This window comes from Candidatus Bathyarchaeota archaeon A05DMB-5, from assembly GCA_019685655.1.
GTDB lineage: Archaea > Thermoproteota > Bathyarchaeia > Bathyarchaeales > Bathycorpusculaceae > DSLH01.
Genome location: JABFQP010000004.1, coordinates 1 through 113,647, shown reverse-complemented (window position 1 = coordinate 113,647; position 113,647 = coordinate 1). Strand labels below are relative to the sequence as shown.

Here is a 113,647-nt window from a genome sequence, read left to right as displayed (position 1 = left end):
GAGCAGATTGTGCTTGGTCCGCATGCGAATTTTAACTTTTTCTTTTCGCCTTTGGATGCTAAGGGTGAGTGGGGCGACACTGAAGAGTGGTTCTCTAAGCTTTACAATGTGAGTGTTGAGGAAGCGCGGATTTGCTTGGCTAATCAGTTTTTGTCTATTGATGAGCGGCGTGAAACGATTCTTGATGGTTTAAAGCGTTTGCCTAGTGATGTTCAGGAGAAGATTAAGCGTGTTCCTTCGTTTGAGGTTACTGCGCATGCGATTCTTAGTCTTAGGGAATCTTTGCTGAAGGATTTGCACAGATACGCTGACCGCTTTTTGCTTGCTTGTAGGGAACATGCATACCCGGGGATTATTGGTGCTTGGTGTCTGCAGACATTGATTACTTGGGACCGTGTTAGCAAGTATGAGCTTAAGCCGAGTGTGAAGTTGGATGTGACTGTTGGCGCGGAAGCGAAGAAAGCTACGGATTATGGCTTGTATGATATTCATGGCGAAGCAGACCCATACATGCATATTCCAGTGACGCAGGACGTAGCGTTAAGGCATGGTGGTGGAACAAATGTTCACATGGGTTTGGGCTCACAGTATGCGAACGCGAAGTATAAGAAGCGGATGAGCACAGGCGATAGGATAGCGATGGAGATTAGAAGAGCGTTGAAGACGAAGCAGCTGCATGAACTAGTAACATAAACAATGCCATAACATATCCATCATTTTTTTGCATAGTTTTAGAGCTATCTGCTCGGAAGACGCTAGACCCCCCTTATAAATAGGTTGAATTTTAGATTATTTCATGCTAAGGAAACCGAAGAATAGTTTCATTACGAAAATCAATTAGCCCAAACGCCAAACAATACTACGAGCACAATTCGGGTGATTCACTTATCGAGAGCCGACTCTCTAAGAATAACTGTAGTCATGTAATCAGCAAAGGCTTCCAATTTTTCATGGTTCCGAATCTGCTTTTTCTTTTTTCCTTGGTAATGGGCGAGTGCTTGTTCAATCAAGTCATGGTATTCTTTAGGTAAATTAGCTAACCCCCATTGTCCTCCTTCCAGTTTGGAAAGCACTTTCTCTTCTCTTATGAAAGCTAGAATTCTGCATGAACCAAGTATCCAATAGACTGCCGGGTCGTATCCAACATTTTCGGGATTCTCATGCAAGTATTTTCTCGTGTGCTCCAAATCCTCTATCACCGACCTGAGGTGATATTCAGCGGGGATTTTTGAGAAGACATTGTCTATTGGTTTGCCCCAGACGCAAAATCCTCTCTTTCTCGTAGTGTATAAGTTGGATAGGATTTCGTTGTCCCTTTCATTTTCGAAGACTTCTCCCCAATATTCAAAGTGCAAATCCACCATTATCGGGTACCGTGGATTTCGAACAACACTCTCGCGAATTATGCTCAATTCTATACGTCTGTCCTTTGAGCTTATTCCTTTCAAATACTCAACTACCTTGTTCCTCTGCTCCTTTGACAACCCTTTCTTCACAACGAGAATTATGTCTATGTCGCTTGATTTTGGATTAAAACATCCCATGGCAAGGGAACCATACAAGTAAATGCCGACCAAGTTGTCTCGAAGGACAGAATGAACACTAGTAAACGCCTCTTCCAGAAAGTCTCTAACAAACTTAGGAGTCTTTTTAGGAAACTCGTATTCCGTGGTCACGTTAATTATGTCCTCTTAATCACCCTTTGGTGGTTGACGTTTTTCATACTCTTTGACTATTTCAGCGAGTTTTGGAACATCAAAAATTTTCTTTTTTGTAACTTCGTTTGCTGCCGCCATATACATTTGCTTTATTATATTTTTCAATGTTGAATCCAGCCTTGGCGGTTTACTCTTAACTAATCGTTTCCAGTCTTTTACGCCTTCAGCAACAGCCCTTTTCTTTGCTTCTTCAACTTCCCTCGCCCATTCCGTCCCTCTATAATATATTCTCGCTATCTCCTTGCTCACATGCAACCCGTTATATGTGAATCTACACTCGTCCAATGTGCCGACAACATCAACAACCATAAGCCTCCGCTGCGGGTCAAAAGCCAACTCAATCTTCCCGTCCTCATTCACCAAACCCGCAGGAGCGGCTATTTCTGTAATCGTCTCATCCACACGCAACAACAAATCCTTAACTTCAACCAATTCCCTATCCGTCAAACCCGCAATACGCAGCGCCTCACTCCAACTCACATAACGGTCGCCCTCCTCCAACTTCGTGCTCACATCAAAAATAGGCTTCGCAAGCCTCTCGCCCGCCTTTGGATAATGGTCTAACCCCAACTCTTCAAACGTAACCAAGCCCTTCTCTAGACGTTTAAAAACTGATGAGCCTTCTGGCAAGCCGTTACGGTAGATTATTTCAAGCGGAATCAAAAAGTTACGCAAAGCCGATGTGTAAAGGCTGTAGTCATATTTGAGTTTGCCATTTTCAACATAAGCCCTAGGCTTGTAAACGTTCACTAAATTAATCTCCATAATGCTGGAAGGCTCTTCCAACTCGTCAAAACGCACAACCTTACCGCTCTTATCCACTAACCCACGATAATGCGTTCTAATGCCCTTCTCTTCAAGCTTCTCAAAACAATACGCGCCCATCATACACAAGGCGGCGCCTTTACCGTCTATAAGGTCTGGCATTTCGCCCCAATCAAAAACTGAGTAACGGTCAGAAAAATGAAAACGCCCAACACCCATAACGTCTTTCGTTGGTTTCTTAACAACTTCTAAATCCTTAACGCTACCCATAGGCTTTGGCACGCTACTTTAATTTCTTGACAGACTTATCCGCCTTCTCAATCTCACTCTTCTTCGCAGACTGATACTCGCTAACGCGCTTTGCTAACTCCTTATCTTCCAAAGCAAAAATCTTCGCAGCCGCAATCGCAGCGCCTTCAGGCTCAACAGTCACAACCGAACCCACACCACTTGGAACCCTAAGCGAAGAATAAATGTCTGCACCCGCAAATTTGTCACTGTAAGGCGGACAAGCAATGACGGGCTTAGCAGTGTTCGCATCAACAAAAGCACTAAGCGCATTGGAGCGTCCAGCAACCGTAATGTAAACAACCCGTTCCTTCTCATACTCCTTCAAAATCTCCAAAACCTTCAAAGGCGTTTTATGTGCAGACGCCACCCGAAACTCATAATCAACGCTTAACATCTTCAAAGTCTTGGCTATTTCGCGACAAAACTCAACATCACGCTCCGAACCCATCAACACAACAACCTTACCCTTCATTCACACCACCTAAACAACTACACTGCTACAAGAACTACTAATTAAAATTTTTAAACCCGAACTTTAGTTTTTCATTTTGGAGGGCATTACCTAATGTCTTCCCGCATGAAACGCAGAAGAAGCATAATAGACGACCTCTTCGGAGACTCAATCTTCGAAGAAACAGAAAGCTTCTTCAACGAATTTCCAGAAAGCGGATACTCCATAAGCGTTACACAAACGCCAGAAGGAACAAAAGTCCGCGCTAAAATCGGAAAAGACGCGGACGCAGATGCGCTCCGAAGGCAACTTCAACAGAAATATCCAAATGCTGAAATCGAGATAGAAGGCGGCAGAAAAGAACCGTTAATCCGCGAAATTTCCACAAAACCCATCAAAGAAGAAACTAAAGAAAACAAAAAACAATCAAACTAAGACTTTGCTGCTGATTTTCTACGTTTAAACATCAGCCATACCAAACCAACCGCCAAAATCCCAACAACAAACCCAAGAGCCAAAAAAAGCAGCCCCAGCATCGTCATATCCACACTTACAGGCATAACCATAATAGCCAACATCCCAACCAAAAACCCAGCAATAAAAACAACAAAACTCAAAACCAAAAAACCACCCATAAACCCATCTTCACGCGGCATCGTTCCAAACCACGACTCAAAAGATAGATTAACAAACTTTTAAGCTTTAATAACCCCTTAACAATTTTACCATTCACAAGCCCGACGGGGTCGTCGTCTAGTTTGGACTAGGATACCAGCCTGGGGCGCTGGCGGTCCTGGGTTCAAATCCCAGCGACCCCACATTGACCCGTTTCTGCTTCATTTTTCGAAAATAAGCTCATGTTGACCATTCTGGCGCAGTAGGTCACGAAAAGTTCAATAGTTCTGTCCAAGCAACCGCAACTGCTGAATATCGTGTAGACAAGTGATAGCAAGACTAAAAATGCCAAGAAGACTATTTGTCGTTATGAACCAACTTGACGGCATGCGCTGGCCAAGCAGTTTCAATAAAGGGATATTCACAGGTGCCAGAGCTATTTCTTTGGCTTTAAGAGCTGTAGAAACGCTAAAGTTTTCTAATTTGAGGTTTAATATTATCTATATTTGAGGTGTTGTTTGACTTGGCTAAGTGGGAGTATAAGGTGGTCCCGATAAAAACGCGGATTCATTCAGATCATTTCCAAGCCGACAGCAAGCCAATTATAGATAATATTCAAAATGACTTGAATGCTCTAGGCAATGAAGGATGGGAACTTGTCAGCGTCCAAGACATTAGCCTGCCCGACGGCAGAATGTTCACTGTTGCCTACCTTAAAAAACAAAAAAGGTAGCCAGCGTGCACGCTAATAGAAGGCGTATTTCAAATTGTAGCAACTGACAATGTCTCTAACATTCTCAAAAGCGCCTTGATTTTTATTTTGCAAGAAAACTTGCTGCTGAAAAAGTCACTTGCAAGCCTGAAGCCCCTAAAGCGTCTCAAAAGGAAAATAGAGGGTTTCCAACGATTCAATCCTGTAGCAGACTGACAGGCACCAGCTGCAATTTTTGGACTGAACCAGGAAACCCATTTAGGACTAAAGGGTTTCTGGGTAAAAAGTGTTACTGAGAGACAAAACTTTACTTCAACCAACGAGAATTTCAACAATAGAAAAAGAGGAGAGCTGTTGCAGGAGATTTCTTCATCTGGGAGGGTGTTGTAATCAACACACCAGCCCTTTTGACTGAGACATCTATTATAAGTTTCACGCCTAGACTTTGCCTAAGCATTTCTCACAGTAACTAGCGTTTAAACGAGGGAGAAATTAATAAAAACTAATAAAAAGATGTTAGCGTAGAATTACTCATGTATTGTTCCCATTGCGGATTATGCCGTGAAAAGACTGAAATGCTGCTTTCCAGTGTAGATGTTAAACGTTTGGAAAGAGCAGGCTATGACAGACAGAAGTTCATGCGACATGCCAAGAATGGTTTTGTCAGACTAAAAAATCGCCGTGGGTTTTGCGTCTTCTACGATGTTGAAAAATGTCGTTGCAAGATATATAGACATAGACCTTTAGGATGTCGAATCTATCCAGTAATCTACAGCGAACTAGAAGGAATAGTGGTGGATAACCTTTGCCCGATGAAAAACACCATCTCGGAATCAGAACTTAAAAGGAAAGGTAAAAAGGTAATGGAGCTTATTCAAAGAATAGACAGCGAAGCAACTTCCCACGGAAATACAACTAGAAAAGGCAAAGTTTGTTAGCGAACGTTTAGTTCTCTGAAGCCTTCTTCAGCTTCACGTTCCTGATGTTTCAGATCAAGCTTGCGCTAGTTCTCCGATAGCGAACCTGTTTCCAACGCTGGTTATTTTGAACGTCACATGTTCTCCTTGTTTAGCGTTTGGTACAAATATTATGAAGCCTTCAATCTTTGCGATTCCGTCGCCTTTTCTGCTCATATCCTGAATTTCAGCCTCGTATTGCTTGTCAACTTCGACAGGTTTCTTTAAGTTGTATCCTGGTCCGTTTCTTCCTAATCCGTACGACATTTTATCACCTCAGTTAATTTCCAGCTATACTTGTCCTCAAAAGTAAGAACGTCTGTAGCCGTTATACCTTCTTCGGAAAAGACTAACCGCCTAACCTAAGATATGCCGCCTTTCTTATTAACCTTTGTGAAAGAGAGATAATCTCCTTTTATATCCTCCCAATTCTTTCTGGTCTCAAAGAAAGGATAGCAATGTTTTTAAAGGATATCACCAATGCCATAATGCCTTTCGGTGGTTAAAACATGCCCAAAAGCAAGAAAGATAAGGTTGCAGGTCTGGAAAAGCATAAGCAATTGCAAAGAGCTAAGGAACTAAAAAGGAAACAGAGAAAGAACATTGCGCTTCCTACAAAGCATACTAAAGGCAAGAAATAATCAATTAGCAACACGCAAAGATCGCAATAGTTGCCTCTGATTAGCCTCTTAGTTCTCTTCAGTTTCTATGTTCAGTCTGAAACAATGATGTTTCACCAATCTGCTTGAGCTAGATTAATATACTTGGCAGTGTACTTATTTCCAGCAGTTAGGATTCTCTAGAGAAAGAGTTTACATATGCCGTTTCACTTTTTCTCTGATTGTTCTGACCAGTGCATGTAATTGCGTTCTTACGATTTGGAGGTGGAAAATTGGGTAAAAGGAAAGTCATCAACGAAGAAGACCTAGAAAACATGATGTTACCAAGCGCAAATGACGTACTAGGCATGGCTGTTAAAATGCTGGGCTTTGACAGAATCTTGGTGAAATGTCAAGACGGTAAAGAGCGGCTGTGTAGAATTCGAGGAAAGTTGAAGAGACGAGTGTGGATAAGAGACGGAGACATTGTCTTGGTTTCTCCTTGGGATTTCCAATCAGACAAAAGAGGCGACATTTTCTGGCGATACAGGAAGAATCAAACTGAATGGTTGAGAAGCCATGGCTACCTTACAATGGGATAGGCTACTTGGTGATGTATCTGCACATAGCTTAATATGTAACGAAGTGCATTGTATAGTGAGTAGAATTCTCACAGAAAAGAATATTGACAAAAGGGTCTATGACGAATTTTGTCATTTTTCTTAATTATTCTACTTAAAGAAATATGAGGTGAAAACTATGGAATTAACAGACAAGCAAGTAAACACGCCTGCTCAAGAGTGGATCAATAGAGCAGGAAAAAAACATCCACACAAAGTAGATTATGATTCTGAACTGAAAAATTGGTTGCAACATGCTATAATAGAAGCAGAAAAGAACAAAAACTTTCATAAAAAAGATCAGCTCTTAACCCTTCTAAACGATCTCTAGGCTTTTCAAGAATGATCTTTGTAATGGAAGTAAGACAAGAGAAGTGTGTAAAAGCCTTGAGAAACAGAGCATCACAAGGTCAATATCTTGCTTTTCTTTCAGTAAAATATGAAGTTGACCCAGACAAATTTTTTATGCATCAGTCTCAGCAGAAGAAAACCGAAAATCCAAATGTGGAAGCCTTTCAATTGAGCGTCGCGGTAAAACACAAGACAAAGCCATTTTTTTGATTATGAAGGACTCTAGAGCTGTTGCGCAGTTTCCAATACCCCCAGAGTTTCTCATGGAACAAAACAATGGGATTAAAGATTTTATGAAAACAGACGTTATTCAAAGATATATTAGTGAAGAATAAGGAGTCATATTCTTTTCTAATCAGAGATTTACGTGCGGGAATGATAGAGGTTAATCTTAAAGCTAGAGTTTTGGAAATTCCAAGACAGAAACTTGTCCTTGCACAGTTTGGAAACTACGCTAAAGTAACCAACGCTTTGATAGCCGATGAAACTGGAACAGTTAAACTATGCTTATGGAATGAACAAATAAATGCAGTAGCAATAGGAGACACTATTCAATTGCAGAATGCGAGAATGTCCATATTCAGAGGCGAAACGCAGTTAAACGTTGGAAAAAAGGAACGCTCAGCAGTGTAAAGGCGATGGACCTAACCAATAGAAGTGCAGAATCAGTAGAACTTGCTCAACCTGAAACCTAAAGCCTTAATCACGTTTGCATTTGCAGTCATCATGCATATACGCTGGTCCTCTGCGCGTTCGTTTGTAAAACAAAAAAAGAAGGGTTTGTGGGAGACATTTCCACTTGTCCGTGGGTTCAAACGTGGGCTCTAACCTATAAGCCCCCACCAAAAGCTTATTTTACGAAAATAAGCATGTTTGAGCTTTTCAGACAGCCCAGAACTGGGTGTTTAAAGAAAGACTTATAGCAAAATTTTTTAAAGTCTCAAAATTGCTTAACTCTCGGTGTCAAAAATTTGAGTCTAGCTGTTGAAGCAGTGGATGTTGTTAAAGTCTTCGGTGAAATTCGTGCAGTGGACGGCTTAAGTTTTAATGTAAAAAATGGAGAAATTTTTGGGCTTATCGGTCCAAACGGAGCTGGAAAAACAACCGCACTGCGCATAGCTTCAACTTTGCTTCTGCCAACATCAGGCACTATGAAAATTTTCGGGTTGGATATTGTTCAAGAAGCAGCTGAAGTACGCAAAATTATAACTTACCTTCCAGAAGAAGCAGGCGCTTACCGAAACCTCTCCGGCAGGGAGTATCTGGAATTTATGGCCAAATTTAACACTGAAAGCAAGAATGAAGCGCAAAAAATGGTTAATGAAGCGGCTGAAATAACTGGTTTGGGCGAACGCTTAAAGGATAAGACTAAAACTTACAGCAAAGGAATGAAAAGAAGGCTTCTCGTGGCAAGAGCCTTAATGAATAAGCCTAAACTCGCCATCTTAGACGAGCCAACAAGCGGGTTGGATGTTCTGCACGCGTATCATGTTAGAGAAATAATCAAGCGGTATGTGAAAGAGCATGGCGTAACAGTTTTGCTTTCAAGCCACAACATGCTCGAAGTTGAACACGTATGCGATAGAGTCGCGTTGATAAACAAGGGCAAGGTTGTTGCTGAAGGAAAGCCCGGCGAACTGAAAGAAAAGTTTGGAAGCGCAAATTTGGAAGAAGTTTTTGCGAAGGTGATTGGGCTTGCTTAAGGGATTTGGAAATTTCCTGTTTAAAGAGCTTAAAGAGCTTGTCCGAGACCCCAAAATACTTTTGGGAATGATAATTGTGCCATTGCTAATGTTTCCTCTGTTAGGTAGCATAATGAGTTATTCGATACAGTCTGCCCAAGAGCAAGCTCAGAAAGCAACAATTCTTGTCGTAAACAATGATGAAGGAACCAATTCAACCTCTCTAATAGCGTTTCTCAATTCTTCAGCAAGAGTTTCCGTTGAAAACAATAAAGTTCTTGATAATAACACGATTCTGGAGCTGCTGGCGAAATACAACACAACTTATCTTATCGAAATTCCCAGCGACTTCAGCGTAAAAATAGAAGAACATGAGAGTAACAAAAGCATAACTGCTTATGTGAGATTTTACGGAGCTTTTTCGGGGACCAGTCTTTTTGAGAATGTCGGTTCTTCAGTAATTGACAGTTTAATCTACCAATTTAACAGAGCACAAGCTCCGGATTATGTTACCATTAACAAGTCAACAATTATCAAAGGAAATATTGTGGAAGGCGTTGACCCAAACATGCTGACCAACCTAATGTATTCACAAGCAATAGCCATGCCAATCACCATTATGATTCTACTCACCTACTCTATGCAAATAGCTGCAACCTCAGTGGCAATGGAAAAAGAAGAAAAAACACTAGAGACACTGTTAACTTTACCAATGGACCGCTTTGCAATTCTCATGGGAAAATTGTCAGGAACAATTCTTGTGGCAGGCATAGGCGCCTTAGCATACATGGTTGGCTTCAACTATTACATGGGCTCCTTAATGTCGATGGTCCCAGCGGGCACGTCTATAGACCTAGCCGCTTTGGGGCTTGTTCCGTCAGTTTTTGGTTATTTGCTCTTGGGAATTTCGCTTTTTGTCACCTTGCTCTCTGCGTTGGCGTTGGCGGTTATTGTGTCTGCGTTTGTAGAAGATGTGAGAAGCGCGCAGTCCATTGTCGGCTACATTTACCCCTTGATATTCATTCCGGCGCTTGCCCTAATGTATCTGGACATTAACACGTTGCCTCTCGCTTTGAAAATTCTTCTATACGCTATTCCCTACAGCGACCCAATTATCACGTCGAAAGCAGTCATAATGGGCGACTACTTGACAGCCATAATTGGCATAGTCTACGTTACCGCTTTCACGCTGGTCGTAATGTATGTGGCTTCACGATTATTCGCAACCGAAAAAATCCTAACAGCAAAACTAAAGTTTAAGGGGTTAAGAAAACGCGAAAAGACACCTAAGGAAGAGTTTCAGTAAAGCTTTTCCAAAGAAACGTGAACTTGTAACTGGTGACAATAATTGGGAATTCAGCAGATCGAAGTTTACACGGTTACCTTAAAATATAAAGAGCCTTTCAGAATCGCACCGGGCGCAAACACAGAAAGCCGCAACGTAATAGTAAAAATACTTACAGATTACGGTGTGATTGGATGGGGGGAATCCTCGCCGTCTAGACGGGTGACTGGTGAAACTCCAGAAACAGTCGTAAAAGTTCTGGGCAAATTTGCTCCAAAACTTATCGGCATGTGTCCGCTTAGAATCGAGCAAGATGTGGAAATGATGGATTCGCTTGTGAAGGATAATCCTGCCGCAAAAGCAGCCATTGACATGGCACTATATGATATTCTAGGAAAAACCTGCCGCAAACCCCTCTACAGAATAATCGGCGGATACCGCACCGAAGTCTTAACAGACTTAACCCTAAGCATAAAATCACCTAAAGAAATGGCTAGAGACGCTGTTAAAGCCCTCAGAAAAGGGTTCAAAGCCTTGAAAGTAAAGGTTGGAGTAAACCCCAACGAAGATTTTGAACGCATAAAACTAATTCGAGAAGCAGTAGGCGAAGAGATACAGATAAGAATTGATGCCAACCAAGGCTGGACACCAAAACAAGCAATAGAAGCCTTAAACAAGATGGAAAAATTCAACATCCAATTTGCCGAACAACCAGTCTCAGCCGAAGACACCGAAGGCTTAAGGGAAGTCAAGAAAAACTCGCCAATACCAATAATGGCTGACGAAAGCGTCCACTCACCAAAAGACGCCTTACGCTTAATACAAGCTGAAGCCGTAGACCTAATAAACATTAAACTGATGAAAAGCGGCGGAATACTGAAAGGCAGAAAAATAGCCGAGATTGCTGAGGCAGCAGGCATACCATGCATGATTGGGTGCATGGGCGAATCGGAAATAGGCATAGCAGCCGGAACTCACCTCGCCGCTGCAACAAAGAACATACAATACGCAGACCTTGACTCCGACATTTTAATGAAAGACAAACTTGCAAAAAAAGGCGGAACAAAAGTGAAAAATTCAATGCGAATTTTTCCTAAAGAAAACGGCTTAGGCATAAAAGAGTTAAATGAGCAAGTGCTTGGAAAGCCGAAAATGATTTACAAGTAAGTTAACTATTACCGTGAATAGGAGCATAATGGTAAATGGTCTCTCTTAGGGCTTTAGCGCCTTCATTAACCAGAATAACAGTAGCCGCAGCAGTTGGCGCCGCCTTACATATTGGTCAAGGCAACCCTGATTTGATAGACGCGAACGCCGTAGAATTTTCCAGAGCTGTCCTAGCGCAGACGGATGTGGAAGGAGAAGTCATCTCATGCGAAGGACCCAAAGACAACGCCCCAGCATTCCTAAAAAGAGAAAAAGTGGGAACTGGCAAAGGTCCAAAAGTCGAGTTTGTCGTAGACCCTGTTGACGGCACAACCGCCGCTTCCAAAGGCAGAAAAGACGCCATTTCCGCTCTTGCATGCGCGCCTGCTGGATGTTTTCAAGTGCTTCCAGACGACGGATACTATTTCAAAGTGGCGACAGACCATCATTCTGCTGGAAAACTTTCTCTGGACATGTCTGTCGAGGAAATTGTGCGAGCAGTAGCTCGAGAAAAAGGCTTGCCTCTCGAAAACTTCACTGTAATAATGTTAGAGCGTGAAAGACACGCAGACATTCTTAGCATTCTTAGAAAATTAGGTGTGCGAATAATTCTCATTCCAGACGGTGACATCGCAGCAGCAGTTGTTACATGCATTCCAAGCTCAGGCGTTGACCTTCTCATAGGCGCAGGTGCCGGCCCAGAAGCAACAATCGCAGCAACCGCCGTCAAGTGTTTAGGCGGCACAATGCTAGTGAAAGTGTGGAAAGACAAAAAAGATGACCCAAAAAGGCTGGATAGGCTAGAAGCGGAAGGCATTGATGTAGAAAAAGCATATACTGAAGACGAACTAGCTAAAGGCAACGAGTTGGTTTTTGCGGCTTCAGGTGTGACAAAAGGCGAACTCCTAGACGGCGTAAGATTCGTTAAAAACGGAGCAATTGTCAGCTCTCTCTGTATAAGATTGCCAAGCGGGACAATAGAAAAATCCGAAACAAACCTACGATTCAAAGGGCACCCAGTCTATAAGCACTTTTTAACCTAAAACGCAGCGAAAAAATGGGGCTGCCCGGATTTGAACCGGGGTCCTTCCCGCACGTGGCAAACGCCACAGCGCTTAGAGAGCCCAAGTCTCCAAGCCTAGACCAAGCTAGCCGACAGCCCCTTGATGCTTCATCTTTACATTTAAAACATAAAAATATAGTCTTACTTAACCTTTAAACCCTTTACCTCGTAATATTACTTTACCACTTTGGGGAGGCTAACGCAGACTTGTCAGTTCCACATCGTGTGCGAGGAGTAAAAATACTTAAAGCGGTTTCTTCGTCTCTTAGATTGCAGATTTTAAATTTGCTTTTTGATAGGGGACCTCTTTCTTACACTGAGTTGATGAGTTCTTTGAAGATGAATCCTACGAGGGATGCGGGAAGGTTTGCTTATCATTTGAAGTTTTTGCTTAGGGCTGACTTGATTGAGGCGGATGTGGAAGCGAAGAAGTATTGTTTAACTGAGCTTGGCAAGATGGTTATTGATGTTGCAGATAAGATTGAGAAGAAAGCCTTGAAACCAAAAAGTATGCTTATACGCACTTCGCGTTTTGCGCTAGAAGAGTTTGACGCGAACAAGATTGCAAGCTCTCTTTTTAGAGAGGCGAAAATGCCGACTGAACTGGCGCAGAAGGTGGCGAAAGAAGCTGAAAAGCGACTGTTAAAGTCAAAAACGAAGTATTTGACGGCTCCTCTTGTGAGAGAGGTTGTGAATGCGGTTTTGATAGAGAAGGGGTTAGAGGAGTATCGGCATAAGCTTACGCGTTTGGGGCTTCCTGTGTATGATGTTGCCAGCTTGTTAGAGGGGAAAAAAACTGCTCGGCGAGTGGGTTCTGTAGGTGAACAATTGGGAGAGACAATTTTAAGAGAGTATGTGCTTTTGAATGTGTTTCCAAGAGATGTTGCAGATGCGCATTTGTCAGGTTCAATTTTTGTGGAAGGTTTGGGTTCGTGGATTTTGAAGCCAAGCGAGATTATGCATGATTTGCGATTTTTCCTGCAGCATGGCTTCAATTTGGAAAGAATAAACGTTTTCAAGTCTTCTTTACCTTCTCCAAGCAGCTTGGAATCGGCTTTGTCGACTGCGTTTAATGTTCTTTTGCATTCTGCAAGAGAAGTGGATGCAACGCAAACTTTTGATTATTTTAATGTTTTTTTGGCGCCTTTTGCAAAAGACGCAAAGCTCACAGAGGTTAAGGAGGCTTTGCGTTTATTCATTCTTGAGGTAAATCAGCATGTAAAAGCGTCTTTTGGCCTGGAGCTAACAGTCCCAGATTTTATTGCTGGAAAACAAGTTCTCGGTTCTGATGGAAAAGTGTTAGGTAAATATGGAGATTTTGTTGAAGAAAGCCAACTTTTAGCTTCGCTTATCTTTGAAATATTTATTGAAGAAAGCTTGCGTAAGCCTCTGTTTAATCCCGCGATAATCTTGAAGGTGCGCGAGAACGCGTTTGCTGATGAAAAGGCAAAGAAAATGCTTTTAAAGGCGCATCAGTTGGCTTCAGAAAAAGGCGTATTCTACTTTGCTAATCTTTTAGGAGGAAACAAGTACGAATCTGTTTTCTCTTCTTCCGGATTTAAGCTCAAAACTGATACTAGTGGAGATTGGGAAATTGACACTCTGCGTACTGGCTGTCTTGGGAAAGTAGGGGTTAACCTTCCACGAATAGCGGTTGAATCTGGAAAAGATAAGGCGAAATTTCTGGAAATATTCAAAGAGCGGTTAGAAATGGCAGCTCGTGCTTTAGAGATTAAGTATAGAGCGCTTAAACAGCATTGTGCAGGTTTGCTTCCGTTTCTCTCTCAAGAAGTCAATGGCGACCAGTATTTTAGACTTGAAAATTGTTCTCGCATAATAAATTTGATAGGCTTGAAAGAGGCTGCTGAGATATTTTCTGGGAAGAGTATTTATGAAGATGAGAAAAGTTTGGCGTTTGCTGAGGAAGTAATCCAGCAAGCCTCAGATTATGCAAACAAAAGTGTGATAAAACATGGCAAAAATGTTTCCTTGGCGGCATTGCCGAGTGTTGAAGCTTCTGAAAGACTTGCACAGTTGGATATTGAGAGATATGGTATTGCAAAAGTGCGCTTTTCTGGAACACGGGAAAAGCCGTTTTATTCAGCAGCAAGTAAGTTGATTCTCAAAGAGAATGAAATTCTTCCGGCTGCTTTAAAGGTTGAAGAGAAACTGGGCAAAATGTTTGATGCTGGCGGATATTTTTCGGTAATAGAGCTTGGAGAAGTCGAGCATAAGCCGGAAGCTCTTATGGATTTAACCAAACAGATTTTTGAAAGCGGCAGCCTAGAATTTTTCACGTACAATCGCAAACTAACCTATTGTGTCAACTGTAAAAGAAGCTGGTTTGGAAGATTGCAGAAATGTCCCTCTTGCGGGGCGGTAAGCACATTGGCGTTCTTAGACCAGTTTGCGGCAGTATAAATTTTTGAAGGAATAAGCAGATTGTTACTTTACAGCGCCTAAAATTAAGGCTAGTAGTGCCATTCTGGCGACTATGCCGTTCCAGACTTGTTGGAAGTACCGCGCATAAGAGGTGTTGTCCACTTCGGAGGCTATTTCGTCTACTCGTGGGAGCGGGTGCAGAATTATTAGGTCTTTTTTTGCGTCGCTTAGTGTTTTTAAGTTTATTTTGTAGGAGCCTTTAACTTTGGCGTATTCGGCTGGGTCTGGGAAGCGTTCTTTTTGTATTCGTGTGACGTAGAGAACGTCTACCAGTGGGATTATTTTTTCTAGTTCGGTTTTTTCTGTTACGGGTATTCTTTCTTTTATTGTTTGTAGGACTTCTCTGCGCATTTTTAGAGTTTCTGGTGAAATTAGGTATAATTCGATGTTGTAGAGTGAGAGAGCGTATGCAAGTGAGTGGACGGTTCTTCCATAGCGAAGGTCGCCTACAAAAGCGATTTTTAATCCGTCAATCTTTCCTTTTTCTTTCTTTATTGTGTATAAGTCGAGAAGGGCTTGTGTTGGGTGTTCTTCTGCGCCGCTGCCGCCGTTGATTACTGGGATTTTTGCGAATTCTGCGGCGAGTCTTGCTGCGCCTTCGAGCGGATGCCTCACGGCGATTACGTCTGCGTAATTTTCAACTGTGCGTATGGTGTCTGCGAGGTTTTCGCCTTTTTTTACGGATGCGATTTCGGCTTCTGCGAAGCCAATTGTTGAGCCTCCTAGTTTGTGCATGGCTGCTTCGAAGCTTAAGCGTGTGCGTGTGCTTGGTTCGAAGAATAGTGTGGCTAGGATTTTGCCTTTAAGCATGTCTGAGCCTTTGGCGGCTATGGGTTCCATGGCTTGTGCGATTTTTAGGATGTAGTCGATTTCTTGTCGTGAAAAATCTTTTATTGAGATTATGTCTCTGCCTTGGAACTCCAATCTTGCACCCAGAACAAATCTACGTAACTCCTAAATAACTTTTTATGAGCAAAGCGAATGACCATTTGTGCAAGTGCAAAAGTTAAAATCTTTTATGCGCATTCTTCTGTATAGCCTTGTTTAAGGGGGATTTCGTGTGAGTGAAACGGAGTTGCGTGTTTCTAAGATTAAGGATGGCACTGTTATTGACCATATTACTGGTGGTCACGCGTTGGATGTTGTTAAGATTTTGGGGATTACTGGGAAGGAGAAGGGTACGCTTACTATTGCGGTTAATGTGCCGAGTAAGCGTCTTAAGGCGAAGGATATTGTTAAGATTGAGGGTAGAGAGTTGAAGCCGCAGGAGCTGCATAAGATTGCTTTGTTGGCGCCGCATGCGACTATTAATATTATTCGTGATTATGGTGTTGTCAAAAAGTTTGAGGTTAAGTTGCCGAAGGTCATTGAGGATATTGTTAAGTGTGCTAATCCGGCTTGTATAAGTAATAGTAATGAGCCTGTTCAAGCTAAGTTTTATGTAGAGTGTGAGGAGCCTTTGCTTTTGAAGTGTCATTATTGTGGTTATATCATGGAGAAGAAGGATGTTCTTCAGCAGTTTTAGTGTTGGTGTTTGGGTATTCGGAATTTGAGATAATGCTTATATCGTAAGATAGAATATTCTGAAGTTAGATATGTCTGGAAGCAGACATAAAGTATGTGTGTCTAACACAAATACAGGTGAGAAAAACATGTTTAGCCTGATTGAAATACTCTTATTCTCGTTATGGACGTGCTTCGTTATATACGCCACATGGTACTTCACTTCTGCAAAACACTACGCCCCAATAACCCATGCTGAAGCAAGAATGCTTTGGAAAATACACAAACAAATTGGTCAGTGCAGCGCCAAAAAATGGAAAGAAATTAGACGAAGAAATAAGATAGTAGGTTTTGAGTGCGGATGCGGATACAAGCACATACAAAAACGTCCACTAGTCATTAGCGCGCCTGAAGCGAGAACTCAGATGCAGAATGCTGAAGTGTCTATTTTCGATAAACTGCATACATCCTACGAATCAACCTAACCCTACAACTGAGAATCAGCGGAAAATAGCAGTTAGTGACAAATAAAAAAGGAGTTTATGCATACTTCTTGCATTTGTAGCAGTACCATCTTTGATATTGCGGAACGAAAGTGAGTGGACCTTTACATGTTGGGCAAACTTGTGGAGTTTGCTGAACTGGAGGAGCTTCTTGGGGTTGTTCTGGTTTTAATATTATGAAGTCGCCGACTGCTTGGACTTCTTCCCATGTGATGTTTCGGCTTTCGCCTCCTTTCTTGCTTTCAACGTATAAGGATATGCCCATTTTTCCAACCATAAAAGCGACGTCTTTTACTGTTCCGACTATGTGTCCTTCGGCGTCGATGACTTGCATTCCGACGAGCATGTCTTTTGTGACTGCTTTTTCCTGTTTAACCATGTTCTGAATCCTTCCTTGGTTAAGGTGGTTGTATTGATTGGTTTTATAAGATTTTTCTTTTATGTCAATTTCCGTTTCAGAATTTAGTTGAACGTTTAGTTGTTAACGTTTGTAAATAAATGTTAAATACTTTAAGGTAAAGAATGCTATTCAAAACGGTAAGGAGAAAATTGTATGAGTATAAAGGAAGAAGGCTACTTACAAGATTACATTGCCGCTGGACTAATCGGGTTCGCAGTGGGAATGTCAATTGTCGGCGCTCTTGCCTACAACATACTTTTCTATGCTGCATATTCAAAGTGGGGCGAAGTCATCGCGTTAGGTGTTGTCTCAGGAATATTTGGGTTCTTGCCTGGAGGCTTTGTCGCTGGATATCTCAACTTCAGAATACATAAAACAGAGAGGAAAGAAATGGAAGGACTCGCCGCAGGCGTTGTGACGTTCATTGTCCACTTCTTCATCACATTATTTGTCTTCGTGACAATGGCTGCGCTTGCGGGTGGTGGCGCAGGTACAGTGATGACTGCTTGGGCTTTAATTTTCGTGTGGGGTATAATTTTCTATCCTATTGGTGGATATCTGTCTGGAATGCTTGAAAATCGTCCAATTCCAATGCCAGCTATCCTCAAATTCGAAGGGATGCTTCGTGCACCGCCGCCTCCACCACCGCCAGGAGCACAAGTTTGTCCCACCTGTGGCGGACCATTAACCTACATTGAACAGTATCAACGTTGGTACTGCTACAAATGCAAAAAATACGTGTAGCTGCTTAACTTTCACATTTTTCTTTTTAAATTCGTCTTTTATGAAATGTTTTTGGTTGGTTATGTTCTGGGGTTTGCATAAATTATAAAAGGACAATGTGCTTACTGCTTGTGGTAGAGTTGAAATTATGAAAAATGTTAAAGCAAAAGTCTTGCTTTTTGTGTTGGCTTTCTGTTTATCGATGGGCAGTTCTGCGATGGCACAGTACACTGTAGGCGTCAAAGTGGAGACTGGATAAAATATAACTTCACCATGTCGGGCGGAGGAATGTCGGCTCAAGGATGGATTAAAATAACAATTCAGAGTGTCAGCGGAACACAAGTCACAGGAACCTACACTGTAGGAATGTCTGGTCAACAAATACAACAATTAGATTTCACGCTTGACATTGCAACGGGTTACGGTACAATGAACGGTTTCATAATTCCAGCAAATCTAAACACAGGACAAGCGATTCCAGGGGAAGGCGTTAGCGTGCAAGGCGTAACAACCCGCCATGGCAGAACAGCAATTTACGCCACAGCCACCGACCCATACTCAGGTGGAACAGGACAAATATACTGGGACCAAGCGACCGGAGTACTATTAGAAACAAGCGTCTCTTATAGTGGTTATACCTATACAATTACTCCAGCAGAGACTAACATGTGGGGTGGAGGATTGTTTGGTCCTGGCTTCTTGGGCTTGGACTGGTGGATTTGGATAGTCATCATAGTAGTCATAGTTGTGGTGATAGTTGCTGCAGCCATAATGCTACGCAAGAGAAAGCCTCCAGTAGCTCCAGCTGCTCCTGCTCCAACTCCACAAGAACAGCCCCCTCAGCCTCCACCACCGCCCCCACCAACACCCTAACCCTCACTTTTTTGTCAAACAACAATTAATCAAAAAGGAACGCTGAAAGCGCCGCCGGTAGGATTTTCAACAGGAGTTTTCTCCTCCTTGTTCTTGAACCTACGACCGACTGGTTAACAGCCAGCCGCTCTACCGAACTGAGCTACGGCGGCAAACACGAGCGCTTAAGAATTTTGGTTTTGCAGTCGTATTTAAGTCTAGTCATTCAACAGCTTCTAAACTATTCCAGCCTTTCTCACTTTATACTTAACTACTCCCGCAAAAAGTCTGTAGAACTGCCGAATCACACGCCTATACCATTTATCAGTAAACGACATGTCAATTAACTCGTTTATCCAGTACAAGCCATGATTCAAACACTTAAGCAAAAGCTCCTTATGCAGCTCCGTCATCTCAGTCTCCTTAAACCAATCCTCATTCTTCAACCTACCCATAGGCACAAAAAACAACGGCACAATCAAACTTCTAACACCCTTAAGGTCATCCATCAACTCTACAGTCTTAACCAAATCATCCTCAGTCTCTTCTGGAGAACCCACAATAAGCGTACACGCTGGAACAAGCTTATTATCATGCATCAACCCCATACCAGTACGCACAACTTCCGGCCACTCTTCCGGCTTGAACGGATGCGCTTTCGCAGGCATGATTTTCTTAGCAAGCCTTCCAGAACCCGTTTCTATTCCTACCTCAGCACCCCACCACGCTTGCTTCTGCAGAATAATTTCAGAAATCTTCGACAGAAGCTTCGGCTTAGCCGCAACTGCAGCAAGCGAACAGTGACTCCACCCTACACTCTCGCATTTCTTGGCAACCACTTCATGAAGTTCTATGAGTTTTTCGTCATTCGGAATTGTGTTTTTGGAACCGTAAAGCATAACATCCTCCGCATGAAGCGCTACACCTTTTGTGTAGCCGCTCTCCATATTCACATCAATCTCACGCAGTACCTTCTCAACAGGATACCAACGCAAAGGACGCAAAGTCACACTACAGAATTGGCATCCACGGCAACATCCACGACCAATTTCCACCAAACCATCAACTGAAGGCTTCATAATATCGGGTATCTCATCAAGACTCGGCGTTTCTTCAACAGTAGATTCATAATACTTAGGAAGCGGCTCATCATTCAAGGCAGCCCTAAAAATTCTTCCCACCACTTTCTCAGCTTCACCAGAAATTATGCAGTCTATCCCGTATTCTTCAACAAACTTTGGACGATGCAAAAATTGCCAAACACCTTGACCGCCAACAATAATCTTTAACCCACGTTTTTTAGCTTCCCTAATTTCCGGAGTAGCCAACAACGCACGAAAATGCTGTGCAAGATAAGGCTCCTTTTTCAAAACGAAAGCGAAAGTGGTTGAAGCCGGACCTAAACCGAAAGGGTCCATCACGTGAATTCCTAAAACCTTCGCCTCGTCAATGTACTCACTCACGTGCAACGGCGACACAGTCAAAACATCAAAACCTTCACTTAAAAGCTGAGCCTCAACCTTCCTTAAGCCATACGGCGCAGCTTCTGGAATGCCCTTTCTTGTCTTAATCGGCGGGAAAAAGAGCCAACTATAAAACCAGTCGGGAAGAAAGTTGGGTGGAGCACAAGTTCCGAATCCTAAGAATATGTTTTTATGGTAATCACTCATCAAGGTTCGGTCAGCAGTCAATATTATCTTGCCATTGTTGGCTTGTTTCTTTGGCAAATCGCCGTCGGCTCCAAATATTTTAATTCCAAATTTTAGAGATTTAAATTTTGATGCACTTTCTACTTAATGCTTATGGTAACAGCTTGACCTTGCATGGTTATTCACGACTCATTGCCATGTTCTTTTTCCCTCTTACTGAGAAAAAGGTATATGTTAGACTTCCCAATTAAGCTGAAAGACCAATGGAGAGAACAAAAAATTGAAAAAAATCATGGAAGTTAGATGGCACGGAAGAGGCGGCCAAGGAGCATGGACAGCAAGCGAATTACTGGCACGCGCGGCTATTCATGAAGGAAAATACATTCAATCTTTTCCCGAGTTTGGTCCAGAAAGAATGGGCGCGCCAGTCACAGCATTTACGCGAATAAGCACTGAACCAATAAAAATTCACTGCGCAGTCTACAATCCAGACATCGTAGCCGTAATCGACCCTACACTACTGAAAACCGTTCCTGTCGCCGAAGGACTAGGTAGAGAAGGAACAATCATAGTTAACTCGAAAGACGCTCCAACAGAAATTAGAAAAATGCTCAACTCAAATAAAGGTAAGGTGTGGAGTGTTCCCGCAACAGAAATAGCAATAAAAATTTTAGGAATGCCCATAGGCAACACAGCCATGCTCGGAGCCGTGGCACGCGTTACGGAAATTGTCAAATTAGAAAGCATCGAAAAAGTCGTTAAAGAACGATTCAGAAAAGACCTTGCCGAGAAAAATTTTGCGGTAATAAAAGAAGCTTATGAGGAGGTAAAATCAGAGTGACAGCAAAAGAAAAAAGTTGGAAAGAAATTTCTCCGGCAGGCGTATGCTGGAAAGCCAGCACTCAATTTTTGACTGGAGACTGGAAAACCTACAAACCCGTGAGGGATTTAGAAAAGTGCACGCGATGCTTATTATGCGTACTTTTCTGTCCAGACGGCGCAATACACTGGAAGCCTGAAAAAGGAGACATAGAATTTGACTACAACTTTTGCAAAGGCTGCGGAATATGCGCTAACGAGTGTCCAGCCAAAGCGATAGAAATGAAACTTGAATAGGGAAGGTGTATGACAAAATGAAAAGTGTTGTTAAACAGGAAGTTTTAGCCTTAAACGGAGACGAAGCAGTCGCTTTCGCCGCTAAACAGTCAGACGTTGACGTCGTAGCAGCTTACCCAATAACTCCGCAAACCATCATCGTGGAAAGATTCAGCGAGTACGTTGCCAACGGCGAAGTTGAAACCGAATTTGTATGCACAGAATCCGAACACAGCGCTTTAACTGCTTGCTTAGCAGCGTCAGTAACCGGTGCAAGAACCTTCACAGCCAGCGCTTCAGCTGGCTTAGCTTTGATGCATGAAATGCTCTTTGTGACTTCTGGATGCCGCGCACCCGTGGTCATGGCGATTGCAAACAGAGCTTTGTCTGCGCCATTGAATATTCATGGCGACCACTCTGACACTATGACGGAACGTGACAGCGGATGGATACAAATCTACGTTGAAAACGCGCAGGAAGCGTATGATTCGGTTATTCAAGCGTTTAGGATAGCTGAAAACACAGATGTGCTTTTGCCTGTGATTGTGGGTTTGGATGGTTTCACGTTGAGCCACACGTTAGAAAACGTGCATGTGCTCTCGGATGATGCGGTTAAAAGGTTTGTTGGAACCCGCAAGTTCATCAACGTCACGAATCATGAGGGCAAAACTGTTCCGTTTAAGCTTGACCCAAACAATCCAACGAGTATGGGTCCGATAGCGTTGCCGAATTACTATTTTGAGTTTAAGCGGCAACAGGAAGAAGCCATGAAAAATGCTTTGAAAGTAATTCAAGACGTAAACAAAGAATACGCCGCGATTAGTGGCAGAAGCTACGGAGACGGACTGGTTGATGCGTACCATGTTGAGGATGCGGAAGTAGCCATTGTCTGTTTAGGCTCAACGGCGGGCACCGTGAAAGCTGTTGTGGACGAGTTGAGAGCGGAAGGCGTCAAGGCTGGATTGCTTAGAATTCGCACTTTCCGACCATTACCCGTTGAAAGAATAGTTGATACGTTGAAAAATGTGAAGGCTGTGGCTGTTATGGACCGAAGCATGAGTTTCGGCGGAAACGGCGGACCCGTCTTCCATGAAGTCCGCCATGCACTCTATGACGCTGAAAAGCATCCTTACATTGTAAATTACATTTACGGTTTAGGCGGAAGAGACACCAGTCCAATGCAGGTTCGCAAGATTTACGAGGATTTACAGAAGATTCTGCGAACAAAACGCGTTGAAACACGCGTGCAGCATTTGGGATTAAGAGAATAGGAGGAGATGAAAATATGCAAACAGAAACTGAATGGAAATTCACCGCAAAAGACATCGCTGAAAAACCAGACTTGTTCCTTTCGGGACACAGAGCATGCGCGGGTTGTGGACCAGCAACCGTCTTGAGACTAATAATGAAAGCGGTTAGAGGACCCACAATAGTTACGAATGCGACAGGGTGTATGGAGGTTGTTTCGTCGATTTATCCGTACACTTCTTGGGCTGTTCCGTGGCTGCACACGGCGTTTGAGAATGCTGCTGCGAATGCTTCGGGAATTGACGCTGCATTGAAGATTTTGAAGAAGAAAAGAAGAATTAAGCACGAGCATGTAGACATTATTGCCTTGGCAGGAGACGGCGGCACCTACGACATTGGCATACAAGCGCTTTCAGGCGCGGTTGAAAGAGGACACGACTTTCTCTACGTGCTCTATGATAATGAGGCTTACATGAACACAGGCATACAACGCAGCGGAGGAACACCATTAGGCGCTTCAACAACCACTTCGCCAGCCGGCACAGTTATTCCGGGCAAGTTAGAGCATAAAAAACCCATTGCCGATATTATGGTGGCTCATGACATGCCTTATGTAGCTACGGCTTCGCCTTACTACTGGCGTGATTTGCTTGTGAAGGTCAGAAAAGGCTTAGAAGTGAATGGACCAGCGTTTTTGCATGTGTTTGCGCCTTGTCCGCGTGGATGGAGAAGCGACCCAGCTAAGTCTATAGAGCTTTCGCGTTTGGCAGTAGAAACATGCATATTTCCGTTGTGGGAAGCCGTAAACGGCGATTATCAGCTTTCAACACCGAGCAAAGTTTTCGCTTTAGCTCCACAAAAGAAGAAGCCAGTCAAGGAGTATTTGCAAGTGCAAGGACGTTTTAGGCATTTGTTCACGCCGAAATTTGAGAAATTAACCGAGGAAATTCAGCGAGTAACAGATGAACGGTGGAAACGTCTACTCAAAAAATGCGGAGTGGAGCAGCGGGCAAAGACAACAGCGTGAAATTCTCAAACTTTATTATTTCCGCCTTACGCTTTATTATCTGTTTGGAGATTCCACTATGAAAATTGTTTCTGTGGCTGAAGGCTACGAACGGATGTTCTGGGACCACGTGAACTGCGACCCTTTAGATTACTATTTTTTCATACTTGATTGGGCTCAACGCAAGGAACAAACGAAGATATTCTTGGCAATTGAGCAAAACAAAGTTTTAGGGTCGCTTTTGATTTTCGCTGATTATATTACACAGTTTAGGGGTAGTCGGGAGGCTGTGCAGAAATTGCTCGAGTATGCTAATCTTGAGAAGGTTGAGTTGCAGGCGCCGCCAGACTGCGAAGATATTATTTGCCAGAAATATAAGCCACGTGTCAAGCAGAACATGGTGCTGATGCATTTGAATCGGGGAGAGGAACATGTTCGCTTAACTGAAACTCCTGTAAGGCTTAATGTTGAAGATGCTGAAGAAGTAGCAGCTCTTATGAGGAGATGTGACCCTAAATGGTGGGGCGAAATTACAGCTGAACAGTTGAAACAGAGATGGGGAAACGTGTTTTGGCTTGGAATAAAAAAGGAAGGAAAGCCTGTTTCCGTTGGAAACACACGATTCGTGAATTTTGCAAGTAACATCGGAGTAGTAGCCACCGAAGAACGTTACAGAAACATGGGATACGCTACGTCGATTGTCTCCGCACTTGTTCAAGAGATTCTGAAGAGGTCTCCAATTGCGTTGATTCATGTCATAGCGGACAATGCTCCAGCCATCCGTGCATACTCAAAAGTAGGCTTCAAACCATATAGGACATACCTTTCCATAAGAACATGAAAATTTTAGCTGTTTTCTTTTAGGTATTTTTCTATTTCGTTTTCTGCATTATCAGCCTTTATAAATATGGGCACATTTTCCATGCCAGTAGCAATGTAGCTTGACAAGAGCCATTCGCCTGGCGCAAATTCCAAAGTCTTTTCAAGTATGCCTTTGTCTAGCATGAAAGTTTCGCTTATTACTTGACGGTCGTATGGACGCGGCAAAGTGCCAACAAAATAGGTGTGAAGTTGCTGCAGTGCGTTCGTGTTCAGATAAGCAACACGTTGCGTGGCTATGCATGCGCCTAAGCCATATTTTCTGCCTTGCCTAAGCAAAGTTTCAACATGCATGGAGCATTTGGCTTCTATGCCAGATGCGTTGCTTGGAATAAACTCTTGCGCTTCGTCGAAAACGAGCAGTATGTAGGGTTTAACTTGGAATCGGCGTTTTCTACGAACAAGCAAATCCTGTGTTAGGGTTAACACTAAATCTTTTATTGTGTAGGGGTCAGCAATAGAAATGCAAACAAGCCTTGTCTTCTTGTCTTCTAGCAAATCTCTGATTTTTTCGATTGCTAAACCGCCCGTGTCTGTCTCCTCAATTTCATCTTTCCTTCTTATTCTGTCGATGAGCATGTTTCTTGTTGTTCCCCACGCGTATAATCCGCTTTTTTCGTGAACTTTAAACTCTTCAACTTTGGCTCTTGCAACTTCATCGATGTAGTTGACGAAGTCTTCGGTTACTTCCTGATTTTCCATGGCGCTGTGTTCTTCCATGTACGCTAAAATTGCGTCGTGAATCTCGTCAATAGCGTTAATGTAGTTAGGCTTGTCTGATGCGCCTCTTCTTTGCTCGTTGAGCTCGTCCATGAACTGGCTGTATGTTGGAACTTTGCGTCTTGGTCTTCTGTAATAAGCGAGTTTGCCTTGCTTCATTATCTGCCCTAGTCCCGCTTTGATTCGCTCGTCTGCCTCATACTCTCTGGGCTTCACGACAGAGTTGAAGAACTGCTCTAAAGATTCAATTTTGTTTTCCATGACAACCTTCGCTGGAAAAGCAGGGTCAGCAAGCAAATCCAAAAGCAAGAACACGTATTCACAGCTTATGTCAAAAACTAAAACCTTCGTATCGCTAGTGTGTAGTAGAATCCTTCGCAGAATGTTTGACATCAAATTGCTTTTTCCACCGCCGGTGAAAGCAAAAACGCCAAAATGATAACGCACAAGCTTTTCGAAGTCCACGTAAATGGGAATCACCGTTTCGCTTGCTTGGAACATTTTTATCAAGCCAAGCCTTGGGTCGCTTCTTGCGTCTTGCACAGTTTTGGACGGGTCGATGCCGAACGCTTGAGCTATTTTTTGGTTGTACATGCGATTTATCATTTCGCTGTTTAATAGGTAGACTTTGCTTCCCACAACTGGATAAGAAAAGCCCTTAACAAATTGGAAATCGCATTTCTCGTTCAAGATTAGATCGTAGTTTATTGGTATTGCGTCTATCTGAATCATCATCGTAGACTTGTCATCCGTCTGCCAATCCTCTTCCGACTGTTCAATAATCTCAAACTGCATGGGATAGTAGCCATGGTCAGACAACCCACGCAAACCAAAATGTTCCGGCCATACACGGCTAATCTCCATAAGCGTAAAACGCTCTTCGCCTTGTCCCGCTTGTTTAAAATTCTTAACAGCCAAAAGCATCCCTTCCTCAAGCAAGCCCATCAAATCCTTCTGATACTCAACTTTGACACGGCACTGATAACGTGCACTTGTGCCTGCAAGCTTCGACTCTTCTGCAGCACCAAAATATCTCGGAATCACCGCAGCCAGTCTCGCGTGAAACTTGCCGTCAAAATCTGTAAAACAAAACGTGTTCAACGTGTTTTCTCTCCGCGCATTCAAGACATTGTTCGCCTCTGAAATTATGATGTGTATAGATTACTTTTTCAATTTAAGCTATTCTCGTCCAATACAGAAGAGCATTATACTCAAGTTCTAACCAGAAATTCAAGGTATTTATAAGGGGGGTACTAACTTGCCACACAGAGAGAACACGCACATACTAACCCTGCTCTCTCCTTGCCGCTTCTATTGACGCTCTTCTCTCCCTAAAAGTGCTCATGTAAAAAATGAACCTCCTCAACTTATGATTATTCAATATCCAATCAGCCGTAGTATCCACAACACATTTAAACTGCCCATAATTCCACTTCGCAATCTTATCAGCAACAAACAACGCCTTATTATGCCCAAACGCTTCAGGAATACTCGAAGGCGCCATAACCGCCAAAACACTCAAAACCAAACCTTGCAACTTATTAGGCACGCTCTTATCCCTAAACAAAATCACCTCCAAAGGCTCCCTCGTGCCATCACTCAGCTCATTCCAAAACCTCACAACACTCTCAGGCTTACAATCATACTCTGGATAAACCAAACGGTCAACAAGCAACACATTACTCCGCAACAAAGGGTCCGTTTTAGCTTGGCTTAACTGCACATAAGTCTTAACAAAAACCTTCTCAAGTCCAATCTTATTCTTTATCGCGCCAGAAACGAAACCCTTACGGTTCTGCCTATCCGAAACCATCGTCCTAAAAGCAGAATCATACTCGATTAAGCTCCATGGCGGCTTAATCTTTTCTGGGTTAAAGATACTCGCAGACTGCAATATCATACGGTCCGTGTTTGGCAGCTTATCAAAAACTTCCCGCGAAATGCTCGTTTTCAATAAACCTTCATTTTGCATTATTGGAATTAACTGCCGTTTAAAATCTCTCGCGGCGGTATCCTTCGTAATGCCAACAAGCAGAATACGCCTTTTCCAGCACTCCTCCATAAGCAAATGCAGAGTAAAAAGCGTCAAAAACGCAATATCAAGAGTCGTCAACCAATGCTCCTTACCACCCTTCACAATCTTCATCAAATTAGCAGTCTCTGTCTCCAATTTTTTAGCAAAAAAGAAACGGTCACCAAGACTTGTCACAAGCTTTCTAACACGTTCCCACGTAGTCACATACTTCGGATTCAAAACGTAATTTCCATGTTTCTCAGTTAATATTCCCCTTTCAACAAGATGCCTAACACATCTTTCCACCCTTTTGGCTCTTTTCTCATCAGTTATCCCAAACTCCGCCAAAACCTGCTTAACCGTTAAAGCTACTTTTCGCTTGGCTAAATCAACCACTGCATAACGCAAATAATCAGCTCTCGCAGGTGGCAAACCCAAAGCCTGATTACAAATCCACTGTCGCGCAATAGTCAAATCATTAACGTCAAAGGATTCGCCATCAACCTCGTATCCAACGATGCTACTTTTCGCCTTCCACAAATCACTCCTCGAAGTATCATAAAGCAAACTCGCCCGCTCAACAGACAAACTCCTATCCAAAAAAATAACACGCACTTCACGCTCCGAATCAGTAGCAAACTTATAAGCAAGATAATACTCGGCAAAAGTCATTATCCAATTCGCAATCGTAGCATTATTAATAATCGACTCATCAGTCAACAACCTATCCAAGTTAACCTCATCCGGCTGTCTCACCTCAAAAAAAGTCTGGTCTATCTCTGGAACTTCATTCACGTAAACGGGCACAACGCTTGAAATGCCAGCGCCCTGCTGAACCGTTCTTTCATCATACTCCACCTTAGGCTTGTCCTTTTCAGAAAAAATTATCGTGCCCGTAGAAGCGTAAGCACCACCGAAAAAAATTACCAAATCAAACAACGGACGCGAATACATTGTCCCGTCTATTCCAGCAAAACGAACCTTCGAAGCGCCGAAAAATTCTTTGGCTGTTTTGCACGCTTCTTCCGGATTCAAATCAGTTATCACAAGGTTTGAAAGCAAACTGTCATAAAGATTCTTGAGACACGAAAAGCGTTGCTCATAATCCAAAACCTGCCTAGAAGCACCCAACCTAAGCATATTGCTAGTCCGCGTAACCGAATCACTCAACGAAGACAAACATCACTCACCAGTTCAACAATAACTCAAAGAAGCTAAAAACCTTGCCACCAACCCACAACCTTTACCCTTCAACTTCCAAACCTCAGAAAATGTAAATAAACAACAAACACGATAGAAAACCATACAAAACCAAAACTGGGCGGGGTTGCCCTAGCCTGGTAGGGGGCAGGCCTGCTAAGCCTGTGGTCGGTAACGGCCGCGCGGGTTCAAATCCCGCACCCCGCGCCACAGCTTATTCGACCATTATAGGATGAATTAGTTGATTACAGTGTGGACAGTGCACTAGCCCTTTGTCGCGTAGGGCTCTCCAGCGTTTTTTGCAGAAGGGGCATTGAAATAGTATGGTGCCGCTGTAGACAGTTAGCCATTGCCGACTTAAAATTAATACTATGACGCCTGCAGAGATCAGCGCAATTCCAGAGATTATCAAGTATGCTAGTTTGAATTCGATAATTGGAATGAAATCAAGCTTTTGAGTCCAAATAGCTATCCAGAAACTTTGGACTGGATTTTGAGCGGAAATGTTAGGCCAAATTTCCCAAATGGTTACGGAAATAAGAACTAATCCTACTAGGCAAAGCGCTATTCCCAGCGCGTAGCCAGATTTCTGTTTTCTAAGTATTCTCAATTACCTGCACGACTCGTTTGGTTAGTTGTACTTGTGAATATTTGATAACTTAAATATTGCGATTTAATAATCAACACTTTGCGACCACCAAAACAAACCAAATACACTAACCGAATCTTGCACCAAAGCAATTACTGAGAACACAGAAAAAACGCCAAAAATTAGCTAGCAATTTGCCAGTTTGTATTGGCGGTTCTGGCAGTCAACCATTTCATTCTCAAACAGCTTACGCAAAGCCTTAAAAATTTTCTTTTCAGACTCTCCGGTTTTCTGGGCGATTTCTGCAAGTGTCAAGGGCTTATCAGAGCTTTTTAATGTTGCAATGACGAGTTCATCAATCTTGTTTAGTTTTACCATGCTAATCACCCCGTGATTTAGTGAACATGCCAGTTTTAGAGTTTATGTTTCATTTTTTCTTATAAGATTTTTCAATGCAATTGTCGCGTAGTAAGCATTGGCTAGTTTTATTTTTGCATAATCAATGTAGAAGGATTGGCTAAAAAATAGTGAAGGGAGTGGGAGTGAATGGCAAAGAAAGGTTCGAAGCATAAATGTGAAGAATGCGGGCTTGTTGTGATTATTGATAAAGCGTGTGGATGTGCCACTTGCGATTTGATTTGTTGCGGTGTCCCCATGAAAGAGATGAAGCCGAAAACTAAGAAGTAAACAGTTACGCTTATGCTTGTTTATTCCATGCTTCTTTCAATTTCGAAACAAAGTCTTCCTCGTTTTCTGCAATTTGCTTTTTCACTTCTTTCCACGTAGCCGAGCAATCTTTATAATCCACATGGACGGTGCTGTGGATTATTTTGTCAATTTCTTTTCTGTTCTCGTTCGTAACTTGTATTCCTGCTTTTTTGAAAATTTCTTTAAGATGTCTGAAATAACAAGTCACAGCACATGCCTCTAAATAATAATTGACTCTTTAGCCCATATAGCTTTCTAAAGTTGCCTTACAAATTCTTATTATCTGTCTGTATTTGAGATTCGCAATGGTTATTGATTTTGAATGTGCCAAAAATATGTGATGTTCCGAATCAGAATGGCATTGACTTTTCTTTTTCTCACGATTATGCTATTGGGCACTATATGTCAGGTTAGAGCGGCAACCAAAAGCTTTACAGTGCAAAGCGGCGAAGAAATAACAGAAATTCTAGACCTCACAGTTGAAGATCACGTTACGATAATATTTACGGTCGGCGGATTAACCGAAGGCACCATTGATTTTTACATGACGTTTCCTAACGGAACCGTGAAGGCGTTTGGCAGAAGAGCGTCTCTTGATTACAGGTTTGTCTGCGATTTGAAAGGCGAATATGTTTTGCATTTTTTTAATAAATATTCATCGCAGGATGTGCTTGTCACGTTAAATTATGAAATTCAACACTACATTTTCGGAATTCCACAAACGCTTTTCTTTACGCTGGTAATCGCGGCAGTTTGTGTGGCTGCGGTTGCAGCTTTTATTCTTATGGGAAGACCACATTAGTTTCTGGTGCAGTGTAAATGATTTATATCGATTTAGTTAATAACAGACTGCGGTGGGGAAGATGCTTGTTACGAACAAGGATTTGTTGGTGCCGGCTAGTCGGAATGGTTATGCTGTTGGCGCTTTTAACATAAATAATTTGGAGGCTTTGTTGGCTGTTAGTGAGGCGGCTGTTGAGGAGAAATCGCCTGTTATAGTTGCTGTCACGCCGAGCGCGATTAAGTATGGTGGTTTGGCTTACTTGTCAGAAATTGTGAAGACTGCCGCGAAATCGGTGCCGGTGCCCATGGCGCTTCACCTTGACCATGGCGAGGACTTTGAGATAGTTTCGAAGTGTGTTGGTGCTGGTTTCACGTCTGTTATGATTGACGGTTCTTTTTTGAAGTTTGAGGAGAATGTTGCTTTGACGAGGCGTGTGGTTGATTTGGCGCATCCGAAAGGGGTGGCGGTTGAGGCTGAGCTTGGAAGGCTTGCGGGTGTGGAGGAGAAGACGGTTGAGGAGAAAGAGGCTGTTTTAACTGATCCTGAAACGGCGAAAGAATTTGTTGAAAAAACTGGGGTGGACGCTCTTGCAGTGGCGATAGGGACGTCTCATGGTGCTTACAAGTTTAAGGCTGAGCCGAAACTTGATTTTGAAAGGTTGAGGGAGATTAGGGAAAAGGTGGATGTGCCGCTTGTGTTGCATGGCGCTTCGAGTGTTCCTCAGTGGATTATTGAGAAAGCCGTGAAATACGGAGCTGAATTAGCTGGGGCGAAGGGCATCCCAGAAGAGCACATTAAGAAGGCGATTTCTTTGGGAATTGCAAAAATAAACATTGACACTGATTTGAGATTGGCTTTTACAGCTACCGTCCGCGAGGTTTTGGCGAAAACGCCGAAGGAGTTTGACCCGAGAAAAATTTTGGGTCCGGCTAAGGAAGCGATGAAAGAGGTTGTTAAGGGTAAAATGCGGTTGTTTGGGAGTTCTGGGAAAGCATAGTTAATGGTGAAAAGCGCATATGAAAGTTGGAGTTTTAAGTGGTGGAGGCGATGCTCCGGGAATTAACGCTGTTATTCGAGCAGTTGTTAGAAAAGGCATTCAAAATTATGGTTATGAGGTTGTTGGTGTAAAAGATGGTTGGCGTGGACTGCTTGAGGGCGAGTTTTTGCCTTTAAGTTTGAATGCTGTGTCGGGTATTCTTCCGCGTGGTGGCTCTATATTAGGCACTTCGAGGACGAACCCGTTTAAACGTGAAAAGGGACCAGAGACGATTATGAAAAATGCTGAGAAGACGGGTATTGAGGCTGTGGTTGTTATTGGCGGCGATGACACGTTAAGTGTGGCGTTTAAGATGGGAGATTTTGGGCTTAAATGCGTTGGGGTTCCAAAAACTATCGATAATGATTTGTCTGGCACTGATTACACTTTTGGCTTCAACACGGCTGTTGCAATTGCCACTGAAGCTCTTGATAGACTTCACACGACAGCAGAAGCCCACAATCGAGTAATAATTCTCGAAGTAATGGGGAGATACACTGGTCACATTGCTTTGGAAGTGGGACTTGCTGGTGGCGCTGATGTTATTTTGATTCCGGAGAAACCTTTTGACATAGATGAAGTTTGCAGGTATATTAGGCGTAGGCAGGAGCGTGGCAGAAACTTCAGTTTGATTGTTGTTGCTGAAGGGGCTAAACCGAAGGGTGGAAAAGAGATTGTTTACAGCGAAAGCATAGATGAGTTTGGGCACATAAGTCTTGGCGGTGTTGGTTATTTTCTTGGGAAAGAGATTGAAAAGTGTACGGGTATAGAAACGCGTGTAGTGGTTTTGGGGCATCTTCAACGCGGCGGTTCTCCAACGGCTTTTGATAGAATATTAGCCACGCGGTTTGGGATAGCCGCAGTAGACTTTGTTCATGAAGGAAAGTTTGGGCGCATGGTTGCCATTCAAGGGAACAAGATTGTTTCGGTTCCGCTTAAAACTGTTGTTGGTAAGCGTAAACCTGTGGATTTGGAACTTTACGAAATAGCGAGCGTGTTTTTCGGATGAAAGACGATTTAAACGAGCCCTCTACTATAAATCAGCCTTACTTTTCTGACATGAATGTGTATTTATTTGTTAGCTTCCTTCTCGGCATTCTTCTTGGGTTAGCTGCATTAGTGACGGGAATTAAGTATATTTATGCTCCGTGGCCGGCGCATGGTCCTGTCGGTGTGGTTGGGGCATTCTTAGTTATTGTTGGTTTACTGATTATTCTCGGCAGCATTTTGGTTTTAAAAAAAGAAAACCGTAATTGTTGGCGCTTTGCTCATTTTGGTTCCCGGACTTATTTATGGTCCTCAGAGTTTAATGCCGTTGGTTCTATATGACCTTGTAGCTTTCTTGTTAGGTTGGGGATTACCAGTAGCTAGTTTCATACTTGCTCTTTATGGAAGAAAACTATAGATTTATGTTGCCAGTGTTCTTGCCATTTTAAGTAAGCTCAAGTCTAAAGGCTTTTCCATCTGACATGATTTCTCAAGTTCTATACTTGTTATTTTGCCGTTTTGCAGTCCAACTACTCTGTTTCCCTGTCCCTTGGCTAATAACTCAACTGCCTCGTTTGCGAATAGATTGGCTAGTAGTCGGCTTCTGGCTGTTGGAGACCCGCCTCTTTGTGCATAGCCTATGATGCTGAGTCTTACTTCTGCGCCTGTGCGTGTTTCAATTTCGTTTGCGATTTTGCGCGTGTCGCCCACGCCTTCTGCGGCTACTATTATCCCAGACCTTTTTCCTTTTTCGCTGTTTTCTTTAATGTTCCTTAAGATTTCTTCGATGGGAGTTTTGACTTCTGGGACTAGGATTGTTTCGGCTCCGACTGTGATACCAACTGTTAATGCTAGGAAGCCTCTTGTTCTTCCCATGACTTCGACTATGAAGATTCTTTCATGGGAAATTGCTGTGTCGCGGATTTTGTCGATTTCAGCTACTGCAGTGTTCACCGCAGTGTCGAAGCCGATGGTTTCGTCTGTGCCGTAAACGTCGTTGTCGATTGTTGCTGGAACGCCTACAATGAGTGTGCTTGTTTTTTGGCTTAGTTCATGTGCTGCTTTGAAGGAGCCGTTGCCGCCGATGACGATTAAACCGTCTACCTTGTTTGAGGCGAGAGTTTCCGCTGCTTTTTTAATGCTTTCTGGTTTTCTGAAGTGCGGGCATCGTGATGTTAGAAGGATTGTGCCGCCTAACTGCATTATGCCGCCTACTGAACGCGGCGTTAACGCTCTGAACGTGCTTGTCATTAAGCCTTCCCAGCCTTTCTCGAAACCTAAAACTTGGAAGTCTTTTGCGTAGGCTAAGCGTGTGACTGCTCGGATGGCGGCGTTCATGCCGGGTGCGTCTCCGCCGCTTGTAACCACGCCGATGGTTTTCAAGGAGCACTCCTTCTTATTGTTATGAGTGTCTTGAGACGGATATATGTTAAACTAATTAGAAATATGGATTGAAGAAATTAAAGACGAATCTAAATCTGAGTAGAATATTTGTAGATGCAATAATTTCTAGTCCTCTATTTGAAGCCAAATAGGATGCTGATATGTTTTGGTTTTGTACTGAATTGAAGATAGTTGATTGCTGTCGGTTTGTGTTGTGTAACTTTTATATTATTTGAGTTGTGTTTGTTTGATTGGCGGCGAGTCTTAGGAGAGGATTATATCTAAGGTTATGCTACTACAATTTCTTTTTTAGCTAAGCCCTCAACCATTAAGGGTACTATCTTGCTAGCTTTAAGTATCTCCATAAAAAGAGGTTTTCCATTTTTATCGAAGTGAACTATGATGTCGCCTATCTCCTCTGCATGAGAAAGCTTGCCTTTCTCTTTAAGGACAATGGTCAATACATCAGCGTCTCCATCATACTTGATCTTATAAGTCATAACGCTCCCGCCTAACAGGATAAAAAGTAATGACAACTAAAAAGCCTTTTCTTTTCTCGTAAACGACCCTTAAAGCATGTTTGAAATCAATTAGTTTTACAGCGAAAAACTGGTTGTCTCTTCTTTCAATGCGCTTTGGATTAAGAATAACATCAACAACTTGACTCTCGCTGATTTGAAAACCATAACGTTTCAAAGAATCAAACTTCTCAAGTGCGTGTCTAGTAAATTTAACCTCCGAAACATCAACCAAAGATTTACTTTCTCCAATAGACTGCAATCATCTAAACGATATATAAAATTTTAAACCCAAACCCAAACGAGTTAACATTTGAAGGAAACTGTAAAAAATGTTATGTAAACAGTTTATGAACTGTGCATGAACATAGGAAACAGTTTTTGGTTTATTGGGAATGTAATGGAAAATTTACTGAAGTTTGTTTGTTAATTGGTTAAGCGGTATACAGTTTCCTTTAAGCTGTTTTCTGTTTCTAGTCTGTGAACCATGTTTTTAACGAGTTTACGGTAAACTAGAAACTCTCTAATCTGGTTAGACTGAGAACCATAACGGTAAACAATTCTAGGAGAACCCTTTTCCCTCTTAGGAGAAACCCGCAATGTAGAAGCTTGTTTAATGCACTGCATAATAAACCATTTAGTTAACGCTTTGTTCTGAGAAAGTAAACTAACCCACGCCATAATTTTAACATTCTCTTTCCATGAAATCTTACGGCTAAAGACTATATGATAAGAGCTTTTGCTTGACTTCAATATTCTTAGCCCATTAAGTTTAAACACTTCAATATTCTGAAGGCCCAGTGTTTAACAACTTTGGTTGTCTGGTCAAAAATCCAAAATAGCGCAAGTTTCCAAATGACCGACCTATTGAGTAAAAAGCTCAACAATTATAAGCGTGTCACATTTTTCTGAACATAAAGTTTTATAGTTTTGAAATGGCTTTGAATGTTTTGGCGGTGGGTCTTAGGCGGGGGGCTAGGGGTCCCCTGTACCATAAACCCTCTATAGGATGGGCCGAAAGCTGAGGCAGAGGCGTCCGTGGCTGCCTAAACCCTCACTTCCGAAGCGAAGACTATCCGTCCCTTGGGGCTGGCGGGCGTTGAACGGTTTCCGTAGGGAAATCGATTTCAACGTTTGTCAGGCGAACCTGGCCAGGCCCGGGAGGGAGCAACCTAAGTCTGGGCGTTCAGCGCTCAAGGGGTGCGGGTACGAGTGTAGGGTTTGAGGGAGTGGCGGATTCTGGGCGTCGAACCTCAGTGACCCGCCGCCTTTCCACAAGCTTATCATTAACGTGAAATATTCAACTCACCACCGAAACAATAAGAGCATTGAAGCTTCAACCTATTTATAAGGGGGGTCTAGTCAAACAGAACAGCTAACACACTCAACAACACAAACATTAAGCATAGTTTCTAATACGCATCAAAGTTTAACAGACTTACCCTTCCGCTGTTTTTCCTCACACTGGTCAAACATTTCAACTGCACGACGCAAATGAGGAATAGTAATCGAACCGCCAACAACAAGCGCAATGTTCAAGGCTTCGAAAAACTCTTCTTCAGAAACCCCTTCTTGAACGCAACGAATAACATGATAGGTTATGCAATCATTACAGCGCAGAACAGTAGAAGCTACTAAGCCAAGCAGTTCCTTCGTTTTAACATCCAAAGCACCCTTCTCATACACACGCGAATCCAAAGCAAAAAACCGCTTAATCCCCAAATTGCCAACAGACAAAATGCGCTTATTCATACGTTCACGATAACGCCTAAACTCTTCAAGCTCATCCAACATTCATCCCACACCATGCTTGATAGCACAATAAAATAAAATAGCTTACGGCACAACCAACACCAACTACACAAAAAATTGTTGGTGCGGTCGCCGGGATTTGAACCCGGGATCGCAAGCTTGGAAGGCTTGTGTCCTAAACCAGACTAGACGACGACCGCTTTTGCCGTGTTAAGGTTTCAGGTAAAGAGAAAATTACAAACACCTTAATTAAACTTAAACGCTTTAAGTTTTCAAAAAGCATGTTCGTCTACAAACACTTTGCTTAAAACATCATCAATTAACAATTAGCATTTAAATCTTGAGATATAGAAGTTTACTCATAGCGAGTCAAGTATAAAGGTTTGCTTGCGTCTCTTTTTCTTTCTTTTCTGGAAACACTGTTTAGGGAATTAGCACTTTTAGCTTCAGAAGTCTTTTCGCCTTCACTGTTCAATTTTCAAACCCTACTTTTGCATGAGTAATTGTTAGATATTTGATTTAAGAAGACAGAATCAGCATTTACAATCCAAATTCAAAATTCAAAAAGATTATCTCAAACCCAAACCATCAATCTATGACCAACCCATGAGTATAAAAAAGAAGAAAACTCCAAAAAACAGAAAATCAAAAATTAATGTAGATCCATCAAGAATTCTAAGAACCGTAAGCGAGAACGAAGCTTTCTATTTCTACGAAGACATTGGAAAGCCCACAGGAGAAAATGCCAGAAACCTCATCGATTTCCTTGAAAAAATAAAATCTGCAAAACTGGAAACTATATTATTCCATCACCAGAGAAAAGATTTTAAGAACTGGATTGAAAAAACTCTTGGCGATTCTGAGCTTGCCAAAAAAATAGAAAGGATAACCCCATCATACGATGATAAACTTAGAACACAAATTCAAGCAATCATTGAAGGCCGTCTAAAAGAGTTGAAAGGGACAACCGTAACATTGTGGGTTAACGACAACTTGACTGTGGCTTCTTCAAGCCGCACATCATAGATTCTCTCGTTTCATCAAAATACCAAATCAAACAGCGAATACGCTCGTACATTACGGTTTCTCTTCTGACTTATACAACTTCTTCTCATGCATTGGCTTCGACTTAAAACCACCCACATATCGAGGCATTGATGCTCTCTGCCGCTCCAAATTCTTAATCCGAGCATAAAGCTTAGAAACTTTTGTTTTTGACGGAGTTTTCCGTTTGGGCGTGCGAACGCGAACTGGCGTAAAAGGCTTTTTAATTTCGCTACGCGAAGCCTTTCGCTTTCTGCGCGTTTGTGGTTCTTTTACTTTCTTGAAAACTACATAAGCCTCTTTCAAATTCACTTCTTGCACGTTCCAACCGGCATCCAACCAAGCCTTCGCATGTGGACTGTTAGGAGAGTTGCTCCACCAACCTTCAGTTTTATACGCGCTCATCGGCAAGTTGTCACCGATTATACCATCTATTTTCGCAAAAGGAAGCTTAACAGTATCCGTAAAATCTCCCCTAAACCTCAAATAACGCGTAAGCTCGCCATATTTACTGGTTAATTTTGGAGAAACAATCTTTCTGGCACAGTGAAGACACAACATTCGCATTGTGTCACCAGTAGAAACGTCCGGCACCATGCAGTCCCTGCAGTAGAGTCTTCCACAGCGATAGCATCGTTTAAGAAAACTGTAAGGCAATACTCTACCGCAGATTCCGCATTCGTCTTTTAACGGCATCTAAACCACAAACAGAGGCGACACGGCTTATGCATTATTAAAAATAGAATTTTCTCATATAAGCGTGACCCAAAATTATTCGAAAACTGCGATAATACTTATAGAGAACCATTCTAATGGTGCTCAAACAGTGGAATTCAATGCTTTTTAGCGAATATCTCCACGAGAAAGCGGAAGAATCAAGACATAATGAGACTGTTGGATACTTACTAGCCATGATGGGTTCAGTGTTTTTCGTTGGAGGCTTACTTGAAACTGTGATAACTGCAGAAAACCCAGAATGGTTCCTCATCTTCCCATATCACATAACACAGCATCCATACAGCCTTTTAGGAATAGCCCTAACTGCTCTTGGTATTGTCCTCTTATCCCTAGGAATTGGTTTAAGCATTCACTATGCAAGAGAAAGAGCATGGTACATGAAGGAACTACACAGGGCACATGCGAGAGAAGAACAACAAATCAAAAGAAAAGAGAAAATTACTTAAACGCACTCAGCCCTTCACAACCGCCAAAGGAACAATCCTTGCAACTTTCGTTGCAATTCCAACTTTGTCGCTGACATCAGCAACCACATCCACATTCTTGTAAGCTGGATCTGCTTCTTCAGCCAAAACCACCGAACTTGCAGCTCTAACAAAGATTCCACGTTGTTCCAAAGCCTTTTTGATGTCGCCACCCCAGAATCGTCGTTTGGCAGCGTTCCGACTTAGCATTCTTCCCGCACCATGCGCTGTAGAACCGAAACTTAATTGCATAGCCTTTTCTGTGCCGACCAGAAGCCAAGAACTTGTTCCCATGCTGCCAGGAATAAGCACGGGTTGCCCAGCGGAACGGTAATCTGACGGAATTTCTGGATGCATGGGTGGAAAAGCTCTGGTTGCGCCTTTTCTGTGAACCCAAACTTTCTTTTGGTCTCCATTAACCTTGTGGTTTTCTATTTTTGCAATATTGTGGGCTACGTCGTAAACAAGTTTGAGCCCAAACTTTTCCGGGTCTTGCCTAAAGACTTGTTGGAAACTCTGTCTAACCCAATGCATTATAGCTTGACGATTAGCAAACGCATAATTCACAGCACAAGCCATTGCTTGGTAATAATCTTCGGCTTCATTGCTGTTTCCCGGTGCGCAAGCAAGTTCTCGGTCTGGCAGAACAATTTTGTATTTGTGAACGGCTCTTTCCATAACTCGCAGATAATCTGAACATATTTGATGACCAAAACCCCTAGAACCACAGTGAATCATTGCTGTTACTTGACCTTCATGCGTAATTCCAAAAGTTTTGGCTATTGCAGAATCGTAGATTTTGTCGATTTTCTGGATTTCGAGAAAGTGGTTTCCTGAACCTAACGTGCCGATTTGTGTTAGTCCTCTGTTTTTGGCTGTCGTTGAAACTTTGTCTGGATTCGCGTTTTTCATGCATCCGCGTTCTTCACAATGCTCAGTGTCCTCATGCCAACCTAAACCTTGATCAATAACCCATTGGACACCCTCAACAACCAGCCTATCCAAATCATGTGCCGTCACTTTGAGGTCTTTTCTGCGGCTTCCAAGTCCGCAAGGCACATTCTCAAAGATGGTGTTTGATAAGTCGGCAAGTTTCGGTCTTATGTCCTCTTCTGAAAGATTCGTGGTTAACAAACGTACTCCACAGTTTATGTCGTAGCCTACACCGCCTGGACTGATGACGCCTTCATCATAGTCGGTTGCGGCAACACCGCCTATTGGGAAACCGTAGCCTTCATGACCGTCTGGTAAAGTTATGGAATACTTGTAAATTCCTGGTAAATGTGCAACGTTTGCGCATTGTTCTAGTGTGCGGTCTGTCTGCATTTTCTCGAGTAGGTTTTTATCTGCGAAAATAACGCCTGGGACGCGCATGCCTGGTTTGTATTTTGGGATTCGCCACATGTAACTGTCTAGTTTTTCGAGTGGAACTTTTTCTGAAGGAGCACGGCCTTCTCCTTCTTCCATGTTTTCACCTAATAGTCAAAGATGTTTTTGGGCAATATAAGTGATTTTGGCGTTTACACCAAAACAAAATCATTATGGAATTTGCTTAAACTTCTCCACAAAATCAACAACGCCTTGCACACTTTCGCCAAGCACAGTTTCACTCAAAACAGCATGTGATTGAATGTAATCCCTAGCTTTTCTAATCGCTTCATCACTTTCAAGTATCCTTTTGCTTATATCAGCCAAGTCTTCTCCGTTTTCTAAACCTTGCTTCGCAATCCTCGCCCAAAGCTTAAGCTGATTCACGTAGGTTTGAAGCTTTTCCATGGCATTTTCTGCTTTGCCAAAATGGCTATAATACAAAACTTTAGGTTTTAGATTGATTAGTTTATCCAAGGATGCCAAAGCAATGTCTAAACGGAAGGGTGACGGAGTTGTGGGCACAATCACACCAATCTTGTTTAGGTAAATTCCTGCTGCGTCTCCGGGAAAAATACCTTCAGTTAACGGTTCATAATAGCTTAAATGATGCGAAGCGTGTCCCAAAGTTTCTATGACCTTCAATTTGACATCGTTTCCAACGTCGAGAATCATGCCATCATTTGCTGCGATGATTCTCTCTTCAGGAACAGGTTCTGGTGGTCCATAAATTTCAGTTATGTTTCCGAGAACTTGTCTTGATTGTTGCCAAAGTTTTTCTGGATTCACTAAATGTGGTGCGCCTCTCGGATGAACGACAACTTTTGCTTTAGGTAGGTGCCTTAACAGTGCACCTGCGCCTCCGCCATGGTCGAGGTGAATGTGCGAAACTGCTACATACGCTACTTGTTCGGGTTTTACGTTTAATTCTTTAAGGGCTGAAAGCAGGTTAGGTATGGAAGAGGTTGGACCTGTTTCAATGATGACTGTTTGTTTTCCTTTTAAGACGTAGCTAGCAACGAAATTTTCGATTCCGCCGGTTTCGACATCGATTAGGTAAAGGTGTTCTTCAATTTTGCTTACGTGCATTTTGTGTCATTCCATTGGCTTTGGTAGAATCTTAAAGTTTCCAGTTACTGCTTTAAACATTTTCATTAAGAACATTTAAACAGAATAGCACATTTTACAATTGTGGACGCTTATGCTTCTCAGAATCATCCGGGATTTAACGCCTGAAGAAGTTGAAGGGCGAATAAGGCGATTTGAGAAAGAGTTTGGTATGCAGTTTGAAAAGTTTGAGGAGCTTTTTCTCAAACATAAGTTGGATGCTAAGTCTGCAAAGGCTTATTTTGAATGGGCTGAGCTTGTTGACAGTTATAAGGGTTACGTTGAAGAAGGGACTCTTGACTATGCAATTGAAGAAATTAGAGACTTTAAATCGCAACAAATTGCTTTGTTAACGCCTAAAAGGATAGAATTGTTGTTTCAGATTGCCGCTTTGAGGGCTGAGTCAATAAATGATTTGGCTCAAAAAATAAGGAGAGATGTGAAAAATGTCTATCAGGATTTGCAGGCGCTTGCTAAGCTTGGTTTTGTGAGAATGAATAAGCGAAAGGGTAGAATTTTTGTTCCAGAAACTCTTGTGAAGGAGATAACTTTCTTAATTCGTTAGGCAGGGTTTACAGTAATACTTAATTATTAACACTAATAACAGACGCAGAACAAGCAAAAGGAGAGTAAGAAGATTGAAGGCGTTGATTTTCGGCGCGCCAGGTTCTGGTAAGGGAACGTATGCTTCGCGGCTGCAATCTAAGCTTGGTGTTGATGTTATTGCTATGGGCGACATTTTTCGGGAGATAATGAAGGAAGATACTTCTTTGGGCAGGAAGGTGAAGGGATACGTTGAGAAGGGTTTGCTGGTTCCGGATGATGTCGTAATTGAAGTTTTGAAAAATCGCTTAGCAAAGGCGCAGTCAGCGAAAGGCTTCATTTTGGATGGTTTTCCACGCACTATTGAGCAAGCGAAAGCGTTGGAGAAAATTGTGAAGATAGATGTTGTTATTCAATTGACTGTGCCAGACTGGATAATTATTGAGCGCTTGTCCACGCGGAGAATTTGCAAGAACTGCGGCGAAGTCTACAACTTACGCTATTTAAAACCAAAAAAGGACATGATATGCGACAAATGTGGTGGACCACTCTATCAGCGTCCAGATGACACGCCGGATGTGATTAAGAACCGAATTGACGTTTACGAGCGACAAACTCAACCGATTCTGCAGTATTATAGAGAAAAGAAAGTTCCTTTTGTGGAGTTTAAATGTGAGAAGATTGATTTGCCGCCTGACGTAGCTGTGGAAGAAATTCTGAAAGGCTTGAAGGAGTTGAAGATGGTTTAGTGTGCTTTTTGGTGATAGACCCCCCTTATAAATACTCTTTATATATCAAGGATGAATCGTAACGTGGTTTTGTTTGGTGTTTTGATGATTTTCATGCGGTGGTATGTGACGGCTTTGACGCCGACTTTTTGTGGATGTTTTTGTGGATTGTATTTTTCTCCCCAGATTTTTGCTTTTAATTGGAAACCGCTTGGGGTTTTATCGAGTTCTAAAATTTTGAATTTTGAATAGAGAATTCCGTTTGTTTCAAATTTTATAAGCAAAGCTTCAAGCCAACTGTAAAGAAGTGCATACTCGTCTTCTGCTGAAACTTCAACGTAATCTTCAATCTGCGGATTGACTTTTTCAACATCTGTCATAACTTCAAACAGTGCAAGTGCGGCGTTTTCAAAAGCTTCTGCCAAGTCTTTTCCGTAAGCAGCAATGTAAGCGTCTGCCGTGTGTTCCAAAAACTCGAAGCGTTTCTTAGCCCGCATAGCTTCAGCCAAATGGATAATATGGTCTTTTGGTTTTAAAATCATTTGTTTTAGAAAGCTAACAGAGTGGCAACCGTTTGAATTACTACGAGGATGATTATTAGGATTGGTAGAGTTTTAAGCGCCTTTGAGTTGAATTTTGTAGCTTCTTCTGTTTTCTTTGCGTCTACAAGACGCATGATGTAAACTGAAGCAGAAAGGTTGTAGAGAAAGATTATGTAAACGGACAGCATAATCCTATCTGCTAAAGTGAGATATCCAGTCGGTGGAATACCGCTTAAAAGCGAAAGGTGAAAGGCTGTTGCAGAAAGAAGTGTTGTGACACCTAAACCTATCCTTTGAGAAAAGTTCTGCGGCGATATGAAAAAGGCAAGCAACGATATGGTGGTTATGACGGTTATTGGTAAAACACTTTTAACAAATGCGGAGAGCGTTGGTCGTCCTAAAGTAATGCTAAAGACAAAACGTGAATATGTTTCTTCACCATAAGAATGCTCCACAACTGCTGTTTCAAAATCGCCAACAGACCAGCCAGCCACGTTTACTGTTTCATCAATTTTTGACGTCGGGTCTTCTCTGAAAACTAAACTAGAAACATCAAGATTTTTGTGTTCCAATTCCACAGTCAGTTTATGAGTTTCGAAAGGATATTGCCTAAAATCAAACGTTTTAATGAAGTCTCCTCTAACACGGTATTCTAAATAATCTTCTTCTCTGCTTACCACGTACATTGAAGGGGCACCGTTGACAAATTCAAAATTCGCCACATTATCTGCGCTTATTTCGGAGGAGTTAAATCTAAACCATAAATAAAAGTCTAGTTTGTAACTGTTCGCAGATAAATCAACCTTTTCAACGTTAACAAGCCAAATTCCAACATCAACTATCGCGGGGCTTTCTGGAGAAGCATTAGAGTTACCATTGGCAGCGAACAGAGGAAAACTACACAGTATTAGGAAAGGCAATATTAACCATTTAATTTTCACGGAAGCCACCTCAGTAGCTGAAGCAGATTCCGTTTCTTACCAATTTTCACGTATAAAAATTTTTCCAGCAAAACACGCTTAACTCAAAAATTATTTTGCGTACTTGTCAAGTTCCATCAGGTTTCCTATCACGGTTCTTACAAAAATGGTACACTTCTTCTCGAAAACTTTGGATTGCTGAGCTCTTCTCAATTCTTTAGGATTGGATAAGTTATATCCGATTAATTCTCGACATAGAACACTTCCATGTTGCTTCTCAAATTTTTTGTAAAGTTCATTCGCGAGCCCGTAGGCTTTTAGTCTCTTTTCAAGTGATGGTTCATCTGTGCCATATTTAACGCCTATAGCCATTACACCACCCACTAATGCTCCGCAGACAGAACCGCATCTTCCCATTCCTCCGCCGAAACCCGTGGCAATTTTCGGAACTAAATCATTCCTAATGTTCCAATGCTCAAAAATTGTTAACAAGACACTTTGAGCACAGTTGTATCCGTCAAGAAAATGTTTTACTGCCTTTTCACCTAGCATGCTTTTGCTAGTCATATTCGCGTTTACCTACATTGTCCTATGAAATGGTTCCTTAATTCTTCAAGGAAAAAAGGATGTTAGAAGTATTTTGGAATCTTCTTAATTGCCGCAACCAAAAGTTTCACAGCTTTTTCAGCATCATCAAGACTCAAAAGCGAAGCTGGACTATGAATGTAACGCGTTGGCACCGATATAACACCGCTTGGCACACCTTCTCGAGTCAAAGATATACGTGCCGCATCAGTTGACCCTGGCAACCCCGTTTCAAGCTGATACGGAATCTTGCTTTCTTCAGCAGAATCAATCAACAACCGCAAAACCTTAGGATGAGTAATCAATCCATAATCAGCAACAGTCAATGCTGGACCTCTTCCCAGTTTTACAGGCGCCTCAACTTCCTTTACGCCAGGAACATCTCCGGCAATGGTTACGTCAAGTGCAATGCCGACATCTGGGCATATGCCAAACGCAGCGGTTGTCGCTCCTCTCAATCCAACCTCTTCTTGCACCGTGCCAACCGCATACACTGTACATTCCGTTTTTTCCAAACGTTCAATCGCTTCAGCCATAACAGCGCATCCAACACGGTCATCAAAAGCCTTGCCGATGACAATGTTTTTTCCAATCTTGGCGAATTTAATGTCAAAGCCGACTGGGTCTCCGATTCTCACGCCCATTTTTTTGACTTCTTCTTGACTTCCAGCTCCGATGTCTATGAACAGTTCATCGCAAGTTATTACCCTCTTGCGTTCTTCTTCTTTCTGTATATGCGGCGGTTTCGAACCAATTATCCCATGCAAAGGACCTTTTTCCGCGTACACTATGACTTTCTGACCGAGAAGGATTCTGTCGTCTATTCCGCCAATTTTTGTGAACTGCAGGAAGCCTTCTTTCGAAATTGTTTTCACTAGTAATCCTATTTCGTCCATGTGTCCCGCAAGCATCACTTTAGGCGCGTTTTTCTTTCCCTTTCTGATTCCGATAACGTTTCCAAGCTTGTCTTCTTTAATCTCGTCCACGTGGGGCTTCATGAACTTCTTCATTAAATTTCTAACTTCTTCCTCTCTACCTGCAACGCCACAAGCATTAGAGAGTTTCTCTAAAATTTCAGCAAGCACCATTAATTCATCTCCAATGAGTTTAGCTAGAATTCTAAAACTTTATATTAAACAATTGTGGTAAATAGAACCCGAATCCGACATGGGCTATTACATTTCGCCCTTACAAGGGTGAAGAGATACTCATTGAGTAAATCTTTTAGAAAGTTTTCCGAAAAGGCTAAGGCGTACCTACGCATAACGAAGGCAAGCGGCATAGCCAGAAGATACTTTGTCATGAACGGATTCGACGGCGCCATGACTGTTTTCGGCATAGTTTTAGGCTCATTGATAGCTGGAGTTTTGAAATCAGAAATAATCGTGCTGGCAGGTTTAGGAGCATGCTTAGCAATGGGGCTTTCTGGCTTTTTTGGAGCTTACATGGCGGAAAAAGCAGAGAGAGAACGCCACTTAAAAGAGATGGAGGAAGCAACAAACGACAATGTCCACCCAATACACTACGAAGCCGCAAGATTCGTAACATTGTATGTAGCAATCATCGATGGGCTATCACCAACCTTAACGGCAATCATTTCTCTGATACCCTTCATCCTCGTCTCGATGGGACTCATACCCATCTGGAACGCCTATTTCATCTCTTTAGCTCTCTCGCTAGCTACTCTTTTCTTGCTAGGCATATACCTTGGAAAAATAGCAAAAGAAAACGGATGGTTTTATGGTGTGGTTATGCTTACTGTGGGCGCTTTTACAGCAATAATAATCCTGCTAATCCAACTCTTATAAAGACACTTAAAAAGTTAATAATAAGGCTTAAGATACTTTAACGCAAAAGATTTCGGAAATATCACTAAAAACCTTGGTGCCTTAATGAAGAAAATAAAAGATTCAAAGTTCATAACGCTAGTCGCAGTTTTTGCCGCATTCAACATCATATGCGATTCATTAGTAAGACCGCCTCTGCCTTTTTCAGGCGTCTGGTACAGTTGGGTTTTCATATCCGAACCCATAACAGGAATAATACTAGGACCATTAACCGGCTTCTTTTCAAACTTTATAGGAGTGATGATTGGACATTTCATCTACTTTCGGGACGTTTACGAATTTCTATTCACTCTCGGCGCTCCAATCGGAGCTATGATGTCTGCTCTTGTTTTCAGAGGAAAATGGAAAATACCATTAATCTATTATACGATTTTGCTTAGCGCTTTTCTCGCCACACCAGTTGTATGGCAGCTAGGAGATGTGGCGTTCTGGGGCATGTGGGACGTGTTTTTCGCCTTTGGATGCCTTTTAATTTTAGTTATCGTGTTGACGAAATGGAAAAACCTATGGAATATAAAATCTAAGGCAAGTCTGCTATACATTCTAGCACTTAGCACTTTCATAGGATTAGAAGCTGATGTCCTCTTTCGCATTTTCGTTTTTGTACCATGCCAAACCTACCAACTATTCTATGGTTACGGAGTGCAAGATCTCCAAGCCATATGGGCGCTAGGCGCAGTTGAAACATCAATAAAGTCCGCAATGTCCGCAGCGATAACAGTAATGGTTGGGCTCCCAATAATTAGTGTTATTCGTAAAATGCACTTTTCTCTTTTAGACGATTAAGCTGGATGGAGCAAACTGTAAATCGATTTGGCTAGTTTTTTGGCTTTCTGAAATGAGACATCACGCGTTTTTCCCTCTGTGATGATTGAACATAAGGGTTCTCCTTTCTCGATTATGGTTTCTGGAAATGGTATATCTCGAATTTCAGGAAACACTGTCAAATCGGGGACAGCGATGCGTCTAGGCGCGTATAAAATTAATCGTGTGCAATAGATTGAGGCTTGCTCTTTTATGGTGGGGAGAGAACCATGTAAGCATGCATTAATGTGTGACTCCACCAAATTAATTCCTAAAACTTTTTCAATACATTCAAAGGTTCCCTGAAATCTAGGATTCACCTCTACCACGCATAGATTGCCATCTTTAGAAATTACCAAGTCAATGCCGTTTAAACCCTTAAGACCAAAGCGTAAAGCGACTTTCTCGGCGATATGCTCGCATCTTTCAATAACTCTACTAGAACATTTTAACGGGACAATATTTCCACAATATCCAAAAGGTTCTTCTTGACTAAGAAAACGTAATCCCAATAACTGCTCATTCAGTGTCAGAAGCTTAACATCATCACCATTTGCTATGAAAGACACGCTTGCATGGATGCCATCAATAAATTTCTGAACCAAAACATACTCACTAGCGTTTGAGGTTTGATTAAATACTCTTTCTACCTCTCCAGAATCTTGCACAGTTCTTATGTTAGCTCCTCCAAAACCTTTGACAGGTTTAAACACAACTGGATATCCCATTTTTTCAGCTGCATTTCTTGCCTCGTAAGCATTTTTAACAATAGTTGTCACTGGATGTTCGATGCCTAAACGCTTGAGTTCTTCGAAAAAGCAGTGTCTTTCTCTAACTTTCTTAATGATTTTCGGCGAGTTGCCCAAGATTGGAGCAATATCGTTTAAATCATTTAACACTTCAAAATCATCATCTAAGCCGGAAGAAAGCAGAATCGCATCTATTTTATGCTCTTTAAGCCACGCCTTCGCTATCTTTAAAAAAGCCTCAGATTTCAACTTGGATTCTATTTTGCCGTAGCTTTTTCCACGTTTCTGTTTAACTATTGACTTACAAGACACGCATACTCGCTTGAGGTCTAAATCACCAAAAAAGTCCACTACATAAACTTTGTAGCCTGCTCTTGTTGCAGATTTAGCGATGGCAACTGTGTCGATTCCGATTACCAATAAATTTTGAATTTCAGTTTCTTGCAATTACTTTTACCTTGAGCGAACCTAATTATTAATAGTAGAAAAGAAAAATGGAAAGAATAATAAATTTTGGCTTAAGATGATGTTGGCTGTTGTCGTTTGACTTCTAAGTAATCAGTTAACAGTAAGACGCCTTCTATTATGAAGAATATGCCGACTACGAGGTTTAGAAACTCGCTCCAGGCTATGACTATTATGCCGAATACTATGCAGATTGCAGCCAAGATTGGTTTGGAAACTGTTATGCCAATTTTTCTTAATCCTTTTTCAACAACTTCTGTCAAACATGTTCACTCTCCTATGCATCCTAAAGAGAACATATGAGCCAGTTATTATTTAAAAATATTCACAAGTATACTGGAACATGCGACGCTATACAGTCTATAAAAGTATATATCTCAATCTTCACACTAATACAGTGAAGTGAACCAGACATGGAACAAAGAAAAATCATGTCCCTCGGACGCTCTTCACTTGTGGTTTCTCTACCAAAACACTGGACTCAACTTAACGAACTAAAACAAGGAGACGTCGTCTCAATAGCCATAAACCGTGACCGCTCACTCGTTGTTTTCCCCGGCGCAAAAAAAGAAAGGGAAACAGGCAAAATAACCCTTCACGTAGAACCAGACGAGAAAGATATTTTCGTGATACGCAGCATAATCGCCTGTTACTTAAACGGCTATTCAACAATAAAGTTAGTCTCAACCAAATTTTTCACTGTAGCCCAACAAAAAGCCATTCGCGGAATAGTTCAGATGCTTTACATGCGCATCATGGAAGCTGACACGAAAGAGATGCAAATCGCAACGCTAATAGACGAGTCCAAAGCGTCAATCCAAGCTGGAATCACCAGAATGTACAAGATATCCAGCTCCATGTGCCGCGACGCCTTCACAGCCCTAAAAAATCAAGATGCAGCACTTGCAAAATCGGTTTTCACACTTGACGATGAAGTTGACCACTTCTCCTTCTTCCTACTGCGTCTACTTCGCAGAGCAGCAGTCGACTCCACATTAGCTAATCAACTTGACCTTGAACCCATCGACTGCCTCGACTATCAAACTCTCGTACACCGCATTGAACAAGTTGCAGACCAAGCTGCTAACATAGCTAAACACCTCATAATGCTTGAAGGAAGAAGAAAGAAAGTTTCCGAGCAGCTTTTGGAGAAAATGTACGCTGCAGGTTGCGATGCTCTGGTTTCTTACGACAAAGCTGTAAACGCCTTGCTCACGAATGATGTGAAGTGTTCTGACGAAATCATTGAAAGTCAAGCAAAAATAGAAAAATTAGACCAAGACATAGCGGCTTTGGCTTTTTCGAAAGAGAAAAGCACTGAGGTTATTTGTGCTTGTTGTTCTTTACGGGATAGCATTCGGCGAATAGCAGAGTTTGCGGCGGATATTGCTGAAATTACTATTAACCGCTCTTACAAGCCATCTTTTTGAACTTGTTCATGAGCCTTTCTTTTCTTTGGAAGGATAGCTTAGGGTTACAGCGAGTTTGGTAGGGGAGATTTCTCCTTTCAAGATTTTTCTTGCTAACTGGAATGCATAGTTATAGTTGTATATTGTGCCTTTTCCGTTTCTTCGTGCTTCCTTAAGAATTTCTCGCTCCAGCTTGTATTTCAACCTGCCAATGGTTAATGCGCCAATGCCGAAGATTCCCGGAGCTATTTCTCTCATGTCGTCTTCAAGTTTTATTCCTTCAACTCCCAATGGTGGGACAGCGTTTACGTCAGCAATTACTTTTGCAAGCTTAATTTCATTAAGCATTTCTTTACTGATTATTCGAACACCCGCTACGGAGACGCAGAATATTACATCTGATTTTTCTATAACCTCCACTTTCTTCGCTGGTGTCGGCGCGAAAACTCCTTCCACAGTTACACCGTACTTGCTTTGAAGCATACTCGCCAGTTTTGCAACGTATTCTTCTCCGTCAGCGCGGTCTGGATTCGGACTCACAATTTTGACATCACATCCAAGTCTTGCCAGAAGAATAGCCGCAACTCTTCCAATAGCGCCTGTGCCAAAAATTGCGCAACGTTTGTCCTTTAGGTTTCCAAGTTTTGAACGCGTTAAGGCTTCTTCGACTTTCGCTATCATGGCAGCAGCTGTCGTGTAGGCTCCGGCTGGGTCGATTATCGTGCTGGCCTCAAAAGGTGGAAACATTGAGTCACGAGCAACTTTTAAGACTTCTTCGGCTTTTTCCATGTCTTTTCCGCCTATGAAGAATGTTGTGTGTTTGATTCCTTTTGGGTCTCTGGAGAAGATGGCGTCTTGCACTATTCTTTTTGCTTCTTCTGGCGTCACGTTCTCATAGGGCACTACTACACTGAATCCTGCGTCGTATGCCATGCAAATGTCAAAGGGGCTTGCTCTTTTGTCCGTGTCCAGAAAGAAGAGTATGTTTGGCGCTTCTTCCGCAGTTTTTTTGATTACAGGTTTGATTTGAATTTGCATAGACCTTAGCAAATCTTCAAGTTCTTCTGGCGGTGCTTTTTTGTTTGAAAAAAGTAATTTTTTTGTAGGCTGAATTGTTTCTACTTCCACATCCACTGATTCCAGCAGCTTTTTTACGCCGTTGACGTGCTCTGGACTGGATAGGTGAAGGCATGTAACTTCTTCTTTTTCGATTTTCTTAGCGTTTTCAAGGATGCCCATTACAATCCAACTTTCCCTTACTGAGAACTTTGCTTCCCGTTCCATTTCATCTATTTCTTGCTGCAAACATTGCCCATAAGCCATAAGATATTCTTCTTCAATGCTTTGTGTGTCGGTTTCTTTGGATGGTAGCGATTCTAGCGCTTCGACTATGCGGTCTCTGAGTTGCTTCTTTTCTTCGATTAGGGAAATTAGATAGCCTTTAGCGTTTTCGTCAATGTCTACCAGCGAGAAGGGGATTCTTTTTTTCTGGAACAATTGGGCAATAACATTATTTTGGCCCAGTTTCTCGACAGAACGGTTTCCCTGTTCTTCTGTTGCAATGTCAGGGTTTGCCTCGTCAACAAGTTTTTCGAGGAAATTAGTGAAGGCGATGGATGGTTTAAAAACGGATGAAAGGGGGTTTTTGGGGGTGCAGTTGTTTTGTGGTTCTGTAAGCCAGAAGGGCTCGCTGTATTCTTTTTCTACAATTATGACCCTTAACGTTTTTCCTTCTAATGGAGTTATTTCAAGTGATTTCATGGACTTGTCACCTTTGGATGTATAGGTTAAGTGCAAAATATATATACCTAATCGAAATACCATATATACATACTAATAACGTATATAAAACGAATTCCTATCTTTAGGTTACGTTTTCTGCTGATAACCTAAAACCTTTAAGCCATTTCTGAAAAATTTCCTCATCAAAAGAAGGCGGCAACAACAATTTATCCTTTATTTTTGGTTTTCCATCTTTAGCGTGCGGCCGTCTAACTAACGTGTCAGAGTATTTTTCAATTTCTCTTGCTTCTTCAGCCAAGTCGGCTGCTGCTTGAGCAATTTCGTGAGCGCAAGCAACGAGTGGGATATACTTTTCTTTCTCCTTTTCTGCAAAGCAAGCCCGCGTGTTAACTTCAGCTATTTTTTTAGTTAACTCATAAGCCGCCATAGCTTTTGCTTTCGCATAGGGATTTCTAAAGTCTGAGTGATCTCTGATATTTTCGGTGTCTATTATTAAACATGGAAGTTCCGGAGTTGCTCCAGCCTTGTAGCCATGTATAAGCCTATCAATCTCTTGATATACCATCTTGTAAACGCCAGTAATCGCAAGAACTTTAATGATGTTAGAATTGAAAATTGCCATTTCAGTAGGGTCCAAAAACTCCTTTCGCGCCCCAATGAGTGGGTCGCCCATAACAATAATATAGCCAAAACCATGCTTTTCAAATTCTTCTTTAAGGCGTTTTCCCGGCGCATCTGATATGAAAATACTTGAGATTCTTTTTTCTAAAAGTATTTCTCTGGCTTTTGTGGGTCCTTGAACGGCGGGGTTTGGTGATATAAATATTACAAAGGTGGGGTTGAAATCAAAAATTTTCGGCAACACTTCAGCCACATCCTCAGCAACCATCTTCGAGCCTGTCGTTACACTACGCACACTGATGTCTTCTCTATCAGCAAGTTCGTCCAGAAGAAGCTCAAGCAAGGGAGCAGTGCCGATGTTGCCGCACTTAACAACACCTATTTTGACTTTTTCCAAGGAACACACCTAATAGTCAAACTTAAAGCCGTATTTAGAAAATGATGTTTATAAGGATTTCACGACTACGGTTTAAAGAGATTCAGAGCCATTTTATGATGGGCTTCTAACAATGCCATAAATGCCAAAGAATTTAAACCAATTCCTCTTTTCTGTATAGTAAAATTCCGTGAAGAGGAACAAACGCATGACCGAAGAAAAATTCATTTACAAAGCAGAAAACGGAAACACGTGCGAAATTGTAGACACCTTTGCTGAGATGTTTCCATTATGGGCTGGACGCGTATTAATAACGGCTGACAATGAAAAATGGGCTTTGACAGCTGCAGCAGTTGCAACAGGCTTTGCAACAAGCGTAATCATGTCACCAGCTGAAGCAAGTTTGGAAGGCGTTGTCTCAGCAGACAAAACCCCCGACAACCGCGTAGGCGCTTTAATCCAGATATATAACCGCAATAGGTTCGACTTGAAAAACCAGATGATAACGCGAATAGGACAATGCATAATGACTTGTCCAACCACCTCAGCCTTTGACGCCTTACCTAATGCTAAAAGGAAACTGAAAGTTGGCAGAGCCATACGATTGTTCGGCGATGGTTTCCAAAGAAAAGGTTTGGTTGGCAACAGAAAAGTTTGGAAAATTCCAGTCATGGAAGGAGACTTCATAGTTGAAGACACTTTCGGAGTCGTAGAAGCCGTTGCCGGTGGAAACTTCCTAATCATGGCTAAAGACAAACTAAGTGGACTAAAAGCGGCGGAAGAAGCAGTAAACGCAATCAAAGCCAAAGCAAGTGAAGTAATAATGCCTTTTCCCGGTGGAATCTGCCGTTCAGGCTCTAAGGCGGGTTCTTTAAAATACAAGCTTAAAGCATCAACTAACCATCCATTCTGTCCCGGATTAAGAACCGTTGTGCCGGATTCTCAGCTTTCAGAAGGCGTAAATTGCGTTTACGAAATTGTTGTTAATGGTTTGACAGTGGATGCTGTAAAAAAGGCTATGAGCGCAGGAGTGAAAGCTGCAGCAAGCGTGCTAGGCGTTGTAAGAATTTCAGCAGGCAACTATGGCGGAAAGCTTGGTCCATACAAGGCATTTTTGAAGGAAGTTATCGGATTACCCTAAATTTCTCCCAAACTCTTAATTTGCTGCTTGTCATGTAGCTTTACGCTAGACAAGATTAGTGAAAGCCGTTGAGCACGCCAAAAAGAACTTCGCTGGAACTGTTTAGACTTAAAAAAACACTGGACACGCTAGCGCGCAAAGAAGGACGCGGCACCGAACTCGTTTCGCTCTACGTTCCACCGGGAAAGCAGATAAGCGAAGTCATGAACATGCTCCGAGACGAATATGGCACAGCGTCAAACATAAAATCCACAACAACACGCAAAAATGTCCAAGAAGCTATTGTCAAGGTTCAGCAGCGTCTTAAACTGTTCAAAGAAACGCCAGAAAATGGACTTGTAATATTTTGTGGTGCAATTCCACAAAATGGTGCTGGAAGCGAAAGAATCGAAACTTACGTGATTATTCCGCCTGAACCGATACACATCTACTTGTATAGGTGCGATTCGCGATTTCACACGGAGCATTTGCAGGAGCTTCTGAGAGAAAAGGAAACGTATGGCATACTCCTCGTAGATGCTTCAGCCGCCACGCTCGCAACACTCCAAGGCAGAAGACTTGAAATAGTAAGGCAAATATCATCAGGTGTGCCGGGAAAAACCCGCGCTGGTGGACAATCAGCAAGAAGATATGAACGACTTAGAGAGATGAGGCTTCAAGAATACTTTAGGCGACTGGGCGAGCATGCCAACGAAACATTTTTGCCAATAGAAAACTTGAAGGGCTTGATAATTGCGGGTCCAGGACCGACTAAATTTGACTTTGAAAAGGGTGATTATTTGAATTACATGTTGAAGGAGAAGGTCATAGATGTTATTGACACGGCTTACGTGGACGAACAAGGCGTTAAGGAAGTTGTTGATAAGGCGCCGGAAATCATGCGGAAGATACGTTATATAGAAGAAAAAAGGGTAATGCAGCAATTTCTTTACGAAATTGGACATGACACTGGAATGGCAACGTACGGCGAAGAAGAAGTTAGAAAAGCATTAGAAGCAGGCGCTGTAAGAACTTTGCTGCTTTCTGAAGGAATTGACATAGTGCGTGTTAAAATAAAATGCAATGCGTGCGGCTATGAAGAACAAGAAACCATCAAAAACCAGATGCTAACAAACTTTGAACAAAGCCTGGTAGGAAAACCTTGTCCAAAATGTAAAGCTCCATCTTTAGCTATTGCAGAAATGCAAGAGTTGATAGAGAATTTTGCACAATTAGCTGAATATACGAACACGGAAGTGGAAGTAATATCAGGCGAAACAGAAGAAGGACAGATGCTCAAAAATTCTTTTGGCGGAATAGCCGCGATATTGCGGTTTAACCTTCAAAGAGATTAGAAAAACTTACACGCTTGATAAAATACGTTCTATCTCACTTTTTCCAATGCTATATACCAGCAATTTTTTATTTTTAGAGGCAAATCCGGAAACAAGCTTCACTCTTTTACCAAAAAGTCGCGAAACCTCTTTCACAAGCTCTCTGTTAACTTTGCCTTTTAAAGGCTCTTCTTTACAGAAAACAACAACTTCATCCCCTTCAACTGTTATCTTGAATTCTTTAGAACTAGGCTTTACGTAAACTTCCAGGATTGAGCCGTTTTTCACTTCGCTAATTTTCATAACGAAAACCAACTAGGATGCTTGCTCAATCGTATAAAAAGACATTTAAAATATGATGTTAAAAGCGGAAATCCCTAAGTATGAGCAGCACATTTCCAAAATTACAAGGTGTCAATAACGAAACATTCCTCCTTGTATCTAAACTGGTATATCCACGTGCCACAAGTAAAGTATGATTTCCGCTCAAGCGGCATCAGCTATTTCAAATACAACTTGACGTTGGGCGAAGTTGACTTAAACGCCAACTACTCAAAACTCTTGTCAGAACTTCTAGCTCAAAGATACAACGTAAAGCCCGAAAATGTTTTCATCTCCAGCGAGGGAGCCTCAGGCCAAAACGCACGAATAATTAGATATCTAGCTGAAAAGGACGGAAAGAAAAGAGAAGCAATAGTTGAGTATCCAACGTACGAGCCATTACTGCGGCAAGTGCAGGAACATTTTCCATGTGTGAAACGATTGGAAAGAAGAAAGAGCGAAGCGTATAGGCTTGATGTGGAAGAACTGCAGAAAAAGGTTTCAGAAAAAACTAGATTGCTTGTGTTGACGAATCCTCATGCGCCAAGCGGCACAATAGCCAATGCAAACGAGTTGAAAGAGATTATGGCGGCCGCTAGCGAATACGGTTTTTATGTTTTATGTGATGAAATATACGCGGAGTTTGACAGAAGCGTGGTTCCTACACTTTTTTCCATCGACAAAAATTTAGGCATAGTCACGACTAGTTTTACGAAAGCGTATGGTCTTGGCGGATTGAGACTCGGCATAGCTTTGGCTAAAGAGGACTTGGTTGAAGAGTTATACAATGATGTGGTGAACACAATAGGCGGTAGCGTAAGTATTGTACAATTGATTGCAGCGGAGTTGCTCAAAAAAGACATGGACAAACTTGAGAAACATAAACAAAAATGGACAAGCATCAAAAGCGAAACGGAGAAATGGTTGAGTGAAAGGGGTTTTAGATATTTTCCTAACAAGACTGGCGTGACTTACTGGATTGAGCTACCGATAAAAGATACCTATAGATGGATAAATGAGCACGCAATACCAAAGCACGGTTTGACTCCAGTTCCCGGCGCATTCTTTCTTTTCAAAAGCAACTATAAACTAGTAAAATCAAACATGGTAAGATTGGGTCTAGGCAACGTAAACCCAGATAACCCAAACCTTGCTGAAGCATTTGAGGCTTTCGAAAAAGCCTTGGAGACCTACAGAAGTTGATGCCGAATGGAAATTGTTGAGATTATAATTATTGCACTTGGGTTGGCGATGGATGCTTTCGCCGTTTCAGTCGCAAATGGCATGATAACAACGAAGCATTCAAGAAACAGCGACGCTTTGAAAATGGCAACGTTTTTTGGGTCTTTTCAAGCGTTCATGCCCATAATCGGATGGGCAATTGGTCTCGGTTTAATAGATTTTATATCGGGTTTTGACCATTGGGTAGCATTTGGACTTTTGGGTTTTATTGGTTGCAAAATGATTTACGAGGCAATAAGGAAAGTAAAAGAAGAGAAAAAGGTTAAGACATTGAGCGTTCATGTTTTGTTGATTTTAGCGATTGCCACAAGCATCGATGCTTTGGCTGTTGGGATAAGTTTCGCATTTTTGAAAATAGCCTCAATAGCGATTCCAGCGATAATTATTGGCGTTGTAACGTTTTTGTTGTCGTTCTTCGGGGCTTCTACTGGTAATAAACTTGGAGAAGTGTTTGGAAAGAAAATAGAAATTGTTGGTGGCCTCATCCTCATCGGTATTGGATTAAAGATATTGATTGAGCACTTAGTCTAAGTGAGTTTCTTCAGGTTTCCTATTTAGAAAAACCTAATTACAATAGAAAGTCATCTTAGTCTTTAGTGGGAGCATTTGACAGAAAAGAAAACAAAAGCTGTAACATGCCCATTCTGTGGCGCTCCCTACAAAAAAATTATTCCACCGAATGCTTTACAATTAGAGTGCATGTATTGCAGAGGGGTATTTCTTGTCCCGCCGGAAATTAGCGGTGGATTACCTAAGTGTTTTAATCATGGTGAGAGGTTAGCAATAGGTCTTTGCAATGATTGTGGCGGAAATTTTTGCAGTGAATGCCTTTACATCTACGACCTTAAAACAAGAGATGCAGAAGCAACGCTTCATCTATGCCTAGAATGCTTGACAAAACGACACCGCAAAGAAGCCGACTCTTTCATCTACGCAAGCGTATTCTTTCTGCTTTTTGGCGGAATAGCCGCGTTAATGACAGTTCCAACTGGTCTTCTAGGTGGCATTTTCGTTGCTATACTCTTCTTAATTCTTGGAACGGCTATGGCTATTTATGGGTTTTCAAAAAGATCTGAGTTGCCTCATGAATTGACCATTAACGATGTGAGGGGGGAGCATAAGAAAATGAAAACTGAGTTTGCTGACATGGAAGAAGTTGATGCTACGGAGCTTTACGACGAACTCTTGAAAAGATATATAAACCATTGGGGATTAGACATGGGAACAGACCTTCTTAACAAGGAAATATCTGCTTATTTGAGACATGGAGCAGATTTTGAAGAAGCCGTCAGAAAAATCTACCGGCGACAACAAAGCAAACATTCGTGACGAAGTTATGTGGACCGGGGGGGATTTGAACCCCCGACCTCCTGAGTGCAAGTCAGGCGTTCATACCAAACTGAACTACCGGCCCACAAGTGTTTTTCCGACTTGCTTTCACGTTTTGGTAGTATTTAGGTTTTGTTTTGGAGACGTAGGCGAGTGTGACCGTTAAACTTAAACATTCTATTTGTGTTTCTTTAGTGTTCTCTCTGAGAGGGTGGTTTGCAATGGTTGATGCGAGGGTTGAGAAGCTTGCAAAGCTTTGTGTTCATTATTCTGTGGATGTGAAATCTAAGGAGAAGGTGCTTATTCAGGGGAATGTGCAAGCGTTTCCGCTGATGCATGAAATCTACAAAGAATGCTTGTTAAGTGATGCTTATCCATTTATAATGCCACAGCTTGACACTACTTACACATTCTTCAAGTACGCTAAAGAACATCAGCTCACTTATGTTTCATCATTTGAAAAATTCCTAATCGAAAACATAGACACGCGAATTTCCGTCTTTTGCGAGCCAAACCCAAAAAGGTTAACAAACATAGACCCAACTCGAACAAGAATTTTCGCCGCTGCCAGAAATGAAATAAGCGCAATCTTCTACAAACGCGTCGCTGAAGGCAAACTCAAATGGACAGCGTTACCATATCCTATAAATGCTCAAGCACAAGAAGCAGCGATGGCACTTGAAGAATACGAAGACTTCGTTTACAACAGTTGCCTTGTAGATAAAGAAAATCCTATAGCAGAATGGAAGAAAATCTATAAGCAACAAGAGAAAATCTGTGAATTCTTGAACAAAGCCAGTGAAATTCACGTAGTAGGCGAAGACACAGACTTAACTTTTAACGCAAAGGGCAGAAGATGGATAAACTGCGGTGGAAAAGAAAACATGCCAGACGGCGAAGTCTTTACTGCACCAATCGAAAACTCAGTGAACGGCACGATAAGATTTACTTTTCCAGGATTAGTTTTCGGAAGAGAAGTTGAAGACATAAAACTCACGTTCAAAGACGGAAAGGTTGTGAAGGCGTCGGCAGAAAAGGGCGATGAGTTTCTGCAGCAAGTCCTTAAAATTGAAGGCGCAGAACGCATTGGAGAAGCAGCTATTGGAACAAACTATGCCATAACAAAATTCACTAAAAACATGCTTTTCGACGAAAAAATGGGCGGAACAATACACATGGCTCTTGGAAACTCTTACCCAGAATCTGGAGGCGTAAACAAGTCGCCAATTCACTGGGACATTCTAAAAGACATGAAGAAGGGCGGAGAAATCTACGCGGACGACAAACTATTCTACAAGGATGGCAAGTTCTTAATATAACAAGTTTTATCCATTCCTCTATCTTCATTTTAGATGCAAACCAAGAATGCCACCATAACAAGTAGAAAAACTGAAGTGACCTTTCAAATGGAAAATCCCATTAAAAGAAACTCGCTTAATCTTGCATCTAGTGTTCATGTGTTTTTTAATTTGGGACTTTTCCAGTTTTTAACATTTGTGAGAAGGGGAGTTTTCTACACTTTTATGATAAACTACCTTTACACTCTAATGCCAAAAACCACGTTAACTGCAGCTCTTGGAACACTTAACATGGTGGCTTCTGCCTTAGGCCAGAACTTGCTGTGGGGAAGAATAAGTGACCGTTATAGACTTAGAACAAAACTGATAATTATTGGCGAAACAATAGCTGCATTCAGTTACATACTCGTGTTTATCACTCACAAATCCTTAATAGATGCTGGAAGCAGTTTCGTTGCGGGCTTGGCGATAATTTTTGGTTTATCCATATTGGAGTTTTTTTGGTCGATGTCAGATGTTGGATGGGCAACGTTGCTTACGGATGTTACAACGCCCGAGATACGTGGAAAAGTAGTTGGAACGTTAAACTTCATTGCGTCATTAGGTAGAATGACTGGCATAATATTCGCGGGTTTCCTATATTGTAGTGGAGAAGGGTTTAGGAATGGCACAATATTTTACATAGTTACTGTTTTACTGTTCGCGGGAACAGTGATAATGGCGTTTACGTCAAGGCGCGTAAAAACAAGAAGCCATGAACAAAAACAACAAATTAACATGGAAAACAACGAAAATGACATTGAATACACTAATGAAAGCGAAAAAACCTACAAGTGGTTCCTGATATCTCTCATAATCATAGTTTTAGGTGCTGCGTCAATCAATCAGATTTTTCTTCTTTTTATCGACTTGCCAGAAGGACTAAACGCAAGCGACGCGGAAATGAGCCTTATACTGAGCGCTTGGACGGTAGGTGGCATGCTTGCCAGTGTAGTATCTGGAGGACTTGCAGATAAAATTGGACGAAGCAAAGTTCTATTCGTCGGTTTGATTCTCGCGGCAATTACGCCACTCTTTTACAGCGTACCCTTAAATGTTCCAATGATGGCTTTAACTTATGGATTAAATGGCGTAGCATTCTGGACACTCTATACGGTGGGTTTCGCTTTTGCTGGAGACATAATTCCAGAGCATAAAAGAGGACGATTGCTCAGCAGATACAATACGGTTATGGCGTTAAGCTGGGGACCTGCCGGATTTTTGGTTGGCGGGCCAGTTGCAGATTTTCAAATTGAAGTGTTTGGGTTGCCTAGACATGCAGCTTATGTGAATGCCTTCTACATGTCATCAATTATAGTGGTGTTGGGCATGATAATTTTTGCTATAAAGGTTGCGAGGAGAAAAATTGAAAGCAACGCTTAATTTTTAAGCTAACGCTTACAAAAACAGCATTGGGAGATGGTGTAATGCTGGAATTTAAAACCGTGAAAGTTGAAGTACCAAAGGACTGCAATGTGATTTTAGGCATGGCACACTTCATCAAAACAGTTGAAGATTTATACGAAGCGTTGGTTAACGCTGTGCCTAACATAAAATTTGGAATAGGCTTTTGTGAAAGTTCTGGACCATGCTTAGTGAGACATGAAGGAAACGATGAAGAATTAAGACGGTTAGCGGCGGAAAAAGCCTTCCAAATTGCTTGTGGTCACAGTTTCATAATTTTCATTAAAAATGCTTATCCAATAAACGTTTTAGACAAGATCAAAAAAGTGCCAGAAGTTTGCACCATTTACGCTGCTACGGCAAATCCTCTTGAAGTCTTAATTGTTGAAACTGAACAGGGAAGAGGGATCATGGGCGTTGTTGACGGGGTAAAGAGTAAAGGCGTGGAAAAGGCTGAGGACGTTAAAGCAAGAAAAGAGTTTCTGAGGAAAATTGGCTACAAGCTTGGTTAGGCATAATTTGTATTCTGTCAAAAAATGAAAGTTGCAGGGTAGAATTGTCTTCGATGCCGCGTTGCCCCGCAAACTGTTGATGATTAAATGGTAAGCTTGCGAACGTGTCTTATGTTTCACTTGTGCGCCATTAATTGTTCTTGCAATTCAAAAGGAATTTTCTCTTTCATTCTTTCGGCGGCATAAGCCACTAACTGTTTAAACTGTTTTTCTGTTAAAATGTTTCGTGCTCTTGATAAAATTTCAAGGCAAACTTCTTTAAAAACGAGGTCTGCGCAGCCCATTTTTGCGTCGTCTATTAGTTCCTTGCAACTTTGAAAGATTTGCTCGCTCAAGGCAATTTCACCCTGCAATCACATAGCTTAACCGTGAAAAATATTAAAACACTTATGAATTTAGAATATTGATTTACAGTTCTCAATTGTTTCATGAAAGATAAAAGGTGTATGGCAAATGAGTGTTAAAGGTGAACTTCGCTTTATTGGAGTTGTTGCAAAAGCCGGTGAACAGAAAGCTGTAGTGCGGATTTTTCCAGAATTTCGTGCGGGACTTAAGGGCATACAAGATTTTTCGCACCTTATCATTCTTTACTGGATGCATCTGCGTGATAAAGAAGAGGAGAGACAAACATTGCTGGTTTTTCCACGAAAGCACGCGTGGAACGTGGAAACGGGTGTCTTTGCTTGCAGAAGCCCTTCACGTCCAAACCCAATAGGTTTGTGTGTTGTGGAACTGGTTAAAGTTGAGAAATGCAATCTGACCGTGAAGGGACTTGATGCTCTCGATGGTTCGCCAATAGTGGATGTTAAACCTTATCTTCCTAGGGCAGATTCTTTTCCGAATGCGCGTGTTCCCGAGTGGGCGCTGCAAGGACCGCCAACATGAAAGGAAAATTGGATTAGAAAGTGCAGTTAAGTATATCTATTTAGAATTAGCTAATCGTTTTTGTATGATAACTATAATTGGCGCTGGAAAAGTAGGAAGCGCTGCGGCATTTAACATCTTAAGGTACAGAATAGGCGATGTTGTGTTAATTGACATTTTTGAGAATTTAGCTAAAGGCGAAGCCTTAGATATGATGCAAACGGCGCCAGCGATTGAGTTTGATGGGAAGATTGTGGGAACAAACGATTTCAGCGCAATGAAAAACTCAGAAATTGTAATATTAACAGCGGGTGAAGCGAGAAAACCAGGGATGACACGGATTGACCTTATGAACAGGAATGCGACGATAGTTAAATCTGTGGTTAAGGAAATTGTGAAGTATACGCCTGATTGTAAGTTGATGGTTGTCACAAATCCCGTTGATATTATGACTTATGTGGCTTACAAGGAATCTGGTTTTGAAAGAAATCGAGTTTTTGGAATGGGAAACATTTTGGACACTCTGCGTTTTAGGTCTTATATTGCGACGGAATTGAATGTTTCTAGGGAGGATGTTCGTGCTTTAGTTATTGGTGAGCATGGGGATTCTATGGTTCCGCTTGTTGAGTACGCTTCTGTTTCTGGGATACCTATAACGAAGTTGCTTAGGGAGGAGCAGATTGAGAAGATAGTGAATTTGACAGTGAGTTCTGGTGCTGATGTGATAAAATTGAAAGGGTCGACGACTTATGCACCAGCGGCAACAATTGCGATTATGGCTGATGCCATTCTTAGGGGTAGAAATCGAGTGATGAGTGTTTCTACGGTCTTACAGGGAGAATACGGATTTTCAGACGTTTCTATCGGTGTGCCAGTAGTTTTGGGCAGAAATGGAATAGAAAGAATACTAGAGTTGAAGTTAATGCCGAAGACGAAGAAGAGTTTCGAAAACTCAGTGTTGACCATTAAAGAAGCCATAAAGAAACTGAATGGTTAGAAGAACGTTATTTGTTCTGTAAAGTTTATCCCCCCTTATATATAGGTTCAACTTTTTTTCTTGTAGGGCAGAGGTTTTTAGATAGAAGAAAATTTTCTAGTGTGCAGATAGACGTCGATTTTGAATAGTAGCTGATCTAATTCTTCTTCCGCAGCGCATTCGGTGTAGTTGAGTTCTAGAATGGTAGGGCTGTCCCTACCCATATCAAAAAAGGGTTCAAGTCCTAACTCTTATTTTGAAGATTCGATAATTTTGTGACGTAACTCTAATATTTTTAATAGAAGTAGCCTTTCATCATCTATTATGTTCAAAGTAATTATACTGAAAAACAGATGGATAAAATTTAAATTCCACTGTGCGGTTTCCAACGTTGCTTAATGTTTCAAGCATAGATAGTTCAACATGCGGAAAAGAGTGTAACATAAGAGTGCGAAATGTTATGGAGAAGATTGTGGTGACGGTGACCTGCTACGCTTGTTGAGTTAGTTACTGCTTTCTTTTTAATACTGGTTGCATCTTTTCTTGTTTACATGTTTGGTCGTTGGTTGTCAGCAAAATCTGCGCGAGACGGGAAAGGTGAATCCACGTATGCGTGTGGAGAAAAGGCAACTTTCTGCAAATTGAGAATTAATGTGTCACTTTATAAGTATCTCATATATTTTGTAGTTTTGGATTCCTCGATTTTGCTGGTTGCTTTTGCTTCCTTAAAACTTCAAATAACGAGCGTGTTTTTATTCATGCTTTACCTGAGCATGGTGCTTATATCGAGTTTCCTTCTTTTTGAAGGGGGCGATCAATAATGTCTTCTGCTCGTCTTTTAAAATGGGCGAGGTTGAAATCACCTTGGGTTCTTCATTTCAACTCTGGAGCGTGCAACGGCTGCGATATTGAGGTTGTTGCGCTTTTAACGCCTAAATATGATGTGGAACGCTTTGGAATCTTGCTTGAGCCTTCGCCAAGGCATGCGGACGTTCTATTAACTACTGGTGTAGTCACGAGGCAATGTGCTGGTAGGCTAAAGCGTATTTATGAACAGATGCCTGAACCAAAATTTGTCGTCGCAATAGGCGCCTGTGCTTGTTCAGGTGGCGTGTTTGAAGGAAACTATAATGTGCTGGGAGGTGTTGACAAGGTTATTCCAGTTAACGTCTACATTCCCGGGTGTCCACCGAAACCTGAAGCGATGATTGACGGAATCGTAAAGCTGCTTAAATCAATCGAGGCGAAAACAAGTGACAAACGTTGAAAATGACGTGGCTGTTCTGCTCAGCAATAAGCTTGGAGAGAAAATCCTTCAAATTGGGACTCTACAGCCTGGCAGAGCCTTTGTTCGCGTTGACGCTAAGTTTCATAAAGATGCATTAAAAGCTTTGCTTGAGGCAGATGAAAATGCTGGTTTATCGGCGCTTACAGGTGTGGATTTGGGGAAGACTATTGAGCTGATGTACCATATCCGTAGTCGTGGAACCATAATTACGATTAGGACAGAAGTGCCTAAAGAAGATGCGGAGATCAAGAGCATAACAGATTTGATTCCAGGTGCGAATTTTCATGAAAGAGAAGTGGCTGATTTATTTGGCGTAAAGTTTGAAGGACATCCAAACCTCAAGAGATTAGTCTTGCCGGATGATTGGCCGAAAAATCTTTTTCCACTTAGGAAGGATGCTGAGGTTTTTGTTCCAAACAGAATGGAAAATGCTAATGTTTCTTCTGGCGAAGGGCAGCTCTCGAACGATGGGAAGTTGATAAATATTATAGTGGGTCCTCAGCATCCTGCTTTGATAGAGCCAGAGAAGTTTTCTTTAAAAGTTGATGGAGAAAATGTGAAAGAGGTTGAGCCTCGCATTGGTTATGTCCATCGAGGAATTGAGAAAGCCGCGGAAAAGCGCACTTACCTGCAAGATATCTATTTGGTTGAAAGAATCTGTGGAATCTGCAACGCTTGCCACGCGGCATGCTTTTGTCAGGCAGTGGAAGCTATATTAGGTGTGAGCGTGCCGCCGAGAGCCAATTATCTGCGAACATTAATTTTGGAATTGAACCGAATTCATAGTCATATGCTTCTTTTAGGTCATGCTGGATTAGAGATTGGGTATGAGACTTTGTTTCAGTACATGTGGCGTGACCGTGAACCAGTGATGGACATTGTGGAGTGGCTTACTGGCAACAGAGTCATTGCCTCATTCATAACAATAGGTGGCGTAAGGCGAGACTTACAAGAGGAGACTGTTCCAAAGATTAAAACAGAATTGATGAACTTGAAGGAAAAAATGGGCTTTTACAAGCGTATTTTTGAGAACGATCCGACTTTTAAGATGAGAACTAAAAATGTTGGAGTGCTGAGTAAACAAGATGCTTTGAAACTATGTGTTGTTGGTCCAGTTGCTCGGGGGTTCTGGCGTGAAAATGGATGTTAGAAAGGATGAACCCTATGCGGCTTATAGTGAAATCCCATTTAACATAGTGACTTACGATGAAGGGGATTCTTGGGCGAGGCTTATGGTTCGCTTGGATGAAATTAGTGAAAGCATAAACATAATAAATTATGTTTTGGACAATTTGCCGAGTGGACCTTACAGAGTTAGAGTGCCAAGAATCGTGCCAATTGGCGAGGCGATTAGTCGTGTTGAAGCGCCGAGAGGTGAATTGTTTTACTATGTGAAAAGCAATGGGACAGCATATCCAGAACGTGTGAAAGTGCGTACTCCAACTTTTGCCAATATTCTTTCTTTTGTTCGAATTGCAGAAGGCGGCAACATAGCGGATGTGCCAGCAAGTTTCGTTAGTTTAGACCCTTGCTTCTCTTGCACGGATAGATAGGAGGCAGAAAATGAGCCTAAATCCAGAATTTGTTTTTCGCGTGTTGGTCTTTCCTGGCTTTGCCTTTATTTTGTTGTTTACTATGTTTTGTGACTGGGTTGAAAGAAAAATAGAAGCTCGGATGCAAAACAGAATGGGACCTACTTATACTGGTCCAGCAGGTGTTCTTCAACCTCTGGCTGATTTCGTCAAGTTGTTGACAAAGGAGGACATAATTCCATTTAATACCAGAAATGTTGTGTTCAGGCTTGCGCCTATTCTTTCTTTTTCAATTTTCGTTTTTGCTTTTCTCTTTTTGCCAGTTGATGGAGCAAACGTTATCCCAAATTCAAATTTTGAAGGAGACCTAATTCTTGTCCTAACATTGGTGTCTATTGCTAACTTTTTCCTTTTTCTTTCTGGATGGTCTTCAACAAACCCCTACAGTGCAGTGGGCGCAACCAGGGTTTTGACACAGTTTCTTGGTTATGACATACCTCTTTTCATTCTTGCGTTAGCTCCGGCATTTCTAACGGGCAATCTTAGCATTTCAGCTATAGCTTTGAGTCAAAATGTTCCATTTGCCCTTTTAATTCCATGGGTTTTTGCATTGTTTATCCTTACTCTTCAGGCAGAATTGGAGAAAGACCCGTTTGATGTCCCACATGCTGAAACTGAGATTGTTGGAGGCTACGAGACAGAATATACTGGCAGAAAGTTAGCTTTCTTGAAGCTTTCTAAGGATGTGCAAATCGTTCTAGGCGCAGCCATTGCCGTTGAGCTATTTTTGGGTGGTCCTTATGGACCTGTATTTTTCGGTTTGCCTATGTTTTGGTATGCTTTATGGTTTGTGCTTAAACTTCTAGTGGTGATTGTGATTAGTGAATATTTGACGTGTGTGTTTGCAAGGTTGCGCATTGATCAAGTGTTGGTTGCCAACTGGAAAGTGTTGTTGCCTCTGTCGCTATTATCCCTTGCTGTAACAGTTGCCTTGGGCTTGTGGTTCAATCCATTAATGAGGTGAAGAGACAGATGGTTAAGTTGTCGCCAATGTTGAGGGAAGTGTTTTCTCATGTTTTTAAAAAACCAGCTACACGGAAATATCCAGAAGTGAAGCCGAAAGTTCCTGTTGGCTTCCGTGGCAAACACGTGTTTGATATAAGTCTCTGTGTTAGTTGTGGCTTGTGCGCTAGGGATTGCCCTGCAAAGGCTATTGAGATGGTTGATGTGGATGGGAAGAAGAGGCCGTTGTTTCACTTGGATCTTTGTGTTTTCTGTTATCAATGTGCTGAAAGCTGTCCTAGGAGTGCGATTAAAAGTTCGGAAATTTTTGAGCTTGCCTCAACTGATAAATCTGACTTGGTGGTAAAGCCTCAAACAGATTCGGGTAAGGTTGGCGGTGCGTAGAAAATGATTGTTGAATTGATTGCGGTGGGTTTGGTTGTTTCGGCTTGTTTGGCAATCTATCTTGATGAGGCAGTTTATTCTGTTGCTTCTTTGGCTTGTGTGTTTGTTTTGATGGCGATTTTGTACGCTTTAAGTGATGCCACTTTTGTAGCTGTTTTTCAGTTAGCTGTTGGTGCTGGGACTTTGGCGGTTCTTTTCTTGTCTGGTGAAATGCTCAGCGAAAAGCCAAGCAAGAAAAAGTCGTTTAAAAACCTGTCTCTGGTTGCTGTAGTTGCCTTGGTGTTGTCGCTTCCATCAGTTTTATTGTCTGTTGCAGTTATGCCGGCTAATGTTTCTTCGAGTGTTTCGTTTGGGCAAGCTATTTGGGATTTGAGAGCAATAGACGTTGTTCTGCAGGGTTTAGTCATAATGACTGTTGCTTTGGGCATTGCGATAGTTCTTTATGAAAGAAAGGAGGGTGAACGCTGATGGATTACATAATTCTTTCAGTTACATTGCTTGCAGTTGGTATTTACGGTCTTTTGACTAGGCGTCAATTGGTAAAAGTGTTAATATCGATTGAATTGATTGCAGTGGCGGCTTCGATGAATTTTGTTTTGCTTGCTTCTTCGTTGGATAGAGCTTTAGGTGAAACGTTTTTGATACTTGCTTTTTCCACCGACACTTGTGTTACTGCTATTGTCTTGGGTTTGCTTGTTATCGCTTCTAAGAAGTATGGAACATGCGACATCAGAAAGCTAACAGAAATAGAACAAAATAAAACAATTGAAAATGAGGAAAAAGATGATAGCGAAATCAGTAAGGGTGATGAGTAATTGCTTCCTTATGCACCATGGCTTGTTTGGATAGTTCCAACCATTTCTAGCCTGTTTATTCCAATAATTGCGCGGCTAGGCGGAAAAGCAAGAGAATATTTTGCAGTAACAGTGAGCCTAGTTGCTACGATATTTGCATTTTCTATGGTTCCTGACGTTTATTTTGGCGCTTTAGCGAGTCCAGACATGGTTTTTCCATGGATTCCTTCCATGAGCATCGATGCAGGCGTATTCGTCGATTCGCTCAGTGTCCTATTTGCGAATTTAGTTGCTTTCTTCAGTTTTGTAGTTATCATATATTCTATAGGCTATATGGCTGGTGAAGAAAACTTGACCCGTTACTACTTTTTCATGCTTCTTTTCATGGGTTCGATGATAGGTCTTGTCATGTCAGATAATTTTCTTCAGATGTTCATTTTCTGGGAAATGGTAGGGCTTTGCTCTTATTCACTGGTTTCTTTCTGGTATCGACGCCCCGAATCAGTTCGCGCAGGAGTGAAAGTTTTTCTGATGACCCGTATAGGTGATGTCTGCTTGTTAGCCGCGATTGCCCTTCTCTACACAAGTTTAGGCTCTTTTTCTTTCTCCTACACTATTAAAAACATTAGGACTGTACCTTTACCAATGTTGACTGCGGTTGCCTTTCTAATGCTTGGAGGAGCAATCGCGAAATCAGCCCAGCTACCTTTGCACACTTGGCTCTATACTGCAATGGAGGCTCCAACTTCGGTTAGCGCCCTCTTGCATGGAGCAACAATGGTGAAGGCTGGTGTTTACTTGATTGCTAGGTTGTTCATACTTTTTGGCTCAGTGATAACTTTAATCCCATTATGGTTATCTTGTGTTGCTTGGATCGGTGCTATTACTGCGTTCATTGGGGCTACTTTGGCTTTGTATACGCCTGACATAAAAGGAGTGCCTGCTTATTCAACCATCAGTCAGATAGGATTTATGATTGCCGCATTGGGTGCTGCCTCGTCTCCTTCTTCGCTAGGCTGGTTTGCTGGTTTATTTCATATGTTAAGTCATGCTTTCTTTCAAGGCTTAGGTTTCCTTACGATTGGCGGCATCATTCATATGTTAGGAACCCGCGATATGCGTCAGATGGGCGGACTGAGGAAAGCCATGCCAATCACGTTTTTGCTCTGCATAGTTGTCATGCTGGCTCGGACTGGTGTGCCCCCATTTGCAAGTTTCTTCAGTAAGGGCTTCATTATAAGCAGTCTCTGGTCAACAGGAGATGTTTTACTTGTGCTTACAATTTATGCGTCCACAGCGGTCACTTTTGCATATACTTTGCGTTTTATCATCCTAACTTTTCTGCGTGAACCATCTGAACATGTAAAGAAAACTCACCTACATGAACCGCCGAAAACAATGCTTTTCGCATCTGGGATACTCGCGGTTTTGTGCTTCGCTTGGGGTTTTCTAGGACCTTTGATAGGTAATTTCATGCATGTAGGTGTAGAAATGGGACTAAGCGAAGTTTTCAGTTCAGCAACTCTTATTTTTCTTCTAATTCTTTTTGCAGGAGGTTTCCCCATTTACATAACTTACTACAAGAAATCAGAGAGTATAGAAAAAATCAAAGGTAAACTGTTGACTCCTCTGATCTTAATTTTGGAGCATGGCTATTTCTTTGATACTTTTTATGAAAAAGTTGTTGCACGAAGTGTCTTACTAATTTCTGTTGGTCTTAAGCGGGTTGAAACAACTTTCTTTAACCGTCTACCGTATCTTGTTGCAAGTGAAGTAATGAGTTTGGCTCATAACACTCAAAAGTATTTAGACATTTTTGCCGATGAATTACTCTACATGGCTACGAACAAGACTTTGGCTTCGGCATCAAAAATTAAAAGAATGCGTTCAGGCTCCCTACAACATTACATAGCAGCTGCACTCATTGGGTTTTTAATAATTCTAATACTAATAATAATCACTATGCTTAGGTGAAGCAAATGGAAAACACACTTTTATTAACACTGCTTCTACCAACTTTGGCTGTTCCATTCGTTTATTTGTTAGGTAGAAAATCTTCCAAAACAGCCGCCTTCCTGGTTGCTTTAATATGCATAATCAACATAGCAGTGCTTTCTACAACCGTGCCATCCATTCTCAACGGCGCAGACCACAAATATGTCGAATCTTACTATTGGATTCCCGTTCTCCACTCTTCTTTCACGCTTTTTGTTGACGGAATCAGTTTCTCAATGGCAATCATAACCCTAATACTCATTTTAACAGCCACGCTTTTCTCGATAAATTACATGCAAGAAAGAAAAGGACTCGCTGAATACTATGCTCTTTTAACATTACTCTCCATAGGTCTCGTCGGCGTCTTCATCACATCAAACCTCATGCTCTTCTACTTCTGCTGGGAACTAATGCTCGTCCCAACCTACTTCATAATAGGCGGATGGGGCTACAGAGAACCATACAGAGCCGCCTTCAAATTCTTCATATTCACACACGCAGGCGCAGTCTTCGTCCTCTTAGGCATAGGCGCAATATTCATGGTTACAGGAGACTTAGACATGTTTCAAGCACAAACCGCACTAATGACTGCTAATCCAGAACTTGTAAAATGGATTTTACTGTCTCTCACAGCAGGCTTTGCAGTTAAAATGGCTGCTGTTCCAGTTCACATGTGGTTGCCAGACGCACACTCTGAAGCCCCAGCGCCAATGTCTGCACTTCTAAGCGGAGTCATAATCAGCGCCGGCGCTTACGCAATACTCCGTGTATCATTGGGAACAGTTTTTCCAGCCGTCATGGCAACAGACTTCGGAAGCCTTTTCCTGCACGGACTAACGATTTTCGGAATTTTATCCGCCTTCTTCGGCTCATTAATCGCTTTGGTGGAAACAGACATAAAACGAATAATCGCGTATTCGAGCATAGCACACATGGGCTACGTTCTCTTCGGGCTTTCTCTTTTTCCATTCCAAGAAGCCATAACTGGAACAGTCTTACATTTGATAAATCACGCGGTAAGCAAAGGCTTGCTCTTTTTGTCAGCTGGAGCAGTTATGAAGCAACTCGAAATTCGAGACATTCGCGAAATGGGTGGACTTGCTGGGCAAATGCCAATCACAGCTACATCTTCAACCACTGCAGCATTAAGCATCGCTGGAATACCACCATTCGCATGTTTCATCAGCGAATTTCTAATCTTTGTGGGAGCATTCCAAACAATCAACAACGACAACTTCTACCTTATACCAACAGCACTAATGCTAATAGCCACAGTTTTATCCCTAGCCTACGCCCTAAGATTCGTAGGTCACGTTTTTCTCGGCTCAGCAAAACATGAAAAAATAACAGACGTTCCATTCTTTATGAAATTAGCCATGATTATTTTGACGGCATTCGTCATCGTTCTTGGCATATGGCCGACATTTTTCATACAACTCATCACGAGCGTGACCTTCATTTAGCGAGGCAAGCCAATGATAGAAATCTTGGACATATCTTCACCCATAATTGTTTTCGTCGTGTTTTCGCTTCTAACAATACCAGTAGTTAAAACTGTTCGCAAAAGAAAAACTGGAAAAACTACTCTCATGCTTGGCTGGTTCTCAGCGATATTCATTATTGCAGTCATAAGCGTAGCAAATCTGGCATTGAAATATTATGCGCAACCACCGCCTCAACCATTCCTTAACTTAACATTAACCGATGAACCGTTCGCCATGTTTTCAACAACATTCCTAGTAGACGCAGTATCGATTTACATGGCAATAATCTTCACAATAGTCGGCGCCATGGTTTTCATGTACAGCCTTTTTTACATAAATTCTGATGAAAAACTTTCAGAACGCTACTATTCAATTATACTAATAATCATCGGCTGCGTAATAGGAACAGCGTTCGCTGGCGACCTCTTAACACTCTTTATTTTTTGGGAAGCCACAGCAGCAGGCTCAAGCTTCCTAATGCTATATCGGAAAACATCTAGGTCTTTGCATGCCACCATAAAATACTTGATCATGATAATAATTGCTTCAGCCTTCATAATCTATGGACTTTCAATAGTCTACGCTCTCACGGGCACACTTAACTTCTGGGCAGTGAAAAACGCGTTAATGGCTCTTGAAGATAAGCACCTACTTGAAATAGCCTTCATTTTCATCGTAGCAGGCTACTCAATCGAGGCTGCTGTCGTGCCCTTCCATATGTGGTTGCCAGACGCCTACGCTGCAGCTCCAGCATCCTCTTCAGCCTTCTTGTCAGCACTTGTCGATCAAGGAAGCTACTATGTTTTGCTAAGAGTCCTCATCTACATTTTGACGCCTTCCACAGTCCTACCTTGGACCCTTATGCTTGCAGTTTTGTCTGCGTTAACAATGATAGTGGGTAACTTGCTGGCGTTAACTGAAAAAAACGTTAAGCGTTTAATAGCGAATATATGCATTGCAGATGTAGGCTATAATCTTGTAGCAATAACCAGCGTGACATCGCTTGGAATAGTGGGTAACCTCTACTTCTTCCTTATCGGAGGAATAACCACAGCGCTTGCCTTCATGACTGTTGGAATTTTAAACAATATGGGATATGAGACTTTAGACGATTTTTCAGGGATAGGGAGAAAAATGCCGCTTACAAGTTTAGCATTACTTTTCGCCGCCTTTTCTTTTGCAGGAGTCCCACCTCTCGCTGGTTTTATTGCAAAATATTTAGTTTTTACATCTGCAATAGAGGCAAATCTAAGCTGGTTAGCTGTGATAGGTGTTTTAACCAGCGTAATTCAAGCTGCATACTTGTTGAGATTAATCAATTACATGTACGCGAAAAAACCGCGAGAAGAAGCAAAAATTAAAGAGCCCAAAAAACTCCTTGCAGTAATTTTCATTCTTGTTGCAGCAATAATTGTTTTAGGATTATATCCAACAATCATTTTAGACCTTATCAACCCGGTAATACAGCAACTTCCGTTCGTGCCATGACTTCTTTCAAAAACAACTACAGATATTTTAATCACAACTTTCACTAGTATAAACAGAGAGCTTAATCATGCCAACAAATAAGAATAAACTCATAGCTTTCAATGACTTAGAACGGCTGATAATAGAACCGGAGTTCTGCACCCTATGCGGTGCATGTGAAGCTGCATGTCCAATTCATGCGATAAAAGTGGATGAAAACAAACCAAACAGACTTTATGATTGCTCTGAACACTTGGATACTTGTCCAATCTGTTATGATATATGCCCACACACCGACGCACTTTTATACGAAACGTTAAGATTCGTTGTAGATGCGCCTTTCAGAAGAGAAAGCCTAGGCTATTATAGGAAAATTCTACTTGCACACGCTACCAATCCAACAATAAGAGAAGCCACAAAAAGCGGCGGCGTCATAAACGCCTTACTTAACTTTGCAATTAATCAAAAAATAATTGACAGCGCTATAGTTTCAAAAGTATCTCCCAGGCTAAGCATAAAAGTTAAGCCTTCAGTAAGCCTCGTGCCAGATGACACACTTTCTGTCGTAGACTCAAAAGTTGTACCCAGCGCGGTGGCAGAGGCTTTCGGTCGTGCAGTTTTTGAGCACGGCAGATTCCACATTGCTTTTGTTGGCGTTCCATGCCATGTTCTCGCGCTTCGAAAACTTGAAGCTTGGCAACATAAACTCATTGGCAGTTTAGAAATAACCATAGGGCTTTTTTGCCTCTGGACCTTTTCGCTAGGTCGACTGTTAGAGTATCTTCTGCAAGAACATAACATTGCAGCTAGCGAAATTCAAAATGTTGATTTGATAGAAGACAAATATGTAGTAACGACAGAGAACCATACAATTCGAATTCCACTGTCAGAAGTCAAACCTCATATCATGAACCGCTGTAAAACATGCACAGACTTTACCTCTGAGCTTGCAGACTTAAGTGTTGGCGGAGCAGCACCATTGAAAGACTGGTCTATAATAATTGTCAGAACTAAAAAAGGCGAAGAATTCTTAAAATTAGCTGTCGAAAAAGGCATCATAACAACAAAGGAAATAGAAACCGAACCAGAAACATTAGCACACTTAATCAATTTATCCACTCATAAAAGAAAAAATGCCATGCAAGAAACTAAAACTATGAAGAAGAAGGGGCTTCCGATCCCTTCAGCCACAGAATTTTCCATAAAACCCACAGCCATCGAAATCAACATGCTTCAAGAAATGAAAGTAGAACAAATAATGACAAAAAATGTCGTGACACTGACACCAGCTATGACGGTTAACGAACTTTTCGACAAAATAGCTGAACACCACCACATCGGCTTTCCAATAATAAACGAATCCAATAAACTCGCTGGAATTGTCACTTTGCAAGATGCTATGAAAGTTGCTAAACAAAAGCGAAACAATGTTTCTCTTGGAGAAATTTGCACAAAAAATTTGATCACAGCTTTTCCAGAAGACTCCCTTGCGGAAGCTTTTGAAAAAATGAATAAACACAACATCGGACGGTTACTTGTTGTTGATAAAAATAACACGCACTTATTGCTTGGAATCGTAACAAGAAGCGACGTTATGCACGCCTTAAGAACAAGAGTTTAGTGTGAAAAGAATACTTGTTACTATGAATGATTTAGTGCTCGAACCCATTTGGGTTTAGGACCTTGAATGGGGCTGCCCGGATTTGAACCGGGGTCCTTCCCGCACATGGCAAACGCCAACACGCATAGAGAGCCCGAGTCTCCAAGCCTAGACCAAGCTAGCCGACAGCCCCGTGGATGGGTTGGCGGGCGAAAATAGAATTCTGGAAGATAAATTTAAAACATTCTCTCGGAAAGAAACGTGGGTGGGGTTTTGTTACTTTTTTCTTATGCTGCATTGGAGGACTTTTGGGCACACTAGGCATTCGTCTGGGATTGAGGCGTCTTTTGGGATAGCGTTTAAGAATCCAAAATAGTGGGCGCATTTAGCTGGTGAGTCGAAGACTTTTGGGTATTCTGTTGGTTTGACGCTGACGATTTTCATGTTTTCTACTATTATGTCTAGTTTTGAGTTGCAGTATGGGCATGCGTAGTAGCTTTGTCTGGGTATTGTGGATGAGTCTGTTAGGACTGTTGGTTTTTCGAATGTTTTTCCGCATCCTTTGTATGGGCATTTGAGTTTTTCGTCGTGTATGTGGAATGGAGGCATGACTCATCCTTCCGGAGTTTCTTCTGAAATGTATCTTTAATATTAATATTTAATAAATATTTCTGTTCAACCGCACAACGAAAATACACGAGCATAAAAGCCTCGGCCGGGCTTTGATCCCGGGGCCTACGGTTTACGAGACCGTCGCTCTACCGAGCTGAGCTACCGAGGCATCCGCAACTAATGAGGGAAACTGTTATTTTTAAGATGTTCGGAATAGCCTTTTCTAGGCAGGGTCTCCTATGAAAAGCTCCAATTTGTTGAACACTATTTTGGCAAGAACTTCCATTAGAAATTTTGACAAAAACAGGCATGTTCCAGAAGAAATTCTTAAACAGATTTTGTTTGCTGGAATTCGAGCGCCGTCTGCTGGAAACATTCAACCCAGAACATTCATAGTTGTAAAAGACGAAATAGTTAGAGAACAATTGTATGAACTTTGCGAGAATCAAACGTTTATGAAAGATGCTCCAGTGTGGGTTGTAGTATGTCTTGATCTTCATCGGCATTTAAAAGCTGCAAAACTAACCGGAGTGAACTACGATTTTACTGGCATTCTTCCCTTCACTTTCGGAGTTTTGGACGCCGCTTTAGCGCTTGAAAACATGGTTATCGCCGCAGAAGCTTTGGGTCTCGGCAGCGTGATAATCGGGTCAGTTATTGAGCACCCGCAGAGAGTTAAGGAAATTTTGAAGTTGCCAGAACATTGTTTGGCGCTTAGCATTTTGTGCGTGGGTTATCCGGTGAGAAAGCTTGGGATAAGGGGAAAATGGAGTTTTGATGTGATAGTTTGTGAGGACAGTTATAGGGATATAGATGCAAAGGATGTTTCAGATTACTGGAGAGAGTTCATGTCCAACGACTTGAAACGCCGTGGAGAAGAGTTAACGAAAGAGGAGTTTGAAAAACTCCTTACGGAAAGAAACTATGGAAAATCATATTCAAGGCATTACAAAGAAGAATTTGTGAAGAGTACGAATGAGAAGTTAATGAATTTTCTTAAGGCACAAGGCTTCATAAAAGAATAGGGAGTTTTGAAAAGTGTCACATAAGTACATATCAGTTTGTGTATGGAGACTAGAAAAGCGTTCCGCATTTCATAGCTGTTCCGAGATTTGCTGAGAATATTTAAGACAACAGCTTTCTATTCACTAATACAAAGGTGTAGGGGTTTGGACGACTTAAAAGCGATTGGAGAGAGAAAAATAATCGAGTTAATTCTAGACCAGCTGGAGAAAATGCCCAAGATGCCTATTCCTTTTGGCGATGACGTCTCCGCATATCCGCTAAGCAACGAGCAACTCTTAATTTTGAAAACAGACATGCTGGTAGACAAAACTGATGTGCCGCTGGGAATGAGTCTTTGGCAAGCGGCACGAAAAGCTGTTATTATGAATATTAGCGATTTCGCCGCAAAAGGTGTGGAACCAAAGGTTATTCTTGTTTCGCTTGGACTGCCCCCGAAACTTGCCGAGAACGACATAGAAGAAATTGGGGCTGGACTTAATGCTGGCGCACGCGAGTACGGCGCATTTATCATTGGAGGAGACACAAACGAGGCTTCAGACGTGATAATCAGTCTCTCAGTTTTTGGAATTGCAGAAAAGGAAAGTGTTATGTTGCGGAGTGGAGCAGAACCTGGAGACCTTGTGGCGGTTACTGGGTTTTTCGGTAAAACTTCTGCTGGTTTGAAGATTCTACTTAACAATCTTGCGGCACCGAGGAAAATTCGTGAGGCTCTTGTTGGAGCGGTTTTGATGCCGCATGCACGATTAAAAGAAGGATTAGCGTTAAGTCGGACAAGGGCGGTTACGGCGGCTATTGATTCAAGCGACGGCTTAGCTTGGAGTTTGCATGAAATTTCAAGGACAAGCAATGTTGGCTTTTTGATAAGCAAGCTTCCAGTAGCCAAAGAAGTGGAAAAGTTTGCGGAAACCAGCAAGCTTGACTTGTTAGATTTGACGCTTTACGGTGGAGAAGAATACGAGCTTGTCTTGACGGTAAAGCCTACGCTTTGGGGTCGAGCAGAAAAAGCTGTTGAGAAGGTTGGTGGAAAGCTTTTGCAAATTGGAAAGGTGACAGCTGAAAAGAGAATTATTTTGGAAATTAACGGAAAAAGGCATGTTATTGAGCCGCGAGGTTGGGAGCACTTTAGAAAAAGTAATGTTTAAGTCAGAATTAAGCCATATTAATTAAATTGAAGGCTAATGCCAGATTTAACTAGTTACCCAACTGTTCGCAAAGCACTTTTTTATGAAAAACTCCATGATGATGCTGTCAGATGTAGCCTCTGCGAAAGAAAGTGTGAGATTCGCCTCGGCTCGAAAGGTTTCTGCAGAACCCGAATGAACATCGATGGAGAGTTATTCACGCTTGTTTATGGCGACGTAAGTGCAGTTGAGAGCCGTCCAATAGAAATCAAGCCTTTCTTTCATTATTGGCCAGGGTCGACAGCCCTCACTTTTTCAACATGGTCTTGTAATTTGAATTGTGTTTGGTGTCAAAATTTTCACTTGTCAAAGTTGGAGCCAGACCCTGCTAAAGCGGTTTTTTATTCGCCGGAGAAAATGGTTGAGTTAGCCATTTATAATGGTGATGTTGGTTTGTGTGCAAGTTTTCAAGAGCCAACGCTTCTTTCTGAGTGGATGATTCCGCTTTTTAAATATGGTAAAGAAAAGGGCGTAAAATATTGTTGTTATGTTTCAAATGGTTACATGACGCTAGAGGCTCTGAAGGCGCTTTCTGAAGCGGGGTTGGATGGACTAAAAATCGACATAAAAGGCGATGCTAAGGTTTATGAGAAATATTGCGGAGGCGCAGAAGTAGATAAGATTTGGAGAAATGCGCGAGAAGCCAAAAAGTTAGGGTTGCATGTTGAAATTGTTAATTTGGTTGTTAGAGACGTTAATGATGACGACGTGAGTTTGCAGTGGGTTATTGAGAGGCATTTAAAAGAGGTTGGCGCTGAAACACCCTTGCATTTTACGCGTTATTTCCCTGCTTACAAGTTTGATAATCCGCCGACAAAAGTTGAGATTTTGGAGAAAGCTTATGAATTGGCGAAGAAGGCTGGCGTGCTTTATCCTTACATTGGCAATGTTGGTGGGCATAGGTACGAAAATACTTATTGTCCTAACTGCGGAGAGAAGCTTATTCAGAGATATGAATACTATGTGTTGCAGTACAAAATTACCAAAGAAAAGAAATGTCCCAAATGCGCAACTTTTATTCCGATAACGGGGGAATACTGCGGTAAACAAGAGCGCCCCGCGTATCTTTTATGACTTTTCAAGTGTCTCTTTCAATCTGAAGTGGAGTAGTGCGCCGACGATTCTGCCGCCCATAGAGACCATGTAAACGATTTGCAACCCAACGACTAAACCAAAAATGCTAACTGTATACGCGGATAGGTATCCGCCGAGTAATGACCCAAAAAAGGTTGTTACACCTATCACTAGGTTGAATACTGCAGTGAAGCTTCCCCGGTGTTCTTCCGGCGATATGTCTAAAAGATAAGCGGTGACTGCAGCATTTCCAAGTGCCATGGTTATTCCCCAGAAGGCTCCTACAACTATTAATGCTTCTATGCTAGGCACGAAAGCGTAGGCAAGTGGCACTGTTATGAGGGTTAATCTGAATATTAGCAGGGCGGGTTTTCTTCCAATAGTGTCTGTTACTTTTCCAGCCCAACCTTGAAAGGCTATGGTTACTACGGATTGCACGACTGAAAGCAGCGCTATGTGTAGCATTGTGGCGTTTAAAACATCTACCTGTGTTCTTGCGATTAGCGGCCAGCAGATTGACATGAAAAATTCGAAGACGCCTACTACGTAGCAGTATTTTACAAACTGCGGGTTTCTCTTTGTATATCTTAAAGTGTTAAGAAACTCTGACGTGAATTGTCTTCGTAAGTTCAGTTTTTCGCCGTTTTTCTTTTCTTTTATTCGAAGCATTGCCACGCATGAAATTATGCCGCAGGTAGTTGCAATAAGCAAGGGTACAAACATCATTTCTTGAGGAGAACCGCCAACGCTAAGCATTACAATTCCAGAGGCGACTGTTGCAATTACGCTACCTATTGATGCCCAGAGGTTTATTGAAGCGTTTGCTCTTCCGAGTTTGGCTGATGGCACCAGATCGCCTATTAGGGCGGTCCATGCTGGCGTTGCCATCGAACCGATTAGGGCTTGTATTGCGATTAGTAGAATTAGCTGGGTTGCGTTTGTTACGAATATCATTGGTATCCATAAGGTGGACATTATGAGGGTGCCGGCGATTATGAAGGGTATTCGGCGTTTGATGCGGTCGCTTAGGCGTCCCCAGAAGACTTGCATTACGTTGTTTGAGATGTTTGAGGCTGATTGGAACCATCCCATGTCTGATTCTGAAGCGCCAAGTTTTATGGCGTATGCTCCCATGAAAGGGTTGACCATTCCAGCGCCGAGGGAATTCACTACAGAACGTGCATAAAGTGGCTTGAGGCTTACTTCTTTTTGCTCCGGCTGACTTTTTTCGTTTTCCACGTGTGCCTCACGTTTGCGGGTTTATGTTCAGATTTTTCATTAAGCGTGGGTGGTTGCTTAAAAGCGCATCGTGCATTTTGTGTTAGAGTTATGTTTTTAACTATGTTTCGCTGCAGAGATTTTCGTGACTTATTATTCTTTAAAACCGCATGTTTTATGTTGGTTTTTGTGTTTTTCAAGGAAAAATTTTTATTAAAGAGATATTGTCTCCTTTTCAATCTCGTATCGGAATGCAAAATTTTGGGTGGAAGTTTCTTCTATTTGTGTTTCTTTTTGGTTTTCGGTTTTTTGTGTTTTTTGGATACAATTACTGGCTGGGGTGACTGATTTAGTTGCAGTATTCGGGCATTTGGATAGGCCTTTTGAATTTCCTTTTTCAGTTGGTTCATGTTCACGTTTCCGTAGGTTTTTATGCTAACTATTGGGTTTTCGTTTTCGTCGTATTTTACTTGGAGTGTGTAGCCTGCGCCGAGTTCGACCTGGGTTGGTTCAAGGAGAAAGCCATGTTCTTCTGTGTCAACTTCGGTTATGTTTTCTGTTGGGCGTTTTTGTTTGTGTTCTGCCATGTGGGTCACTTCGGTTTAAGAAAAGGTGGGTGTTGAGATTAAAGGGTTGTTGTGTTGTGATATGGATTGTGCATATTTACTTAATGTATCATCATTTTTTCCTCGTATTTTCTTAGGTATTCTGCGGCTTCTGTCATGTCCATGAAGAGGTCGTCTACGCGTTGCACATCTTCAACTGTGACTTTGTCTTTTTTGGCTGTTTTGGCATTTTGTGCGGCTAAGCTTAGGAGTTGGACTGCATAGCGTAGTGAGCTTTTGGCTCCGACTTCTGCGAGTTTTTCTAGCGCGTTTTTGTCAAGTTTGATTTTTTCTTCCCCAGAGCGTATGCGAAGTATTTCTTTTACGCTTTCTGTGTCGTAGGGTTGAGTTGCGATTATGACTGAGCGGTCTATTAGGTCTACAGGGAATCCTAGTGGGCTTTTTATGTCTGTTCCGCGAATTCTGGCTATGCCGCGGTTTGTTGCGAGTATTATGATTGGGACGAGTTCGCTTTCCATGGCTCTTCCGAGAAAGCTGAAGGCTTCTAAATCTAGCAAGTGAGAGTCGTCGATGAAGAGTACGCCTGGGTGGATGTAGGCTTTGCCGTTGTCTACCCATTCTTTGACTTGCTGGTCTACTGCCATGCGGATTTCAGTGTCGATTTCTTTTGATTCCGAGCCGCCGAAGAACAGCGAGAAGAATCCGCCTTGGCGTTGTCTGGCGTTTAGTTCGTCTAAATCTGCTAATGTCAGCATGTAAACGAATTCTTTTTCTTTTAGGACTTTGCCGTTGGGACGTGGAATCTTGCGTGTTGTGTCTACGTCATAGGTTTTTCCTTTTGTGCTTTCCATGCTTAATCCTAGATTGGCTACTCGCCCTGTTTCAGCATCTATTTGGATGACATTGCCTTCTGTTATGCCTTCTTGAATTATTTGTTGAGCGATTTGGGCGCCGGCTTCGATAGATTTTTCTTCTTCTGTCGTGCGTAATGTTAGACGTACACTTTCTGGAATTTTTTGGTATGGGTTGTATGGATGTGGAGCGGTTTTTATATCTACGGTTGTGAGTTCGCCTTCGTAGACCTTGCGCATTTCGTGGATTTCTATGCCTATGCATTTGCGGATGGCTTCGATGAGGATTTCGGTTTTTTTGCGTTCGCTGCTGTAGACTTCGCTTCCACTCATTTGGATGAATGGCACGTTAGCGCCTAGTTCGCGTGATATGGCGACTGCTATGGCTGTTTTTCCTGTGCCTGGCGGTCCTGCGATGATTATGGATTTTCCGCTGAGTTTGCCTTCTTTTATCATTTTTACGACTAGTCCTGCGGCTTCTCGTGCTTTTTCCTGTCCGACCATGCCGTCTTTTACTTTGATTGCTTGTAGGTTTTCGTCTAATCCTAAGCCTTTGATGTGTGTGTGAGCACCTATGCGTTCAAATCGTGTTGTGGGTGTTGTAGGAATTTCTCTTATTGAAGCCATGGTGTGGTTTCACCTCGTCTTATTTTGTGTTTGATGTTGTAGATGGTATTGAAAATTTTTCTCTGATATAAATTTCACTTTTGTTTTTTGTCGAGTATGTAGTTTATTATTGTTATGCATGAGGCTGCGAGATAGGGTGTTTTTCCAAGGCTGATTTTTTCTCCGTAGCGTAGAGCGAAACCTTCTACCCTTTTTGGTAAGCCTACGTGGTCGCCGAGTACGAAGACCGGGTTATCGTTGATTTCTGTTTCGTCTATTGGTCTGCCGCCTTCTTCGAGAACGTAAATTTGTGCTTGTGTGGCTTTGGTTTTTAGTAGCGTCTCGAAGCTTGCTTTTGTTAGGCTTGTCCCCGGATGTGGTTTACCCGATAAGACTTTTTTGAGGATTTGCGTCCATGTTTGCTGGTCTGTACGTACATCATGCAGCGTTAAGCCGTCAATTTTTAGATGTTGAGGCGGATTTGGCGGACCGTTTAATATAGCGTGGAAGAGCGTGTCTTTGCGGATAGCGTGAGAAAGAAAAAGAGAAGCGATTATGCATTCGTAAACTATGTCTAAACGTCCAGCGCTGTGCAGGTTTGTCCAGTTTGAGTCTGTCCTGCCTAAACGGGAGTATAAGATGAATTCTCGCAATTGGGCTCCTCTCTTCTTTAAGTATTAGCTGCTGATGTAGATTTAAATATCATTAAAACATAAAGCAACTGCGATAAGTCTAATGTCAAATTTGTTTTTGTGTAGTTTGAAGGTGAGCATTTATCTTTCTGTACATGTCGTGTTTGTTTGGACAAATATACCTCGTAAATCCTTCAAATGCGTTGAAACCTGCACAGTGTCTGAGAGTGTTACAACTCTAAAAGATATTGCGTAGGTGCCGTTACCATAATCTGTTATAGAAAGATTGTTTGATGAGTCAATGGGCATCCAAATTCCAAGGTTCTCATAAAACAATGTTATGTTTTGGGCTAAAGCTGGTTCGCCTTCATTATACATGTTACAGGTTAGATTCACCATTTTTTCTATCCCAAGAGCCATATAATAGCCACTAACAGTGATAGTGGTCGTCACGTTCACAGCGTAATTTACAGTGGAGTTCGTTGCAACATCATAGGCTCTTAATGTGAAGTCTGTGTAAGCACTGGAAACGCCTACGTCATTTGTATCCCACGAAAGCCAAACACCAGAATCATATGTTGAATCATCGAGAACAATGAAGCTCAATTGCCAAATTCCAAACTGTGTTAGATTTCTCAAGCTCTGTGAAAGTTCATTTAGATTTGTTACCAGCAGCGTTTTTTCTCCACCATTCGAAATGTTCGCGAGAGAGCTTATCAGTGCATTTCGTGTGGTCTGTTTTATGGCTAAAATGGAATCACTGATTGGATAGTTATATGTGCCGTTTGTTTCCTTGCCAAGCTCATAAACGTAAGTCGTAGTTGCAGAGATGAGTATGGCTATTGCCAGAGCTGCCACTATGAGAAGCTGCGCCGAACTGTTTGACCTAAATCTTCTGTCTTTTCTTTTCATTTCACGAAGCCACCGTCAAGTGCAAATGAATTATGTAACATTTGAAAACTAACCCTTGGCTTACACAGAGGTATTCTACGAAAGCTATTTCTTGACTGTTGAAAGCGCCATTGGAGATGACGGCTGTATTAACTTGTTGCATCTGTGAGTTGTAAACTGTCAAGTTAAATGATATCCCAGCTGGCAAAACAAGGTTAAGCGTGTCTCGCAAGGCAGTCCAGTTTCCGTCATCTATGTATTTTCCGAGGCTCCCATCAGAGTCCAACTTCATTAGCGCCTGCAATCCAGCATAGCTTAAATCATCACGTTTGGTTGTATTCCGTATCGTTGTGAGATTTGCTGAAACAGCAAACGAAGAGAAGATTATAAGCACAGCCAAGAAAGCTTCGATTATTCTAATTTGTCCCTTATTTTGGCTTCTCATTCTTTCGGACCCCCAAGCCAAAAAGTGCATTTGTAAATCCCAGAATCTATTGTGACGGTGTATATGTAAACGAAAACGTTGGAGATAACCAGCGAATTTGAAAAGTTTGCACCAATTTGAAGAGGAATTTGTGGGTAAGCAACCCATTCCGCAAAGAAGTCAGTCAAATTCTGTCCTGTTACGATGAGCACTGTTGGGCTTGAATCGCGAAATTGCGGAATTTGGAATGTCGCAGATTGGTTGCCGCTTGCAATCTGTGTTAGTGTCGAGTTATAATCAAAGGTTAGGGCGTAAGCGTCTGACAAAACAGTTTCTGGATAAACAAATGACGCATTCAAAAAATAGTTTAGAGGACTAAGCCTAAGAAAAGTGCCTTCAGAATTCGGTTTTGAAGAGTTGTTCGCAAAAGCATATACACCGAAAGACGCTATTTGACTATCGCATTTGGCTTTGGCGAAAACAACGAAAAGTGCTGGTCCTTCCACAGCGTTTGAGAGAGTTACATTTAAGCTGGCTCTGCCATTAGACGCACACACGTTGGTTGCTTCCAAATAATTTTTCGCAATCACATAACCCTTCAAATCCGCTTGAACAGCGGCGCCTTGGTCTTCAGTCAAAACCTCAAACTGGTAAACAGTCTCATCAGTCCCGTTAAAAGTCGCTGTCAAGTTAATAGAAACTTCAAAGATTGGCTTTATCTCAATCTTAAAAGACACATCGGACATTTTAAGAGCCGTGAATATCTGCGCATAACTAAAAGCATAAAGGTTCTCACTGTTCAATCGTGAAACTTTGTCTATATCTAACTCATATGAGCCTTTTGCGTTGGCTTTAGCTAAGCCAAATATTTCTGGCATCATCTGAGGATTTCGTCCCCAATCTGATGGCGTCCCCGCATTCAAAAGTATATATCGTGAGATTTCCCTGAACCTTTCCCGAATATTCTGGTCCCCCACGTTGTTTATGTAGGGATACAACATTTTTGAAGTTCCAGCCATAGCTGAAAGCGCCAGAATAACCATTAGCGAACATGCAAAGAACGTGTCAATCGAAATCGCAGGCATTCTCTTTTCAATCCTCAATTTATTTTTGTTCTATTAACCGGAGACAGCGCTGTACATTCCGCCTAGTAGATTCTGCGAAAGCAAAAGCGAAACGTAAGCCGTAATTACAAGCATTACTGAATATTTGAAGCCCGCAGCAAATGTGCCCTCGTTCACTTTACCTACAAAGAATCCTGAAAGCCAACACTGCAATATTATGCCAATGGAGAAAAGGTTCACTTGCAACTGCATGACTCCAAGCGGCACTGATGCTGTAGCACCTGGAAGTGAAATGTTGGTCAAAGCGTAGACTGCCATTGCTACCATCGTTGTTGTTAAGGCTATGAGGACGCTCCATATGAACGCCAATATCACGTAAGGTCTCAGAAGCGACTTCTTGTTAGTTTCAACGTCCTTCTGTTTTTCGCTATAATCAGTCAATATTTCAAGCGCCGCTGCTGAACCGCCGCCAATTTTGATTGTCTCAACAAGTATCAAGAAGTTTACGAGCACGTGCCATGTTTGAATTTTCCTTTTGATGTTAACGAACACTTTTCTCAAGGACACGCCCCATTCCATCTGACTTCTTATTAGGCTTAGGGTTTCAGAGAATTTGCCGTAGCCAGAGCGTTTTGTTGCGTGGATTATGCTTTTTTCTGGTGAAAGCCCAATTTTTCTGGCTTCTGTTACGTCTCTGAGGAAATTTGGCATCGAGTTTTCAGCGTCATTGTTTACCTTGGATATTCTCATGTAGACTATTGTTGGAGGTAACGAAATTGCCAGTAAACAAAGTGTAGTGACGAGTGGAAATATTTCCGGACTTGTGAGGAATGCAAGTTGTGGCATGAAGTATAGTGCTGCTATAAAAGCGGAAACCGCTATTAACGGTATTATAGTCGCATAGTACGGCTGATTAACATTCACTAGGTTGCTTTTTCTCTCCGTATGCGCGATCATCATGAAAATTATTGAGATTATCGGTGTTACAAAGAATATCAGAACGCAGACAATTTCTGTAGACACGCCTGGTGTTCCACTCATTTTCATGGGTTCAAACACCGAAGTTGTTGCGAAGACGATGAAAAGTATGTAGGAGCACAATGTGACTATCAGCATTACTGCGTAGGCTTCTACTAAGGTGCCAAGTCTCTCTATTGAACGAATTGCAGAAGCGCTTTGAACTTCGAATATTGAACGCAACTTGCTTTTTAAATAGTTTACAACGCTTCCGCCGCTTCTCACAGACGAAACATAGCCTAACAAGAATTCACGGTAACTTTTCGATTTCGTTTTATGTGCTCGTTTATACATTACAGTTAAGGGGTCGTAACCCAGAACTTCAACTTGTCTAACAATTTCTTTGGCTTCTTTCTGAAAATTTGGCAACAAGTTCACGTTGCATAGTTTTTTCCAGCTATCGTAGATTGTTACTCCACTGGCGGATAATAGAGTGAATAGCAGTGCAGCGAAAGGTAATTCGCGGTTAAGTTCGCTTGTGTTCTCTTTGCTGTAAAGATTCAGCAACCAACCGAATATTTTTGGTCTTTTAATTAGAGTCTGCAAGTTTTTCACCACTTTGGCTTTTCTAAAAATTCTTTCTGGAACAACTGCGGATTGTTATAGTATTTGCTCAAGACTTTGTTGACGCTTCTGTAGTCGCGAATGTTATGCTCGACCATGTGCATGATTACGCGTTTGCGATATTCTAGTTCGTCTATTAATCGTTCCATTGGAATGTCCAGGCTTGCAGCCATCTTTTTCAGAAGGTAACTTTCGTTTAGTCTTTCGTTGAAAGTGTCCGAAGATGGGTTCCAGCTGAAAACTTCTTGGAAAGTGTTTGCGTCTTTTATTTCTGAAATGTTTATGAATTTTCTGCTTGAGAGACGTTTTCCAGATTCTAGGAAGACTGGTGTTCTAACGTGTTTTACGTTTATGACGCAGTTCATCAGCGGAATTATGGATGACGGAATGTTCATAGGCGGTTGCGTCAGCCTTTTGATTGAAGTGTCAACGTCCTCAGCGTGTAATGTGCATAAGCCACCGTGTCCAGTTGCAAGGGCTTGGAACAGCACGTAGGCTTCTTCTCCGCGGATTTCGCCTACAATAATCAAGTCTGGACGGTGTCTTACGGCTGATTTGATTAGGTCGTATAAGGTGATTTCGCCTTCGCCTTCAACACCGAAGCCTGAACGGGCAATGTTTGATGTCCAGTTTTCATGGGGCAGGTTTATCTCTGCAACTTCTTCTACTGAAATTATTTTGTGGTTTGGACGTATGAGACATGCAACTGCGTTTAGCGCTGTTGTTTTTCCAGCGCCCGTGGCGCCGATAATCATAACTGACATTTTGTTTTCCATCAGAAGCCATAGGTAAGCGGCTATGCTCTCGTTTATGGTTTCGTTCTCAATCAAGTCAATTATTGTGAATGGGTCTTTGCGGAACTTTCTTATGGTGAATGACGTGCCTGATGGTGTTGTTTCTTTTCCGAAAGAAATTGCTAAACGGTGTTTTTCTGGTAGTGTGACGTCAACTATTGGGAAGGCTATGCTTACGTGTTTTCCAGCTTTGTGGACTACACGCATCACGAAGTCGTCAAGTTCTTGTTCGTCTCGGAAAACTATGTTAGTTTTTATGTTCTCGTATTTTCTGTGCCACAAGAAAATTGGTTTGCTAACTCCTCCGCATCCGATGTCTTCCACGTACTCGTCATACATTAGTGGGTCTATTTTTCCATAGCCAACCACATCTCTTTCCAAATAATAGAGAAGCTTGCGCATCCCAACTGGGGATATTCCAGCAAATTGTTTCTGGTGATTTGAGAGGATTATTGGCATTTGTCGTCTGAAAGATTCGTTAAGTGTCTCTTCCGCCTCTGGAGCTTGAAGCTCATATTCTAGAATGTTTCTAAGCCTGAAATAGCCGTCTCGTTCTTCCCGTGTTAATGGAAGTTCGTCAAGAATGTAAAGGTATTCCAAAGTTTCCTCGTTTTGAACGATTGCAGCGTAAGAGAATGGCGGCTTAAGCGGGTAATATTCTGCTTCTATGTAGCCTTCTGGGATACTCCATTTTTTCACGTCTAAAAATTCTACTATTTCGCCTTCTTCTTTCATCATTTCTTGGAAGGATTCTTCTTTTTGAGATGCATTTTTACGTAGTTTAAGGTTAAACTTCATTTATACATCACCTTCGCTTTGGCTTGAAAGAAAGAGCTGCAAAATGCCATCGCTTATGCGGCATTCCAGATGAGCCGCGTCGTAGCCGCTCTTATAATAGCCTGTTGCTAACGCTTCTTTGGGAAGGGATACTTGAAGCTCGTTTCCTTCGGTGGGCGTGTTTCCAAACCCGCCTTCTAACCAAGTCTTAGCTGAGTCGTTGCGGAGTCGAAGCCAGTATTGTCTATCGCCTATTTTTGTTGGCATTTGAAGGAATGTTTCTGTTGTGGCGTTTGTTGTAGATGCTAGCGTTAATAGCTCTGTGCCTTTTGCTGCTACGTAACCCATTAGATTTTTGAGTTGTTTCACTTCTAATGGAGCGCGTAAAGCGTCACCGTATGCCATGAACGAGAAAATCAGCATGCTGCTGATTGCTATTAACGCAACGAACGTGTAAAGATAACTTGGAGTAATAGATGGCAAGTTTTACACCTCTGCTTTTTCAATTTTGACGTTGCAGATGACTATGTCCAAGTTTACAACGGCGCCTTCGGTGCTGCTGGAAATCGGAAGCCAAACAATGTTTGAATTTTCGTCTAAAGAGGCTTTTAATGCAAGAGAGGAGATTGACTCGTTAAACGTGTATTGGTTGGAGACTGTGGTGACGTTTATGGCGGTTATTTTCAAGTAGAATTTTTCTCTTAGTGTTAGCTCTTGTGAAAAGTTGAGGTTTATGATGTTTACGCGGATGAGGTTTGCTGGTTTTGCATTGCTTGTGTCGATGACTGCTGCTGTCGCTAATGGACGGTAACAAAGAATTATAGTTTGCGCGTTTTCTGTTTCTGTAACGTAAAGTTGAGTCATAATTGAAGAGCTTTGATTTATTACTGCCCTATTATCGCCTCTAATGTATAAACCAAGATAGTTTGATTCAGAAGGCTCAAGTTGGTAAGATGCTTTTCCAACAGAACTGTTAAACACTATGTCAGAGAAAGTTTGTTCATCAGTAAAGTTGAGAACAAGATTTTTAGATGCAGGCGCTGTCTTAAAAGCGCCTCCACAATCATCCATGTAGACCACTTCAGAAGCTCCGAAACCCCACGCAACTGAACGAACCGCGTTGTCTAAAGCTTGCATGTTTTGTTTAGCCACAAAAGCCTTAATCGAAGCCGCTCTTGAGCCTATTTTTACTACCGCGTAACTGTAGGTTGCAGAGATCACTGCCATTAACGAAACGAACAGTATCAGGTAGGTTACTGGCACAGCCAAGGCTCTTTTAGAATGTATGAGTCTTTTGAAATTACTGGTGTGCATTGATTTTTTACAGCCTCCTCTCTTGCATGTGCAATCAAAACCTTTTCATTCTGTAATAAGATAAGATAGTGTGCGTAGAACAAAACTACACATAAGTATGCAAAATCAATACTTCAAAATCTAATGCGTTATAATTAATGCCCTCTTTAGAGAAGGAACATAAAAACAGAGGGAAAAAAGAAAAGGGAGAAAGATGTTGCTGCTACTCGCTGGCTTCAACGTTTGCTTCTTTGTAGTATTGAGCGTTAGCAGTGAAAATGGTTACGCCTACTGTGACACCAATGTCGTTAACAGAAATGTGGTCTGGGTTAACTATGTAAACGATCATGCTCCAACCGGACTTCAAAATTAGGTCGTCAGTTGCTGGGGTAACATCGTAGTCGGTTGTACCAATTGTCACGCTTCCTGCTGTTATGTTCGTGGATGACGCATATGGTAGATCCTCGTTTATTGTGTTTTGTGTCTTATTGTAGTACACGGTAGTCCAAACACATTCTTGACCTCTGACAGCTATTTTGTCTATGACGACATCACGACCACCAGTGTTAATCACCAAGAACGCAGTTATTGCTTCGTCTGCGCCGTTGTGCCATGTGTGCAGTTTGAAGACTTGTAGGCTTTCTTCTTGTACTCTTGTGGTTGTCACGTTTATGGCGTAGAAAGTCACAACTGTTGCCAATAGCACTGAAACAACTAGAATAATCAATGTAGTCACTACTGTGCTCAATGCTTTTTTACTCTTTAAGAGTTTCATTTTTTTCTCTCCGTGCAGCAAAATCGCCTTTGTTAAAATATGTTAGTTTGTGCGTAGAACAGAGCTACACATAACTGTAGACGTGTACAACAACACGATAAGCAACATTCAAGCTGTGGAAAAGTTTAAACTTGTTTAAACAATTCAAACGGAAAACTTATCTTAAAAACCAGCATTGGTAGCGTTTCCAAAAGAAGGCGCAAAACATGAGAACCCTAGACGTTGCGGCAACCGCTTTAAATGCAGCGTTATACACAGCTTTTGGTTACCTCTTCTACTATATCCTACCGTTAACAGCTCCTGGACTTGGCTTAGTCAGATTTTGGCCGCAAGTAATAATTCCAGCAGCATTTGCTGCGCTTTTTGGTCCATGGGTCGGTGGTATAGGTGCTGCGATAGGCATATTCATAAATGACATGCTCATACATGGTAACCCAGTATTGAGTTTAATGGCTGGAGTTACATCGAACTTTGCGGGTTTCTTCATAATCGGTTATGTTGCAAAACGAAATGTAGAATGGAAGATACCAATGCTGATTTTTGGGATAATCAGCGCCTTATTAGCAGGAATTACCCAATTTATTCTGGTTCCCGAATTTTTCTCAGCAACCGAAGGGCTCATATTTTCAGGGATAATCTTAGGAACCTATGCAGTCCTGCTAATTGCTGTGTTGCTGAGTTCTAAATGGAGAAGCTACGAAGTAGGCTGCATGATTGGCTTGCTTGTAGGCAGTGCAATAATTGGAACAATGGTTCCCGTCTTCAGTCAAATGTTCGTCATGCCTGGAAAAACTGAACTAACACCATTAACGGTGTCAGCTGGCTTATGGTATCTCGTTTGGACCTTTTCAACTGAAATACCATTTCTCATAATTCTAGGACCGCCAATACTTGAAGCATGCCAGAGGGCATTTCCCAGCTTGAAACCTAACACAAAAGAGTAGATAATGGTGAAAAGTGCAGAAGCCTTCAGTCCTGCTGGAATTTCGAGTTTCTTTGAAATCTGCGACTGCGAAAAAAATGGTAATCCAATTTCAGATGTAGAGAAAATTGGGGCTCGCGGTGGCGGGTTTGGCATTCAGAAAGGCGTCACAACTTATGTTGATGTTTCAGAAGCAGAAAGAAACAACGTTCAAGTTTTCATTAATGAGAAAATTGCTCCAGAAGCAGAAACCACGAAGACTGTGGCAAAAGCGCTTTTGGACAAAGTTGACCACACCTACAATGTTGTTGTCAAGCATAAAGTGGAGATTCCAATCGGAGCGGGCTTCGGCTCAAGCGCTGCTGGAGCCTTAACCACTGCTTTAGCCCTTTCGAAGGCTTTGGGTTTAAACTTAACTTACAATCAGCTTGGCAGAATCGCGCATGTTGCTGAAGTTAAATGCAAAACTGGCTTGGGCACTGTTGGACCGTTGATGCTTGGCGGATGCATAATCACTCTAGAGCCTGGCGCGCCTGGAATCGCCGTTATAGACCGCATTCCAATATCCACGGATTACGTGGTTGTCGCTGGCATCTTCGGACCTATACCAACGAAGGAAGTTTTGTCTTCCCAAGAAAAACGTTTAGCTGTCAACAAATGGGGTAGAAAAACTTTGGAAAAAATTCTTGCTGAGCCTTCACTTGAAAACTTTTTGGCTTGTTGCCGCGAGTTTGCCGAAAAAACTGGTTTCGTGACAGAACGTGTAAGAACACTAATGAAGCTTGCAGACAAAGCAGACGCGATAGGCGCTGCACAAAACATGGTTGGCGAAGCAGTTCACGCATTAACAACATCAGAAAATGTTGATAGAGTAGTTCAAACTTTTAAGCAGGTTTTGCCAGAACAAAAGATTCTCGTATCCCAAGTTGACATTCAAGGCGCAAGACTATTGAGATGAAAACAGTTGCGAGAAAAGTTCAAAACCGTGGCTGTCGGCGGCACGTTTGACGAGTTTCACAAGGGACACCGAACTTTACTGACTAAGGCTTTTGAAGTTGGAGAACGCGTTCTGATTGGTTTATGCTCCGATAAGCTTGTTGAAAGCCTCAGCAAACCGCACATAACTGCTCCTTACGAGCAAAGACTTGAGGAATTGAAAAGGTTTTTGCGAGAAAGAGGTTTGTTGAGCAGAGCGGAGATTATGCCTTTGAATGACCCGTTTGGAGTAACGCTTTCTGAAGGATGTGTTGAGGCGTTGGTTGTGAGTCGTGAAACTGAACGTATGGCTGTGAAGATTAATGAGGAAAGAGAGAGACGCGGACTGGCGCCATTGCAAATTGTTGTTATAGACATGGTTCCTTCAGAAAATCACGCTCCGATTTCTACCACGCGAATTCGTCATGGAGAAATTGACCGCGAAGGACGCTTATTGAAAACAAAAGAAAACAGTTAAACTCTTTTCCAACAATATTTCTTTCAGAAGGACCCATATGCAGAGAACAGGCGTTGCTAAACTTCCACTTCATTACGGCAAAGCGCCCAGATGGCTTACTATTCGAATGCGTAAACTAGCCAAGGAAATTGTCACCATAATTGTCGCTGAGTATGGCACGGACGATTTTCTTAAACGCGTATCTGACCCCTTTTGGTTTCAAGCTTTAGGATGCGTTTTAGGCTATGATTGGCACTCCTCGGGTGTTACAACAGTCGTCACCGGAGTTCTAAAACACGCAGTCACACCTGAAGAACACGGCATTGCTGTTTGCGGCGGAAAAGGCAAAATTTCGAAACAGACGCCACTGGAAATTGAGAATGTAGGCGAAAAATTCGGCTTTTCAGACACGAAGATTGAGCGCATGCGTTATGCAAGCAGAATGAGCGCTAAAGTTGATAATACGGCTATTCAGGCGGGTTACCAGCTTTATCATCATGCGTTTATAGTTGCTGAAGATGGAAAATGGGCAGTCATCCAACAGGGAATGTGCCCTCAAGACCGCACTGCCAGACGCTACCATTGGCTTTCGGATAGTGTGAAAGACTTTGTTGTTGAACCTCACACCGCGATTGTTGGTGATGCCCGACGAGAAGTCGCATTAGACATGACCGCCAAAGAAAGTGAAGGCTGCAGAAAGGCTTCTGTGGACATAGCCTGTGAACCGCCTAAGAAGCTAATGCACCTAATAATGTCTGTTAGACCCGAAAGTCAGAAGTCGCTTCAAGAGTGGCTGCCAAAAACCGCAGACTCAGCATGGAAGGAATACTCAATTGACTTCTTATCCATGCCTAGAACCATAAACTGGAAATTCCTCCAGCAAGTTTACGACTTCCAACCGAAAAACTACGAAGAACTCTTAGGTTTCAGAGGTGTTGGACCAGCAACTGTTAGAGGTTTAGCATTAGTTGCAGAGTTGATTCATGGTGAGAAGCCAAGTTGGAAAGACCCGGTGAAGTATTCTTTTGCGTATGGAGGAAAGGATGGCGTGCCCTACCCAGTGGACCGCAGAGCCATGGACGAGTCGATTGGCATGCTTAAGCAGGCGATACAAGAAGCTAAGGGGGGAGAGAAAGAGAAAATGAGGTCTTTGCAAAGGCTCAGACGGTTCGTTCCAGACAACATAACCCATTAAGCAAGATTCTGCTGTATAGTTGGTTATTCTTCAACAGTTATTGCTTGTGTTGGGCATGAAGTTACGCATGCCATGCACGCTATGCAGTCGCTTTCTCGCACTGGAACTGACTTCTCGCTGTCTTGATATTCTGGCAGTTTTTTGAGTTCAAAAACATTCACTGGGCAAACTTCAGTACAAACGCCGTCGCCATTGCATTTATTCCAGTCAACTTTCACTTTGGGCATTTTACATCAACCTTGCCTTAAACTCTGATTCGTTTTATTTTTAATTCTTTCCATTTTCACAACTGAAAGAGTTTTCTGTCAAAGTTTGTTAGGAACTCGGTTTTTCGCTTTTTCACCAGAACCATCTCTTCAACGCGTAGATAATATTCGCCGGCATGCCAAAGTTTCGGCTCCAAAGCAATTACCATGCCTTCACGAAGAATTTCTGTGTAAGCTGGACTAAGCCATGGAGGCTCATGCACTTCAACGCCGATGTTGTGTCCAAGATTTTTCGTCGGCAAACGTGCACGCAAATAGTCTCCATATCCAAGCCTATCTAACATGCTTTCTAAAAATGGAAAGAGGTCACACACGCGCATGCTTCCATCATGCATTTTATCTACTGTTTCAATAACCGCTTGTTGCAACGCCTCATAACCTTTCTTAACTTCAGTGCCAACGCGCCCGAAGTAGAAGCTTCTTCCAAAGTCTGAGCAGTAACCTTCCATCACGAAGCCTATGTCAAAAGCGACAGAAGCGCCACGGGCTAGCCCTTTTTCTTTTGGATAAGTGAACGGGTTAGGCGAGATTTCAGAGCCAGATTTTACAAAACCCACTGTGGAAGGAAATGACACGTCGGAAGCTCCTAAGCTTTTTCCGCAAAACTCAACCTCAAGCTCTAATTGGCGCTGTGTGACGCCTTCTTTGATTTCTGGCACAATTGCTTCCATCACTTTGCCCGTGAGCTTAGCAACATTTCTTAGTTTTTCAATTTCTTCTTCCTCTTTAATCATTCTTAAACTGTGCATAAATTCTTCAGCCTTACAAAGTTCAGCATCTTTAGTGATTTTTGAAATTTCAGCTATTGTTGTTCCCCACACGTGGTCACCTAAGCCAATCTTCACTTTCTTCTTTAAGTCTAAGTCATACATCACTTCCTTGAGTAATTCTCCATAATTTTCTTCTCTTTTTAAAATGCGAACGTCTTTGACCCATGTTTTGGACGCTTGTTCAGCCACATCTTCAGCCAACGTTAAAATTGGTTCACCTGTTCGCGGCACGAAAATGTTGTTTGCTTCACTTCCCAAGTCTATTCCATGACGCCAATCAATTAAAAGCCCAGTTAAGTATTGGAAGTTTTGGCATGAGCCATAAATGACCAAGTCAACATTGTTTTCCGCCATTTTTTCTTGAAGTCCCGTAAGCCTTCTCTTAAAGTTCATTTTTTCTTAACTCTCCTCTTTACTTGGTTAACGCCTTATTCTGTGGATTGTTTAAAGTTGTTTCGTTGATGTTGGGGAAGTTTTAGGAATTGAAGTATGAAGACGCTGACTATCATGAAAACCACGCTGTAGGGGAATACAAACCATATTTCAGTTAGTTCTATGAAGCCGGCTGCTAAAGTTGGCGCAACTGAAGCTAGTAAGCCTTCTGTTAGGAAGTAAACGCTGTAGCTCATTCCTCTCTCTGTTTCGGGTGTCACATTTGCCACAATCGTGTTCATGGGCGACCAGATTGCGCTGCTGAAAAACGAGTAGAGAAGATAAGCGAGGACGATAAGGTAAAGCTCGAAAGCCACTGGCAACAGTATGAGCGAGAATGCGCTACAGAGAATAGTTAAACTAAGTGCCTTTTTCGCGCCAAGTCTCTCGCCTAAGTAGCCACCAATCAAAGAGCCAGCTATCCCAGCGAAAGGTCCTAAACTGAATATTAAGCTGGAAGTAGCATCAGGCAAGCCGCGGGTGTCCGTGAAGAACGTTGTCATGAATGTTGAGCTTCCCGTGGCTCCAATTTCTCTGACTCCTATAACCAACAATAAAATAATGAACTCGGCTGAAAAGATTAGAGAAAGCCGCGTGAATCTATGATTCTTTTTCTCGTAACTTTCTCTCTTGGCTGGTTTAGTTCTCAAATATGGAGATTTCAAGATTATGAATCCCCAAAGTAGAATCGGAACTGCCCAAAACAGGTAGGTTATCCGCCAACCAAATGTGGTTAAGAAAACTGCGAGCGTAATGAGCCCTGCTGCTGAGCCTAAACTTCCAAGAGCATTATGAAAGCCTACGTATCTACTAATCTTTTCGGGTTTTGCAAGTCGGCTAAGTTGGCTGAGTCCAGAGATGTGATATATGGGCGAAGAAATTTTCAGCAAAGACACGCCAACTATCAGCGTCCAGAAGTTACTTGTTTGACTTACGAGAAAAGTTGAAAGTCCCTCTATTAGCATGCTAACGGATAAAAGTTGGTTTGTGGTAAACTTGTCTGTTAAGAGCCCGGAGGGAAGGTTCATCAATAGTGTGAGGATGCTTGGAATTGTAGCGATTAGAGAAGCTTCAAGAAGGCTCAACTGAAATTCTCGTATAATCACTGGGATTAGGGCGACTTGCATAAGAAGATAGACTTCGATGAACATGTGCGTTATGCAGATAATCCACAGAGGTTTTTCCACGTCTTACTCGCCAAGCCATTGTTTGAGTTTCAAAAATAAACGCGATTAGAAATAAAAGCTTGACTTAGGCGTAGAGTTGCTGGCACGATGTGTTGCCTTCTTTTTTGAGTTTTTCTAAGCAAAACAGAAATAGTTTAAAATATTCTGTATTGAAAGGTGCACTCTTATGAATTCAAGAAATGGCAGATTGCCAAAAATTTCTGGAATAAGCGGCATAATCACGCCTATAGTTGCGTTTACGTTCATTTCACTCGCAATAACTTATTCTCCAAGTTTCGTTTGGACAGATAACGCGTTAAGCGATTTGGGCGTTCAAGAAGGTATTACGGCTCCACTATTCAATTATGGACTTATCATCAGCGGAATTCTCACTTTAATTTTTGCATGTGGATTATTCGTTTTACTGAGCAATAGGTTAATGGGAAAAATCGGTGCTTTCATCTTTGTTCTTGACGCTTTGGCTTTAACCTTAATAGGCGTGTTTCCAGAGAATATCACCCCAACACATTATCAAGTTTCTGTAGTATTCTTCGCGCTTTATCCAATTTCTATGTTTGTCATTGGCGCAAATTTCTTACTTGAGAAACAAACAAAGATGAACTTGTTCACTTTTCTGACAGCTGCAGTTGCAGCAGCAATATGGATAACATATTTCTCAACGCATTTTGTTTCGGGAGTCGCAATTCCAGAAACAGTTTCTGCGCTTGTAGCGTCAGCATGGGCAATAGTGCTTGGATACAAAATACTGAAAGAAACTGCCCGCCAAAGCTAATAATGTTACGACATGCAGAGTTCGTGAAAAGAAATGGCACGTAAAAGCAGCAACAAAAAAACCGGTGAAGAAGGGTCAAGTATTGAAGAATTAAGCAGAAAACTTGACTTGATAATGAAGAGGCTTGAAACTCTTGAAGCTTTCATAGTTAACAATCCAGAATATGCGGGTTTAGTTCCTTATCTTCGAATGAGCCGCTTAGGCGTAGGCTTGTATGGTGAACCTTTAGAAATTGCGAAACGATTGAAAACTGCAGAAAGATATATACGTAAAACGTGGATTGCCCAAGACGACATTTCAAGATGCATCATTCAAGCGCTTGCTTTACACAAAACGCTTAACGTGTCAGCAATAACACGTCAAGTCCAACGCATGCGTGGAAAAGCGTCTAGGCGAATCATCAGAAGTAGACTCAAGCGCTTGGAGAAGGAGGGCATAGTCAAACGTGTTAGCGGATATGGAAACGCTTACGAACTCGCAGAGTGACCGAGCCGCTGGTCACTTTTTCCCATAATATATAACAAGGATGACCAGACTCTCCATGTAAATTGGTGACACAAACATGTTCCAAACTTCCAAAAGCATCAGCGTAAACCGTATTCAAGTGGACGGGGGTGAAATCGAATGAGTGAAGAAAAAGAAAAGAGAAAAGAGAAAGAAGACGTTGAAGAACTGAGAGAAGTTCTAAGCGTTGTTTCAAAGGAAATTCCAAGCCTAATAAAAGGAATTGTTGCAAGCGTGTTCTCCGAAGAAGCTGGAAGAGACATGGGAAAAGCAGCTGCAGCGTTTTACAAAGAATTAAAAGAGGCAGGTATGCCCGAAGAGACAGCTGTCAAAATGACTGAAAACTATGTAGCTGTGTTCACAAGCCTTGGAGAAATACTGAAGAGATACGGGATGGGCGGAGAAAAGCATATGCTCATCAAGGTCAAAGACGAAGAAATAGGCGAGGAGATTTCAAGAAAAATAAAGGAAAAGTTGGCTGAAAAACGCAGGGAAAGAGAAGAAGAGGAAGAAGACGAAGATTAGAGTGAAAGGGGCTTGATTGTGAGAGAAGCAGACATGAAAGTAAGCAGCTTAGCCGTAAGTTTTCTCTACATGATTCGCCTCCTTATAAGCCTCTTCTTCCTGTGGCTTACGTTAGGCTGGAAGGTGCGCAAAGCAAGAAAAGCCTTTGAAAAACAGCTAATCCGCCAAGGAATGGCGAAAAAAGACGCCAAAAGATTAAGCGCTTTCTATTCAACGCTTAAAAACAACATTATGACTACAATGAAAGGTTCAATGTTCAGAAACCGCTAGTCTTAATGTCCGAGTAAATTTGGGAACAACAAAGCGAAGAAAACACGAGTTCGTATCCAAACTTTTCAGCCAGTCGTATTGCCTCTTCCGCGGGAAAAGCTATGGCGTCTACCCCAGCTTTTATTGCTAGAACATCCGTTTTCTCGCGGTGCGCACCTTTCGGTCTCATGCAACCCAGAACCAATGGCGTCTCTGGAAACATCAGCCTTGCAGTTAGTATGACCTTCGCGATGTCTGCGGGTTCTGGTGGGTTTACTTTTTCCATTTTTGTTCCATGTATTGGCATGAACGCGATTATGACTAGTGCGGAAGGCGCGTGTTTGGATATCATCTTTAAAGCGTGAAGTTCACCTTTCAGCTCTCCATAATGAAGCCCAACAATCACGTGAGGCACAAAGACAATGCCCGCATCATGTAACGCCTTTAAGGAATTTTCGTAATCCTCAACTGTCACGTTTAAGTTGTAGATTTCTCTTATTGTCTCATCAGAGCCAATTATGTCGATAAGGGCAGCATCCACTTTAGCATCTTTCAGTTTTTTAGCTGTATCAAAGTTTATTATGCCAGTGTGAACGAAAACTGTCATGTCTAATTCACGCTTAATCTTTCCAACAGCATCGACGAAATTCTCCAACGGCACAGAACCATCTGGCAAGCATCCTCCGCTTATTAAACAGCCTAAAGCACCTTCATTTTTGAGCTTAACGCATAATTCAAACAGTTTCTCAGGCGTGTTAGCTGGATACATAGTTTCTAAAACTATTCCGCCACAGTGTTTACATTTTAATGCACAGCCTTTTCCCGTCACGGAGATTGTTGAAAAATCTTTCGGCGAAGAACAGTAATAGCTTGTCTTGTAATACATGAAGCTTGGCGCGTAAAAATGAATTTTTCTAGATTTAAAAAAGAAGTTAGGCGTGTCTAACAGTTTCAAAAGTTCGCTCTTATTCATTTGCCAAACAGTTTCAGGTGAAAGTTGAGTCATTAATCTTCTTTTAAGAAACCCTTCGCTGTCTGCTTAATAGTTTTCGTTTTTTCTTGCCTATTCTATTTTTCCTCGTTTTCAACCCGTTTTGAAAGTGTTGGAACGACTTGCAGAGCCTCGTCCATCACTTTAATGGCGCTTGCCACTTTTTCCAGATATTTCTGAAAGCTTAAGGTTTTGAAAACGGTTGCGCCTCTTTCTGTGATTGCATACAGTGTTTTTGTGCCTGAAATGCGCTCTTGAACGAGCCCATATTTGATTAGGGAGTTTAAGCGTTGTTCGAGAATGGTGCAGTCCATGTTGGTTTCGTAGGCTATGCTGTCGATAGTTAGGGGCTTCTTTATTATTGCGCCTAGAATATCCTCGTAGGTTTCAAGTTTTGATTTTCGCATCTGCATACGCCACTGTCCTTGTTTTACGCGGTTTGGATAAATCATTTGTGAATTCAAAATCTTTAGCGAAGAAACAATTGTAACAGATATTAAGCCAAGCCGTGCCTATTTAATTTCGTAAAAGAGCGTGCAACTGGTGACTACGGCTGAACAACTGCCAAGCCGAATTCGTGTTTCGTTAGGCTCAGCCATTGTTCTCGGGCTTTTGAAGGGGAAGCTTGACGCTGCGCCAACAACCATTTATTTGATGACGTACCGAGAGGGAAAGTGCAGTGCAAATTGCGGTTTTTGTCCGCAAGCCCGAAAAAGCCGCGGCAGAGCTGACATGCTTTCTAGGGTTTCATGGCCTACGTTCACGATTGAACAAGTGCTTGACGGAATCGAAAACGCCGTCGAAAATGGCAAGGTCAAGCGTGTTTGCATCCAAGCCTTAAATTATCCACAAGTCTTTAATGATTTGATAGCCATTGTAAAGGCGATACACCGAAGAGTTGGCGTTCCAATTTCAATTTCTTGTCAGCCTCTTAACAGTGAAAACTTGAGACGGTTAGCCAAGGCTGGAGCAGAAAGAGTAGGGATTCCCTTAGACGCCGCCACAGAAGAATTGTTTAACAAGGTTAAAGGAATAGATGCTGGAGGACCTTACAATTGGAAACAGCAGTTTGGCTTGTTGAATGAGGCAGTTAACGTTTTTGGAAAGGGTAAGGTCAGCACGCACTTGATTGTTGGGCTGGGAGAAACAGAAAAGGAAATGGTTCACGCGCTTCAGACATGCGTGGATATGGGTGTTTTGCCGGCACTTTTTGCTTTTACACCAATAAGCGGAACGGCATTAGAAAATAAGGCTCAACCGCCCATTGAAAGATACAGGCGAGTCCAAATTGCTAGGCACTTAATAATTCATGGGATAGCCAGATACGAGAAAATGCGCTTTGACGAAGAAGGAAACATACAAGGTTTCGGTGTAGATGAAAAAGCATTGTGGCAGATTGCTCAAACAGGCGAACCTTTCCGCACTTCTGGATGCCCAAGCTGCAACCGTCCATATTACAATGAGAAGCCACGCGGTCCCCTATTCAACTATCCAAATGCCTTAACGAAAGAAGAGCTTGTCACGATTTGGAAACAGTTAGGCTTGCACGAGGCACAAGAATATTGAACTCTTTTTATCTTCTCGACGCAACAGTGACGGAAACAAACGCGGTAAAGCTGAAGTTGGTGGATGCTGATGGGAAAATCAAGGAAGTCGTCGACGACGAATACAAACCATACTTCTTTATACCTTATCCGCCAACAAACGAAGATTTAGAAGTCATTCGATATTTTAGCGGCAACCTCCAAACTGCAGAAAAAAAAGAACTCTTCACTGGCGAAAAAAAGATTTTTGGGAAAGTTTTTTGGCTGAATCCAAAGATTGCTCTGAAAGCAGCGAGGCGAATGCGTCAAGTTTGGGAAGGCGAAATTGAATTTTCAAAATCGTACGTTTATGATAATGGTTTGGTTTTTGGAGCCTTACATTCTGAAGAGCTGTTGAAGCTGATTGCAGACGTTTCCGCTGAGACGAAGGAAAAATTTGAGAAAACTTTCAGTGAGGTCAAAGCGAAAGACCCTTTGAAGTATGCGCAGATTTTCTATTGGTATACGCTTCTTTCTCAACCAATCCCAAACCTAAGCCCAGAGATTCTAGGCGTTGAGGAAATAGACCAAGAAAGGGTTTATTCTGCGTGGATGCTTTCGAGAATAGCGAATATTCCCTTGAACGAAGCGTTAAACAGTAGGCGTGTGAGCGATTGGATAAAATCCATAATTTATACGCACTTAAGAAAGAATGGCATTCTCATTCCCACTTCCGAGGAGCTTAGACGTGGAAAGCCCACGCACAGCGTTATTGGAGCATTGACTGTTTCACCTACGCCAGGCGTTTACTTTAACACCGTAGTCTGCGATTTTGAGAGTCTATATCCAAGCTGCATTGACAGTTTCAATTTATCTTATGAGACGGTGGATTGCGCACACATGGAATGTAGAAGCAATAAGATTTCAGAAGTTGACTATCACGTGTGCACTAAGCGAAGAGGCTTTTACTCTGTTCTCTTTGGCGCTTTAAAGGACTTGCGAATAAAACTGTTTAAGCCAGCCGCTAAGGACACTTCATTACCAGAAGAAGAGCGTAAAATGGCAAGTGTAGCAGCGAAGCTGTTGAAGTTGATTTTGGTTTCCAGTTATGGCGTAACAGTTCGCATTCATGGTGTTGCTTGTCCGCCACTTGCTGATGCAATAACTGGGTATAGTCGTTACTCACTTAGGGAAACTTGGAAAATGGCGGAAGAGAAAGGTTTGAGACCACTTTACGGCGACACAGACAGCATATTTCTGGATAACGCGTCAAACGAGCAGGTGGAATGGCTAATCAAAGCAGTAAAAGAAAGGTTCAATTTGGATTTGGCTGTGGAGAAACGCTATAGCCTATGCGTTTTGCCTAAAGCGAAAAAAGCCTATTTTGGAATCTTGCCAGACGGAACGCCCGACATTAAAGGGGTCACGCCCATAAAGTCTAACGCTCCAAGGTTCATAAACACAGTTTTTCAGCAATGCGTTAAGGCACTTTCAACAGTTAGGAATCTTGAGGATTTTGAGCAAGCGAAGAAAGTGATTAAAGATATCGTTAAAAAGGCTGTTGAAGATTTGAGGAGTAGACGAGTTATGCTGGAAGATTTGGTTTATACTGTTAGGCTTTATTTTGACCCTAACGAGAAAGTTGCGGACATGAAAACTGCCGCGCAGCAATACCAATGTGCACTGCAGTTGATAGATTCTGGCAAGAAACTGGAAAGATGGGATACAGTTTCGTTTGTCAAAGTGAAATCATTCAATTATAAAGGAAGAACCTTCACTGTAAAACCGGCTGAGTTTGTGAGAAGTTTGTATGAAATAAACGTGGAGGATTACATTCGAAACTTGTTAACTGCTCTGAATCAAACTTTTCAACCAATGGGCATCAAATTGGAAACAGAAAAGGAAACGGAAATCTCAAAATGGCTGGGTTTTTAGTCGAAAAATCTATGTGTAGGATAAGGTTAATGCTTTTCTAAAACCGATGTAGGTGAAAAAGCTTGGTGGAAGCAGCCGTAGAAGACAAACGAATAACGCTGAAGGAAGCAGTAAAGCTTGTTCCAGACGGCGCGCATTTGTTCTGGGGCGGCTTCGGCTTTCAACGTCCTCCTATGGCTTTTGCGCATGAACTTGTGAGACAGAAAAAACGCAACCTCACAATCTACACGTGCGGTTCCGAAATGGACATCGACATATTATCCGGCGCCTACGTGGTTTCACACTTTGAACTAGCATTTTTTGCCATTGAAGGCATAGGCTTAGCGCCAAACATTCAGCGAAGAGTCCGCGAAGGTGCAATCCAAATTGAAGATTACACAAATTTGGCTATGGCTCTGCGTTTCTTTGGCGGAGCGTTAGGCGTTCCGTTCATGCCCTTAAAAAGTATGTTAGGCACAGATTTGCTTGCGAAAAAGAAGTTTAGACCCAAAAAGGCAGAAGTAATCACTTGCCCCTTCACTGGCGAAAAAGTCGTGTTGGTTCCTTCTGTCCGCCCAGACTTCAGCATAGTCCACGTTTCACGCGTTGACCGTGAAGGCAACGCTCAAATAGACGGCATAAAAGGCGAAGACATCGAAGGCGCAAGAGCCGGCAAAAAACTAATCGTTATGGCTGAAGAAATCGTTGACACGGAATTTATCCGCTCTCAACCAGACCAAACAGTCATACCAAACATTTACGTAACGCATGTTGTAGAATGCCCATGGGGCTCGTATCCAATGATGGTTTACAATTATTACGATTACGACATGGAGCACATCCGCATGTACTACGAGCAATGCAAAACAGAAGAAGGCTGGCAAAAATACTGCAGTGAATACATAACAAGCGTAGATGACCATAAAGATTTCCTAAGAAAAATCGGAAACGAAAGACTGCAGAAACTCAAAGCCAAAAGACCGCTTCCATACTAGAAAAAGGGGAGAAAAACAAGATGAAGAAAAAATACGCACAACTCGGCGAATTCACCACATTAGAGCTCATGGCTGTTTGCGGAGCAAGAGCAATAAAAAACGGCGAAGTCGTCTTCATAGGCACTGGACTGCCAATGATAGCTGCAATGCTAGCAAAACGAACACACGCGCCAAACGCAAAAATAGTTTACGAAGCCGGATTCATAGACTCAAACGCCATAGACATCGCCCTATCAATAGCCGACTCAAGACTAGGTTATCGCGCATCAGGCGCAATCGGCTTAATCGAAACATTAGGCTTAATGCTGCAAGGCGGACATGTGGACGTGGGCTTCGTAGGCGCAGCACAAATCGACGAATACGGAAACATAAACACCACGTATATAGGACCCTTCGAAAAGCCAAACGTTAGATTGCCAGGCAGCGGCGGAGGAAACGACATAGTCTCATCAGCCAAACGCATAGTAATCATAATGACTCATGAAAAAAGAAAAATGGTGAAAAAACTCGATTACATGACAAGCCCAGGCTTCATAAACGGACCCGGAGCAAGAGAAAAAGCTGGACTGCGTGGCGTTGGTCCATCGCTTGTTGTTACAAACTTGTGCCAAATGGATTTTGAACCGCAGACTAAAAGAGTTAGATTGGCTGCGGTTCATCCGGGTGTTGCGGTGGAGCAAGTGTTGGAGAATAGTGGCTTTGACTTAATTGTGCCAAAAGAAGTGCCGACAACGGAATTGCCAACTTATGAAGAGCTTAAGCTTCTTAGGGAGATAGACCCTCAAGGCATTTACATACCGAGAAACAAAGCTTAGTTGAGTTTTTGCTGCATGGGATAAGATTATGGGAAGACTGCTTTGGAAACCTTCCGCGGAACGCACACAAAAGGCGAATATGACCAAGTTTATTGATTTTGTTAACAAGAAGCACTCTTTGAAGATAAGTTCTTACTTTCAACTTTACAACTGGTCAATCGAGAACATACCCAAGTTTTGGTCAAGCATGTGGGAGTTCGGTAAGGTTATATGTTCACGCAAATACGAAAAAGTGGTTGACGACTTAAACAAGTTTCCAGGAGCAAAATGGTTTGTTGGAGCAAAACTGAATTTTGCAGAGAACCTTCTAAGATACAGAGACAACCACACAGCTTTCATATTCAAAGGCGAAAACCAAAAAACAGCGAAAATAACCTATGCAGAATTATATGATAAAGTTGCTCGTCTTGCCAAATCACTACGCGAGATAGGCGTTGCTCCGGGAGACCGCGTGGTTGCCTACATGCCGAATTTAATCGAAACAGCCACTGCAATGCTTGCTGCAACAAGCGTCGGTGCAGTGTGGGCTTCATGCGGTGCAGAATTAGGCGTTTCAGCAGTGCTGGACCGTTTGGGTCAGATTGAGCCTAAGGTTTTGTTTACGGCTGATGGGTACTGGTATAAAGGAAAAACCTTCAGTATCTTGTCTAATGTGGAAAGAATCGCTAAGCAGATTTCTTCGCTCAAAAAGGTTGTTGTTGCCTCGTTTGCAGAAGATGAACCAGACGTCAGCAACATTCCTAACGCGGCATATTACGATGACTTCTTGTCGAAGGAGAAACGTCCAGAGATTAAGTTTGAACAGTTGCCTTCTGACCATCCCGTGTACATTATGTTTTCTTCTGGGACGACTGGCAAGCCAAAATGTATGGTGCAAGGAGCAGGCGGAATCCTCGTCAACCATTTAAAAGAACTTATACTTCACACGGATTTGAAACGTGAAGACGTAATCATGTATATTACAAGTTGTAGTTGGATGATGTGGAACTGGCTTTTAAGCTCTTTAGCCGTGGGAGCCACCATAGTGTTGTATGATGGAAACCCATGCTATCCTGACGCTAATGCCATGTGGCGGTTAGTTCAAAATGAACAAATAACCATTTTTGGCTGCAGCGCAAGCTACATAAACTTTCTAAAAAGCCAAAATGTTCAGCCATGCAAAGACTATGATTTGTCTTCGCTTCGTGAAATTTCCCAGACCGGCTCGCCCTTGTCAGCGGAAGGTTTCGAGTACGTTTACAAAGCAATCAAAAAGGATTTGCATTTCAATTCGATAGCCGGCGGCACAGACATCAACGGTTGTTTCACCGCTGGAAGCCCGACTCTTCCAGTATACGCCGGCGAACTGCAAGCTCCAGCGTTAGGGATGAAAATTAAAGCTTATGACGAAAAGGGCAATGCCGTGGTTGATAAGCAGGGAGAGCTTGTTTGTGAAGCACCGGCGCCTTCAATGCCACTTTATTTCTGGAACGACCCAAATAACGAGAAGTATTTAGACGCATACTTCAGATTTTATCCGAACAAAAACGTGTGGCGGCACGGCGACTTCATAATCGTCCACGGCGACACAGGCGGCGTAACCCATTGCGGACGCTCTGATGCTGTTTTAAAGCCTTCCGGAGTGCGCATAGGCACAGCTGAAATCTATAACATCGTGGAGAAACTGCCGGAAATTGCTGACAGCCTAGCAGTTGGGCAAGAATGGAAGGGAGACCAACGCATAATCCTGTTCGTTAAAATTGCTCCGGGATACAGCCTAACAGAGGCTTTGAAAGATAAGATTAGGAAAACTCTGCGAGAAAATGCTTCTCCACGGCACGTGCCAGCTTTAATAATCGAAGCGCCAGACATTCCTTACACTTTTAACATGAAAAAAGTTGAGATTGCCGTTTGGAACATAATTCATGGTAAGCCTGTCATAAATCGAGAGGCTTTGATTAACCCGGAATCTCTTGATTATTTTGAGAAGATTCTTCCGGAACTTCAGAAAGGTTAGTTCAATGGTTGCAAGGCAACAAGCTAAAAGCGTCAAGTGGGTGTTGGAAGTTTAGGTTTTTGTTTCGTGACTTGCTCAGTAATTCTCCAGAATTCCTCTTCTGTTAACCCTTTCCTTAGTTCTCGCATTAGCTTTTTGATTTGGTAGAATGTCATTTGCGCTCCGCCCTTGTCCATGCTTTCCTGCATTGTTCTTATTCGTCTTACTATTTCGTCTATTTGCCATGGTGTTGCTTTAATTCCCGCGGATGCCAAACGGCTTTCTACTGTTTGTCTTCCGGTTTGTCTACCGAAAAAGAATGTTGTTCCTCTCTCGATGATTTCGGGTGGGAAGGGTTCGTATATTAGCGGATGAGCGAGCATGCCGTGGATGTATTCGTCGACTTCGTATGAAAACGTGTTGTCGCCTACTATGGGCTTGTGATATTGTATTGGCAATGCAAAGCTTTTTTCGGCTAACTGTGAGAGTCTGTAAAGTTTTTTCATGTCTACGCCTGTGTCTATGTTGTAGAGCAGTTCTAATGCGGTGACTACTTCTTCGAATGGTGCGACTCCGGCTCTTTCTCCAAATCCTGCAATGCACGTGTGAACGTAGGCTATGCCTTCCTCAACTGCTGCTAGGGTGTTTGCTGTGGCTAAGCCGAAGTCGTTGTGGCAGTGGATGGAAAGTGGGATTTCCTTCTTGGTTTTTTCTAGGAGTTCCTCTCTTACGTGCGAAATCAAATAGCGCATTGATAAGGGTCTTAGGAAGCCAACTGTGTCTGCTATTACTAAGCGACTTGCTCCTGCTTTTATTGCGGTTTCGAAGATTTGTATAATCTCTTCTATTGGTGTCCTTGTTGCGTCTTCTAAAACAAAGTTTACGGTTGCGCCGTGTTTTTTTGCGTATTCTATGGATTCGGTGGTTTTCTGTAGTACTTGTTCTTTTGTCATTTTTAGTCTGTATTGAAGGTTCAGTCCGTTGAAAGGTGTGAATATCATAAGCTCTCTTATTCCGCATTCTAGGCAAGCGTCTATGTCGCTTTTTATTGTGCGTGCAGATGCTGCGAGGCGTGCTTGTTGGAAGCTTTCGTTTGCGATTTTTCTAACGTCGCTTTTTTCTTCTTCGGAGATTGCTGGAAATCCAACAGTTATGAGGGCTACGCCCATTTCGTCCAGCATTTTGGCGAGTTTTACCTTTTCAACGTATGTTAGATATACCGTGGGTGTTTGGACGCCTTCTCTCAGGGTTTCGTCCCAGATGAAGACTCTTTCTGGAAGTTTTGGAGGCAGGTTTTTTCTGTAGTGGTTGTAGTTTGCTATTAGTCCTTGCGCTTCAAGTTTTTTGAATATTGTTTTTCTCATCCAACGCACATTCCGATAAAGGGAAGCGAAATATACACATATAATTCGACAGTTATTCCATATAAGAATTGATGTTTCAAGGTTATTGAAGACTTAGAATAAACGCTCTAAAAGAAGTATACAAAAGATTTAATAGCTACACACAAAAATGTGGTTAACATCAAAATCTGGAGATAATATAGATGAAAAATAATTCTAAAGTTAAGATGATGTATCTGGCGACTCTTTTAATTATGTCGCTCATTTTGACATTGCAAACTTTTCTCGCTCCACATACAAGTGCCGAGTACGATCCGGTTGTCATCTATAAAGAGTTAACGCAGATATCTAGTGGGCATTAGGAAGAAGCTCCTTCAATAGCCTTGACCATAACGGTAACCTTCACATCGTATGGATTGGAAATGACACTGCTATTTTATACTATATGATGGTGGACCGCTATGGCAACACGCTGATTAACGAGACATGCCTTGACCCCAATATGAATGCTACTTCATATCATGCTCGGAGAGCATCAATAGGTGTTGATTCAGATAACAATGTTCACATAGTTTTTCATGCACAATCCATTTATGATCCTTGGCCAGACTACACAAACTACACGACGCTGTACCAGCAAGAAGTCGTATATTTGAAGATAAACCCGTACTTGGACGACATGGATGGCAGTGCGGCTGACTACGCGAATATAACGGTTATACCGGAAACAATAATTAGTACAGAAGATGCCAGCAAATCGCGAGCCGCTAACGTTGCTGTTGATTCTTCAGACAGAGTTCATGTTGTATGGTTCGATAATGACACATGGGCTGCGATGGGCGAGTTACATTATCTTGTGATGGACAAAAATGGAGTAATAGTTCTTCCAGAAGTTAACGTTACTGCTGGTTTTTACATTGACGTCGATTGGAGCGAACCTGAGATTGTTGTGGATTCTCACGGCAACGCGCACGTGTTCCTCGTTACACAAAACTGGACTGACAGCGGTAGTTGGCGAGATGTATGGTATACTATGATTGATGGAAGTACCGGAAACACATTGATAAACAACACTCAACTGACAAACAGTAACGAGACATGGAGGCATACTAGACCATTTGTGGACATAGATTCCCATGACATGATTCACATTGCATGGCACAACAGCTCAACGCAACCGCAAACAGATATTTTCTACATGAAAATCAACCCCTATTTAGACGATAGAAGCGGAGATTCTGCTGATCCGGATGTAATAAAAGTCGTTGATGAAATGTTAATTTCTGAAGATGACGGTGTTCAATCTTTCTTGGCAAACATAGCTGTTGACACTCACGATATGGCGCACATTGTTTGGATTAACCGTTTTGAAGGTGGGGATTACACAGACATTTATTATGCGCTGGTCAACGCAACTGGAAACAAAATCATTCCGGAAACGCGAATAACTAATATGAACGGTACTCTCAACTTTCAGGAGTGGTTCTACTCCTCCAACAGGAACCCAGAGATTGCAGTACTTGATGGAAGAATTTTCATAGTTGACATGGCTAGAGATTTAAACACAGATTATTATGACGTTTGGTTGACAATAGCGTTTGTTGACAAGACACCGCCTTCAACATCTTTAGGCTACACGGCATATTCCTCTGCTGGAAAAGACTGGCTATCTGCAACGTCTAAAATTTCTCTATCAGCCCATGATGATGAGTCTGGAGTTTCTGCAACTTATTATAAAATTGATGGTGGCTCATGGCAAGTTTATGGAAGTCCTTTCACTCTTTCAAGCTTGGCAGATGGCAGTCACACGATAAAATACTACAGTGTGGACAATTTTGGAAATGAGGAAACCTTCAAAACGGCAACGATGTTTCTTGACAAGACTTCTCCAACGATAGAGACGCCTACACATTACCCAACGGGAGACATCAACCAAGGAGAACTGGTAACTGTCTATGCAAATGTGACCGACTCTGGAAGCGGAGTAAACAGCAATCTTGTGAGCCTCCTCTACAGTTTTGACAATGGAACAACATGGGCAAATACAAAGATGAACTATAATTCGACATCGGGTCTTTTTGAAGCACTGCTTCCGAAACAGTTCTACGGCACATGGGTTAGTTTCAAAATCTCTGCCAGCGATAACGTCGGCAATACAGCCACCAAAGATAATAGCGGACTAAACTATGCATATCAAGTGATTCCAGAATTTCCAACAATTACTCTCTTAATGATTTTCATGGCACTTTCAATTGCAATTGCGGTTCTAGCAAAGAAAAGCAAAAAACTGTTTATTGACTAAGTTTTTTCCTCTTTTTTCTTTTTTCGAGGAATATGCCTATATGTGATGAGGATAATAGTTGTTAACGAAAGCGATGAGGAGAAATGTTGATTTGGGAAATGGCTCTGGCAGTTTGTGGCTTGAGCTTTTGCAGGCTTTGTGGTTATCGTTGCTATTGGGTGGGCGCTTCCGATAATTGGTCATTTTATTGGCGGATTGGTTGCTGGGTTGATAGCTAAAGGCTTGTGGAAAGGTGCTTTGGCTGGTTTTCTTGCTGGAATTTTGGGAGGGCTCATAATTGCTGTGCTTATAGCTATCGGGTTGGTTGCTTTAGGTGGGCTTTTGGGTGGGTTGCTTGGCGGGTTTATAGGCTTTCTGTTAGGATTACTTGTGGCGGTTGCAGCGGTTCTTCTCGGCATTTTTGGAGCAATAATAGCTGCTATTGGTGGGCTTATAGGCGGAGCATTAGCAAGATAAAACGTATGCAAACTTTCTCCTTTTTTTGTTGTAACCCTCTGCTTCATTGGTTCTTGCGATTTTTCGGCGAAAGTTTAAAATTGTATGGAAGCTTTTAGCCAATACTTAACAGTGAATTTAGGTGAGAGATGACTTTGAATTTTGAATTAACAGCCGAGCAGAAAATGATTGTTGAAGCGGCATGCGATATTGCGCGAGATTTTGGTCCTGAATATTGGCGTGAGAAGGATAAGAAGCACGAGTTTCCAGAGGATTTCTGGAAAAGTTTGGTTGAAGCGGGCTTTCCTGGCATTGTGATTCCAGAAAAGTATGGTGGCGGTGGCATGGGCATGTTTGAGATGATTTTGGCTATGGAGACTTTGGCTTCTGAAGGTTGCGGGTTGGCTGGTGAGTGGTTTTTGTGTTTAAGTTCTGTTTTCGGTGGTTTATCCATAGTTAAGCATGGTAATGAGGCACAGAAGCAGAAGTATTTGCCGCAAATTGCTAAGGGAATGGAGTTTTGTTTGGCTTTAACAGAGCCTGATGCTGGAACGAACACGTTAAACATTAGCACCACGGCTAAACTTGAAGGGGAAGAGTATGTGGTTAATGGTCAGAAAATGTTTATTTCTGGTGCTGACCGGGCTAAAGGAATGTTGCTTGTGACGAGAACCACGCCCGTGGATAAGGTTGCTAAGCGCACTTTGGGTTTAAGCCTTTTTGTTGTGGATTTGCCTAATCCTGCTGTGGAGATTATCCCAATAGAGAAGCATGGAATTAACTATTCGAAGACTTTTGAAATGTATATTAGCGACCTTAGAGTGCCCAAGGATTGCCTTTTAGGCGAGGTGGATAAGGGGTGGTATTTTGTTTTGGACACGCTTAATCCAGAGAGAATGAGTTTTTCTGCTGCTGCTTGCGGTATTGGACTTTTGGCGATTAAGAAAGCGGTTGATTACGCGAAAGAACGCAGAGTGTTTGAGGCGCCTATTGGTTCGCATCAAGCTGTTCAGTTTCCGCTTGCTGATGCTAAGGCAAAGATTGAAGCTGCACATTTGCTGAATTATAAGGCTGCTTGGCTTTATGATAAGGGACAAGAATGCGGTGCTGAGGCGAACATGGCTAAGGTTGCTGCTGTAGAAGCGGGCATTAGTGCTGTTTATCATGCAATGCAGACTTTTGGCGGTTACGGTTATGCTGTGGAGTATGATGTTGAGCGGTGGTGGCGCGAAGTAAACTTGATACGCTTAGCGCCAGTGACGCATCAAATGGCTCTGGCGTTCATTGGACAGCACGTGTTAGGCTTGCCTAAGTCCTATTGAAAGGTTAGCTTAAACGTTATTGGGACTTTTTCTCCCCACGACTGCCTAAGTGGACATATTTTCTCAGTCATTTTAAAGACTGCGTTCGCTTTTTTGCGGTTCCATTCGTCATCCTTTTCCAGCTTAATCGCCATGTCAAAGTGAACGTGTGTGAAGATGAGCTTTTCAAGACCCTCCACGTTCATTTTCACGGTTGTTTTTGTTTCCAGATTCTTCAGAGCCAACTGAGAGTTTTTTGCGATTAATAGGAAAATCGTGTTCATGCATGAGGCTAATGAGGCGGCGAAAATTTCTTCTGGAACACAGTAGCCTTGTTTCCCGCCGAATTCTGGCGGCGGACTAACCGTGACAATGTGTTTGCCCTTTATGGATAGGTCGCATTCTGTGCCGCTTTTCCATTTGGCTGTTCCTTCAAAAGTGAACTCTGGCATGCAATAGTCTTTATCGCTTGTTGCCTTAAAATTTTCCCTCTAATATTCTAACCCATAATTCAACCTATTTATAAGGGGGGTATAGCTACGCAGAGCACAAAAACACATTACTTATGAAAGAAAAAACTTTGCAATCTTGCCAAAATCTACTCTTTCAAAGCTCTCCGCTTCACAAATAATCGATGCAGCCGTTCCACTTCCGCCTTCTCAACATAACCCTTATGCGGACGAAAACCCCCAGAAAACCCCTTCGGAATATGCAACAACTCATGAATCACCGTCTTCTCCTTCTCCTCCTCACTCAACTGATCATACCGCTCAGAAACAACCTCAATAACATACGCCGCATGCTTCCTCAACGCCTCCTGCCAAATCCTACTCAACCCATGAATACGAGCAATCACACGCTTAGACTCCGAACCAAAACTCCGATAACAATAAACGAACTGCGGCACAACATGAAACAAACCCAAACAATCCACAATCTCATCAACCAACCTCTTAACATCCAAAGCCTCAACATAACGCAACGGCAAACCAGCACCACACAACCTTTCGAAGAACAATCTATCACTAAACCTAATTAAAAACCATAACTCCAAAACCAAACAAAAATACACAACAACACCATGCACAAGCAACCAACACACCCACACTATTCTCTCACCACTTCAAAATCGCCCAGACACCACCCTTTACGGCCCAACACCTCAGGCGGTTGGAAGCCGCAGGCTAAACCGGTCGACCGAAGTCTTCCGGCGTACACCCCGGCTCCATCAAACCCATCTTCTATGGGAGCCCTCGTCCCCAAAAAGGGGATTGGCTGCCTATTTTCGGGAGAGGCTTCGGGCTTAGATGCTTTCAGCCCTTATCCTCAGCGGCGTGGCTGCCCGGCGTTTGCCCTATCGGACAACCGGTAAACTAGAGGCCACAGCGTCCCGTTCCTCTCGTACTGGGGACCCTTTCCCCTCAGGCAGCCAGCACTCCCAGCAGATAAAGTCCGACCTGTCTCACGACGGTCTAAACCCAGCTCACGTTCCCTTTTAATAGGCGAGCAGCCTCACCCTTGGCCCCTTATGCAGGGCCAGGATAGGAAGAGCCGACATCGAGGTACCAAGCCGCGGGGTCGATGGGGACTCTCGCCCGCGACGAGCCTGTTATCCCTAGGGTAATTTTTCTGACACATCCAGCCCCCACCAAGGGGGACATGGATGATCGCTAGGCCCGGCTTTCGCCCCTGGATCCCTTACTGTGGAGGATCCAGTCAGGCCGGCTTTTGCCTTTGCACTCTACGACGGGTTTCTGTCCCGTCTGAGCCGACCTTAGGGCGCCCTTGATATCTTTTCAAGGGCGTGCCGCCCCAGCCGAACTGCCCACCTACCGTTGTCTCAGCACCCGAAGGCGCCGGTTAGAAACACGGTTGCAGAAGGACGGTGTTCCATTTTCGCCTCCCCCAGTTCCCGGAGAAACCAGGATCGACGGCTCCCGTCTACACTCTGCATCCGCAGCCGTATTCCAGCGGCAGGCTGCAGTAAAACTCCACAGGGACTTCTTTTCCCGCTGGGAGACCGTGGACTGTTCGTCCACGTTATGTGGATTCACCGGGTACTACGCGAGGACAGCGGGGCCCTCGTTGATCCATTCATGCACGTCGGAACTTACCCGACAAGGCATTTGG

At 42.3% G+C, this 113,647-nt stretch carries 125 protein-coding genes, 8 tRNA genes, 1 other RNA gene and 1 other annotated feature (1 of these 135 cut by a window edge); of the genes, 77 read left to right on the top strand and 57 right to left on the bottom strand.

The window, feature by feature from the left end; translation table 11 throughout:
* Positions 1–693 carry the 3' portion of a DUF1297 domain-containing protein gene (locus tag HM003_06540; GenBank protein MBX5328988.1) on the top strand. Its footprint begins 741 nt before the window's first position, so the window shows 693 of its 1,434 coding nt (coding positions 742–1,434); its start codon lies beyond the left edge, outside the window; its stop codon occupies positions 691–693.
* Between the two features lie 188 nt (positions 694–881).
* On the opposite strand, the gene HM003_06535 is transcribed toward HM003_06540, so the two are convergent.
* Genes HM003_06535 through HM003_06525 form a run of 3 tightly spaced genes read right to left on the bottom strand, consistent with a single transcriptional unit; the run spans position 882 to position 3,246 of the window.
* Positions 882–1,676 carry a DUF4111 domain-containing protein gene (locus HM003_06535; protein ID MBX5328987.1) on the bottom strand — a complete coding sequence of 265 codons (795 nt, stop codon included), beginning with the start codon at positions 1,674–1,676 and terminating at the stop codon, positions 882–884.
* Between the two features lie 15 nt (positions 1,677–1,691).
* Positions 1,692–2,753 (bottom strand): phosphoribosylaminoimidazolesuccinocarboxamide synthase, encoded by a 1,062-nt coding sequence (purC, locus tag HM003_06530; GenBank protein MBX5328986.1) that lies wholly within the window; start codon positions 2,751–2,753, stop codon positions 1,692–1,694.
* A gap of 13 nt (positions 2,754–2,766) precedes the next feature.
* Entirely contained in the window at positions 2,767–3,246 is a 480-nt protein-coding gene (locus HM003_06525; GenBank protein MBX5328985.1) for an AIR carboxylase family protein, read from the bottom strand.
* A 93-nt stretch (positions 3,247–3,339) separates the two neighbouring features.
* Here HM003_06525 and HM003_06520 point away from each other — a divergent pair, with 93 nt between their 5' ends.
* A complete protein-coding gene (locus tag HM003_06520) occupies positions 3,340–3,660 on the top strand; it encodes a hypothetical protein (GenBank protein MBX5328984.1) in 321 nt (106 codons plus the stop codon).
* Here the strand turns inward: HM003_06520 and HM003_06515 are convergent.
* Positions 3,657–3,881, bottom strand: coding sequence for a hypothetical protein (locus tag HM003_06515; protein ID MBX5328983.1), 225 nt, complete (start codon positions 3,879–3,881; stop codon positions 3,657–3,659). The genes HM003_06520 and HM003_06515 overlap by 4 nt on opposite strands.
* 86 nt (positions 3,882–3,967) lie before the next feature.
* On the opposite strand from HM003_06515, the gene HM003_06510 reads away from it, so the two are divergent.
* From HM003_06510 to HM003_06500, 3 genes are all read left to right on the top strand, one after another.
* Positions 3,968–4,043, top strand: a tRNA-Pro gene (locus HM003_06510).
* Between the two features lie 341 nt (positions 4,044–4,384).
* On the top strand, positions 4,385–4,573 hold the full coding sequence (locus HM003_06505; protein ID MBX5328982.1) for a hypothetical protein: 189 nt from the start codon (positions 4,385–4,387) through the stop codon (positions 4,571–4,573).
* A gap of 512 nt (positions 4,574–5,085) precedes the next feature.
* On the top strand, positions 5,086–5,490 hold the full coding sequence (locus tag HM003_06500) for a YkgJ family cysteine cluster protein (GenBank protein ID MBX5328981.1): 405 nt from the start codon (positions 5,086–5,088) through the stop codon (positions 5,488–5,490).
* 54 nt (positions 5,491–5,544) lie between these two features.
* Here HM003_06500 and HM003_06495 read toward each other — a convergent pair whose 3' ends face one another.
* Positions 5,545–5,775, bottom strand: coding sequence for a TRAM domain-containing protein (locus HM003_06495; GenBank protein ID MBX5328980.1), 231 nt, complete (start codon positions 5,773–5,775; stop codon positions 5,545–5,547).
* Positions 5,776–6,400: 625 nt separating this feature from the next.
* On the opposite strand from HM003_06495, the gene eif1A reads away from it, so the two are divergent.
* The 7 genes from eif1A (at position 6,401) to HM003_06460 (ending at position 12,234) form a co-directional block, all read left to right on the top strand.
* A complete protein-coding gene (eif1A, locus tag HM003_06490) occupies positions 6,401–6,709 on the top strand; it encodes a translation initiation factor eIF-1A (GenBank protein ID MBX5328979.1) in 309 nt (102 codons plus the stop codon).
* A gap of 157 nt (positions 6,710–6,866) precedes the next feature.
* The gene (locus HM003_06485) at positions 6,867–7,058 is read left to right on the top strand and encodes a hypothetical protein (protein ID MBX5328978.1); all 192 of its coding nucleotides are present in this window, start codon (positions 6,867–6,869) and stop codon (positions 7,056–7,058) included.
* A 344-nt stretch (positions 7,059–7,402) separates the two neighbouring features.
* Positions 7,403–7,711, top strand: coding sequence for a hypothetical protein (locus HM003_06480; protein ID MBX5328977.1), 309 nt, complete (start codon positions 7,403–7,405; stop codon positions 7,709–7,711).
* 338 nt (positions 7,712–8,049) lie between these two features.
* Positions 8,050–8,781 (top strand): ABC transporter ATP-binding protein, encoded by a 732-nt coding sequence (locus HM003_06475; protein MBX5328976.1) that lies wholly within the window; start codon positions 8,050–8,052, stop codon positions 8,779–8,781.
* Positions 8,774–10,066 carry an ABC transporter permease gene (locus tag HM003_06470; GenBank protein ID MBX5328975.1) on the top strand — a complete coding sequence of 431 codons (1,293 nt, stop codon included), beginning with the start codon at positions 8,774–8,776 and terminating at the stop codon, positions 10,064–10,066. Before HM003_06475 ends, HM003_06470 begins: the two co-directional genes overlap by 8 nt.
* Before the next feature lie 42 nt (positions 10,067–10,108).
* Positions 10,109–11,212: a dipeptide epimerase gene (locus tag HM003_06465; GenBank protein MBX5328974.1), complete on the top strand. Its 1,104-nt coding sequence runs from the start codon at positions 10,109–10,111 to the stop codon at positions 11,210–11,212.
* A 35-nt stretch (positions 11,213–11,247) separates the two neighbouring features.
* On the top strand, positions 11,248–12,234 hold the full coding sequence (locus tag HM003_06460; GenBank protein MBX5328973.1) for a fructose-bisphosphatase class II: 987 nt from the start codon (positions 11,248–11,250) through the stop codon (positions 12,232–12,234).
* 15 nt (positions 12,235–12,249) lie between these two features.
* On the opposite strand, the gene HM003_06455 is transcribed toward HM003_06460, so the two are convergent.
* Positions 12,250–12,354 (bottom strand) — tRNA-Pro (locus tag HM003_06455).
* A gap of 107 nt (positions 12,355–12,461) precedes the next feature.
* Between HM003_06455 and HM003_06450 the strand changes: the two genes are divergently transcribed.
* The gene (locus tag HM003_06450) at positions 12,462–14,675 is read left to right on the top strand and encodes an ArsR family transcriptional regulator (protein MBX5328972.1); all 2,214 of its coding nucleotides are present in this window, start codon (positions 12,462–12,464) and stop codon (positions 14,673–14,675) included.
* 24 nt (positions 14,676–14,699) lie between these two features.
* On the opposite strand, the gene pyrB is transcribed toward HM003_06450, so the two are convergent.
* Entirely contained in the window at positions 14,700–15,620 is a 921-nt protein-coding gene (pyrB, locus tag HM003_06445) for an aspartate carbamoyltransferase (protein ID MBX5328971.1), read from the bottom strand.
* Between the two features lie 136 nt (positions 15,621–15,756).
* Between pyrB and HM003_06440 the strand changes: the two genes are divergently transcribed.
* Together HM003_06440 and HM003_06435 are read left to right on the top strand one after the other, a co-directional pair.
* On the top strand, positions 15,757–16,221 hold the full coding sequence (locus HM003_06440) for an aspartate carbamoyltransferase regulatory subunit (GenBank protein ID MBX5328970.1): 465 nt from the start codon (positions 15,757–15,759) through the stop codon (positions 16,219–16,221).
* A gap of 127 nt (positions 16,222–16,348) precedes the next feature.
* Positions 16,349–16,684 carry a hypothetical protein gene (locus HM003_06435; protein MBX5328969.1) on the top strand — a complete coding sequence of 112 codons (336 nt, stop codon included), beginning with the start codon at positions 16,349–16,351 and terminating at the stop codon, positions 16,682–16,684.
* A 55-nt stretch (positions 16,685–16,739) separates the two neighbouring features.
* Here HM003_06435 and HM003_06430 read toward each other — a convergent pair whose 3' ends face one another.
* Positions 16,740–17,081, bottom strand: coding sequence for a hypothetical protein (locus tag HM003_06430; GenBank protein ID MBX5328968.1), 342 nt, complete (start codon positions 17,079–17,081; stop codon positions 16,740–16,742).
* A 174-nt stretch (positions 17,082–17,255) separates the two neighbouring features.
* Between HM003_06430 and HM003_06425 the strand changes: the two genes are divergently transcribed.
* Together HM003_06425 and HM003_06420 are read left to right on the top strand one after the other, a co-directional pair.
* Positions 17,256–17,846 (top strand): hypothetical protein, encoded by a 591-nt coding sequence (locus HM003_06425; protein MBX5328967.1) that lies wholly within the window; start codon positions 17,256–17,258, stop codon positions 17,844–17,846.
* Positions 17,847–18,113: 267 nt separating this feature from the next.
* On the top strand, positions 18,114–18,698 hold the full coding sequence (locus tag HM003_06420) for a hypothetical protein (GenBank protein ID MBX5328966.1): 585 nt from the start codon (positions 18,114–18,116) through the stop codon (positions 18,696–18,698).
* A 49-nt stretch (positions 18,699–18,747) separates the two neighbouring features.
* Here HM003_06420 and HM003_06415 read toward each other — a convergent pair.
* Together HM003_06415 and HM003_06410 are read right to left on the bottom strand one after the other, a co-directional pair.
* Positions 18,748–18,850 (bottom strand) — tRNA-Asn (locus HM003_06415).
* Between the two features lie 63 nt (positions 18,851–18,913).
* The gene (locus tag HM003_06410) at positions 18,914–20,404 is read right to left on the bottom strand and encodes a B12-binding domain-containing radical SAM protein (protein MBX5328965.1); all 1,491 of its coding nucleotides are present in this window, start codon (positions 20,402–20,404) and stop codon (positions 18,914–18,916) included.
* A gap of 211 nt (positions 20,405–20,615) precedes the next feature.
* On the opposite strand from HM003_06410, the gene HM003_06405 reads away from it, so the two are divergent.
* Genes HM003_06405 through HM003_06385 form a run of 5 tightly spaced genes read left to right on the top strand, consistent with a single transcriptional unit; the run spans position 20,616 to position 24,516 of the window.
* On the top strand, positions 20,616–21,167 hold the full coding sequence (locus tag HM003_06405; GenBank protein MBX5328964.1) for a pyruvate synthase subunit porC: 552 nt from the start codon (positions 20,616–20,618) through the stop codon (positions 21,165–21,167).
* Entirely contained in the window at positions 21,158–21,442 is a 285-nt protein-coding gene (locus HM003_06400; protein ID MBX5328963.1) for a 4Fe-4S binding protein, read from the top strand. Before HM003_06405 ends, HM003_06400 begins: the two co-directional genes overlap by 10 nt.
* Before the next feature lie 17 nt (positions 21,443–21,459).
* Positions 21,460–22,692: a pyruvate ferredoxin oxidoreductase gene (gene porA, locus HM003_06395; protein ID MBX5328962.1), complete on the top strand. Its 1,233-nt coding sequence runs from the start codon at positions 21,460–21,462 to the stop codon at positions 22,690–22,692.
* 14 nt (positions 22,693–22,706) lie between these two features.
* Complete coding sequence (locus tag HM003_06390) at positions 22,707–23,696, top strand: pyruvate ferredoxin oxidoreductase (protein MBX5328961.1); 990 nt, start codon at positions 22,707–22,709, stop codon at positions 23,694–23,696.
* A 58-nt stretch (positions 23,697–23,754) separates the two neighbouring features.
* Complete coding sequence (locus HM003_06385; GenBank protein MBX5328960.1) at positions 23,755–24,516, top strand: GNAT family N-acetyltransferase; 762 nt, start codon at positions 23,755–23,757, stop codon at positions 24,514–24,516.
* Between the two features lie 5 nt (positions 24,517–24,521).
* On the opposite strand, the gene HM003_06380 is transcribed toward HM003_06385, so the two are convergent.
* Together HM003_06380 and HM003_06375 are read right to left on the bottom strand one after the other, a co-directional pair.
* The gene (locus tag HM003_06380; protein ID MBX5328959.1) at positions 24,522–26,399 is read right to left on the bottom strand and encodes an ATP-binding protein; all 1,878 of its coding nucleotides are present in this window, start codon (positions 26,397–26,399) and stop codon (positions 24,522–24,524) included.
* A gap of 160 nt (positions 26,400–26,559) precedes the next feature.
* The gene (locus tag HM003_06375) at positions 26,560–28,467 is read right to left on the bottom strand and encodes a hypothetical protein (GenBank protein ID MBX5328958.1); all 1,908 of its coding nucleotides are present in this window, start codon (positions 28,465–28,467) and stop codon (positions 26,560–26,562) included.
* A gap of 142 nt (positions 28,468–28,609) precedes the next feature.
* On the opposite strand from HM003_06375, the gene HM003_06370 reads away from it, so the two are divergent.
* Positions 28,610–28,698, top strand: a tRNA-Ser gene (locus HM003_06370).
* 4 nt (positions 28,699–28,702) lie between these two features.
* On the opposite strand, the gene HM003_06365 is transcribed toward HM003_06370, so the two are convergent.
* Both HM003_06365 and HM003_06360 read right to left on the bottom strand, forming a co-directional pair.
* Entirely contained in the window at positions 28,703–29,098 is a 396-nt protein-coding gene (locus tag HM003_06365; protein ID MBX5328957.1) for a hypothetical protein, read from the bottom strand.
* 165 nt (positions 29,099–29,263) lie between these two features.
* On the bottom strand, positions 29,264–29,455 hold the full coding sequence (locus tag HM003_06360) for a MarR family transcriptional regulator (protein ID MBX5328956.1): 192 nt from the start codon (positions 29,453–29,455) through the stop codon (positions 29,264–29,266).
* A gap of 168 nt (positions 29,456–29,623) precedes the next feature.
* On the opposite strand from HM003_06360, the gene HM003_06355 reads away from it, so the two are divergent.
* Positions 29,624–29,764 (top strand): hypothetical protein, encoded by a 141-nt coding sequence (locus HM003_06355; protein MBX5328955.1) that lies wholly within the window; start codon positions 29,624–29,626, stop codon positions 29,762–29,764.
* A gap of 10 nt (positions 29,765–29,774) precedes the next feature.
* Here the strand turns inward: HM003_06355 and HM003_06350 are convergent, their stop codons facing one another.
* The gene (locus tag HM003_06350; GenBank protein MBX5328954.1) at positions 29,775–29,993 is read right to left on the bottom strand and encodes a hypothetical protein; all 219 of its coding nucleotides are present in this window, start codon (positions 29,991–29,993) and stop codon (positions 29,775–29,777) included.
* 114 nt (positions 29,994–30,107) lie between these two features.
* Between HM003_06350 and HM003_06345 the strand changes: the two genes are divergently transcribed.
* The 4 genes from HM003_06345 (at position 30,108) to HM003_06330 (ending at position 32,934) form a co-directional block, all read left to right on the top strand.
* Complete coding sequence (locus HM003_06345; protein ID MBX5328953.1) at positions 30,108–30,587, top strand: hypothetical protein; 480 nt, start codon at positions 30,108–30,110, stop codon at positions 30,585–30,587.
* 61 nt (positions 30,588–30,648) lie between these two features.
* Complete coding sequence (fba, locus tag HM003_06340; protein MBX5328952.1) at positions 30,649–31,566, top strand: class II fructose-1,6-bisphosphate aldolase; 918 nt, start codon at positions 30,649–30,651, stop codon at positions 31,564–31,566.
* A 19-nt stretch (positions 31,567–31,585) separates the two neighbouring features.
* Positions 31,586–32,614 (top strand): 6-phosphofructokinase, encoded by a 1,029-nt coding sequence (locus HM003_06335; protein ID MBX5328951.1) that lies wholly within the window; start codon positions 31,586–31,588, stop codon positions 32,612–32,614.
* Positions 32,611–32,934, top strand: a complete 324-nt coding sequence (locus HM003_06330) for a hypothetical protein (GenBank protein ID MBX5328950.1) — start codon at positions 32,611–32,613, stop codon at positions 32,932–32,934. Before HM003_06335 ends, HM003_06330 begins: the two co-directional genes overlap by 4 nt.
* 78 nt (positions 32,935–33,012) lie before the next feature.
* On the opposite strand, the gene HM003_06325 is transcribed toward HM003_06330, so the two are convergent.
* The 3 genes from HM003_06325 to HM003_06315 all read right to left on the bottom strand — a co-directional run bounded on the left by HM003_06325 (position 33,013) and on the right by HM003_06315 (position 34,728).
* Positions 33,013–33,975, bottom strand: coding sequence for a 6-phosphofructokinase (locus HM003_06325; protein MBX5328949.1), 963 nt, complete (start codon positions 33,973–33,975; stop codon positions 33,013–33,015).
* A 287-nt stretch (positions 33,976–34,262) separates the two neighbouring features.
* Positions 34,263–34,475, bottom strand: coding sequence for a DUF2283 domain-containing protein (locus tag HM003_06320; protein MBX5328948.1), 213 nt, complete (start codon positions 34,473–34,475; stop codon positions 34,263–34,265).
* Complete coding sequence (locus HM003_06315; protein MBX5328947.1) at positions 34,465–34,728, bottom strand: DUF4258 domain-containing protein; 264 nt, start codon at positions 34,726–34,728, stop codon at positions 34,465–34,467. The genes HM003_06320 and HM003_06315 overlap by 11 nt, the downstream gene beginning before the upstream one ends.
* Before the next feature lie 719 nt (positions 34,729–35,447).
* Here HM003_06315 and ffs point away from each other — a divergent pair.
* An RNA gene (ffs, locus tag HM003_06310) (signal recognition particle sRNA) lies at positions 35,448–35,760 on the top strand.
* Positions 35,761–35,915: 155 nt separating this feature from the next.
* Here the strand turns inward: ffs and HM003_06305 are convergent.
* The gene (locus tag HM003_06305) at positions 35,916–36,287 is read right to left on the bottom strand and encodes a carboxymuconolactone decarboxylase family protein (protein ID MBX5328946.1); all 372 of its coding nucleotides are present in this window, start codon (positions 36,285–36,287) and stop codon (positions 35,916–35,918) included.
* Between the two features lie 79 nt (positions 36,288–36,366).
* Positions 36,367–36,445 (bottom strand) — tRNA-Gly (locus HM003_06300).
* 406 nt (positions 36,446–36,851) lie between these two features.
* On the opposite strand from HM003_06300, the gene HM003_06295 reads away from it, so the two are divergent.
* Positions 36,852–37,271: a hypothetical protein gene (locus HM003_06295; GenBank protein ID MBX5328945.1), complete on the top strand. Its 420-nt coding sequence runs from the start codon at positions 36,852–36,854 to the stop codon at positions 37,269–37,271.
* 51 nt (positions 37,272–37,322) lie between these two features.
* On the opposite strand, the gene HM003_06290 is transcribed toward HM003_06295, so the two are convergent.
* A complete protein-coding gene (locus HM003_06290) occupies positions 37,323–37,985 on the bottom strand; it encodes a hypothetical protein (GenBank protein ID MBX5328944.1) in 663 nt (220 codons plus the stop codon).
* Between the two features lie 116 nt (positions 37,986–38,101).
* Here HM003_06290 and HM003_06285 point away from each other — a divergent pair, with 116 nt between their 5' ends.
* Complete coding sequence (locus tag HM003_06285) at positions 38,102–38,473, top strand: hypothetical protein (GenBank protein MBX5328943.1); 372 nt, start codon at positions 38,102–38,104, stop codon at positions 38,471–38,473.
* 6 nt (positions 38,474–38,479) lie between these two features.
* On the opposite strand, the gene HM003_06280 is transcribed toward HM003_06285, so the two are convergent.
* Positions 38,480–39,958 carry an RtcB family protein gene (locus tag HM003_06280; GenBank protein ID MBX5328942.1) on the bottom strand — a complete coding sequence of 493 codons (1,479 nt, stop codon included), beginning with the start codon at positions 39,956–39,958 and terminating at the stop codon, positions 38,480–38,482.
* Between the two features lie 72 nt (positions 39,959–40,030).
* The gene (locus HM003_06275; protein MBX5328941.1) at positions 40,031–40,948 is read right to left on the bottom strand and encodes an MBL fold metallo-hydrolase; all 918 of its coding nucleotides are present in this window, start codon (positions 40,946–40,948) and stop codon (positions 40,031–40,033) included.
* 112 nt (positions 40,949–41,060) lie between these two features.
* On the opposite strand from HM003_06275, the gene HM003_06270 reads away from it, so the two are divergent.
* On the top strand, positions 41,061–41,531 hold the full coding sequence (locus HM003_06270) for a hypothetical protein (GenBank protein ID MBX5328940.1): 471 nt from the start codon (positions 41,061–41,063) through the stop codon (positions 41,529–41,531).
* A 73-nt stretch (positions 41,532–41,604) separates the two neighbouring features.
* Complete coding sequence (locus HM003_06265) at positions 41,605–42,258, top strand: nucleoside monophosphate kinase (GenBank protein ID MBX5328939.1); 654 nt, start codon at positions 41,605–41,607, stop codon at positions 42,256–42,258.
* Positions 42,259–42,296: 38 nt separating this feature from the next.
* Here HM003_06265 and HM003_06260 read toward each other — a convergent pair whose 3' ends face one another.
* The 4 genes from HM003_06260 to HM003_06245 all read right to left on the bottom strand — a co-directional run bounded on the left by HM003_06260 (position 42,297) and on the right by HM003_06245 (position 45,372).
* Positions 42,297–42,734, bottom strand: a complete 438-nt coding sequence (locus tag HM003_06260; GenBank protein ID MBX5328938.1) for an archease — start codon at positions 42,732–42,734, stop codon at positions 42,297–42,299.
* 50 nt (positions 42,735–42,784) lie between these two features.
* Positions 42,785–43,720: a hypothetical protein gene (locus tag HM003_06255; protein ID MBX5328937.1), complete on the bottom strand. Its 936-nt coding sequence runs from the start codon at positions 43,718–43,720 to the stop codon at positions 42,785–42,787.
* A 90-nt stretch (positions 43,721–43,810) separates the two neighbouring features.
* A complete protein-coding gene (locus HM003_06250; protein ID MBX5328936.1) occupies positions 43,811–44,266 on the bottom strand; it encodes a C_GCAxxG_C_C family protein in 456 nt (151 codons plus the stop codon).
* A 62-nt stretch (positions 44,267–44,328) separates the two neighbouring features.
* Entirely contained in the window at positions 44,329–45,372 is a 1,044-nt protein-coding gene (locus HM003_06245) for a M42 family metallopeptidase (GenBank protein MBX5328935.1), read from the bottom strand.
* Positions 45,373–45,495: 123 nt separating this feature from the next.
* On the opposite strand from HM003_06245, the gene HM003_06240 reads away from it, so the two are divergent.
* Together HM003_06240 and HM003_06235 are read left to right on the top strand one after the other, a co-directional pair.
* On the top strand, positions 45,496–46,092 hold the full coding sequence (locus HM003_06240) for a hypothetical protein (protein ID MBX5328934.1): 597 nt from the start codon (positions 45,496–45,498) through the stop codon (positions 46,090–46,092).
* Positions 46,093–46,176: 84 nt separating this feature from the next.
* The gene (locus HM003_06235; protein MBX5328933.1) at positions 46,177–46,917 is read left to right on the top strand and encodes a hypothetical protein; all 741 of its coding nucleotides are present in this window, start codon (positions 46,177–46,179) and stop codon (positions 46,915–46,917) included.
* Here HM003_06235 and HM003_06230 read toward each other — a convergent pair.
* Both HM003_06230 and HM003_06225 read right to left on the bottom strand, forming a co-directional pair.
* A complete protein-coding gene (locus HM003_06230) occupies positions 46,914–48,131 on the bottom strand; it encodes an ATP-grasp domain-containing protein (protein MBX5328932.1) in 1,218 nt (405 codons plus the stop codon). The genes HM003_06235 and HM003_06230 overlap by 4 nt on opposite strands.
* A gap of 71 nt (positions 48,132–48,202) precedes the next feature.
* On the bottom strand, positions 48,203–48,412 hold the full coding sequence (locus tag HM003_06225) for a hypothetical protein (GenBank protein MBX5328931.1): 210 nt from the start codon (positions 48,410–48,412) through the stop codon (positions 48,203–48,205).
* A gap of 150 nt (positions 48,413–48,562) precedes the next feature.
* Between HM003_06225 and HM003_06220 the strand changes: the two genes are divergently transcribed.
* On the top strand, positions 48,563–49,579 hold the full coding sequence (locus tag HM003_06220; protein MBX5328930.1) for a phosphate uptake regulator PhoU: 1,017 nt from the start codon (positions 48,563–48,565) through the stop codon (positions 49,577–49,579).
* A gap of 6 nt (positions 49,580–49,585) precedes the next feature.
* Here the strand turns inward: HM003_06220 and HM003_06215 are convergent, their stop codons facing one another.
* Both HM003_06215 and HM003_06210 read right to left on the bottom strand, forming a co-directional pair.
* Positions 49,586–51,319, bottom strand: a complete 1,734-nt coding sequence (locus HM003_06215; GenBank protein MBX5328929.1) for a hypothetical protein — start codon at positions 51,317–51,319, stop codon at positions 49,586–49,588.
* Positions 51,320–51,422: 103 nt separating this feature from the next.
* Positions 51,423–52,319, bottom strand: a complete 897-nt coding sequence (locus HM003_06210) for a F420-dependent methylenetetrahydromethanopterin dehydrogenase (protein ID MBX5328928.1) — start codon at positions 52,317–52,319, stop codon at positions 51,423–51,425.
* 187 nt (positions 52,320–52,506) lie between these two features.
* Between HM003_06210 and fhcD the strand changes: the two genes are divergently transcribed.
* Both fhcD and prf1 read left to right on the top strand, forming a co-directional pair.
* Positions 52,507–53,439 carry a formylmethanofuran--tetrahydromethanopterin N-formyltransferase gene (gene fhcD / locus HM003_06205; GenBank protein ID MBX5328927.1) on the top strand — a complete coding sequence of 311 codons (933 nt, stop codon included), beginning with the start codon at positions 52,507–52,509 and terminating at the stop codon, positions 53,437–53,439.
* 68 nt (positions 53,440–53,507) lie between these two features.
* Complete coding sequence (gene prf1, locus HM003_06200) at positions 53,508–54,773, top strand: peptide chain release factor 1 (protein MBX5328926.1); 1,266 nt, start codon at positions 53,508–53,510, stop codon at positions 54,771–54,773.
* 6 nt (positions 54,774–54,779) lie between these two features.
* On the opposite strand, the gene HM003_06195 is transcribed toward prf1, so the two are convergent.
* Complete coding sequence (locus HM003_06195; GenBank protein MBX5328925.1) at positions 54,780–55,055, bottom strand: DUF167 domain-containing protein; 276 nt, start codon at positions 55,053–55,055, stop codon at positions 54,780–54,782.
* A gap of 156 nt (positions 55,056–55,211) precedes the next feature.
* Here HM003_06195 and HM003_06190 point away from each other — a divergent pair, with 156 nt between their 5' ends.
* The 3 genes from HM003_06190 to HM003_06180 all read left to right on the top strand — a co-directional run bounded on the left by HM003_06190 (position 55,212) and on the right by HM003_06180 (position 57,644).
* The gene (locus HM003_06190) at positions 55,212–56,276 is read left to right on the top strand and encodes a pyridoxal phosphate-dependent aminotransferase (GenBank protein MBX5328924.1); all 1,065 of its coding nucleotides are present in this window, start codon (positions 55,212–55,214) and stop codon (positions 56,274–56,276) included.
* 6 nt (positions 56,277–56,282) lie between these two features.
* Positions 56,283–56,846, top strand: a complete 564-nt coding sequence (locus HM003_06185; protein MBX5328923.1) for a manganese efflux pump — start codon at positions 56,283–56,285, stop codon at positions 56,844–56,846.
* A gap of 75 nt (positions 56,847–56,921) precedes the next feature.
* Positions 56,922–57,644, top strand: coding sequence for a hypothetical protein (locus HM003_06180; GenBank protein ID MBX5328922.1), 723 nt, complete (start codon positions 56,922–56,924; stop codon positions 57,642–57,644).
* Between the two features lie 10 nt (positions 57,645–57,654).
* On the opposite strand, the gene HM003_06175 is transcribed toward HM003_06180, so the two are convergent.
* Positions 57,655–57,729, bottom strand: a tRNA-Ala gene (locus HM003_06175).
* A gap of 136 nt (positions 57,730–57,865) precedes the next feature.
* Between HM003_06175 and HM003_06170 the strand changes: the two genes are divergently transcribed.
* The 3 genes from HM003_06170 (at position 57,866) to HM003_06160 (ending at position 60,897) form a co-directional block, all read left to right on the top strand.
* Positions 57,866–58,963, top strand: a complete 1,098-nt coding sequence (locus HM003_06170) for an aminopeptidase (protein MBX5328921.1) — start codon at positions 57,866–57,868, stop codon at positions 58,961–58,963.
* Positions 58,964–59,050: 87 nt separating this feature from the next.
* Positions 59,051–60,364: an MFS transporter gene (locus HM003_06165; protein ID MBX5328920.1), complete on the top strand. Its 1,314-nt coding sequence runs from the start codon at positions 59,051–59,053 to the stop codon at positions 60,362–60,364.
* 47 nt (positions 60,365–60,411) lie between these two features.
* On the top strand, positions 60,412–60,897 hold the full coding sequence (locus HM003_06160; protein MBX5328919.1) for a hypothetical protein: 486 nt from the start codon (positions 60,412–60,414) through the stop codon (positions 60,895–60,897).
* 116 nt (positions 60,898–61,013) lie between these two features.
* On the opposite strand, the gene HM003_06155 is transcribed toward HM003_06160, so the two are convergent.
* The gene (locus HM003_06155; GenBank protein ID MBX5328918.1) at positions 61,014–61,232 is read right to left on the bottom strand and encodes a hypothetical protein; all 219 of its coding nucleotides are present in this window, start codon (positions 61,230–61,232) and stop codon (positions 61,014–61,016) included.
* Positions 61,233–61,350: 118 nt separating this feature from the next.
* Here HM003_06155 and tsaA point away from each other — a divergent pair, with 118 nt between their 5' ends.
* The 14 genes from tsaA (at position 61,351) to HM003_06085 (ending at position 74,325) form a co-directional block, all read left to right on the top strand.
* Entirely contained in the window at positions 61,351–61,782 is a 432-nt protein-coding gene (tsaA, locus tag HM003_06150) for a tRNA (N6-threonylcarbamoyladenosine(37)-N6)-methyltransferase TrmO (GenBank protein ID MBX5328917.1), read from the top strand.
* A 64-nt stretch (positions 61,783–61,846) separates the two neighbouring features.
* Positions 61,847–62,758, top strand: coding sequence for a malate dehydrogenase (locus HM003_06145; GenBank protein ID MBX5328916.1), 912 nt, complete (start codon positions 61,847–61,849; stop codon positions 62,756–62,758).
* Between the two features lie 545 nt (positions 62,759–63,303).
* Positions 63,304–63,558 carry an NAD(P)H-quinone oxidoreductase subunit 3 gene (gene ndhC, locus HM003_06140; protein ID MBX5328915.1) on the top strand — a complete coding sequence of 85 codons (255 nt, stop codon included), beginning with the start codon at positions 63,304–63,306 and terminating at the stop codon, positions 63,556–63,558.
* A complete protein-coding gene (locus HM003_06135; GenBank protein MBX5328914.1) occupies positions 63,558–64,004 on the top strand; it encodes an NADH-quinone oxidoreductase subunit B family protein in 447 nt (148 codons plus the stop codon). The genes ndhC and HM003_06135 overlap by 1 nt, the downstream gene beginning before the upstream one ends.
* Entirely contained in the window at positions 63,991–65,175 is a 1,185-nt protein-coding gene (locus tag HM003_06130; GenBank protein MBX5328913.1) for a hypothetical protein, read from the top strand. Before HM003_06135 ends, HM003_06130 begins: the two co-directional genes overlap by 14 nt.
* Positions 65,165–65,578, top strand: a complete 414-nt coding sequence (locus HM003_06125; GenBank protein MBX5328912.1) for a hypothetical protein — start codon at positions 65,165–65,167, stop codon at positions 65,576–65,578. Before HM003_06130 ends, HM003_06125 begins: the two co-directional genes overlap by 11 nt.
* A gap of 10 nt (positions 65,579–65,588) precedes the next feature.
* Entirely contained in the window at positions 65,589–66,581 is a 993-nt protein-coding gene (locus tag HM003_06120; GenBank protein MBX5328911.1) for an NADH-quinone oxidoreductase subunit H, read from the top strand.
* Between the two features lie 8 nt (positions 66,582–66,589).
* On the top strand, positions 66,590–66,964 hold the full coding sequence (locus HM003_06115; protein ID MBX5328910.1) for an NADH-quinone oxidoreductase subunit I: 375 nt from the start codon (positions 66,590–66,592) through the stop codon (positions 66,962–66,964).
* Positions 66,965–66,967: 3 nt separating this feature from the next.
* Positions 66,968–67,432 (top strand): hypothetical protein, encoded by a 465-nt coding sequence (locus tag HM003_06110; protein ID MBX5328909.1) that lies wholly within the window; start codon positions 66,968–66,970, stop codon positions 67,430–67,432.
* On the top strand, positions 67,432–67,779 hold the full coding sequence (locus HM003_06105) for an NADH-quinone oxidoreductase subunit K (GenBank protein ID MBX5328908.1): 348 nt from the start codon (positions 67,432–67,434) through the stop codon (positions 67,777–67,779). The genes HM003_06110 and HM003_06105 overlap by 1 nt, the downstream gene beginning before the upstream one ends.
* Complete coding sequence (locus HM003_06100) at positions 67,780–69,732, top strand: NADH-quinone oxidoreductase subunit L (protein ID MBX5328907.1); 1,953 nt, start codon at positions 67,780–67,782, stop codon at positions 69,730–69,732.
* A 5-nt stretch (positions 69,733–69,737) separates the two neighbouring features.
* Positions 69,738–71,216 (top strand): NADH-quinone oxidoreductase subunit M, encoded by a 1,479-nt coding sequence (locus tag HM003_06095; protein MBX5328906.1) that lies wholly within the window; start codon positions 69,738–69,740, stop codon positions 71,214–71,216.
* A gap of 12 nt (positions 71,217–71,228) precedes the next feature.
* Positions 71,229–72,725 (top strand): NADH-quinone oxidoreductase subunit N, encoded by a 1,497-nt coding sequence (locus HM003_06090; protein MBX5328905.1) that lies wholly within the window; start codon positions 71,229–71,231, stop codon positions 72,723–72,725.
* Between the two features lie 67 nt (positions 72,726–72,792).
* Positions 72,793–74,325 carry a CBS domain-containing protein gene (locus HM003_06085; protein ID MBX5328904.1) on the top strand — a complete coding sequence of 511 codons (1,533 nt, stop codon included), beginning with the start codon at positions 72,793–72,795 and terminating at the stop codon, positions 74,323–74,325.
* Between the two features lie 67 nt (positions 74,326–74,392).
* Here HM003_06085 and HM003_06080 read toward each other — a convergent pair.
* From HM003_06080 to HM003_06070, 3 genes are all read right to left on the bottom strand, one after another.
* Positions 74,393–74,497, bottom strand: a tRNA-Pro gene (locus HM003_06080).
* An 83-nt stretch (positions 74,498–74,580) separates the two neighbouring features.
* Positions 74,581–74,913, bottom strand: coding sequence for a hypothetical protein (locus HM003_06075; protein ID MBX5328903.1), 333 nt, complete (start codon positions 74,911–74,913; stop codon positions 74,581–74,583).
* 98 nt (positions 74,914–75,011) lie between these two features.
* Positions 75,012–75,085: transfer RNA gene (locus HM003_06070), tRNA-Thr, on the bottom strand.
* A gap of 70 nt (positions 75,086–75,155) precedes the next feature.
* Between HM003_06070 and HM003_06065 the strand changes: the two genes are divergently transcribed.
* From HM003_06065 to amrS, 3 genes are all read left to right on the top strand, one after another.
* A complete protein-coding gene (locus HM003_06065; GenBank protein MBX5328902.1) occupies positions 75,156–75,941 on the top strand; it encodes a hypothetical protein in 786 nt (261 codons plus the stop codon).
* Between the two features lie 144 nt (positions 75,942–76,085).
* A complete protein-coding gene (thiL, locus tag HM003_06060; protein MBX5328901.1) occupies positions 76,086–77,084 on the top strand; it encodes a thiamine-phosphate kinase in 999 nt (332 codons plus the stop codon).
* A gap of 36 nt (positions 77,085–77,120) precedes the next feature.
* Positions 77,121–78,197 carry an AmmeMemoRadiSam system radical SAM enzyme gene (gene amrS / locus HM003_06055; protein ID MBX5328900.1) on the top strand — a complete coding sequence of 359 codons (1,077 nt, stop codon included), beginning with the start codon at positions 77,121–77,123 and terminating at the stop codon, positions 78,195–78,197.
* On the opposite strand, the gene HM003_06050 is transcribed toward amrS, so the two are convergent.
* The 12 genes from HM003_06050 to HM003_05995 form a co-directional block, all read right to left on the bottom strand.
* Positions 78,192–79,436 (bottom strand): MFS transporter, encoded by a 1,245-nt coding sequence (locus HM003_06050; GenBank protein MBX5328899.1) that lies wholly within the window; start codon positions 79,434–79,436, stop codon positions 78,192–78,194. The two genes, amrS and HM003_06050, sit on opposite strands and share 6 nt — an antisense overlap.
* A gap of 257 nt (positions 79,437–79,693) precedes the next feature.
* On the bottom strand, positions 79,694–80,002 hold the full coding sequence (locus tag HM003_06045; protein MBX5328898.1) for a hypothetical protein: 309 nt from the start codon (positions 80,000–80,002) through the stop codon (positions 79,694–79,696).
* A gap of 80 nt (positions 80,003–80,082) precedes the next feature.
* A complete protein-coding gene (locus tag HM003_06040) occupies positions 80,083–81,459 on the bottom strand; it encodes an AAA family ATPase (protein MBX5328897.1) in 1,377 nt (458 codons plus the stop codon).
* A gap of 74 nt (positions 81,460–81,533) precedes the next feature.
* Positions 81,534–82,091 carry a tRNA (pseudouridine(54)-N(1))-methyltransferase TrmY gene (locus HM003_06035; GenBank protein ID MBX5328896.1) on the bottom strand — a complete coding sequence of 186 codons (558 nt, stop codon included), beginning with the start codon at positions 82,089–82,091 and terminating at the stop codon, positions 81,534–81,536.
* A gap of 120 nt (positions 82,092–82,211) precedes the next feature.
* Positions 82,212–82,982, bottom strand: coding sequence for a hypothetical protein (locus HM003_06030; protein ID MBX5328895.1), 771 nt, complete (start codon positions 82,980–82,982; stop codon positions 82,212–82,214).
* Position 82,983: 1 nt separating this feature from the next.
* Positions 82,984–83,406: a hypothetical protein gene (locus HM003_06025; protein ID MBX5328894.1), complete on the bottom strand. Its 423-nt coding sequence runs from the start codon at positions 83,404–83,406 to the stop codon at positions 82,984–82,986.
* Positions 83,403–84,470: a hypothetical protein gene (locus HM003_06020; protein ID MBX5328893.1), complete on the bottom strand. Its 1,068-nt coding sequence runs from the start codon at positions 84,468–84,470 to the stop codon at positions 83,403–83,405. Before HM003_06020 ends, HM003_06025 begins: the two co-directional genes overlap by 4 nt.
* A gap of 33 nt (positions 84,471–84,503) precedes the next feature.
* Complete coding sequence (locus tag HM003_06015; protein ID MBX5328892.1) at positions 84,504–86,012, bottom strand: hypothetical protein; 1,509 nt, start codon at positions 86,010–86,012, stop codon at positions 84,504–84,506.
* 5 nt (positions 86,013–86,017) lie between these two features.
* Complete coding sequence (locus HM003_06010; GenBank protein ID MBX5328891.1) at positions 86,018–87,622, bottom strand: type II/IV secretion system ATPase subunit; 1,605 nt, start codon at positions 87,620–87,622, stop codon at positions 86,018–86,020.
* A complete protein-coding gene (locus HM003_06005) occupies positions 87,623–88,084 on the bottom strand; it encodes a hypothetical protein (GenBank protein ID MBX5328890.1) in 462 nt (153 codons plus the stop codon).
* Between the two features lie 3 nt (positions 88,085–88,087).
* Positions 88,088–88,915 carry a hypothetical protein gene (locus HM003_06000; protein MBX5328889.1) on the bottom strand — a complete coding sequence of 276 codons (828 nt, stop codon included), beginning with the start codon at positions 88,913–88,915 and terminating at the stop codon, positions 88,088–88,090.
* A 202-nt stretch (positions 88,916–89,117) separates the two neighbouring features.
* Positions 89,118–89,669, bottom strand: coding sequence for a hypothetical protein (locus HM003_05995; GenBank protein MBX5328888.1), 552 nt, complete (start codon positions 89,667–89,669; stop codon positions 89,118–89,120).
* A gap of 206 nt (positions 89,670–89,875) precedes the next feature.
* Here HM003_05995 and HM003_05990 point away from each other — a divergent pair, with 206 nt between their 5' ends.
* From HM003_05990 to HM003_05975, 4 genes are read left to right on the top strand one after another with little or no spacing between them, the layout of a single operon-like run.
* Positions 89,876–90,613: a hypothetical protein gene (locus HM003_05990; protein ID MBX5328887.1), complete on the top strand. Its 738-nt coding sequence runs from the start codon at positions 89,876–89,878 to the stop codon at positions 90,611–90,613.
* Between the two features lie 3 nt (positions 90,614–90,616).
* Entirely contained in the window at positions 90,617–91,549 is a 933-nt protein-coding gene (locus tag HM003_05985) for a GHMP kinase (GenBank protein MBX5328886.1), read from the top strand.
* Positions 91,550–91,576: 27 nt separating this feature from the next.
* Complete coding sequence (locus HM003_05980; protein MBX5328885.1) at positions 91,577–92,044, top strand: pantetheine-phosphate adenylyltransferase; 468 nt, start codon at positions 91,577–91,579, stop codon at positions 92,042–92,044.
* A 37-nt stretch (positions 92,045–92,081) separates the two neighbouring features.
* Positions 92,082–93,218 carry a DUF763 domain-containing protein gene (locus HM003_05975; GenBank protein ID MBX5328884.1) on the top strand — a complete coding sequence of 379 codons (1,137 nt, stop codon included), beginning with the start codon at positions 92,082–92,084 and terminating at the stop codon, positions 93,216–93,218.
* Positions 93,219–93,241: 23 nt separating this feature from the next.
* Here HM003_05975 and HM003_05970 read toward each other — a convergent pair whose 3' ends face one another.
* Genes HM003_05970 through HM003_05960 form a run of 3 tightly spaced genes read right to left on the bottom strand, consistent with a single transcriptional unit; the run spans position 93,242 to position 95,873 of the window.
* On the bottom strand, positions 93,242–93,445 hold the full coding sequence (locus HM003_05970; GenBank protein ID MBX5328883.1) for a ferredoxin family protein: 204 nt from the start codon (positions 93,443–93,445) through the stop codon (positions 93,242–93,244).
* A gap of 56 nt (positions 93,446–93,501) precedes the next feature.
* Complete coding sequence (locus tag HM003_05965; GenBank protein MBX5328882.1) at positions 93,502–94,647, bottom strand: aminopeptidase P family protein; 1,146 nt, start codon at positions 94,645–94,647, stop codon at positions 93,502–93,504.
* A 35-nt stretch (positions 94,648–94,682) separates the two neighbouring features.
* The gene (locus HM003_05960; GenBank protein ID MBX5328881.1) at positions 94,683–95,873 is read right to left on the bottom strand and encodes an MFS transporter; all 1,191 of its coding nucleotides are present in this window, start codon (positions 95,871–95,873) and stop codon (positions 94,683–94,685) included.
* A 166-nt stretch (positions 95,874–96,039) separates the two neighbouring features.
* Between HM003_05960 and HM003_05955 the strand changes: the two genes are divergently transcribed.
* The 4 genes from HM003_05955 (at position 96,040) to HM003_05940 (ending at position 97,944) form a co-directional block, all read left to right on the top strand.
* Positions 96,040–96,645: a DUF998 domain-containing protein gene (locus HM003_05955; GenBank protein ID MBX5328880.1), complete on the top strand. Its 606-nt coding sequence runs from the start codon at positions 96,040–96,042 to the stop codon at positions 96,643–96,645.
* Positions 96,646–96,678: 33 nt separating this feature from the next.
* Entirely contained in the window at positions 96,679–97,131 is a 453-nt protein-coding gene (locus tag HM003_05950; GenBank protein MBX5328879.1) for a hypothetical protein, read from the top strand.
* Between the two features lie 138 nt (positions 97,132–97,269).
* Complete coding sequence (locus tag HM003_05945; GenBank protein MBX5328878.1) at positions 97,270–97,674, top strand: hypothetical protein; 405 nt, start codon at positions 97,270–97,272, stop codon at positions 97,672–97,674.
* A 12-nt stretch (positions 97,675–97,686) separates the two neighbouring features.
* Entirely contained in the window at positions 97,687–97,944 is a 258-nt protein-coding gene (locus tag HM003_05940; protein MBX5328877.1) for a hypothetical protein, read from the top strand.
* On the opposite strand, the gene HM003_05935 is transcribed toward HM003_05940, so the two are convergent.
* Both HM003_05935 and HM003_05930 read right to left on the bottom strand, forming a co-directional pair.
* Positions 97,931–98,929, bottom strand: coding sequence for a radical SAM protein (locus HM003_05935; protein ID MBX5328876.1), 999 nt, complete (start codon positions 98,927–98,929; stop codon positions 97,931–97,933). The two genes, HM003_05940 and HM003_05935, sit on opposite strands and share 14 nt — an antisense overlap.
* Before the next feature lie 62 nt (positions 98,930–98,991).
* Positions 98,992–99,321 (bottom strand): hypothetical protein, encoded by a 330-nt coding sequence (locus HM003_05930; protein MBX5328875.1) that lies wholly within the window; start codon positions 99,319–99,321, stop codon positions 98,992–98,994.
* Positions 99,322–99,457: 136 nt separating this feature from the next.
* Between HM003_05930 and HM003_05925 the strand changes: the two genes are divergently transcribed.
* From HM003_05925 to HM003_05905, 5 genes are all read left to right on the top strand, one after another.
* Positions 99,458–100,480: a radical SAM protein gene (locus HM003_05925; GenBank protein MBX5328874.1), complete on the top strand. Its 1,023-nt coding sequence runs from the start codon at positions 99,458–99,460 to the stop codon at positions 100,478–100,480.
* Positions 100,441–102,372, top strand: coding sequence for a hypothetical protein (locus HM003_05920; protein MBX5328873.1), 1,932 nt, complete (start codon positions 100,441–100,443; stop codon positions 102,370–102,372). The genes HM003_05925 and HM003_05920 overlap by 40 nt, the downstream gene beginning before the upstream one ends.
* Before the next feature lie 62 nt (positions 102,373–102,434).
* Entirely contained in the window at positions 102,435–103,346 is a 912-nt protein-coding gene (locus tag HM003_05915) for a CoA transferase subunit A (protein MBX5328872.1), read from the top strand.
* Between the two features lie 20 nt (positions 103,347–103,366).
* On the top strand, positions 103,367–104,161 hold the full coding sequence (locus HM003_05910) for a 3-oxoadipate--succinyl-CoA transferase subunit B (GenBank protein ID MBX5328871.1): 795 nt from the start codon (positions 103,367–103,369) through the stop codon (positions 104,159–104,161).
* A gap of 28 nt (positions 104,162–104,189) precedes the next feature.
* Positions 104,190–106,157, top strand: coding sequence for an acetoacetate--CoA ligase (locus tag HM003_05905; protein MBX5328870.1), 1,968 nt, complete (start codon positions 104,190–104,192; stop codon positions 106,155–106,157).
* 32 nt (positions 106,158–106,189) lie between these two features.
* Here HM003_05905 and HM003_05900 read toward each other — a convergent pair whose 3' ends face one another.
* Positions 106,190–107,500, bottom strand: coding sequence for a 2-isopropylmalate synthase (locus HM003_05900; protein ID MBX5328869.1), 1,311 nt, complete (start codon positions 107,498–107,500; stop codon positions 106,190–106,192).
* A 424-nt stretch (positions 107,501–107,924) separates the two neighbouring features.
* On the opposite strand from HM003_05900, the gene HM003_05895 reads away from it, so the two are divergent.
* From HM003_05895 to HM003_05885, 3 genes are all read left to right on the top strand, one after another.
* Positions 107,925–109,781 (top strand): hypothetical protein, encoded by a 1,857-nt coding sequence (locus tag HM003_05895; protein MBX5328868.1) that lies wholly within the window; start codon positions 107,925–107,927, stop codon positions 109,779–109,781.
* A 138-nt stretch (positions 109,782–109,919) separates the two neighbouring features.
* Entirely contained in the window at positions 109,920–110,237 is a 318-nt protein-coding gene (locus HM003_05890) for a DUF5518 domain-containing protein (GenBank protein ID MBX5328867.1), read from the top strand.
* Between the two features lie 134 nt (positions 110,238–110,371).
* Positions 110,372–111,538, top strand: coding sequence for an acyl-CoA/acyl-ACP dehydrogenase (locus HM003_05885; GenBank protein MBX5328866.1), 1,167 nt, complete (start codon positions 110,372–110,374; stop codon positions 111,536–111,538).
* Here HM003_05885 and HM003_05880 read toward each other — a convergent pair.
* Positions 111,532–111,969 carry an OsmC family protein gene (locus tag HM003_05880; GenBank protein MBX5328865.1) on the bottom strand — a complete coding sequence of 146 codons (438 nt, stop codon included), beginning with the start codon at positions 111,967–111,969 and terminating at the stop codon, positions 111,532–111,534. The genes HM003_05885 and HM003_05880 overlap by 7 nt on opposite strands.
* A gap of 146 nt (positions 111,970–112,115) precedes the next feature.
* Positions 112,116–112,499, bottom strand: coding sequence for a metallopeptidase (locus HM003_05875; protein ID MBX5328864.1), 384 nt, complete (start codon positions 112,497–112,499; stop codon positions 112,116–112,118).
* A gap of 222 nt (positions 112,500–112,721) precedes the next feature.
* Positions 112,722–113,645, bottom strand: a sequence feature (possible 23S ribosomal RNA but 16S or 23S rRNA prediction is too short).
* Between the last annotated feature and the right edge of the window lie 2 nt (positions 113,646–113,647).

Bases quoted from the DNA above. Each gene is read 5' to 3' on its own strand.
- purC (MBX5328986.1), bottom strand. From the start codon at position 2,753: ATGGGTAGCGTTAAGGATTTAGAAGTTGTTAAGAAACCAACGAAAGAC.
- HM003_06525 (MBX5328985.1), bottom strand. From the start codon at position 3,246: ATGAAGGGTAAGGTTGTTGTGTTGATGGGTTCGGAGCGTGATGTTGAG.
- HM003_06520 (MBX5328984.1), top strand. From the start codon at position 3,340: ATGTCTTCCCGCATGAAACGCAGAAGAAGCATAATAGACGACCTCTTC.
- HM003_06515 (MBX5328983.1), bottom strand. From the start codon at position 3,881: ATGCCGCGTGAAGATGGGTTTATGGGTGGTTTTTTGGTTTTGAGTTTT.
- HM003_06500 (MBX5328981.1), top strand. From the start codon at position 5,086: ATGTATTGTTCCCATTGCGGATTATGCCGTGAAAAGACTGAAATGCTG.
- HM003_06495 (MBX5328980.1), bottom strand. From the start codon at position 5,775: ATGTCGTACGGATTAGGAAGAAACGGACCAGGATACAACTTAAAGAAA.
- HM003_06485 (MBX5328978.1), top strand. From the start codon at position 6,867: ATGGAATTAACAGACAAGCAAGTAAACACGCCTGCTCAAGAGTGGATC.
- HM003_06460 (MBX5328973.1), top strand. From the start codon at position 11,248: ATGGTCTCTCTTAGGGCTTTAGCGCCTTCATTAACCAGAATAACAGTA.
- HM003_06435 (MBX5328969.1), top strand. From the start codon at position 16,349: ATGTTTAGCCTGATTGAAATACTCTTATTCTCGTTATGGACGTGCTTC.
- HM003_06430 (MBX5328968.1), bottom strand. From the start codon at position 17,081: ATGGTTAAACAGGAAAAAGCAGTCACAAAAGACATGCTCGTCGGAATG.
- HM003_06425 (MBX5328967.1), top strand. From the start codon at position 17,256: ATGAGTATAAAGGAAGAAGGCTACTTACAAGATTACATTGCCGCTGGA.
- HM003_06420 (MBX5328966.1), top strand. From the start codon at position 18,114: ATGTCGGCTCAAGGATGGATTAAAATAACAATTCAGAGTGTCAGCGGA.
- porA (MBX5328962.1), top strand. From the start codon at position 21,460: ATGAAAAGTGTTGTTAAACAGGAAGTTTTAGCCTTAAACGGAGACGAA.
- HM003_06390 (MBX5328961.1), top strand. From the start codon at position 22,707: ATGCAAACAGAAACTGAATGGAAATTCACCGCAAAAGACATCGCTGAA.
- HM003_06385 (MBX5328960.1), top strand. From the start codon at position 23,755: ATGAAAATTGTTTCTGTGGCTGAAGGCTACGAACGGATGTTCTGGGAC.
- HM003_06360 (MBX5328956.1), bottom strand. From the start codon at position 29,455: ATGGTAAAACTAAACAAGATTGATGAACTCGTCATTGCAACATTAAAA.
- HM003_06355 (MBX5328955.1), top strand. From the start codon at position 29,624: ATGGCAAAGAAAGGTTCGAAGCATAAATGTGAAGAATGCGGGCTTGTT.
- HM003_06345 (MBX5328953.1), top strand. From the start codon at position 30,108: ATGTGCCAAAAATATGTGATGTTCCGAATCAGAATGGCATTGACTTTT.
- fba (MBX5328952.1), top strand. From the start codon at position 30,649: ATGCTTGTTACGAACAAGGATTTGTTGGTGCCGGCTAGTCGGAATGGT.
- HM003_06335 (MBX5328951.1), top strand. From the start codon at position 31,586: ATGAAAGTTGGAGTTTTAAGTGGTGGAGGCGATGCTCCGGGAATTAAC.
- HM003_06330 (MBX5328950.1), top strand. From the start codon at position 32,611: ATGAAAGACGATTTAAACGAGCCCTCTACTATAAATCAGCCTTACTTT.
- HM003_06320 (MBX5328948.1), bottom strand. From the start codon at position 34,475: ATGACTTATAAGATCAAGTATGATGGAGACGCTGATGTATTGACCATT.
- HM003_06305 (MBX5328946.1), bottom strand. From the start codon at position 36,287: ATGTTGGATGAGCTTGAAGAGTTTAGGCGTTATCGTGAACGTATGAAT.
- HM003_06295 (MBX5328945.1), top strand. From the start codon at position 36,852: ATGAGTATAAAAAAGAAGAAAACTCCAAAAAACAGAAAATCAAAAATT.
- HM003_06290 (MBX5328944.1), bottom strand. From the start codon at position 37,985: ATGCCGTTAAAAGACGAATGCGGAATCTGCGGTAGAGTATTGCCTTAC.
- HM003_06285 (MBX5328943.1), top strand. From the start codon at position 38,102: ATGGTGCTCAAACAGTGGAATTCAATGCTTTTTAGCGAATATCTCCAC.
- HM003_06280 (MBX5328942.1), bottom strand. From the start codon at position 39,958: ATGGAAGAAGGAGAAGGCCGTGCTCCTTCAGAAAAAGTTCCACTCGAA.
- HM003_06275 (MBX5328941.1), bottom strand. From the start codon at position 40,948: ATGCACGTAAGCAAAATTGAAGAACACCTTTACCTAATCGATGTCGAA.
- HM003_06270 (MBX5328940.1), top strand. From the start codon at position 41,061: ATGCTTCTCAGAATCATCCGGGATTTAACGCCTGAAGAAGTTGAAGGG.
- HM003_06260 (MBX5328938.1), bottom strand. From the start codon at position 42,734: ATGCGGGCTAAGAAACGCTTCGAGTTTTTGGAACACACGGCAGACGCT.
- HM003_06250 (MBX5328936.1), bottom strand. From the start codon at position 44,266: ATGACTAGCAAAAGCATGCTAGGTGAAAAGGCAGTAAAACATTTTCTT.
- HM003_06245 (MBX5328935.1), bottom strand. From the start codon at position 45,372: ATGGTGCTTGCTGAAATTTTAGAGAAACTCTCTAATGCTTGTGGCGTT.
- HM003_06235 (MBX5328933.1), top strand. From the start codon at position 46,177: ATGAAGAAAATAAAAGATTCAAAGTTCATAACGCTAGTCGCAGTTTTT.
- HM003_06220 (MBX5328930.1), top strand. From the start codon at position 48,563: ATGGAACAAAGAAAAATCATGTCCCTCGGACGCTCTTCACTTGTGGTT.
- HM003_06215 (MBX5328929.1), bottom strand. From the start codon at position 51,319: ATGAAATCACTTGAAATAACTCCATTAGAAGGAAAAACGTTAAGGGTC.
- fhcD (MBX5328927.1), top strand. From the start codon at position 52,507: ATGACCGAAGAAAAATTCATTTACAAAGCAGAAAACGGAAACACGTGC.
- HM003_06195 (MBX5328925.1), bottom strand. From the start codon at position 55,055: ATGAAAATTAGCGAAGTGAAAAACGGCTCAATCCTGGAAGTTTACGTA.
- HM003_06185 (MBX5328923.1), top strand. From the start codon at position 56,283: ATGGAAATTGTTGAGATTATAATTATTGCACTTGGGTTGGCGATGGAT.
- HM003_06170 (MBX5328921.1), top strand. From the start codon at position 57,866: ATGGTTGATGCGAGGGTTGAGAAGCTTGCAAAGCTTTGTGTTCATTAT.
- HM003_06165 (MBX5328920.1), top strand. From the start codon at position 59,051: ATGGAAAATCCCATTAAAAGAAACTCGCTTAATCTTGCATCTAGTGTT.
- tsaA (MBX5328917.1), top strand. From the start codon at position 61,351: ATGAGTGTTAAAGGTGAACTTCGCTTTATTGGAGTTGTTGCAAAAGCC.
- HM003_06145 (MBX5328916.1), top strand. From the start codon at position 61,847: ATGATAACTATAATTGGCGCTGGAAAAGTAGGAAGCGCTGCGGCATTT.
- HM003_06135 (MBX5328914.1), top strand. From the start codon at position 63,558: ATGTCTTCTGCTCGTCTTTTAAAATGGGCGAGGTTGAAATCACCTTGG.
- HM003_06125 (MBX5328912.1), top strand. From the start codon at position 65,165: ATGGATGTTAGAAAGGATGAACCCTATGCGGCTTATAGTGAAATCCCA.
- HM003_06120 (MBX5328911.1), top strand. From the start codon at position 65,589: ATGAGCCTAAATCCAGAATTTGTTTTTCGCGTGTTGGTCTTTCCTGGC.
- HM003_06115 (MBX5328910.1), top strand. From the start codon at position 66,590: ATGGTTAAGTTGTCGCCAATGTTGAGGGAAGTGTTTTCTCATGTTTTT.
- HM003_06110 (MBX5328909.1), top strand. From the start codon at position 66,968: ATGATTGTTGAATTGATTGCGGTGGGTTTGGTTGTTTCGGCTTGTTTG.
- HM003_06105 (MBX5328908.1), top strand. From the start codon at position 67,432: ATGGATTACATAATTCTTTCAGTTACATTGCTTGCAGTTGGTATTTAC.
- HM003_06095 (MBX5328906.1), top strand. From the start codon at position 69,738: ATGGAAAACACACTTTTATTAACACTGCTTCTACCAACTTTGGCTGTT.
- HM003_06090 (MBX5328905.1), top strand. From the start codon at position 71,229: ATGATAGAAATCTTGGACATATCTTCACCCATAATTGTTTTCGTCGTG.
- HM003_06085 (MBX5328904.1), top strand. From the start codon at position 72,793: ATGCCAACAAATAAGAATAAACTCATAGCTTTCAATGACTTAGAACGG.
- HM003_06075 (MBX5328903.1), bottom strand. From the start codon at position 74,913: ATGCCTCCATTCCACATACACGACGAAAAACTCAAATGCCCATACAAA.
- HM003_06065 (MBX5328902.1), top strand. From the start codon at position 75,156: ATGAAAAGCTCCAATTTGTTGAACACTATTTTGGCAAGAACTTCCATT.
- amrS (MBX5328900.1), top strand. From the start codon at position 77,121: ATGCCAGATTTAACTAGTTACCCAACTGTTCGCAAAGCACTTTTTTAT.
- HM003_06045 (MBX5328898.1), bottom strand. From the start codon at position 80,002: ATGGCAGAACACAAACAAAAACGCCCAACAGAAAACATAACCGAAGTT.
- HM003_06040 (MBX5328897.1), bottom strand. From the start codon at position 81,459: ATGGCTTCAATAAGAGAAATTCCTACAACACCCACAACACGATTTGAA.
- HM003_06030 (MBX5328895.1), bottom strand. From the start codon at position 82,982: ATGAAAAGAAAAGACAGAAGATTTAGGTCAAACAGTTCGGCGCAGCTT.
- HM003_06025 (MBX5328894.1), bottom strand. From the start codon at position 83,406: ATGAGAAGCCAAAATAAGGGACAAATTAGAATAATCGAAGCTTTCTTG.
- HM003_06020 (MBX5328893.1), bottom strand. From the start codon at position 84,470: ATGCCTGCGATTTCGATTGACACGTTCTTTGCATGTTCGCTAATGGTT.
- HM003_06010 (MBX5328891.1), bottom strand. From the start codon at position 87,622: ATGAAGTTTAACCTTAAACTACGTAAAAATGCATCTCAAAAAGAAGAA.
- HM003_06000 (MBX5328889.1), bottom strand. From the start codon at position 88,915: ATGCACACCAGTAATTTCAAAAGACTCATACATTCTAAAAGAGCCTTG.
- HM003_05995 (MBX5328888.1), bottom strand. From the start codon at position 89,669: ATGAAACTCTTAAAGAGTAAAAAAGCATTGAGCACAGTAGTGACTACA.
- HM003_05990 (MBX5328887.1), top strand. From the start codon at position 89,876: ATGAGAACCCTAGACGTTGCGGCAACCGCTTTAAATGCAGCGTTATAC.
- HM003_05985 (MBX5328886.1), top strand. From the start codon at position 90,617: ATGGTGAAAAGTGCAGAAGCCTTCAGTCCTGCTGGAATTTCGAGTTTC.
- HM003_05975 (MBX5328884.1), top strand. From the start codon at position 92,082: ATGCAGAGAACAGGCGTTGCTAAACTTCCACTTCATTACGGCAAAGCG.
- HM003_05970 (MBX5328883.1), bottom strand. From the start codon at position 93,445: ATGCCCAAAGTGAAAGTTGACTGGAATAAATGCAATGGCGACGGCGTT.
- HM003_05965 (MBX5328882.1), bottom strand. From the start codon at position 94,647: ATGAACTTTAAGAGAAGGCTTACGGGACTTCAAGAAAAAATGGCGGAA.
- HM003_05955 (MBX5328880.1), top strand. From the start codon at position 96,040: ATGAATTCAAGAAATGGCAGATTGCCAAAAATTTCTGGAATAAGCGGC.
- HM003_05950 (MBX5328879.1), top strand. From the start codon at position 96,679: ATGGCACGTAAAAGCAGCAACAAAAAAACCGGTGAAGAAGGGTCAAGT.
- HM003_05945 (MBX5328878.1), top strand. From the start codon at position 97,270: ATGAGTGAAGAAAAAGAAAAGAGAAAAGAGAAAGAAGACGTTGAAGAA.
- HM003_05935 (MBX5328876.1), bottom strand. From the start codon at position 98,929: ATGACTCAACTTTCACCTGAAACTGTTTGGCAAATGAATAAGAGCGAA.
- HM003_05930 (MBX5328875.1), bottom strand. From the start codon at position 99,321: ATGCGAAAATCAAAACTTGAAACCTACGAGGATATTCTAGGCGCAATA.
- HM003_05910 (MBX5328871.1), top strand. From the start codon at position 103,367: ATGAAGAAAAAATACGCACAACTCGGCGAATTCACCACATTAGAGCTC.
- HM003_05905 (MBX5328870.1), top strand. From the start codon at position 104,190: ATGGGAAGACTGCTTTGGAAACCTTCCGCGGAACGCACACAAAAGGCG.
- HM003_05900 (MBX5328869.1), bottom strand. From the start codon at position 107,500: ATGAGAAAAACAATATTCAAAAAACTTGAAGCGCAAGGACTAATAGCA.
- HM003_05895 (MBX5328868.1), top strand. From the start codon at position 107,925: ATGATGGTGGACCGCTATGGCAACACGCTGATTAACGAGACATGCCTT.
- HM003_05880 (MBX5328865.1), bottom strand. From the start codon at position 111,969: ATGCCAGAGTTCACTTTTGAAGGAACAGCCAAATGGAAAAGCGGCACA.